This is a genomic window from Paenibacillus sp. LS-5 (assembly GCF_056121505.1).
Window position 1 is genome coordinate 173,015 of the sequence record NZ_JBWAVA010000003.1, and the last position, 115,343, is coordinate 288,357.

The 115,343-nt window shown below is 51.6% G+C and carries 103 protein-coding genes and 1 riboswitch (1 of these 104 cut by a window edge); of the genes, 35 read left to right on the top strand and 68 right to left on the bottom strand.

The window, feature by feature from the left end:
• Positions 1-88: 88 nt before the first annotated feature.
• From AC0MA3_RS06335 to AC0MA3_RS06345, 3 genes are read right to left on the bottom strand one after another with little or no spacing between them, the layout of a single operon-like run.
• Complete coding sequence (locus AC0MA3_RS06335; protein ID WP_474655540.1) at positions 89-991, bottom strand: ABC transporter permease; 903 nt, start codon at positions 989-991, stop codon at positions 89-91.
• Positions 991-1,803: an ABC transporter permease gene (locus tag AC0MA3_RS06340; protein WP_474655541.1), complete on the bottom strand. Its 813-nt coding sequence runs from the start codon at positions 1,801-1,803 to the stop codon at positions 991-993. The genes AC0MA3_RS06335 and AC0MA3_RS06340 overlap by 1 nt, the downstream gene beginning before the upstream one ends.
• A gap of 2 nt (positions 1,804-1,805) precedes the next feature.
• Positions 1,806-2,588 carry an ABC transporter ATP-binding protein gene (locus tag AC0MA3_RS06345; protein WP_474655542.1) on the bottom strand — a complete coding sequence of 261 codons (783 nt, stop codon included), beginning with the start codon at positions 2,586-2,588 and terminating at the stop codon, positions 1,806-1,808.
• A gap of 348 nt (positions 2,589-2,936) precedes the next feature.
• On the opposite strand from AC0MA3_RS06345, the gene AC0MA3_RS06350 reads away from it, so the two are divergent.
• Positions 2,937-4,529 carry a histidine kinase N-terminal 7TM domain-containing diguanylate cyclase gene (locus AC0MA3_RS06350; protein ID WP_474655543.1) on the top strand — a complete coding sequence of 531 codons (1,593 nt, stop codon included), beginning with the start codon at positions 2,937-2,939 and terminating at the stop codon, positions 4,527-4,529.
• Between the two features lie 238 nt (positions 4,530-4,767).
• Here AC0MA3_RS06350 and AC0MA3_RS06355 read toward each other — a convergent pair whose 3' ends face one another.
• The gene (locus AC0MA3_RS06355; RefSeq protein WP_474655544.1) at positions 4,768-5,634 is read right to left on the bottom strand and encodes an MBL fold metallo-hydrolase; all 867 of its coding nucleotides are present in this window, start codon (positions 5,632-5,634) and stop codon (positions 4,768-4,770) included.
• A 177-nt stretch (positions 5,635-5,811) separates the two neighbouring features.
• Here AC0MA3_RS06355 and AC0MA3_RS06360 point away from each other — a divergent pair, with 177 nt between their 5' ends.
• A complete protein-coding gene (locus tag AC0MA3_RS06360; protein ID WP_474655545.1) occupies positions 5,812-6,654 on the top strand; it encodes a DUF72 domain-containing protein in 843 nt (280 codons plus the stop codon).
• A 108-nt stretch (positions 6,655-6,762) separates the two neighbouring features.
• Entirely contained in the window at positions 6,763-8,310 is a 1,548-nt protein-coding gene (locus AC0MA3_RS06365; RefSeq protein WP_474655546.1) for an alpha-amylase, read from the top strand.
• 287 nt (positions 8,311-8,597) lie between these two features.
• On the opposite strand, the gene AC0MA3_RS06370 is transcribed toward AC0MA3_RS06365, so the two are convergent.
• Complete coding sequence (locus AC0MA3_RS06370) at positions 8,598-9,206, bottom strand: biotin transporter BioY (protein ID WP_379156802.1); 609 nt, start codon at positions 9,204-9,206, stop codon at positions 8,598-8,600.
• A gap of 125 nt (positions 9,207-9,331) precedes the next feature.
• Between AC0MA3_RS06370 and AC0MA3_RS06375 the strand changes: the two genes are divergently transcribed.
• Positions 9,332-10,144: an ATP-binding cassette domain-containing protein gene (locus AC0MA3_RS06375; protein WP_474655547.1), complete on the top strand. Its 813-nt coding sequence runs from the start codon at positions 9,332-9,334 to the stop codon at positions 10,142-10,144.
• Entirely contained in the window at positions 10,141-11,832 is a 1,692-nt protein-coding gene (locus AC0MA3_RS06380) for an ATP-binding cassette domain-containing protein (protein ID WP_474655548.1), read from the top strand. Before AC0MA3_RS06375 ends, AC0MA3_RS06380 begins: the two co-directional genes overlap by 4 nt.
• Here AC0MA3_RS06380 and AC0MA3_RS06385 read toward each other — a convergent pair.
• From AC0MA3_RS06385 to AC0MA3_RS06420, 8 genes are all read right to left on the bottom strand, one after another.
• Positions 11,825-12,688, bottom strand: coding sequence for a nitroreductase family protein (locus AC0MA3_RS06385; protein WP_474655549.1), 864 nt, complete (start codon positions 12,686-12,688; stop codon positions 11,825-11,827). The genes AC0MA3_RS06380 and AC0MA3_RS06385 overlap by 8 nt on opposite strands.
• A 204-nt stretch (positions 12,689-12,892) precedes the next feature.
• Positions 12,893-15,559: a bifunctional lysylphosphatidylglycerol flippase/synthetase MprF gene (gene mprF / locus AC0MA3_RS06390; protein ID WP_474655550.1), complete on the bottom strand. Its 2,667-nt coding sequence runs from the start codon at positions 15,557-15,559 to the stop codon at positions 12,893-12,895.
• 291 nt (positions 15,560-15,850) lie between these two features.
• Positions 15,851-16,207 (bottom strand): FlxA-like family protein, encoded by a 357-nt coding sequence (locus tag AC0MA3_RS06395; protein WP_474655551.1) that lies wholly within the window; start codon positions 16,205-16,207, stop codon positions 15,851-15,853.
• Positions 16,208-16,427: 220 nt separating this feature from the next.
• Entirely contained in the window at positions 16,428-17,633 is a 1,206-nt protein-coding gene (locus AC0MA3_RS06400) for a multidrug effflux MFS transporter (protein WP_474655552.1), read from the bottom strand.
• Between the two features lie 190 nt (positions 17,634-17,823).
• Entirely contained in the window at positions 17,824-18,444 is a 621-nt protein-coding gene (locus AC0MA3_RS06405) for an alpha/beta hydrolase (RefSeq protein ID WP_474655553.1), read from the bottom strand.
• A complete protein-coding gene (locus AC0MA3_RS06410; RefSeq protein ID WP_474655554.1) occupies positions 18,441-19,391 on the bottom strand; it encodes a ring-cleaving dioxygenase in 951 nt (316 codons plus the stop codon). Before AC0MA3_RS06410 ends, AC0MA3_RS06405 begins: the two co-directional genes overlap by 4 nt.
• Positions 19,392-19,418: 27 nt before the next feature.
• Complete coding sequence (locus AC0MA3_RS06415) at positions 19,419-19,820, bottom strand: DoxX family protein (RefSeq protein ID WP_379157523.1); 402 nt, start codon at positions 19,818-19,820, stop codon at positions 19,419-19,421.
• 195 nt (positions 19,821-20,015) lie between these two features.
• Positions 20,016-20,486: a MarR family winged helix-turn-helix transcriptional regulator gene (locus AC0MA3_RS06420; RefSeq protein ID WP_379156775.1), complete on the bottom strand. Its 471-nt coding sequence runs from the start codon at positions 20,484-20,486 to the stop codon at positions 20,016-20,018.
• 312 nt (positions 20,487-20,798) lie between these two features.
• Here AC0MA3_RS06420 and AC0MA3_RS06425 point away from each other — a divergent pair, with 312 nt between their 5' ends.
• The 4 genes from AC0MA3_RS06425 to AC0MA3_RS06440 all read left to right on the top strand — a co-directional run bounded on the left by AC0MA3_RS06425 (position 20,799) and on the right by AC0MA3_RS06440 (position 23,655).
• Positions 20,799-21,500: a futalosine hydrolase gene (locus AC0MA3_RS06425; protein ID WP_474655555.1), complete on the top strand. Its 702-nt coding sequence runs from the start codon at positions 20,799-20,801 to the stop codon at positions 21,498-21,500.
• Positions 21,501-21,511: 11 nt separating this feature from the next.
• Positions 21,512-22,351: a 1,4-dihydroxy-6-naphthoate synthase gene (locus AC0MA3_RS06430; RefSeq protein WP_474655736.1), complete on the top strand. Its 840-nt coding sequence runs from the start codon at positions 21,512-21,514 to the stop codon at positions 22,349-22,351.
• A gap of 146 nt (positions 22,352-22,497) precedes the next feature.
• Positions 22,498-23,322: a class I SAM-dependent methyltransferase gene (locus AC0MA3_RS06435; RefSeq protein WP_474655556.1), complete on the top strand. Its 825-nt coding sequence runs from the start codon at positions 22,498-22,500 to the stop codon at positions 23,320-23,322.
• A 3-nt stretch (positions 23,323-23,325) separates the two neighbouring features.
• Positions 23,326-23,655: a hypothetical protein gene (locus AC0MA3_RS06440; protein ID WP_474655557.1), complete on the top strand. Its 330-nt coding sequence runs from the start codon at positions 23,326-23,328 to the stop codon at positions 23,653-23,655.
• 188 nt (positions 23,656-23,843) lie between these two features.
• Here the strand turns inward: AC0MA3_RS06440 and AC0MA3_RS06445 are convergent, their stop codons facing one another.
• Genes AC0MA3_RS06445 through AC0MA3_RS06460 form a run of 4 tightly spaced genes read right to left on the bottom strand, consistent with a single transcriptional unit; the run spans position 23,844 to position 27,658 of the window.
• Positions 23,844-24,917, bottom strand: a complete 1,074-nt coding sequence (locus AC0MA3_RS06445) for an ABC transporter substrate-binding protein (RefSeq protein WP_474655558.1) — start codon at positions 24,915-24,917, stop codon at positions 23,844-23,846.
• The gene (locus AC0MA3_RS06450) at positions 24,914-25,741 is read right to left on the bottom strand and encodes an ABC transporter permease (RefSeq protein WP_379156758.1); all 828 of its coding nucleotides are present in this window, start codon (positions 25,739-25,741) and stop codon (positions 24,914-24,916) included. The genes AC0MA3_RS06445 and AC0MA3_RS06450 overlap by 4 nt, the downstream gene beginning before the upstream one ends.
• Positions 25,741-26,544 (bottom strand): ABC transporter permease, encoded by an 804-nt coding sequence (locus AC0MA3_RS06455; RefSeq protein WP_379156755.1) that lies wholly within the window; start codon positions 26,542-26,544, stop codon positions 25,741-25,743. Before AC0MA3_RS06455 ends, AC0MA3_RS06450 begins: the two co-directional genes overlap by 1 nt.
• Positions 26,534-27,658 carry an ABC transporter ATP-binding protein gene (locus AC0MA3_RS06460; protein WP_474655559.1) on the bottom strand — a complete coding sequence of 375 codons (1,125 nt, stop codon included), beginning with the start codon at positions 27,656-27,658 and terminating at the stop codon, positions 26,534-26,536. The genes AC0MA3_RS06455 and AC0MA3_RS06460 overlap by 11 nt, the downstream gene beginning before the upstream one ends.
• Before the next feature lie 295 nt (positions 27,659-27,953).
• Here AC0MA3_RS06460 and AC0MA3_RS06465 point away from each other — a divergent pair, with 295 nt between their 5' ends.
• On the top strand, positions 27,954-29,054 hold the full coding sequence (locus AC0MA3_RS06465; protein WP_474655560.1) for an FUSC family protein: 1,101 nt from the start codon (positions 27,954-27,956) through the stop codon (positions 29,052-29,054).
• Positions 29,055-29,518: 464 nt separating this feature from the next.
• Positions 29,519-31,405, top strand: coding sequence for a flagellar assembly protein A (locus tag AC0MA3_RS06470; RefSeq protein ID WP_474655561.1), 1,887 nt, complete (start codon positions 29,519-29,521; stop codon positions 31,403-31,405).
• A gap of 93 nt (positions 31,406-31,498) precedes the next feature.
• On the opposite strand, the gene AC0MA3_RS06475 is transcribed toward AC0MA3_RS06470, so the two are convergent.
• Positions 31,499-32,101 (bottom strand): flavin reductase family protein, encoded by a 603-nt coding sequence (locus tag AC0MA3_RS06475; RefSeq protein ID WP_474655562.1) that lies wholly within the window; start codon positions 32,099-32,101, stop codon positions 31,499-31,501.
• Between the two features lie 15 nt (positions 32,102-32,116).
• Positions 32,117-33,010: a DMT family transporter gene (locus tag AC0MA3_RS06480; RefSeq protein WP_379156740.1), complete on the bottom strand. Its 894-nt coding sequence runs from the start codon at positions 33,008-33,010 to the stop codon at positions 32,117-32,119.
• Positions 33,011-33,105: 95 nt separating this feature from the next.
• Here AC0MA3_RS06480 and AC0MA3_RS06485 point away from each other — a divergent pair, with 95 nt between their 5' ends.
• From AC0MA3_RS06485 to AC0MA3_RS06500, 4 genes are all read left to right on the top strand, one after another.
• Entirely contained in the window at positions 33,106-34,011 is a 906-nt protein-coding gene (locus AC0MA3_RS06485; protein WP_474655563.1) for a LysR family transcriptional regulator, read from the top strand.
• 40 nt (positions 34,012-34,051) lie between these two features.
• Entirely contained in the window at positions 34,052-35,026 is a 975-nt protein-coding gene (locus AC0MA3_RS06490) for an aldo/keto reductase (RefSeq protein WP_474655564.1), read from the top strand.
• Between the two features lie 309 nt (positions 35,027-35,335).
• On the top strand, positions 35,336-35,578 hold the full coding sequence (locus AC0MA3_RS06495; protein ID WP_474655565.1) for a hypothetical protein: 243 nt from the start codon (positions 35,336-35,338) through the stop codon (positions 35,576-35,578).
• A 253-nt stretch (positions 35,579-35,831) separates the two neighbouring features.
• Positions 35,832-36,113 carry a hypothetical protein gene (locus AC0MA3_RS06500; protein WP_474655566.1) on the top strand — a complete coding sequence of 94 codons (282 nt, stop codon included), beginning with the start codon at positions 35,832-35,834 and terminating at the stop codon, positions 36,111-36,113.
• A 337-nt stretch (positions 36,114-36,450) separates the two neighbouring features.
• Here AC0MA3_RS06500 and hcp read toward each other — a convergent pair whose 3' ends face one another.
• Positions 36,451-38,103, bottom strand: coding sequence for a hydroxylamine reductase (hcp, locus tag AC0MA3_RS06505; protein ID WP_474655567.1), 1,653 nt, complete (start codon positions 38,101-38,103; stop codon positions 36,451-36,453).
• 141 nt (positions 38,104-38,244) lie between these two features.
• Here hcp and AC0MA3_RS06510 point away from each other — a divergent pair, with 141 nt between their 5' ends.
• On the top strand, positions 38,245-38,952 hold the full coding sequence (locus AC0MA3_RS06510) for a Crp/Fnr family transcriptional regulator (protein WP_379156726.1): 708 nt from the start codon (positions 38,245-38,247) through the stop codon (positions 38,950-38,952).
• Positions 38,953-39,224: 272 nt separating this feature from the next.
• On the opposite strand, the gene AC0MA3_RS06515 is transcribed toward AC0MA3_RS06510, so the two are convergent.
• Both AC0MA3_RS06515 and AC0MA3_RS06520 read right to left on the bottom strand, forming a co-directional pair.
• Positions 39,225-39,464, bottom strand: coding sequence for a hypothetical protein (locus AC0MA3_RS06515; RefSeq protein ID WP_474655568.1), 240 nt, complete (start codon positions 39,462-39,464; stop codon positions 39,225-39,227).
• Between the two features lie 36 nt (positions 39,465-39,500).
• The gene (locus tag AC0MA3_RS06520; RefSeq protein ID WP_474655569.1) at positions 39,501-42,467 is read right to left on the bottom strand and encodes an ABC transporter substrate binding protein; all 2,967 of its coding nucleotides are present in this window, start codon (positions 42,465-42,467) and stop codon (positions 39,501-39,503) included.
• A gap of 251 nt (positions 42,468-42,718) precedes the next feature.
• On the opposite strand from AC0MA3_RS06520, the gene AC0MA3_RS06525 reads away from it, so the two are divergent.
• Complete coding sequence (locus AC0MA3_RS06525) at positions 42,719-43,696, top strand: LacI family DNA-binding transcriptional regulator (protein WP_474655570.1); 978 nt, start codon at positions 42,719-42,721, stop codon at positions 43,694-43,696.
• A 118-nt stretch (positions 43,697-43,814) separates the two neighbouring features.
• On the opposite strand, the gene pgmB is transcribed toward AC0MA3_RS06525, so the two are convergent.
• From pgmB to AC0MA3_RS06550, 5 genes are all read right to left on the bottom strand, one after another.
• Positions 43,815-46,823, bottom strand: coding sequence for a beta-phosphoglucomutase (pgmB, locus tag AC0MA3_RS06530; protein ID WP_474655571.1), 3,009 nt, complete (start codon positions 46,821-46,823; stop codon positions 43,815-43,817).
• Positions 46,824-46,942: 119 nt separating this feature from the next.
• A complete protein-coding gene (locus AC0MA3_RS06535) occupies positions 46,943-48,034 on the bottom strand; it encodes a carbohydrate ABC transporter permease (RefSeq protein WP_379156711.1) in 1,092 nt (363 codons plus the stop codon).
• The gene (locus AC0MA3_RS06540; RefSeq protein WP_474655572.1) at positions 48,035-49,150 is read right to left on the bottom strand and encodes a carbohydrate ABC transporter permease; all 1,116 of its coding nucleotides are present in this window, start codon (positions 49,148-49,150) and stop codon (positions 48,035-48,037) included.
• A 162-nt stretch (positions 49,151-49,312) separates the two neighbouring features.
• Positions 49,313-50,740, bottom strand: coding sequence for an ABC transporter substrate-binding protein (locus AC0MA3_RS06545; RefSeq protein WP_379156704.1), 1,428 nt, complete (start codon positions 50,738-50,740; stop codon positions 49,313-49,315).
• Between the two features lie 216 nt (positions 50,741-50,956).
• On the bottom strand, positions 50,957-51,961 hold the full coding sequence (locus AC0MA3_RS06550; protein WP_379156701.1) for a LacI family DNA-binding transcriptional regulator: 1,005 nt from the start codon (positions 51,959-51,961) through the stop codon (positions 50,957-50,959).
• 288 nt (positions 51,962-52,249) lie between these two features.
• On the opposite strand from AC0MA3_RS06550, the gene AC0MA3_RS06555 reads away from it, so the two are divergent.
• The 4 genes from AC0MA3_RS06555 (at position 52,250) to pepT (ending at position 56,755) form a co-directional block, all read left to right on the top strand.
• Entirely contained in the window at positions 52,250-53,263 is a 1,014-nt protein-coding gene (locus tag AC0MA3_RS06555; RefSeq protein WP_474655573.1) for an LLM class flavin-dependent oxidoreductase, read from the top strand.
• 469 nt (positions 53,264-53,732) lie between these two features.
• On the top strand, positions 53,733-54,773 hold the full coding sequence (locus tag AC0MA3_RS06560) for a hypothetical protein (protein WP_474655574.1): 1,041 nt from the start codon (positions 53,733-53,735) through the stop codon (positions 54,771-54,773).
• Between the two features lie 31 nt (positions 54,774-54,804).
• A complete protein-coding gene (locus tag AC0MA3_RS06565; protein ID WP_474655575.1) occupies positions 54,805-55,482 on the top strand; it encodes a sortase in 678 nt (225 codons plus the stop codon).
• 40 nt (positions 55,483-55,522) lie between these two features.
• Positions 55,523-56,755 carry a peptidase T gene (gene pepT / locus AC0MA3_RS06570; protein ID WP_474655576.1) on the top strand — a complete coding sequence of 411 codons (1,233 nt, stop codon included), beginning with the start codon at positions 55,523-55,525 and terminating at the stop codon, positions 56,753-56,755.
• Between the two features lie 130 nt (positions 56,756-56,885).
• On the opposite strand, the gene AC0MA3_RS06575 is transcribed toward pepT, so the two are convergent.
• Positions 56,886-58,022, bottom strand: coding sequence for an NADH-dependent flavin oxidoreductase (locus AC0MA3_RS06575; RefSeq protein WP_474655577.1), 1,137 nt, complete (start codon positions 58,020-58,022; stop codon positions 56,886-56,888).
• A gap of 231 nt (positions 58,023-58,253) precedes the next feature.
• Between AC0MA3_RS06575 and AC0MA3_RS06580 the strand changes: the two genes are divergently transcribed.
• Entirely contained in the window at positions 58,254-59,702 is a 1,449-nt protein-coding gene (locus AC0MA3_RS06580; RefSeq protein ID WP_474655578.1) for an MATE family efflux transporter, read from the top strand.
• Between the two features lie 119 nt (positions 59,703-59,821).
• Here AC0MA3_RS06580 and AC0MA3_RS06585 read toward each other — a convergent pair whose 3' ends face one another.
• The 8 genes from AC0MA3_RS06585 to AC0MA3_RS06620 form a co-directional block, all read right to left on the bottom strand.
• The gene (locus AC0MA3_RS06585) at positions 59,822-61,171 is read right to left on the bottom strand and encodes an extracellular solute-binding protein (protein ID WP_474655579.1); all 1,350 of its coding nucleotides are present in this window, start codon (positions 61,169-61,171) and stop codon (positions 59,822-59,824) included.
• 112 nt (positions 61,172-61,283) lie between these two features.
• Positions 61,284-62,093 (bottom strand): response regulator transcription factor, encoded by an 810-nt coding sequence (locus AC0MA3_RS06590; RefSeq protein WP_379156677.1) that lies wholly within the window; start codon positions 62,091-62,093, stop codon positions 61,284-61,286.
• Positions 62,068-63,783: a cache domain-containing sensor histidine kinase gene (locus AC0MA3_RS06595; protein WP_474655737.1), complete on the bottom strand. Its 1,716-nt coding sequence runs from the start codon at positions 63,781-63,783 to the stop codon at positions 62,068-62,070. Before AC0MA3_RS06595 ends, AC0MA3_RS06590 begins: the two co-directional genes overlap by 26 nt.
• A gap of 327 nt (positions 63,784-64,110) precedes the next feature.
• Positions 64,111-64,341, bottom strand: coding sequence for a cold-shock protein (locus AC0MA3_RS06600; protein WP_219215299.1), 231 nt, complete (start codon positions 64,339-64,341; stop codon positions 64,111-64,113).
• Between the two features lie 135 nt (positions 64,342-64,476).
• Positions 64,477-64,677 (bottom strand): cold-shock protein, encoded by a 201-nt coding sequence (locus AC0MA3_RS06605; protein WP_019914790.1) that lies wholly within the window; start codon positions 64,675-64,677, stop codon positions 64,477-64,479.
• A 258-nt stretch (positions 64,678-64,935) separates the two neighbouring features.
• On the bottom strand, positions 64,936-65,214 hold the full coding sequence (locus AC0MA3_RS06610) for a hypothetical protein (RefSeq protein WP_474655580.1): 279 nt from the start codon (positions 65,212-65,214) through the stop codon (positions 64,936-64,938).
• 71 nt (positions 65,215-65,285) lie between these two features.
• Positions 65,286-66,389, bottom strand: a complete 1,104-nt coding sequence (locus AC0MA3_RS06615; protein ID WP_474655581.1) for an MBL fold metallo-hydrolase — start codon at positions 66,387-66,389, stop codon at positions 65,286-65,288.
• A gap of 93 nt (positions 66,390-66,482) precedes the next feature.
• The gene (locus AC0MA3_RS06620; RefSeq protein ID WP_474655582.1) at positions 66,483-67,196 is read right to left on the bottom strand and encodes an HAD family hydrolase; all 714 of its coding nucleotides are present in this window, start codon (positions 67,194-67,196) and stop codon (positions 66,483-66,485) included.
• 150 nt (positions 67,197-67,346) lie between these two features.
• On the opposite strand from AC0MA3_RS06620, the gene AC0MA3_RS06625 reads away from it, so the two are divergent.
• Complete coding sequence (locus tag AC0MA3_RS06625) at positions 67,347-68,375, top strand: copper amine oxidase N-terminal domain-containing protein (RefSeq protein ID WP_474655583.1); 1,029 nt, start codon at positions 67,347-67,349, stop codon at positions 68,373-68,375.
• Positions 68,376-68,834: 459 nt separating this feature from the next.
• Here the strand turns inward: AC0MA3_RS06625 and AC0MA3_RS06630 are convergent, their stop codons facing one another.
• From AC0MA3_RS06630 to AC0MA3_RS06710, 17 genes are all read right to left on the bottom strand, one after another.
• Complete coding sequence (locus tag AC0MA3_RS06630; protein ID WP_074088414.1) at positions 68,835-69,083, bottom strand: type B 50S ribosomal protein L31; 249 nt, start codon at positions 69,081-69,083, stop codon at positions 68,835-68,837.
• A gap of 145 nt (positions 69,084-69,228) precedes the next feature.
• Complete coding sequence (locus AC0MA3_RS06635) at positions 69,229-70,017, bottom strand: SDR family oxidoreductase (RefSeq protein WP_379156658.1); 789 nt, start codon at positions 70,015-70,017, stop codon at positions 69,229-69,231.
• A gap of 271 nt (positions 70,018-70,288) precedes the next feature.
• On the bottom strand, positions 70,289-71,143 hold the full coding sequence (locus AC0MA3_RS06640; RefSeq protein WP_474655584.1) for a diguanylate cyclase domain-containing protein: 855 nt from the start codon (positions 71,141-71,143) through the stop codon (positions 70,289-70,291).
• Positions 71,133-73,229 carry a cellulose biosynthesis cyclic di-GMP-binding regulatory protein BcsB gene (locus AC0MA3_RS06645; protein ID WP_474655585.1) on the bottom strand — a complete coding sequence of 699 codons (2,097 nt, stop codon included), beginning with the start codon at positions 73,227-73,229 and terminating at the stop codon, positions 71,133-71,135. The genes AC0MA3_RS06640 and AC0MA3_RS06645 overlap by 11 nt, the downstream gene beginning before the upstream one ends.
• Before the next feature lie 42 nt (positions 73,230-73,271).
• Positions 73,272-74,522, bottom strand: coding sequence for a glycosyltransferase family 2 protein (locus tag AC0MA3_RS06650; RefSeq protein WP_379156647.1), 1,251 nt, complete (start codon positions 74,520-74,522; stop codon positions 73,272-73,274).
• Positions 74,523-74,548: 26 nt separating this feature from the next.
• Positions 74,549-76,114, bottom strand: coding sequence for a hypothetical protein (locus tag AC0MA3_RS06655; RefSeq protein WP_474655586.1), 1,566 nt, complete (start codon positions 76,112-76,114; stop codon positions 74,549-74,551).
• Positions 76,111-77,661: a glycan biosynthesis hexose transferase WsfD gene (wsfD, locus tag AC0MA3_RS06660; protein WP_474655587.1), complete on the bottom strand. Its 1,551-nt coding sequence runs from the start codon at positions 77,659-77,661 to the stop codon at positions 76,111-76,113. The genes AC0MA3_RS06655 and wsfD overlap by 4 nt, the downstream gene beginning before the upstream one ends.
• A 25-nt stretch (positions 77,662-77,686) precedes the next feature.
• Positions 77,687-78,838: a hypothetical protein gene (locus tag AC0MA3_RS06665; protein ID WP_474655588.1), complete on the bottom strand. Its 1,152-nt coding sequence runs from the start codon at positions 78,836-78,838 to the stop codon at positions 77,687-77,689.
• A gap of 197 nt (positions 78,839-79,035) precedes the next feature.
• Positions 79,036-80,049, bottom strand: coding sequence for a potassium channel family protein (locus tag AC0MA3_RS06670; protein WP_474655589.1), 1,014 nt, complete (start codon positions 80,047-80,049; stop codon positions 79,036-79,038).
• Positions 80,050-80,053: 4 nt separating this feature from the next.
• The gene (locus tag AC0MA3_RS06675; RefSeq protein ID WP_474655590.1) at positions 80,054-80,446 is read right to left on the bottom strand and encodes a DUF350 domain-containing protein; all 393 of its coding nucleotides are present in this window, start codon (positions 80,444-80,446) and stop codon (positions 80,054-80,056) included.
• Complete coding sequence (locus AC0MA3_RS06680) at positions 80,443-81,099, bottom strand: signal peptide protein (protein WP_379156628.1); 657 nt, start codon at positions 81,097-81,099, stop codon at positions 80,443-80,445. The genes AC0MA3_RS06675 and AC0MA3_RS06680 overlap by 4 nt, the downstream gene beginning before the upstream one ends.
• Complete coding sequence (locus tag AC0MA3_RS06685) at positions 81,086-82,309, bottom strand: glutathionylspermidine synthase family protein (protein WP_474655591.1); 1,224 nt, start codon at positions 82,307-82,309, stop codon at positions 81,086-81,088. Before AC0MA3_RS06685 ends, AC0MA3_RS06680 begins: the two co-directional genes overlap by 14 nt.
• A complete protein-coding gene (locus AC0MA3_RS06690) occupies positions 82,306-82,992 on the bottom strand; it encodes a hypothetical protein (protein ID WP_474655592.1) in 687 nt (228 codons plus the stop codon). The genes AC0MA3_RS06685 and AC0MA3_RS06690 overlap by 4 nt, the downstream gene beginning before the upstream one ends.
• Positions 82,993-83,015: 23 nt before the next feature.
• Positions 83,016-83,222 carry a hypothetical protein gene (locus tag AC0MA3_RS06695; protein ID WP_379156620.1) on the bottom strand — a complete coding sequence of 69 codons (207 nt, stop codon included), beginning with the start codon at positions 83,220-83,222 and terminating at the stop codon, positions 83,016-83,018.
• Positions 83,223-83,260: 38 nt separating this feature from the next.
• Complete coding sequence (locus AC0MA3_RS06700) at positions 83,261-84,610, bottom strand: MFS transporter (RefSeq protein WP_474655593.1); 1,350 nt, start codon at positions 84,608-84,610, stop codon at positions 83,261-83,263.
• A 195-nt stretch (positions 84,611-84,805) separates the two neighbouring features.
• Positions 84,806-86,104, bottom strand: coding sequence for a nucleobase:cation symporter-2 family protein (locus AC0MA3_RS06705; RefSeq protein WP_379156614.1), 1,299 nt, complete (start codon positions 86,102-86,104; stop codon positions 84,806-84,808).
• The gene (locus AC0MA3_RS06710) at positions 86,098-86,709 is read right to left on the bottom strand and encodes a xanthine phosphoribosyltransferase (RefSeq protein ID WP_379156611.1); all 612 of its coding nucleotides are present in this window, start codon (positions 86,707-86,709) and stop codon (positions 86,098-86,100) included. The genes AC0MA3_RS06705 and AC0MA3_RS06710 overlap by 7 nt, the downstream gene beginning before the upstream one ends.
• Positions 86,710-86,874: 165 nt before the next feature.
• Positions 86,875-86,978, bottom strand: a riboswitch (purine riboswitch).
• 249 nt (positions 86,979-87,227) lie between these two features.
• On the opposite strand from AC0MA3_RS06710, the gene AC0MA3_RS06715 reads away from it, so the two are divergent.
• The gene (locus AC0MA3_RS06715) at positions 87,228-90,623 is read left to right on the top strand and encodes a response regulator (RefSeq protein WP_474655594.1); all 3,396 of its coding nucleotides are present in this window, start codon (positions 87,228-87,230) and stop codon (positions 90,621-90,623) included.
• A 54-nt stretch (positions 90,624-90,677) separates the two neighbouring features.
• Entirely contained in the window at positions 90,678-91,853 is a 1,176-nt protein-coding gene (locus AC0MA3_RS06720) for an ATP-binding response regulator (RefSeq protein ID WP_379156605.1), read from the top strand.
• Positions 91,854-91,960: 107 nt separating this feature from the next.
• Here AC0MA3_RS06720 and AC0MA3_RS06725 read toward each other — a convergent pair whose 3' ends face one another.
• Positions 91,961-92,641, bottom strand: coding sequence for an S-layer homology domain-containing protein (locus AC0MA3_RS06725; RefSeq protein WP_474655595.1), 681 nt, complete (start codon positions 92,639-92,641; stop codon positions 91,961-91,963).
• 100 nt (positions 92,642-92,741) lie between these two features.
• Positions 92,742-93,671: an AEC family transporter gene (locus AC0MA3_RS06730; RefSeq protein ID WP_474655596.1), complete on the bottom strand. Its 930-nt coding sequence runs from the start codon at positions 93,669-93,671 to the stop codon at positions 92,742-92,744.
• Between the two features lie 178 nt (positions 93,672-93,849).
• Here AC0MA3_RS06730 and AC0MA3_RS06735 point away from each other — a divergent pair, with 178 nt between their 5' ends.
• Together AC0MA3_RS06735 and AC0MA3_RS06740 are read left to right on the top strand one after the other, a co-directional pair.
• Entirely contained in the window at positions 93,850-94,188 is a 339-nt protein-coding gene (locus tag AC0MA3_RS06735) for a winged helix-turn-helix transcriptional regulator (RefSeq protein ID WP_474655597.1), read from the top strand.
• A 157-nt stretch (positions 94,189-94,345) separates the two neighbouring features.
• Positions 94,346-95,065, top strand: a complete 720-nt coding sequence (locus tag AC0MA3_RS06740; protein ID WP_474655598.1) for an SDR family oxidoreductase — start codon at positions 94,346-94,348, stop codon at positions 95,063-95,065.
• Positions 95,066-95,143: 78 nt separating this feature from the next.
• Here the strand turns inward: AC0MA3_RS06740 and greA are convergent, their stop codons facing one another.
• Positions 95,144-95,623 (bottom strand): transcription elongation factor GreA, encoded by a 480-nt coding sequence (gene greA, locus AC0MA3_RS06745; protein ID WP_379156590.1) that lies wholly within the window; start codon positions 95,621-95,623, stop codon positions 95,144-95,146.
• Between the two features lie 175 nt (positions 95,624-95,798).
• On the opposite strand from greA, the gene AC0MA3_RS06750 reads away from it, so the two are divergent.
• The gene (locus AC0MA3_RS06750; RefSeq protein ID WP_474655599.1) at positions 95,799-97,238 is read left to right on the top strand and encodes an FAD-dependent oxidoreductase; all 1,440 of its coding nucleotides are present in this window, start codon (positions 95,799-95,801) and stop codon (positions 97,236-97,238) included.
• Between the two features lie 162 nt (positions 97,239-97,400).
• Here the strand turns inward: AC0MA3_RS06750 and AC0MA3_RS06755 are convergent, their stop codons facing one another.
• Entirely contained in the window at positions 97,401-98,882 is a 1,482-nt protein-coding gene (locus tag AC0MA3_RS06755; RefSeq protein ID WP_474655600.1) for an MDR family MFS transporter, read from the bottom strand.
• Positions 98,883-99,108: 226 nt separating this feature from the next.
• Between AC0MA3_RS06755 and AC0MA3_RS06760 the strand changes: the two genes are divergently transcribed.
• A complete protein-coding gene (locus AC0MA3_RS06760; protein ID WP_474655601.1) occupies positions 99,109-99,579 on the top strand; it encodes a MarR family winged helix-turn-helix transcriptional regulator in 471 nt (156 codons plus the stop codon).
• A 136-nt stretch (positions 99,580-99,715) separates the two neighbouring features.
• On the opposite strand, the gene AC0MA3_RS06765 is transcribed toward AC0MA3_RS06760, so the two are convergent.
• The 9 genes from AC0MA3_RS06765 to AC0MA3_RS06805 form a co-directional block, all read right to left on the bottom strand.
• Positions 99,716-100,003, bottom strand: coding sequence for a DUF6509 family protein (locus AC0MA3_RS06765; protein ID WP_379156578.1), 288 nt, complete (start codon positions 100,001-100,003; stop codon positions 99,716-99,718).
• A 457-nt stretch (positions 100,004-100,460) separates the two neighbouring features.
• The gene (gene rlmN, locus AC0MA3_RS06770) at positions 100,461-101,555 is read right to left on the bottom strand and encodes a dual-specificity RNA methyltransferase RlmN (RefSeq protein ID WP_474655602.1); all 1,095 of its coding nucleotides are present in this window, start codon (positions 101,553-101,555) and stop codon (positions 100,461-100,463) included.
• Positions 101,556-101,723: 168 nt separating this feature from the next.
• On the bottom strand, positions 101,724-103,007 hold the full coding sequence (locus tag AC0MA3_RS06775) for a polysaccharide deacetylase family protein (protein WP_474655603.1): 1,284 nt from the start codon (positions 103,005-103,007) through the stop codon (positions 101,724-101,726).
• Between the two features lie 5 nt (positions 103,008-103,012).
• Positions 103,013-103,732 (bottom strand): hypothetical protein, encoded by a 720-nt coding sequence (locus AC0MA3_RS06780; RefSeq protein WP_379156568.1) that lies wholly within the window; start codon positions 103,730-103,732, stop codon positions 103,013-103,015.
• A gap of 295 nt (positions 103,733-104,027) precedes the next feature.
• Complete coding sequence (locus AC0MA3_RS06785; RefSeq protein WP_379156565.1) at positions 104,028-104,384, bottom strand: nucleotide excision repair endonuclease; 357 nt, start codon at positions 104,382-104,384, stop codon at positions 104,028-104,030.
• Between the two features lie 76 nt (positions 104,385-104,460).
• A complete protein-coding gene (locus AC0MA3_RS06790; RefSeq protein ID WP_474655604.1) occupies positions 104,461-105,444 on the bottom strand; it encodes an NAD-dependent epimerase/dehydratase family protein in 984 nt (327 codons plus the stop codon).
• Positions 105,445-105,559: 115 nt separating this feature from the next.
• Entirely contained in the window at positions 105,560-106,108 is a 549-nt protein-coding gene (locus tag AC0MA3_RS06795) for a TetR/AcrR family transcriptional regulator (protein WP_474655605.1), read from the bottom strand.
• A gap of 251 nt (positions 106,109-106,359) precedes the next feature.
• A complete protein-coding gene (locus tag AC0MA3_RS06800; RefSeq protein WP_474655606.1) occupies positions 106,360-107,100 on the bottom strand; it encodes a Bax inhibitor-1/YccA family protein in 741 nt (246 codons plus the stop codon).
• 78 nt (positions 107,101-107,178) lie between these two features.
• Complete coding sequence (locus AC0MA3_RS06805; RefSeq protein ID WP_474655607.1) at positions 107,179-108,387, bottom strand: nitric oxide synthase oxygenase; 1,209 nt, start codon at positions 108,385-108,387, stop codon at positions 107,179-107,181.
• A gap of 224 nt (positions 108,388-108,611) precedes the next feature.
• Here AC0MA3_RS06805 and AC0MA3_RS06810 point away from each other — a divergent pair, with 224 nt between their 5' ends.
• Positions 108,612-108,935, top strand: coding sequence for a putative quinol monooxygenase (locus AC0MA3_RS06810; RefSeq protein ID WP_474655608.1), 324 nt, complete (start codon positions 108,612-108,614; stop codon positions 108,933-108,935).
• Positions 108,936-109,021: 86 nt separating this feature from the next.
• Here AC0MA3_RS06810 and AC0MA3_RS06815 read toward each other — a convergent pair whose 3' ends face one another.
• Together AC0MA3_RS06815 and AC0MA3_RS06820 are read right to left on the bottom strand one after the other, a co-directional pair.
• Positions 109,022-109,876: an EcsC family protein gene (locus tag AC0MA3_RS06815; RefSeq protein WP_474655609.1), complete on the bottom strand. Its 855-nt coding sequence runs from the start codon at positions 109,874-109,876 to the stop codon at positions 109,022-109,024.
• Positions 109,877-110,058: 182 nt separating this feature from the next.
• Positions 110,059-110,340: a hypothetical protein gene (locus AC0MA3_RS06820; protein ID WP_379156543.1), complete on the bottom strand. Its 282-nt coding sequence runs from the start codon at positions 110,338-110,340 to the stop codon at positions 110,059-110,061.
• Between the two features lie 268 nt (positions 110,341-110,608).
• Here AC0MA3_RS06820 and AC0MA3_RS06825 point away from each other — a divergent pair, with 268 nt between their 5' ends.
• The 5 genes in view from AC0MA3_RS06825 to phnX are tightly spaced (at most 8 nt apart) and all read left to right on the top strand, a layout consistent with a single transcriptional unit that may run on beyond the window.
• Positions 110,609-111,586: a CehA/McbA family metallohydrolase domain-containing protein gene (locus AC0MA3_RS06825; RefSeq protein WP_474655610.1), complete on the top strand. Its 978-nt coding sequence runs from the start codon at positions 110,609-110,611 to the stop codon at positions 111,584-111,586.
• A 2-nt stretch (positions 111,587-111,588) separates the two neighbouring features.
• Positions 111,589-112,560: a PHP domain-containing protein gene (locus AC0MA3_RS06830; RefSeq protein WP_474655611.1), complete on the top strand. Its 972-nt coding sequence runs from the start codon at positions 111,589-111,591 to the stop codon at positions 112,558-112,560.
• Entirely contained in the window at positions 112,502-113,914 is a 1,413-nt protein-coding gene (locus AC0MA3_RS06835; RefSeq protein WP_474655612.1) for an MATE family efflux transporter, read from the top strand. The genes AC0MA3_RS06830 and AC0MA3_RS06835 overlap by 59 nt, the downstream gene beginning before the upstream one ends.
• A gap of 8 nt (positions 113,915-113,922) precedes the next feature.
• On the top strand, positions 113,923-115,032 hold the full coding sequence (gene phnW / locus AC0MA3_RS06840; RefSeq protein ID WP_474655613.1) for a 2-aminoethylphosphonate--pyruvate transaminase: 1,110 nt from the start codon (positions 113,923-113,925) through the stop codon (positions 115,030-115,032).
• Position 115,033: 1 nt separating this feature from the next.
• Positions 115,034-115,343: the beginning of a phosphonoacetaldehyde hydrolase gene (gene phnX, locus AC0MA3_RS06845; protein WP_474655614.1), read on the top strand. 515 nt of this gene lie beyond the right edge of the window; only the first 310 of its 825 coding nucleotides appear in the window; it begins with the start codon at positions 115,034-115,036; its stop codon lies off the right edge, out of view.

Here is a 115,343-nt window from a genome sequence, read left to right on the forward strand (position 1 = left end):
TACCATCGTAATGCTCTATGCACACGGTCCTCCGTAGGGGTTCTCTGTCTCCCTCTTCGCAGAAACCGGATGTAACGAATTCAGGGTATTAGGAGCGCTGGGAGGAGTGCCACTTGATGAACACTTTCTCCAGCCGTTCAACAATCAGGTAAAAGAGGACTCCGGCAATGGCCGCCAGCACGATGCAGGACCAGCCTAGCGGCATTTTGGCCACTTTGATGGAGTTGGAGAGCAGGTAGCCTAGGCCCCGTGAGGAGAAGAAGAATTCCCCGACAATGGCTCCGATCATACTCGCAGTGGCATTGATCTTCAGCGCAGTGAACACATAAGGCAGACTGTTCTGGATCCGCAGGTAGCGAAATACCGCCGGCTTGCCGGCTGCATAGGAATGCATCAGATCCAGGGCAAGCGGATCTACCGCCGCCATGCCCTTGTAGGCATTAATAGCCATCGCCGCCATCGTCGTCGCTGTAACAATCGCGGCCCGGGACCCGATTCCATCCCCGAACCACAAGTTCATGATGGGAGCGAGCGCCACAATCGGCACAGCGTTCAGCGCAGCCACCAAGGTCAGACTCCCTCCGCCCCAGCGGGGCCAGGCGGTTGCGGCCAGAGCAATCAGAAAGCCGCAGGCTGAACCGATCAGCATTCCCACCACTGCCTCGGTCAGCGTATAGCCGGTATAGGAGAGCAGCAGGCTGAGATTATCCCGCAGTGCTTCCGCAATGGCCGAGGGTAGAGGCAGCTGATATTTTTTGAGATCAAAGAGCCTGTGGAAGACCTGATACTCCCATAACAGCAGAAACAGCACACCAGCTAGCAGGGGCAGAATCACGCCAAGGTTCAGCCATTTGGTTGGTCGCCGGGGGCTATGCTGTTTCCCAGGTTCTGTTGAAATACGGTTGTTAGTTGAAGTGATTGGAGCAGGTGATGCTTCTTTACCTGATGAAGCAATGAAAGTTGCATCCCGTACAGTAGTATTGCTCTCCATCAGCGGCTGCCCCCTTTCGGACGGAATTCCGGCTGCCATGGGGCTACCAGGCGTTCCATAAGACTCATCAGCCAATAGCTAGCCATTCCGAGAAGAGCGCCAACAAGCACCGTAGACCAGAACATATACGTATGAGAAGGTCCATAATAGAGATTACGGAGCATAATAACGCCAATCCCGTGCTGTGCACCCATGAGTTCCACGAGGATCGCTCCGGTTACGGCTAGCGGAGCGGCGATCTTGAGGCCGCTAAAGAGGCCCGGCAACGCAGCCGGAAAACGCAGCTTCCAGTACACTGCCCAGGGCTTCGCGGCATAGGAGTGCATAAGCTCTACTGCCGGGAGATCCACACTCCGCAGTCCGCGAAGCATATTCAGTGCGACGGGAAAAAAGGTGATATAACCGGAGATGATAATCCGCGACACCTGTTCGTCGCGCACAATGCCATAGATGATCGGGGCCAGGCCCAGAATCGGAATCATCTGCGAAGCCACCGCATAAGGGAAAGCGAGCTGTTCAATGGTCTTCGAGAGACTCATCAGCACCGCGAGGATCACCCCGGCCGCTGCACCGATCAGAAACCCGACACCGGCATTGCCGAAGGTGGCTCCCCCCTCTTTCAAAAGCGTGCCGCTATACTTCCACAAGGTGGACGCCACTTCATGAACGTAAGGCAGCTTGGATTGGGCCAGCGGCGTCTTCGCCACATTCAGCAGCCACCAGGAGACCGCCTCCCAGGCCACCAGCAGGCCGAAGATCCAGACGAACAGCGGCAGCACGCGGTCCCGCATAAACGTACTGTTCCCCTTCATCCCTACACCCCTTCGAAGCTGTCGCGGATACGGGCGATCAGTTCAAAAAACTCCGGACTGTTTCTCATCTCCGCCGTGCGCGGGCGAGGTAGCGGTATATCCACAATAGCGGATAACCTTCCCGGATGCGGAGATAGCACGAACACGCGGTCCGAGAGAAAAATTGACTCAGGAATGCTGTGGGTTACGAAAACAATGGTGCTCTGCACTTTGCTCCAGACGGATAGAAGTTCCTCATTCAGACGCTCGCGGGTGAATTCGTCCAGTGCGGAGAACGGTTCATCCATCAGCAGGATTTCCGGTTCCATCGACAGCGCTCTGGCGATGGCTACCCGTTGCTGCATCCCTCCGCTTAGCTGCCACGGATATTTGTCTGCGAAGCCCTGCAGGCCTACGAGATCCAGCAGCTCCAGCGCCTTGTCTTCACGTATGGATTTCTTCACGCCCATCAGTTCCAGCGGCAGAGTAATATTATGCTTCACCTTTCGCCAGTCATAAAGGACCGGACTTTGGAAGACAATGCCGTATTTTTGCGCCAGACGGGCTTCACGGGCACTCTTACCGGCTACCGTAATGTCTCCGCGGGTTGGTGTTATAAGATCTGCCATCAGTCTCAGCAGGGTGGTTTTGCCGCATCCGGACGGGCCGAGCAGAGAAACAAACTCCCCTTTGGCGATATCCAGGCTCACTTGATGCAGCGCAAGCACATCGGCTGTTTCTGTCTGATAACGCATCTCGACGTTTTGCATCTGTATTTCAGGAATTCTTGTTGCGACTAATGACATTCCCAGCTCCCCCTTCGCTCCTGATTCGGATTTCATTTCTTTTTATGTCATATAAAATAACACATTATTCCCAATATCAAGCTATTATCTCTTATCGATGTAGTATTAACTAACATGTTACACTTTGCTCCGGTTACTCTCATTAGACAAAGAGTCAAATAGCATCTGCAAAATTCAGTCACTTTGTCTAGGTGGCGCCTATTTATTATTAAAAATTGCGACTTTTTCCGATACAATAGGTATATATCATCATGTATACACCGTGATGCTATCTCACTATATCTTTCATTAATCAGGAGACAATCCGCCTATGCTTATAGCTAATATTCATACATGGAGGTCTGCACGATGGGATCCATGATTTCCAATTATATTGTGATTGTTGCGATCTCCGGTGTGCTGAACGTGCTGCTGGCTGTTTTTGCCTACTATAAAAGAACAGATTTCGCAGGAACCCGCGCGTTTATCCTCAGCTCTTTCACTTCAGCAGTCTATATCTTCGGCTTCGCCTTGGAACTGTCAGGCCAGAGCATGCCGGAAATCAGCTTCTGGATCAAGGTCGAGTATCTTGGGCTGCCCTTTATTGCTCCCTCCAGCCTGATTATGATTATGTATTTCGTAGGACTGGAGCGGTTGATCCGCAAAGGACTGGTTACCGTGCTCTATGCCATCCCCTTCATCTCGGTATTGCTCGTATGGACTAACGATTATCATCATTTGTTCTATCAGTCGATGCATTTCCGGGAGGGTGCCCCCTCACCGCTGATCGATATCGTTATGGGACCCTGGTATATTGTTCAGGGCAGTCTGACTTTTGGCTGTATGCTTGCGGGCATGTGCCTGATTCTCTGGCAATGGAACCGGATGAAGCGCGTCTACCTTAGGCAGCTGTCCATTATCTTCGTCGGGCAGTTCCTCCCGGCTCTGGGGGCTTTCCTGTATTTAGTGAATGCGACCCCTTATGGGATGGACCCCGTTCCGGTGATTATGAGCGTAACCTCAACCCTCTACATTTGGGCTATCCTTTCCAGAGGCATGCTGACTGCTGCCCCTATTGCCCGTGAGAATCTTTTTGAAAGCATGCGCGACGGCGTGCTGGTTACTGATCTTTCCGATATGCTGGTAGATTTCAATCAAGCTGCTGCAGACATGCTTCAGGACCTGGATGCCTCAGTCATCGGCAAGCCTTTGGCCCAGCTCTTCCTTCCGGCGGGTCCGGACGCTGTTGATTATGTTATGAATTCCGATCCGCAGCTCAGTGAAGAACGCGAGCTGGGCTGGAATATCCACGGGGATACCCGTTATTACCAGGTTAGATCCTCACCGGTGCAGAAGCATGACGGGCATCTGGTGGGAAGGATGATCATTCTGATTGATGTCACAGAGCGGACACTGCTGCAGGAGAAGCTGCTTCAGCTGGCTACCATCGACAGCCTAACCGGTATTTACAACCGGATGCATCTAATGGAGCTCAGCCGCCAGATTCTGGAGGAGGCTGAGCTCAGCCTGACGCCAGTCTCGATCATTTTGCTGGATATCGACTTCTTCAAAAACATCAATGACCGTTACGGCCACCATTATGGAGATATGGCCCTGCAGCACCTTGTAGCCGTCTGCAGACAGCATTTGCGGGAGGGTGATGTTTTCGGGCGTTACGGGGGCGAGGAATTTGTCCTCTGTCTGCCAGAAACCCCGCTTAAGCAGGCTTCGCTGTTATCTGAAGCGATCCGTAAGGATATCGAGCACAGCCCCCTCTTAACGGTTTCCGGATCCATTAATCTGACTGCCAGCTTCGGAGTAGTGGAGTCCTCCCGCAATCACCTCTCGCTGGAAGAACTGCTCTCCGAAGCGGATCACGCCCTATATACCTCCAAACGAAGCGGGCGTAATGCGGTGCATGTATCCAGCGGCTCCTCCATCAGTCCTTTCACACCGGTATAAGCTGCTGCGGTAGCTGCCAGCCGGCGGCGCTCCAGCAACGGCGTTTTTGCTGTTGTTGGACCACTACTTTTCGAAGAGAACAGCCAAATCAACCTTATCTCAATAACAATACAGCCCCGTTTCCAGGCAGGCTTATCACCTGTTCAGAAACGGGGCTGTTCTGCGATAAGGCGTCCGCCACTACCGCGCACTTTTTTTTAGAGTGGTTTCTTCCTTAATTCTTCCTTATTTCTCTTATTCATTTCTTCCTTCCTTTGCTTCCGGCCATGAAATATTCCACACCCTGCAGCAAATCAGCCGGGAGCTCCTCAAGCTTCAGATAATCCCTCAGCTCCTGTACCACACGTTCACGGTTATGCCCAAAAACATCCACAATCCGGGCGAGACGTTCCCACGGTACCAGATCATCATGGAATTCGTCTGCGCTCATCGGTACGCCGTGCGATTCCACCACCCAGCGGGCATTATAACCATAAACAAGTCCAAGCAAATTCAGAAAACCTGTACTGCTATATTGCCGGGGACCGCCATATACGGAAGGCCCCAAGGCATCACCCAGAAAAAGAACGTCGTCTTCTTTCACGTGAAGAATACAGGAATCTGCGGAATGATCACCGCCCACATGTCTCAAATCACAGGTGACTTCGCCCAGATCCAGACTAATATTGCCCGTAAATACGATATCCGGCTTCACAACCGTTATGTCCCTGTTGCCCCTGTACTCCAGACGAATATGTCCGGCACTCTCTTCACTGAGGGTCCCGGCCTGCACCAGCTCCTCCAGACCCTCATCTGACCAGTTTCTTCCGCCAAGACTGCCCAGCGCTTCTGCTGTTCCTTCATGGGCAATGACCGGCACCTTCCAGGCGGAGATACCAAAAGAATGATCCCAATGCCAATGCGTCAGTACGATTAAATCCGGCTGCCTCATGCCACGCCTAGCCAGTTCCTGGCGGAAAAGCTCCGCGTGGTCGGGGGAATTCCCTGCATCCATCAGCAAGGTACGCCGTTCTCCGGTTATTGCTGCCAGAATGGGGCGGTCGGTCTCATGCTCTGCATGCATGATCAGAATGTGCTGACTGAGTTGCTGAAATTTATGCTTCATGTATAGCTCCCCTCCCTTAATCCCATAATCCCACAACCTAGGCGCTGTAATATACACATGTTGCATGAATTCCATATATTAATCAACTGCCTGTTGTTTGCGAACAGCGGTTTTTCGTTTAATAAGAGTTAGCCGATCCATTTAAGCCGCACTTCGAGCGGAGGAGGAGGAGATTCCATGATCAAAATCGGGCTAACAGGCTTTGGAGACCACGAGGAGCTGTACGGCAAAATCAAGCCGGCTGAACGGCTGCCTGTCTACAGCGCTCATTTTCCCATCGTGGAGATCGACAGTTCTTTCTATGCGGTGCAGCCAGTCAGAAATTACGCCAAATGGGTAGATCAGACACCGGATGAATTTCAGTTCATCGTCAAAGCATATCAGGGGATGACCGGACACCTGCGCAGCAAAAAGAATTACTTTGATACCCCCGAAGAGATGTATCAGGCTTTTCATACCTCTATAGAGCCTGTGCGGGCGGCCGGAAAGCTGGCCATGGTTCTTTTTCAATTCCCGCCCTGGTTCGACTGTACCAAGGACAACGTAGAGTTTCTGCGTGAAGCCAAGGAAAGGCTGCTCGATGTTCCATCCGCCATTGAATTCCGCAACGAATCCTGGTACAGCCCGGAAATGCGCGACAACACTCTGAGCTTTCTGGAAAAAGAGAGCTGGATCCATACTGTGGCAGATGAACCGCAGGCCGGGTCCGGGTCGATTCCCATCGTGCCGGTATCGACCCACTCTGATGCTACTTATGTCCGCCTGCACGGACGTAACATCAGCGGCTGGAACCAGAGCAGCCATCCAGATTGGCGCAAGCTGCGCTACTTGTACCGTTACAGTACGGAAGAGCTGAAGGAGTGGCGGGACCGGCTGCTTGAGCTTGAAAAAACTTGCAGCGAGCTGTATGTTGTGTTTAATAATAACTCTGGCGGAGACGCCACTGACAATGCGAAGGAGCTGCAGTCGCTGCTCGGAATCGATGGCGGTCTGGCTCCGCGCCAGCTGGATTTTTTCTAAATTGCCCGGGGGATGCCTGGAGGTCTACATAATCTCTTCTACTCCTTGCTGAAGCACTAAAGCGCTATAACTTATCCACCGTTCCATATATGAAGGAGGCCACAGGAAATGAAGAGAAACCATACTATGATGCAATTTTTCGAATGGCATGTCGCGGCGGACGGAGAGCATTGGAAGCGGCTGGCCCAAATGGCTCCCGAGCTGAAAGCGATTGGCATTGATTCCGTATGGGTGCCTCCGGTAACCAAAGCGGTCTCCGATCAGGACACAGGCTATGGTGTATACGATCTCTATGATCTGGGCGAATTTGACCAAAAAGAAACCGTCCGCACAAAATATGGCACCAAACAGGAACTGATTGACGCTATTGCCGAATGTCTCAAGAACGGCATTGCCGTGTATGTGGACCTTGTCATGAATCATAAAGCAGGCGCGGATGAAACCGAGGTCTTCGAAGTGATTGAGGTAGACCCGAATGACCGCAATAAGGAAATCTCCGAGCCTTTTGAGATCGAGGGATGGACCAAGTTCACATTCCCCGGACGCGGTGACGAGTACTCCTCCTTTAAGTGGGATCATACTCACTTCAATGGTACCGACTTTGATGCCAAAGGGAACAGAAGCGGAGTCTTCCGGATCAACGGTGAGAACAAGAGCTGGAATCAGAACGTGGATGATGAGTTCGGTAACTACGATTATCTCATGTTCGCGAACATTGACTACAGCCATGAGGAAGTTAGAAAGGAAATGCTGGAGTGGGGCAAATGGCTGGTAGATACACTGCAATGCAGCGGCTATCGTCTGGATGCCATCAAACACATCAATCATGAGTTTATTAAAGAATTCGCGGCAGAGATGACCAAGAAGCGCGGCGAGGATTTCTATATTGTAGGGGAATTCTGGAACTCGAATCTCGAAGCCTGCCGGGAATTTCTCAATACAGTTGACTATCAGATAGACCTGTTCGATGTGTCGCTGCATTACAAGCTGCATGCGGCTTCCCTTGGAGGCAGAGACTTTGATCTGACGCATATTTTTGACGACACGCTAGTCCAGACGCATCCCGGCAATGCCGTGACCTTCGTGGATAACCATGATTCCCAGCCGCATGAAGCGCTGGAGTCCTGGGTTGGAGACTGGTTCAAACAGAGCGCCTACGCCCTCATCCTCCTGCGGTGTGACGGATACCCGGTAGTCTTCTATGGTGACTACTACGGCATCGGCGGACCTACTCCGGTTGAAGGAAAAAAAGAGGCCATTGATCCCCTGTTATACGCCCGCTGCCACAAAGCCTACGGCGAGCAGGATGATTACTTTGATCACCCGAACACCATCGGCTGGGTGCGCCGTGGCATCGAAGAGGTTGAAGGCTCGGGCTGCGCCGTAGTCATCTCGAACGGAGACAACGGCGAGAAGCGGATGTTCCTTGGTGAAGAGCGGGCTGGAGAAGTATGGATCGATCTTACCCATAACCGTGAAGAGTCCGTAACCATCGGTGAAGACGGCTGGGCGGCATTCCCGGTGAACGGCGGAAGTGTCTCCGTGTGGACGCTACCGGATGCGGAAGAGGAAGAGTCTGATCCAGAGGCGAAGAATGCTGATGTGAATAGCGAAGCTGTGGACGGCGGTTCTGCGGAGGGAATTTCAATAAATTAGGTTTACTAATTCCACTTAGTATACATTTTCACCTGAGCACAACGTTCGAGACATGTTCACACTGTGGATAATGCGGGCGATTCTGCTCAAGTACGCTAAGTTTATTCGGGTTAAGTCCCTAAAGTTCAGCTAGTTCAGCTAGTTCAGCTAGTTCAGCTAGTCCAGTCCATGCCAACACTGCCACTCAGCAGCAGGAGGAACTCAGGCTTCAAACAAACAGGTGACACCGGCCATTATGGGCGGTGTCACCTGTTTGAGTTATCTCCTAAGTGGTGCGAAGCTATCCATTAACGGCGGATCGCCGCCTTCTCACCTTCGGTCCAGATATCCGGTTCCGTATTCAGGATGCGCTGAATTGGATAGACTCTCCATACGGCAGTTACAACAGCTGAGCTTAATACTGCTTTGATCAGGTCACCGGGGATGAACGGCCACATGCCTGCCGTTAATGCCTTGGAGAGAGAGGTCATGCCCGTGGAATGGGCCAGCCACCAGACCCCGCCAGGGTACACAAGCAATGCACCGAACAGGAAGTTCACGGCCAGCAGCTTCACGAATGTATATTTGGTCTGCCCCATGCGCTGTGCAGAGAAGCCAATCAGGAAGGCCGCAACTGGCCAGGAGAAGATATAACCTGCCGTTGGGCCAACGAGGACGGATAAGCCTCCGCTTCCGCCCAGTACACGAAATCCGGCTGCCGTCAGTCCAATAACAATAAGCACGGCCAGACTTCCATAGCGTGCGCCGAGAATGGAGCCGGCCAGCATAACTCCGAGTGTTCCCATCGTGATAGGCACAGCCGAGAAGGGCAGTGATATTCTTAAATAGCTAAGTGCGATCATAACTCCGGCGAACAGGGCACTGAAGATCAGGCCGCGAGTCGTCCATTTTCTCATGAGTAGGATTACCCCCATTTTTTTAGGATCACTATATCATCCCCCACCAGATACATCAATCTTAAAATATTTGCTATAATGGGTAGCGATTATCGACTACAGCAGTTAAGGAAGCAGGCCCGACAATGATCAGAGCGGAGCAATTGACCTTGTCTTACCGGGACGGCCAGCGCAGGCTGCCGGTTTTGCAGGGAATTTCTATACATATCAAACGGGGAGAATGGGTGGCCCTTACCGGAGCCAACGGATGTGGCAAAAGCTCACTCATCCGTACATTCAACGGTCTCAATGTACCAACCGGGGGCAGTCTGTCTGCCGCCGGTCTGGATCTGCGTTCAGCGGGCAACCGCACAGCAGTCAAGCAGCATATCCAGCTGGTATTTCAGAATCCCGAAGCCCAGACTGTCGGCTCTACGCCGTTTGAGGACGTCGCTTTTGGACTGGAGAACCGCGGTTTAAGCCGTGATGCGATGCTCGCACAGATTGATAAGGTCCTGCGCCAGGTCGGTCTGGCTCATAAAGCGGAGGCTGATGTCTCTACCCTGTCGGGCGGTGAACGCCAGCGCCTGGCGGTCGCCTGCTGTCTGGCGCTGGACACGGAAATGATCATTTTTGACGAGGTAACCTCCATGCTGGATCCGGCCGGACGTCGGGACATTCTGGAGCTGGCCCGCAGACTGTGGGAACACGGGACAACGGTGCTCTGGGTGACCCAGCGGATGGAGGAGCTCGCCGCAAGCCCGCGTGTCGCTGTCATGGGTCAAGGAACATTGCTGTATGATGGTGACGCCCGTTCACTGTTCTATACGAGCGGGCTTCCGGACGCTCTCGGCTGGCCGTCTGCGCCGGCCGTCCGCATCGGGCAGCTCCTGCAGGACAAAGGCTGGCCTGTGCCCCTTCTGCCCCTGACCGAGCAGGATTTGGAGGCGGTTCTGTGAGGATTCAGGCGAACGACGTATCCTTCGGCTACGACAGACTCCCTGTCCTCACAGAGATTAACCTGGATATCCGCCAGGGATCGCTTACTGTTCTGTGCGGGGTCACGGGCAGCGGGAAGTCTACGCTGCTGCGCCTTTTGTCAGGCCTTGCAGAGCCGGCTTCCGGCACGATTCTCCTGGACGGCGGCAAGCCTGCCGCCGGTAGGGTCTCCATGGTGTTCCAGCAGCCTGAGACACAGTTGTTCGCGGGCAGCGTGCATCAGGAGCTGGAATATGGCCTTGCTGAGCGCGGAGTGCCGAGGCCGCAGCGGCTGGAGCTGATCCGCAGCGCACTTGCCAGAGTAGGGCTGCCCTACGATGAATTCGGCGGGCGCTCGCCCTTTCTGCTGAGCGGCGGCGAGAAGCGAAGGCTCTGCATCGCCGCTGCTATCACTTCCCTGCCGGGACTGCTTATTCTGGACGAGCCCACGGCCGGGCTGGATCCGCAGGCGGCAGAGTCCCTGCTAGAGCTGCTGCGTGAACTGCGCAGCAGCGGACTGACCCTGGTTGTTGGCACCCATGACCTCGACAGCTTCCTGCCGATGGCAGACGAGGTCATTGTGATGTCCCAGGGTGCCGTCCATTATAGCGGACCGGCGTCCACCCTGTCCGCCGATCCGCATGTGCTGACAGCCGCCGGACTGGAGCCCCCCGTCTATTCGCGGCTCGGACACAGACTCCGGCAGAAGGGCCTGCTGGCTGAGCTGCCGGACAGCCTGGATAGCCTGCTCGCAGCGCTTGCAGAGCAGCCGCTCCCTGCACCGCCCGAGGGAGAGCTTCCAGCCTCAGCGCTTCATATCCCAATCCGGACCGAAGAGAAGGCGGCTCTGTCCCCTCAAGGGGGGACGGGCATCCGTCCAGCTGTCGCCATAGATATAGGAATAGCCTCTGCACGGAAGCCGTGGCAGAGGCTGGACCCCCGCGTCAAATGGCTGGGGATGGGAATGGGAACCTTGGTCGTCTCGGGGATGGAAGCCCTGCTGCCGCTGCTGCTGGCTTCAGGCCTGATTACCGGGCTGATGCTCTCTGCCCGCATTCCCTGGCAGAGGACGGTCCGCTTCTTCCGTCCGTTCCTCCTCATGTTCCTGTTCCTTTGGCTACTGTCCGCGCTCACCTGGAGTTCCCCGGATTATAAGCTTGGGCCCGTTGGCATAAGCCTCGCCGGTATGGAACGCGGCGGACTGAATGTGCTCCGCTTTCTGCTGCTGGTTGCACTCGGTTTCCTGTTCACCGAGACCACCACTGGCGCCCCCTTGCGGGAAGCGCTGGAATGGGGGATTGCCCCGCTGAAAAAGCTGGGCATCCGCACCCGCAACTGGTCGCTTGCGGTGTCCGTCACACTCCAGTTTGTACCCTGGATTCTGGACAAGCTGACCCAGCTCCAGCTGGCGCTGGACTCGCGCGGCCGAAAAGCCCGCGGCTTGGCCCGCTACACTCCCCGGCAAGTCGCCCTACTCATCGTCCCCTTGCTCATTCTGGTCATCGGGATGGGCGATGAGCTGGCTACCGCCGTAGAATCCCGGGGATATGATCCCACCAAGGAACGGACGCCTGCCTACCGGCTGTCCTGGCAGAACCGCGATACGCTGATCCTGCTCTGTATCCTGCTGACTACCGCCTTGTTATGGACGGTCTCGCGTCTCAGCTAAGAGAATAACTCAGCATATACTCCAGATGTGGATCAGGAGTATCTAACAGCGGGTCCTGCCGGGTCCAGACCCCTGAGATGCCCAGCTCCCGGCAGGCCAGATCGAAGCTGCAAGCAGCAATCCCGATGTCGATCCGCTGCATCTCGAACCCCAGCTTGTTGCCACCATAATTCGGTGTAGGCAGCCAATAAAAATGAACTTGCTTCCTGTCCCCAGACAGCACCACTCTCCATGGCTGCTTGTTGGAAGCCGACGGACCCAGCCGGACCATCTCCAGCGGTGCAGCCAGGCTCCCTGCAGCCTCCTGGGTCAGTACGCGGCCGAATCCGGCATCCTGGAAGAGCTCCTCCCAAGGTTTCCTTTGATTAGATTTGGCGATATACCGCATCGTCGAATCCAGCAGCCGCTGCTTCTCGCTTGCATAACCCAGCGGAGAGATACAGGGGATAAGCTCTCCTGGCGCAAGCTCAATTTCGCGGGAGAAGGACTTGCGGTTAAAGGTCCCGCCCATCCAGCAGGTTCCAAGGCCCAGCCCTGTGGCATGAAGAATCAGCTTGTGAAAGATATAGCCGAACTCCAGCAGCGCTATCTTCTCATTCTGCACCACACCCACCAGATACGCCTGCGGATTCTTGATGACCCCGTAAGCGCCAAGCTTAACGCCTGATGCTTCTGCCGCACCTCCTTTGACTGTAATCCACTCCACAGAAGCCTTTCCACCCAAAGGTCCGCGCAGGTTCTCCTCTTGTGCCAAATATTCCATCACCGCTGCACGGGCCTCTTCCCGGATCGGGGTCTGCTCATAGGTGCGGACCGATTTACGTTTCTCCATGATCTCCATGATGGCGGTTCCCATAACTGTTTTCCTCCTTTATTCATATCAATCATATCAAGCGGACCTAAGCGGACCATGCCTCTTCAAAAAGAAGGCACCTGCATCGCAGGAGCCCTCTCAAGTGTTGTATATCTAGGTTTGCTTGTTCATCCTCATGAATCGGGCAGAATCAGTATTGCTGATTTGCAGATAATCGTCCAGGAACTATTGCACATCCGGTGAAGATTATTTCCGGTCCTTATCCTCTTCAGGGTAATGGGAGACGAGTCTTACCAGATCAAACGTCAGCATCGACAGGGTAAGCGCAGCCGGATAGACCAGATATCTGGGTTCCCACTCCGGATTGAACTTCTCCTTATAATGGCGCAGCCCGGAAAATCCGTACCAGTGCCCGCCCCGTGTATACACCAGATGAGCCAGTTTTTCTTCCCGCAGCGCTCCTGAATTATTCCCAACACTGGATAGCGGCGCATTGCCCAGATTGAATCTGCTGCTGCCTTGTTCCTTCGACCACTCCAGCAGACGGACGAACAAATAGTCCATTGTGCCATTTGGTGTTTTCTTCAGGTGACGCATCAGGTCAACCGACAGGGTATACCCCCCGTCATATCCCGGTGCAATAGAGGCAAAAGCCAGGACCTCGCCTTCCTTACCGCGTAGTAGCGCAATGGGGGCAAGCTGCAGGTAAGACGGCTTGAACCAACCGAGAGAGTAGCCTTTTTCCTTTCGGCCGTCCAGCCATTCCTCAGAGATCTGGCGCAGCTCAGTCAGCAGCCCTTCGGAATGAGGCGGATCTGCCACCTCAAATACATATCCCTCCCGCTCAAAGCGGCTTCTTACACTCCGCAGGTCGGAATTTTTTTTGCCACTGAGTGTGAATGTTGCCAGCGGCACCATTGCCTCTTCACCCAGCTTGAAAAAACGGTAACCCTGTTCATGGTATACCGGCAGAAAAGCCGGAGTGCCCTGATAGAACACCACAGCCAGTCCGTATAAATCCGCAGCCTGCCGAAATTCACTAATCCCTTCATTGATCAGGTTTAGCGGACCAAGCGGATCACCCAATACGACCAGCTTGTCCCGTACCCGGGAGAAAGCAAACAGCACTTCGCCGTTCTTAGCCCAGTAGAAGTTCTTATCACCCAAGAACAACATATGGGTTAAAGAATTCCCGGGATTGCGCTCTAGAAAACGGCTTAATCTGCCCATATCCTTATCCGCGAACAGCTCATCTATGTGACGGTTAGGCCGAAGGGTAAACAGCATCGTAAGCACAATCCAGGAGAGCACCAGACCGCTGGCAACGGTAACCGCCACATTGCTGTGACGCTGCAACCATTCAGGCTCGACCCCGCGGGGAAGATGCTTCATGAACCCCCGATGCGCATAGCTGCCCAGCCAGTAGTAGATCATTGCTATAAAAGTGGTGAGTAACAGCCACCTTACGGTATTCTGCCGGCTAACCGGCACGCTGATCCGGTAGAAGCGCGCCCTGGAGATCCAAAGGATGAGCGCTACCAGCAGGAGGAACAGAGCTTCCTCGTAATCAAACCCCTTCGTAAAAGTAAATACGGCTCCCACGAACAGCAGTGCACTGGTCCAGACATAGGCTCTGCGGACTCGCAGCGAAATTCCGCGTGACAGCAGAACAAGCATGAATCCGATCAGTACGGAGAGATGATGCGATATCCGCATCACCGGCAGCGAGAGCAGATCCTCTGTAATCCGCAGCCGGTACAGGAGCTCGGGCGTGGCAGCTGACAGGAGCAGTATAAGTCCGCTGACAAATACCAGCTTGCCGAGGGCCCAGACACCAAGGTCACTCAGGAACGAATAATGGCCCGGCCAGCCCCACATTTTCTGCCATACATTAAGGGAAGGCTCGATTATCGCATTCGCTGGGCTCCGGTCAGGGCCTTTTTTACCCTGAAGCCCTAGTTCCAGTGCAGCCAGCCCCAGGCCGATCAGCCAGGGAATCAGATAATAAAACAACCGGTAAATGACCAGTACGGCCATCGCCTGATCACTACGATATCCAAGCTGCGTAAGCCCGAGCAAGGCAATCAGATCGAAGGCGCCGATGCCGCCAGGAGCCATGCTGAGTATGCCAGCAATCGCAGCAACAACATAGATGCTAAAGACGGTCACGAAACCTACACCGCCGAGCAAGTGATCTCCGATCGTCCAGAACGTAATTCCGGCGAACAGCCATTCCAGAAAAGAAGCGCCGACGGAAGCACCTACGGTCAGCCAGGGCGTCCGGCCCTGCCCCCGGTTAATCCATCTGGCGAACAGCGAAGAACGCTGAATGATAATGAAAAAAGGTAAATACAGCGCCATGCCCCAGACTGCGAACACCAGCCAGTGATGCTTGTGCAGTAGCGCGGACGCCGGTAGCAATCCAAAGATATTACCCCAGGAGAGCAGTGACAGCCCGGTAATCATGAGCGGCGAGAGAAACACTATAGCGGGCGTAAGAACGGCGGCGGGCACCCCGCTTTTTTTGTAGAGAAGCGTCCGCAAGCCTACCCCCGCCAGACCGGCAAATCCGATCAGATTGTTGAAGGTATTGGCAATCCATGCATAGCGGAAAGTACTCCAGCGCCCGATGTCCAGCCGGTAATGCCGCCGGATCAAATAATCGTAGCCGCTCATAACTGCAACCGAAAGCAGCGCAACCCCCATCATCTGGGCAATGGCCTCTGCAGGAACCCGCTTCAGCTCATGGAGAATCAGTCCCAGGTGCACCTGCTTCAGCTCATGCTGTCCCTCCAGATATACTAGGGCAATAACCGCAACCGGAATAAGTGCCCTTACTGCCCTGAGCCGGTAGATCGAAATAATCAACTTTACAATTCTGAAACGCTCGAGTGTCTGGATCTTGGAGTGCATGTCTTCTCCTGCCTTTACTGCCGGATGGATGGGCTTAACAAGACTTTGCCCATTTTCATTCCTCCATTATACCAAGACTATGGAAGAATGGCTCTTTTGGGAGCAACTTAAAGGTTAGACCGTCCTTTACTCCCAATACCCTGCACGACAGTGTTCAAAAAAGTCCATGGCGCTATATTCATCTATGCATCCAAAATATAGTCTTGCACAAAAAAAAGAGGGCGCCCTCACGGATAAGGCGTCCTCTTTCTAGCTGCTGCTTATGATTCAGTTGCTTGCTCTTATCCGGATTTACACCCGGATGTCAAATCTTCCTTCGCTGTCTGTAGTGGCAGTTGCAATATCCTGCGCGCTTGCAGGCACAAGCATCTTGCCGCCTGCCGGTTTCTCTGGCGGAGCAGCATTGCCCCTTGCCGAAGAGGAGCTTTGACTCTGCGATTTCTGGGCAATTTGGGCTTCGATCTGTTTGATCTGCTGCTCAATCTGCTTAGTTTTCGTTTCCTTGGTTTTCTCATCGTCTTTGCTGGAAGCAACCTTTTCCAAATCGGCTTCCAGTTTGGCTTTTTGCTTCTCCAAGGCAGCGGTGTCCGTTGCGCTGGAGGATGTGTATGTAGTAGAAGATGCCGATGATACAGAAGAAATATTCATGTTTGTCCCTCCCTTCACTTTTCCAAGTATAGGTGGTCTACCTGGGAGGAACCTTAAAATGCGCTGAATGTTTGCTGAAGGGCGTCCGGCAATACCAGCATAGCAAAGCTCTGCTGTAAATACCGCTCCAGCTCGGGCGTAGTGATTCTCATGAACAAAAAGGAAGCGCCCCAGGCAAAGGCCAGCAGCTGCAGCAGCAGGGTGCTAAAATCCTAGCGGCTCATCTGACGTCTCCCTGTTTGCACAGCAGGAGAAAGGACAGAATGGAACATACGCCTGCTCCTGCGATGACCATCGCCATGGGCAGGGCGTTCTCACTCCCGCCAAGTCCGACCAGCGGAGCGGCACAGCTGCCAAGCAGCAGGGGCAGCAAGCCGAGAAGTGCCGATGCACTCCCGGCGGAATCGCCCTGATCCTGCATGGCCAGGGAGAAGCTGGTTGTCCCTACCACGCCTACACTGGAAACAACGGCGAACAAGCAGATAAGGATGGGTACAAGCCCGCCTCCGGATAGAACGGTCAACAGCAGCAGCACACCCCCTAGCGTGCATAGCAGCAGTCCGCCAACCAGAAATCTCTGTTCGCCGAATCTTCCGGCGAGTCTACCGGCGACCTGGCCGGAAAGGATAATGCCCAGTCCATTTACGGCAAAAATCAGGCTGTACATCTGCGGAGATACCCCGAAAATAATCTGCAGGACAAAGGAAGAACCGGAAATATAGGCGAACATAGCTGCAGAGACAAACCCTTGCGAGAGAGCATACCCCATAAATCTCCCATTTCCGAGCAGGACAGCGAACGTGCGGAAGGTGCCGCGAAGTCCGCTCCTGGAACGCCGTTCCTTGGGCAGGGTCTCCGGAAGCCGCAGTAGAATCGTGGCAAAAAAGATCAGTCCGGCGGCAAACAGCACCACGAATACTCCCTGCCATGTTGTCACTCTCAGCAGTTGGCCTCCGATGACGGGGGCCAGGATCGGGCCCAGTCCATTGACAACCATGAGCAGGGAAAAGAATTTGGTTAACTCCGAGCCGCTGTACAGGTCACGCACTGCCGCGCGCGAGATCACAACGCCTACCGATCCGGCTAACCCCTGGATAAACCGCAGCATCACCAGCAGTCCTATGGAAGGACTGAATGCACACAGCAAAGAGGAGACTGCGTACACTACCATGCCAATGAGCAATGGTGTGCGGCGGCCATAGACGTCACTTAAGGGTCCTGCAACTAGCTGACCCGAAGCCAGTCCGAGCAAAAAGAAAGTCAGGCTAAGCTGCACCATCGCAGCGCTGGCACCAAAATGCGCTCCTAGCGCCGGAAGCGCCGGCAAATACATATCAATGGACAACGGTCCAATCGCGGAAATAGCCCCCAGAATGACAGCGATCTGCAGCCGCTGCTTTCGTGTCGGCCCCCCCGCTTTCAGCATCCTGCTATCGAATTTTGTGATCATAAGTAGTACCGTCAACCTTTCTGTAGCAATGTAATCTTCATACTACCGATCCCGGGTGGATTATACAATGCTCTTTTGACCGCGCATATTCAGCAAAAACCGCCCGCAGGGGCTTTCAATTGACCATTACAGTCACTTGGCAGCAGCCCCGCGGGCGGTTATGAGTTTAGACTTTACGGAAACGACTGGACTGTTTCAGCCAATCACGGGCACTTTCAGCTTCAGCAGCGCTGAGGCGGTGGCCCTGATTGCCCCAGTGCATGGTTACCTCGGCACCCGCATCCCGCAGCAAAGATTCGAGCTCCTCAGTTTCCTCCGTGCGGATGATCGGATCATTCGTACCGGCACCGATGAACACCCCGACATCCTTCAGGGATGGCAGTTTCACCCCGCGCAGCGGTACCATCGGATGCAGCAGCACTGCTGAATGGAAAATACGTTCGTAGTGGAACAGCAGGCTGCCGGCGATATTTGCACCGTTAGAGTAACCCACAGCCACCAGATTACTGGAATCAAAACCGTACTTTGCCGCTGCCTCATCCAAAAACTGCTTAAGCTCATGCGTACGGAAGATCAGGTCCTCTTCATCGAAAATACCTTCAGCCAGCCGCCGGAAATAACGCGGCATTCCATTCTCCAGCACATTCCCCCGAACCCCCAGCACCGAAGATCCAGGGGATAAAAGTTCGGCCAAAGGCAGCAGATCCTGTTCATTGCCGCCTGTACCATGGAACAAGACTAACGTCGGCAGGCTCTGATCGGTACCTTTGCGGAAGATATGAATCATCCCTGCTTCACCTCGATTTCACGGATTTCAAAAGGCGTCAGGTTTTCTTCAATAACGCTACGGTGAGGCTCGAACCAGGCTGGAAGCATCAGCTTCTGTCCCAGCGCATCCGGAGCTTCATCACGGGCAAAGCCTGGAGGATCCGTTGCGATCTCGAAAAGAATTCCGCCTTCCTCACGGAAGTAAATGGCGTTGAAATACTGGCGGTCCTGTACAGGCGTCGGCTGATAGCCATGGCTCTGCACGCGGCGGCCCCATTCCAGTTGCTCGGCATCATCTTTGGCCCGCCAGGCGATATGATGTACCGTGCCTGTACCTCCCGCTCCGTGCGGAACCGGCGCTGCCTTCAAATCAATGATGTTGCCCAGATCGCCGGTTGATCTATAGCGAATGTAGCCGTCACCTTCAGCAATCCGTTCGAGACCCAGAGTACGGGACAGGGTGTCTGCTGTTTTTTCCGGCTCCGTACTATAGAGAACAGCCCCGCCAAACCCTTTGATCGCATGCTCAGCAGTCACTCCGCCGAAAGACCATGTGCTCGGCGCCCCTTCTTCACGCTCAACAAGCCCAATCCGCAATCCATCGAAATCGGCGAAGGAGAGGTAAGACTCGCCAATCCGGCTCACTTCGGTTACCGGGATCTGATAGGCAGCCAGGCGCTGCTTCCAGAAATCCATCGAGCCCGTTGGCACCGCATAAGTGGTTACACCCACCTGCCCCCCGCCGATACGGCCCTTGCGGCCCTCGGACCAGGGAAAGAAAGTAATGATCGTGCCCGGCGCACCCTGTTCATTCCCGAAATAAAGATGATATACCTCAGGGGCATCGAAATTGATCGTTTTTTTCACAAGACGCAGTCCGAGAATTCCGGCATAGAAGTCGGCATTGCGCTGTACGTCTCCGACGAAAGCTGTAATATGGTGAATGCCTTGGGTTTGCATGGTCATTGTAATTACCTCCTGAAATTTTTAGTTTTAGTTAAAGAACAGTGCATCCAGCGAAATCGATCCCGGTCCGGCCAGTGCAACACCCACCGCAACCACCAGCAGCGTCAGAGGGAACTCGATACCATTGGCCGTGGACCAGAAGCCATTCGGAGCATGAACCTTAACAATAGCGCCCAGCATAGCTGCAGCAATCAGTACAGCGGCCACCGGTGTCAGCAGCCCTGCCGCGAACAGCAAACCTCCGACAAGCTCCATCAGTCCGGCCAGCACTGCCATCAGCACCCCAGGCTTAATCCCAATGGACTCCATCCAGCCCCCGGTCCCTTTTGGACCATAACCGCCGAACCACCCGAACAGCTTCTGTGAACCATGCCCGATAAACGCAATCCCAATGACCAATCTCATCAACAATAAACCTACACTAACCATTTTAAACACGCTCCATTCTCTTTGTTTTAATTATCTTAATGTTAAGATATTGGGTAAAAATTTTTGTTTCTTACTGTTATTCCTGATGAACTCTGTTTTCTAGTGCAAGTGAAGCTGGGCCCTCTCAAGCGCGAAAGCATCCTGCATCACTTGGCAAGGCGTCTATCGCTGCACCCGTTGTCAGATGCCCTACATCTACACGCCTTTGCCAAGCTTCTTCAGCAGCTGAATGGCCTGATCCTTCTCTTCGCCGTTCAGACCACTCATCATACTGTGAATGGAACTGACATGACGGGGGAAAATATGATCAAACAGCTCGCGGCCCGTATCTGTAATCTCTGCGTAAGTTACACGCCGGTCCTCGCTGCATGGAACACGCTTCAACAATCCCCTCTTCTCCAGCTTATCGATGTTATAAGTGATGCTGCCGCTGGTGACAAGGATCTTCTCGCCGATCTGCTGCAAAGGAATCCGGGTTCTGTGATACAGGACCTCCAGCACCATGAACTCCGCCGAAGCGAGCCCGTGGCTCTTCATATCCTTCACTGCATGATCCATTAAGCTCTTATAGGCCTTGGACAAGACAACAAACAATTTCAATGATGCTGCCTGCTCTTCAGCTTCTCTATCGGCTGCTATGCCGGATGTTTCCTTATAATCGTTCACCCTTGTTCACCTCCCATGCTTTTTAATTACCTTTAAGTTAAACATCTTTAAATTAAACATCTTTAAGTCAAGATAAATATAATACATGACTCATCTATTGTCAACACCTTCTGCAATAAATATATCACGGCCGTTTGACCTGCCTCTAAAAACGGCGTATCCTTTTCCTTGGAAAAGCCGGATTAAACCTTAGGGACTTTTCTTGGAGCTGTCCTAAGGATTGCTCTGAGATTGCTCTAAGGTTAAGCTGCTATTGATCTGCTGAACTTATGCATATAGCAACAGTTATTTATTATAGAAGGAGGCTGAATGATGGAAGCATTGGATAGACAAGCTCCCGGCCCGCACGGTGAAGCAGGGCAGCTGCCTCACGCGCTTCGCATCCTGATCGTGACAGCGGTTGCGGCAGAGCGGGATGCGGTCCTGCGCGGCCTGAAGGGCAGCAGCAGGTTCCATGTCATCGCGGCGGGTGCCGGCACCGCCGCGGCGGCGGCAGGAACTGCCGCTGCTCTGGCAGCCGGAAGCTACGGCTGCGTCATCAGCGCCGGGATCGGCGGCGGCTTCCCGGGCCGTGCGCCCGTAGGCTCGCTGGTCGTCGCCAGCGAGATGATTGACGCGGCCCTCGGCGCAGAGACGCCGGAGGGCTTCCGCAGCGCTGCCGAGCTCGGCTTCGGCAGCGTGTCCGTGCCGGCCGACAGCGGCACGGTGCAGGCGGTCTCGGCCGCGCTGGCAGCGGCCGGTCTTACGGTAAGCACGGGAATCGTGCTTACCGTGTCGACGGCGACCGGCACCGCCGGGACGGCCGCCGCTCTGGCCGCCCGCCATCCAGAGGCGGCGGCAGAAGCGATGGAAGGCCACGGGGTTGCCGTGGCCGCCCAGGCACTGGGGATCGCAGCACTGGAGCTGCGCGCGATCTCGAACCCGGTCGGCCCGCGCGACCGGGCCGCGTGGAAGATCAATGAAGCCTTAGACGCGCTTACAGCGGCGGCGGCTATTTTATTGGAGGTACTGTAATGACTACAGAGCTGAACATCGCTTATTCCCCTTGTCCTAATGATACTTTTGTGTTTCACGCCTGGGCCCACGGCCTCGTCCCGGGTGCACCCAAGCTGAATGTAACTTTTGCCGACATTGATATCACCAATGGCCTGGCTGCCGACGGCGCCGGACCCGAGGTACTCAAAATCTCTTACGCTGCCCTTCCCTACGTGCTGGAGAAGTATAAGCTGCTGCCCTGCGGCGGCGCACTTGGCCGGGGCTGCGGACCGCTGGTTCTGACCCGCAAGGGTGCTGGCGCCATCAAGCATCCGCGTGAGCTGTCGGGACGCCGTATCGCCGTTCCCAGTGAGCGCTCGACCGCCTATCTGCTGTTCCGGCTATGGGCGGCACAGCAGGTGCCATCCGGGCCTGCTGAGATCATCGTCCTGCCATTCGACGAGATCATGCCTGCGGTACAAAGCGGCATAATCGATGCCGGACTGGTTATTCATGAAGCCCGCTTCACCTACCCGTCCTATGATCTTAACCTGCTGACCGACCTGGGCAGCTGGTGGGAGAGCGACACCGGACTCCCGATACCGCTCGGTGCGATTATCGCCCGCCGCGACCTCGACCACGAGGCCATTGCCGGCTGGATCCGCAGCTCGCTGCAATATGCATGGGATCACCCAACTGATTCCAGAGACTACGTGCTGGACCATGCCCAAGAGCTGTCTCCGGAGGTTGCTAAATCACATATTGATCTCTATGTTAATGAGTTCACGATGAACCTCGGTGATGACGGTTATGCTGCTATCTCCGCCCTCTTGAACCGCGCCGCCGCCGAAGGTTTAGTCCCTGCGGTTAATCCCGCGCTGCTGCGGTAGCGTGCGGACCAGTAACCTACTGCCGGCTCCCGGAGCGCATACTTGTGCTCCGGAAGCTGGCTTATTTTATAGCCTGACGACCCTAATCGAGCTTCACAGCTATTTACAATAGAAAAAAAGATCAAGAAAAACGAGGAGGATATGATATGATCCCTGCCGGCAACAGCAAGCCTAATATTGAACGGTTCTCGGGGTATCAGGAAGATTACGACCGCTACCGCCCCGAGGCCCCGCCTCTCGTGACTGAGCTGCTGACCCGTTACTTGGGCCGCAGGCCTTCAAGGGTTGCTGACGTGGGCTGTGGAAGCGGACTGTCTACCTTTTTGTGGAAGGATGCAGCAGATACCGTAACCGGAGTGGAGCCGAACCCCGATATGCTTGGCAAAGCGCTTGAGAAGCTGGATCTTCTGGGCAGCGGGGCAGAAGCCGTATTCTTTGTCCAGGGGTATTCTAACCAGCTTCCTTTTCCGCCCTCCAGTGTAGACATCATCACTTGCTCGCAGTCGTTCCACTGGATGGACCCGTCTAGCACGCTTCAGGAGATCTCCCGCTGTCTGAGCCCGGGCGGAGTATTCGCTGCTTATGACTGTGATTGGCCGCTGGTGCTGCAGCCGGATATTGAAGCCCGCTACAATCGGTTGATCGCAGCGGCAGATCATCTGCTGTCCGAGCTTCAGCCCGCAGCGGAACAGGCGCATAAATGGAACAAAGAAGGCCACCTGGCCAGAATAAAAGCCAGCGGGGCATTCTCCTATGCGCGGGAAATTGTTTTTCATAACAAGGAAAACTGTGATGCACAGCGGTATATCGGACTTACGCTCAGTCAAGGCGGAATCCAAACCGTACTGAAGCTCGCTCCCGCCGTGCTCGCACAAGACATTACGGATTTCTCTGCAATGGTGGAGCAATATTTCCAGGGACGAACCCTGCCTGTACTGGTCAGCTACCGGATGAGGGTCGGGATCAAGTAGCCGGTGAGACGAAGAACGTCCCGGTTGCCCTCCAGGGGAAGCCGGGGCGTTTTCTATTTTTCCGAGGAGAGTGGATCTAGACCTGCGGGAGAAAGGCGGGGATGGCTGGAAAGAGGTCATTTACACGCTGAAACCAACTTCGCCTGGATGCCCGGATATGTGAAGCTGCTCATCGAGATCAAAGGTTATGCTTCACATGTGCTTGATATGGACAGGCAGAAATACTGCAGCGAGCTCAACCGTGAAACATTCCTGTTCGCCATGGGCTATCATGTAATTTCTTTTGCCTACGATGATGTAAGTTTAATCAGTTTGTGTAGTGGGAGCTTGTGAGTCACGCATATCATTCAGCCAAAGATAACCTCAGCATTATTTACTCTCCATGGTTACAGCTTTTGCTCCACAGAAAAAGCCTGACGCGAAGTGCCGCGTCAGGCGATTTTTTAAGAAATATGTTGCTGAGTGTTACTGCGTGTTGCTGCGTGCTGCCGAGTTGTGCAGTGGCCTATTCCTTCTGCCACTCACTTCTTATTCATCTTGAACCGCAGGAACAGCTCGTTATAGTGAGCCAGCATCCGCTTGCCGAGGTTGTCGTAGACCTCCAGCCGGTCAGTGATTTCGGCGGGCGGGTAGAAGCGGGTATCCCCGGAGATCTCCTCGGGAAGCAGCTTCAGTGCAGGGACGTTGGGAGTAGAGTAGCCGACATACTCTGCATTTTTGGCTGCTACGTCGGGCCGGAGCATGAAGTTGATGAACTTATGCGCCCCTTCCACGTTGGCTGCCTTACGCGGAATGACCATGTTATCGAACCATTTGTTCGAACCTTCCTCGGGAACCACATAGTCCAGCTTATCGTTCTCGTCCATAATTTCGGAAGCATCCCCGGACCATACGATACCGACGGCTGCTTCTTCATTGGCCAGCAGCATTTTGATCTCATCCCCGACAATGGCCTTCACGTTAGGCGAGAGCCTGTTCAGTTTGGATAATGCCTCCTGCAGATGCTCCTCATTCTGGTCGTTGACCGAATAGTGCAGACTGTTCAGCGCCATACCCATAACCTCACGGGCACCATCCACAAGAAAGATATTATTCTTCAGCCGGCTGTCCCAGAGGGAATCCCATGTGCTGAAATCCATGCCCTTGGTCATATCTGGATTGAAAATAATACCGACCGTACCCCAGAAGTAGGGAACGGAATATTTATTACCAGGATCGAACGACAAATCCATGAACCGCGAATCGATGTTGGCCAGATTCGGAATCTTGCTTTTATCCAGCGGCAGCAGCAGGTTCTCCTCGCGCATTTTGGCAATGGCGTAGTCGGACGGGACCACAACATCGAAGTTCGTGCCGCCCTGCTCGACCTTGGTCAGCATGGCTTCATTAGAATCAAAGGTCTGGTAGATGACCGTGATTCCGGTCTCTTTCTCGAACTGCTCCAGCAGCTCTGGCTCAATATAATCGCCCCAGTTGTAGATGGTCAGCGTATTCCCTCCGGAATACCCTTCGGCTGAGTTCAGCCGGGATGCAAGGAACATTAGCCCGAAGGCTACGATAAGAATCGCCAGAAAAGCATTTACCAGCTGCTTCATCTAGGTACCCCCATTTCGGCGGCAGGCCCCGCGAGCGGAGCGGCCGGGCGGTTTTTGCGGCGGTTCAGGAAGTAATACCCGGTCACCAATAGGATGGTGAAGAGGAAGATCAGCGTCGAAAGCGCATTGATTGACAAAGATACGCCCTGCCGGGCCCGGGAGTAGATCTCCACCGACAGTGTGGAATATCCATTGCCAGTGACGAAGAAGGTCACCGCAAAGTCATCCAATGAATACGTCAAGGCCATGAAAAATCCGCTAAAGATCCCCGGCTTAATAATCGGCAGAATGACCTTTGTCAGCACATCACGGCGGCTGGCCCCGAGATCGCGGGCGGCGTCGGTCAGCGTCGGGCTCATGTCCTGCAGGTGCGGCAGAATCATCAGCACAGCAATCGGCACGCTGAATGCCACATGCGAGAGCAGGACAGACGTGAAGCCGAGCTTAACGCCTACAATAGTGAACAGGATGAGGAACGAGGCCCCAATAATAACATCGGGACTAACGATTAACACATTGTTCAGTGAGAGCAGGGTGTTTTTGGCACGGCGGCTGCGGACACGCTGAATGGCCAGTGCGCCGATAATTGCAATCAGCGTGGCAATCGCCGAAGACAGCAGCGCAATCACCAGGGTGTTGATGACAATAATCATCAGCCGGGTATCCTGAAGGACTTCGCGGTAATAGTCCAGCGTGAAGCCTTCGAATTCATGCATTGTGCCCCCGCTATTGAACGAATAATACATCAGGTACAGAATCGGCGCATAGAGCACGGCGAAGACCAGCACCAGATACAGGTTGGCAAATCCGTTTTTATTCCTCACTAGCGCACCCCTTTCCGTGAGCCGCCCGTCAGCACCATGAACAGCGCCATAATGACGATCAGGAAGACGGCAACCGTTGAACCCATGCCCCAGTCCTGTGTGACCAGAAAATGCTGTTCAATCGCGGTACCCAGTGTAATGACACGGTTGCCAGCGATAAGGCGTGTAATCATGAACAGCGACAGTGCCGGAATGAACACCGCCATGCAGCCGGAACGCACTCCAGAGATCGTCAGCGGGAAAATCACCCGCCGGAAGGTTGTCCATCCGGATGCCCCCAAATCGCGCGCAGCATCCACCAGCGACAAATTCAGATCCTCCAGAGCGCTGAAGATCGGCAGGATCATGAACGGAATAAAGATATACACCGACACAAACACAAAGCTGAATCCCGTGAACAGAATCTGCTGTTCCCCAATCCCTAGCAGGTCAAAGAAATTATTAACCGGCCCAAAAGTGCCAAAGATACCGATGAACGCATACGTCTTCAGCAGCAGATTAATCCATGTGGGAAGAATGATCAGCAGCAGCCACAACTGCTTATGCTTGGTCCGTGTGAGCAGATAGGCTGCCGGATAAGCAACCAGAAGCGAGAACACCGTGATCAGGAATGCATACCAGAAGGAGTTAAGCATCATCCGCATGTATACCGGCGTAAAGAAATTAATGTAATTATCCAGAGTAAGATGCCCGTCCAGATCAAACAGGGAATAATAGATGACCAGCAGCACCGGCGCAATAACAAACAGCGCGATCCACAAGTAATAAGGGATGAGGACATACGACCGGCTCTTACTGTTCATGACTTTCCACCTCGCCGTACGCTTCCAGACGTTTGTCGAATTCTTCCTCCGTTTCACCGAAACGCATGACATGAATGGCTTCCGGGTCAAAATAAAGCCCGATTTCGCTGCCTACCTCTGCCTTACGCGTGGAATGGACCAGCCATTCATGGCCGGATTCATCATAACAGCTGATCTCATAATGGACCCCCCTGAACAGCTGGGAATCCACGCGCACACGCAGCTTGCCCTGCTCAAGCGTGGCGATTTCCAGATCCTCAGGACGAATAACTATCTCTACGGCCTCATTCCGTTTGAGCCCTGCATCGACACATTCAAACCGCTGTCCGCCCCACTCCACCAGGTAATCGTCAATCATCACGCCAGGCACAATATTGGACTCCCCGATGAAATCGGCTACGAAACGGTTGATCGGCTCATCATAAATGTCATTAGGCGTACCGCTCTGTTCGATCCGTCCGCCGTTCATGACGAAGATCCAGTCCGACATCGCGAGTGCTTCCTCCTGATCATGGGTCACGAAAATAAAGGTAATGCCCAGCCGCTGCTGCATTTCACGCAGGATATACTGCATCTCTGTGCGAAGCTTCAGGTCCAGCGCGGACAGCGGCTCATCGAGCAGCAGCACCTGCGGCTCATTGACGATAGCACGGGCAATCGCCACACGTTGTCTTTGTCCGCCGGACATCTCATTAATAGCGCGCTGATCGTAGCCTACGAGGTTCACAAAGCGCAGCGCTTCCTGCACCTTTTGCGTGATTACATCCTTCTTAAGCTTCTTAATGCGCAGTCCGAAGGCCACATTCTCGAATACGTTCAGGTGCGGAAACAGGGCATAGTCCTGAAAAACCGTATTAACCTGACGTTCATTGGCGGGAATGTGGTTGATTAATTGGCCATTGAGAACGATGGAGCCTTCCGTGGGCTCCGCAAAGCCGGCGATCAACCGCAGAATAGTCGTCTTGCCGCAGCCCGAGGGACCGAGCAGGGTATAGAACTTGCCGCGTTCGATCTCGAAGCTGACGCCTTTTAACACCGGCTCTTCGTCATCGTATTGTTTGACTACCTGATCAAAAGAAATAATAGTGCCTTCCGGGGTAGCTATAGCTAACAACCTCCCTTACCTTATGTAATACAACCTATTTTACCCGCTTCCTGCGGGGGACAATCGAAGTGGCATGCTCAGCGCGAGTAAGCGACAAGACCACCCATTCTTCGACATACCTCCATAATATACAGCATATAGGATATGTCCTATATATGCGATAGCCTACACTGATAAAAATCACACCGGAAACTTAACAAGATCGTAAAAACTAAGGCTCTCAAGGCCTGTTTTGCGGTGCTATAATGAAAACGGCTGAAAGTCATTTCATTTTTTCTCATAAACCTGAAAGAGGATGACCACCATGAATGAAGGATTACAGGACCGCCTGGAGAAATTCGGCCTGTCTTTATATATGATACGCGTTACCCTGGCTGCGTCACTATCCTGGCTGACGGTTCATACCCTATATGGGGACAGATACTTATATTTCGCTCCACTGGCTGCGATTCTGATCACTCAGGGAAGCGTCAAGGCTTCCTTGGAAAAGGGCATCTACCGGATGACCGGCGTTGTGCTCGGCGGAATCGTGAGCTTGATTGTGGGCCGGTTCTTTGATGTTGGCGCACTCTCCATTCTGCTGATGCTGCTGATTGGCATCGGAGTCGCCACAGCCTGCCGGATCAACATCCAAGCTATCTCCCAGGTCGGCGTAACCTCTGTTCTGGCGCTTACCTTCTATCATGATCACTATATCGAGTGGCGGGTCGCCGAAACGCTGATCGGTGTAATAGTAGCTCTAATCATCAATATGATTATCGTGCCGCCCAAGGCGTTCGTCAAGGTTAAAGGCTTGGCATTCGAAGGCAGTCTGTTGCTGGCAGACGCATTAAGCGGCCTGGCAGGCGGTGGACGGGGAGCGCCTCAGGCCTCGACTACGCTGTCACGTTCCGCCTCGCTGCTGGAGAGGAGCGAGCAGCAGCAGAAAGAACTGCACTATACCTTAACGCATTATCATTGCCGCAGCGATCTCCGCGGACTGACACAGGCCACCGCACATCTCAGACAAATCCACTCCTATGTCAAAGAAATCAGCTCAGAGATTGCGCTGCTGCCTACACATCACGCTGCCTCCGACTGGATGGCGGAGATCGTAACCGCCACCGCAGACTGCATTGCGCTCTACGGTACCAAGACTCTCTCGGATGCCGAAAGCCAGCATTCGCTGCCCGAGCTGCTTCGCCGGGCCCGCGACCTTCAGTTAGCCTGCTTCTCGGAGCTGCAGGGGCAATGCTCATTGACCTCCATCCGGGATCTTGGGGCAGTCTTCTCCCACCTGAACCGGGTGCTGGAGGAAATTGAACAGGCTGATTACGTAATGATGTCAGCTGCACCGCAGAATAGTAAGGCTGAGGCTACCCGCGCTATGCGCTTTATCCAAAAGGGACTCTCCCAGAAGCTTTAGGCTTGGGAGTGTCCCTTTTTTTCAGGAGAATCCCACCATTATCCCGCCTCAATTTCCTGCTGAATTCAGAATTCAATAAATAGTGAATACCTTAAATAGATTTAATTTACATTAAAACAACAAATAACAACGTTTTTCGTTTTATATAGTGCAAAACAATTATTCCAGTTGAAAATTTGCTACTAAAGTACTAGAATTAATGTTGTTTGCAGAAGTTCTCATTACATACAGTACCAATTATCACCATTTATGTCGATTATAGTCGACTTCCTCTATCACGTTACAGTTTGAAAATACGGAACGCAAAACCATAGGCCTGAGAGTATGCCTGCTGCTGCATTACGGTTGCCAGGACGCCAATAAAGACGCCATTTGGCCCTGCTATCCCAAGATATCGCAGCTTGACTCCATGATGTTCTTTTCTGTACAGATCCATTGATTATGCGAAAAGTGAGGTTACGAGAATGCCGCAGCTGATTATCGATCGTTCACGGAACGAGTTCATTGCTTCCATGCTTCTTGGGAAGCCTAATCTCATGGATCTTTATTCTGTGGATGCACAGACGATTGGCGGAACAGACAGAGCTAAGAATGGCGTCATCATTATCCAGAACAACCAAATCTTCATTACACCTCCTCTGTCTGGCGGCATGCCGGCTGTTATCTCTGCTGTCCACCCCGTAGTACTCAAGCTCAATGGACAACTGCTCACAGAGCCAACTCCAATCACTTCTGCAGATGATCTCACCTGGGAGATTTGCGAGAAGCCGCAATATCAGATAACCGTATCCGATGATAAGCTCAAAGTGTACTTTACGCTTTACCGTGCTGAAAGATATGCCTGGAACCTGGTCAACACTCCGGCTTCAACCAGTGTTACTGTACGTGCGGAAATGAACCGCGATTCCTTGATATCTATCTTGTCGATAGCGCAGATTATGGCAGGCTTTGAGAAAAGCTCCTTCATAGGCTCCCTCAATATCCCTGCTATTTACGAAGAATTGAATAATCCTACCTATCTTCCCGTCTGTATAGCCGAAGGCAAAGCTCCTGTTCCTGGGACAAATGCGAGGCTGGAGGTGCTGCATCAGAACAAAATAGAAAATGAATTCAAAGGTACAGGCCTTGCTGACGAGGATTACCCCCGCGGGGCATTCATTAATGTGCAAGAAGGCGAAGTATTTGCGCAGAAGCTGCCACCCCAGGAGGGACTTCCCGGCTTTAACGTGTTCGGCGGTGTCCTGCCGCCGCCGCCTCCGCAGGACCTTACATTAATAACCGGGCACTATGCAGCGCTGCTTCCGGACGGACAGATCGTTGCCCGATGTAAAGGCAGACCGCGGATTACCGGAAATGGCACATTTGTGAAAACGATTGATTTCCCCCAAACCTATGTGGTTCCGCAGAGTGATACCCCAGAAGCTGCCACCATCAGGTTTGCAGGTGATGTATTTGCAGCACATCCTCTGAACAAGCACACGGTTATTGAAGCCTTGGGGAATGTATACATATACGGTGACATTCACAACTCCAGGATTGCTGCAACAGGCAGTATATTTATCCGCGGCATGGCCGTGGATAGCGAGTTGTATGCCGGGGCCTTCGGTGCTGCACACCACCATTTGTGCCGCTTTTCCGAGCTGCTGATCCAAGAGGTCTCCAGTCTGAGAGAAGCAGCCAAGAACCTTGCTGAGACCGTCGAGTCAACGATGCAGACGGTGAACTACGGCTTAGTCGTCATGCTGCTGCTGGAGAGCAAATATCATCATCTCCCTCTTCTAATCGGAGACATGCGGGAATTTTTGTCCGGTATAAGTCCTGACTACCCGCAGGATACCAAAATTTTGAGACACATGATGGGGATTTTCCTGAAACCCGGACAGTTCTCCGATCTCATTACCGATGCAGGAATAGGCTCTTTTCTGAGTCTTCTTCATAAACTTATTGAGGGAGTCTCGCTCATGCAGGAGGAGAACGTGCGGATCGATATTTCGGGGGCACAAAACAGCATTATCAAATCCAGTGGAGCTATTTATATTCATGGTGAAGGAATAAGCCGGAGCACGCTCTGTTGCAGCGGCGATATTTATTTTGTGAAGAATGGCTCCCTGTGTTCCGACTCCACTATGGAAGCTGAGGGAACGATTACCGCGCAGAATGTCAGCGGAGAGCACCTTCCCGGATCACTCCTTGTTGCAGGCCAGCAAATCACAGCGAGCACCATTCATAATGCATCGGTAACCATAGACGGGTATTCATTGGAGATTGCCGAACCTGGCGGGGATACTACGTTTACAGCCAAGATTCTGAAACAAAAATGCAAAGAATCAGGCTCGCTTTCAACTGAATAACACAGTCCACTACATACAGCATGAATTGCCAAAAGAAATAGAGAGACCCTGCAGAGCCGCGCGGCATCCTTCAGGGTCTCTTTTCATGAATGTTCAGGATTCGAATTGTGGTCTTTCGAGCTCAAATGTGCGGCCGATGGCCGCATAGGAAGCTCCGGCAAGGCGGCTGACCGGCTTCAGCCTGGCAGCGTCAATGCGCCCACTCTGAATCAGTTCATCCTCGATATAGAAACACAGCACTTCACCGACCAACATATCGCAGTTCCCCAGCTCCACATGACGTACGAGACGGCATTCCATGGCGATCCTGCACTCCTCTATACGCGGAACCTGGATCATCTGCCCGGGTACTGACGTTAATCCAGCCAACTCCAGCTCGCTGATGCCTTCAGGTGCATTGATCGAAGTATGATTAATGGCGGCAACGTTCTCCTCGTCCACGATATGCAGAGCGAACTCTCCGTTCCCCAGAATGTTGCTTGCGGTATGCTTCATCTCTCCGGTTGCCTTGCGTACACAAGAGATCATAATCATTGGTGGCTGATCACTTACAATATTAAAAAAGCTGAATGGCGCGGCGTTCACTACGCCCTGCTCGTTCATCGAAGTGACAAAGGCAATCGGACGGGGGATAATACTGCCGATCAGAAGCTTGTAATTATCATGCGCTGTTTGTTCAGAAGCTTTGATATACACGGTACACACCTCCTGTTATTGAGTAGGACGTCTTAAGGGTCTTCGGCTTATTCTAACATTAACCAGAACAATGCTGCTGACAATAAGCAGCAGGCCAATCACCAGATTCAAGGTAATCCGCTCATGCAGCAGCACTACGCTTGAACCGATGGAGATGAGCGGGATCAGGAAGGTGAAAGAGCCCACTTTTCCAGCTTCCCCCTCCTTAATCAGGCTGAAATATACCATCCAGCCCAGAGCAATCACAAATATGGAGATAAAAAGAGTGTTCGAGATAAAAGCTGCATTCCAGGTAATATCTGCCCAGCTCTCAGTCACTGAACCTGCAGCCAGCAGAATGATGCCCCCGATCATAATCTGCATGGCGGTCATCCAGAGCATATCTACCCGCGCCGCATTGCGTTTGGTATAGACCGTAGCCAGCGCCCAGCTGAGCGCACTGGCCAATGCGAGCACAATTCCCTCGACTGAGATGCTCCCGTTGAAGCCGCCGATGCTAAGCGAGGCTACGCCGAGGAACCCCATCAGGAGACCCGCCAGCTTCAGCCCGTACATGCTCTCCCCCAGCCAGATCCAGGCGAAGATGCCGAGCAGCACCGGCTGCAGGAAGACAATGGCCGAGAACAGGCCGGAAGGCACATACTGCAGGCCAATGGTCTGGAAGCCATAATAGAAGACAATACTTAAAAAAGCCGAGATCAGATAGACGGGCCACAGCCGCTTGAATTGGAGCTTTCCCCACTTTGGAAGCGCAGCGCATATAAGAATTACACCGGCAATCACGGTGCGGATACCGGCAAACAACAGCGGCGGGGCGTAATTTAAAGCGATTTTGGAAAGAGGCCAATTGATGCCCCAGACAATGACCAGAAAGATAAGCAATGCTATGGTTTTCCTCTGCTGATGCATTTATTCACCTCTTGTTCTATTTTCAACCCAATGATACATTAAAATTAGTTATAATTGAAATGAATTATACTCATAAGGGGCATAACAAAACTGATATGAACAATACTCAAATTCGTTTGTTTGTCAGCATCGCCGAAAGCGGCAGCTTCACCAAAGCCGGATTGGAAATGAATATGACCCAGCCGGCAGTCAGCCGGGCGATCTCCGCATTGGAGACGGAGCTTGCTGTGAAGCTGCTGCTGCGGGACCGGCGCAACGGGCTGATGCTGACCGATATCGGCAAGCGTATTCTTGTTATTTTCCGGGAGATCCTGATCGGATATGACAAGGTAGAACAGGAGATTGCCGCTGAGAAGGGGCTGGAGAAGGGACTGATCCGGATCGGGGCATTTCCGGTTGCCTCGGCCCACCTGGTGCCGAAGATCATTCGCGCTATCGCGGCCAGCTACCCCGAAATTGAGATCAGGCTGTTCGAAGGAACGGTAGCCGAGGTGAAGGAATGGCTGGAAGCCCGGATCATTGATGTGGGGCTGATCATTCCGCCGGGAGATGAATTCGACTGCGTTCCGCTTTTTCGGGAGAAGCTGTATGCTGTGCTCCAGGATGACCATCCTCTCCGGCACAAGCATGTCATATGCGTGAAAGACCTGGAAGATGAGCCGATGCTGATCTGCAGATCCGGGTACGAGCCTCCGGTAGTTGATTTATTCAAGAGAGGCGGCAGCAAGCTGAATGTGAAATATGAGGTCAACAGCTACATGACTGCACTGAGTATGGTGAAGGAAGGGCTGGCTGTGGGCGTGATGTCCCAGCTTTCACTGCTCTCGCTTCCTCCGGGTGTGATTATCCGGGAGCTTGCTCCCGATGCCTACCGGGATATTCATCTCGCGGTCAACTCTCTTACAGAGGTTTCCATTGCCGTCAGATTGTTCATGGATACCGCACTGCGGCTAACCTCGGGTTCGGAGACCACTGAGACCCCTCCCATCCAGGCCGGGTAAGTATAGCTGTGCAGATCGAATGAAAAAGGAGTGAAGCAAAGTGAAATTTAACCGTTTGGGCCACAGCGGACTGCAGGTCTCTGCGCTGGGTTTGGGAACCAACTCTTTCGGCAAGCGGGCGGATCAGCAGACCTCCATAGGTATCGTTCATGCCGCGCTGGACCAAGGAATCAACTTTATTGATACTGCCAATATTTATGCGGGGTCTGAATCGGAGAGAATCATTGGACTGGCGCTTGCGGGCAGACGGCAAGATGCCGTTCTGGCTACCAAGGCGGGCCTGCCAGTGCATGGAGGACCCGGAGGAAGCGGCTCTTCACGACACCATCTGATGCAGGAGCTGGAAGGCAGCCTGCGCCGGCTGAAGACAGACTATGTGGATCTATATCAGATCCACACCTTTGATCCCTACACACCGCTGGAAGAAACCCTGCGAACACTGGATGACATGGTGTCTGCAGGCAAGGTCCGCTACATCGGCGCTTCCAATTATGCAGCCTGGGAGCTTATGAAGGCGCTTGGCATCAGCGAAGCTCGCAATCTGGTCAAGTATGTCTCCATTCAGACAAGCTATTCACTTGCCGACCGCACACCGGAGAGCGAACTGCTTCCCCTATGTCTGGATCAGGGAATTGGCATCATCCCCTATTTCCCGCTTGCCGGAGGTATTCTCACCGGAAAATATGGCGGCAGCGGTCCAGCGCCTGCCGGCTCCAGAGCGCAGACTGATCCGAACTTCAGCCGTTTCCTGACCCCCGGGCGTGTTGAGCTGGGGAACAGAGTAGGTTTAATTGCTCAGAAGCTGGACATCTCACCCACGGCACTCTCTTTAGCCTGGCTGATGAACAGACCTGCTGTCTCCAGCGTAATCGTCGGAGCTACGCGGGTAGAACAGCTGCAGCAGAACCTGCTCAGCACCAAGATATCGCTGGACGCGCAGACCCTGGACCAGCTCGAGGAAGCGAGCCATGCCTTCCGCACCGGTGAGCCGTTCGCTGTCTATCGGCTGCCGTAACTGAAGCGGCATAGGAATAATGGGCTCCCGCCTGGCCGAATAACGAGGATAGCTATACCCTTCCTTAAAAGACAGTACTACTGCAGACAATCGTTGTGTCTTCAAATCCCCAAGGTCTGAGAAATTGATAATAATCGAGTATCTGAATTGCCATCTTTGTAGACATACATTCGGCCGTGACCTTGCTGTGGCCAAAATGATCCTCGTAAATAGCAATATTGATGGGGTGTTTTAAGTCGGAGGCTAGACGTAATAGCACTTAATGAAGATGACAATGATCAGAAGAATTAAAGGAGAAGTAAAGCTAATATGTATGTGTCTTTGCCCTCAGTGTGGAAAACAGAGAACCATCAACTTCATGCTCTTGTGGAACTTACCTTTAAAAAGATTTTATTTTCAGGAAGTTCCATCGCACTCAGCGAAGGACTTTCTACTGTAAGAATAGAGGTAAAAACACTTGTGGAGCAATACGTAATGTTCTCCAGACAGCTCGAAGAGATTCTGACTGAAGTCGAGCATTACTGTTACAAATTCCGTGATTTTGTTGTTTGAGCAAGATGTAGATGGAGTAATTGTAGAGGTTAATAGACGCCAAAAAGGGAAACTGCTTAGAGAGTTCTAACAGACGGAATAAACCGGGGTGTCACAGTGTGGGTATGGCAAGAAAACAGTCTATAAATTCGAATCTATGAATAGCTACTCTCCTTCTCCATTTAATGTAAACTCGAAGCGGGGTTACTGGTCAAATTTTACATATAATACATATATGTAGTATTGTATGTAAATGTATGGAGGAGGGAGTGAAATGAATAAAAAAGGAATATCAAATTTACCATATTCAATTTATTCTGTTGTAATTGGTGTTTCTGTAGCCTTAATTTTTCTTGTGGATTACTATGCTATACAAGCTGATCAGCTTGTAGATGGTATCGGCTTTATTTCTCTTTTTTTTGTTAGTCCTATAGGATTAATTTTCGGATTAAGGGGTCTTAAGAATAAAAGAAATAAATATGTCGCACTTTTGGGGATAGGAATCAATTTGTCGGAATTATTGTTTCTGATACGTCTAATGGTGTTTTTTGTATAATTTTTCCTCTACTTTGGATTAACGTTATCGCTTAGGTGGACGCTCCGTAAACGGACCCTGGTTCCAATCGCTCTTGTGTCCAGATTTTTTTCATTTCCCTTAGCGGGTGAAAAGAAAATCCGGACACAAAGGCGACCGCTACCGCTTTTCCACAATCGTTCTGTCAGCTCCACCAGTAAAAGAAACCACTATTACTGAGGTCAAGGCTGCCCCCGTATCTAACCAGGGAGCTCCTACAAAGCGAGGAGGGTTACACCTTGGTATACGCCGAATGACTCAGCCGGAAAGTGTGTTTGGACGAGTGAAGAACAACCGAGTACCAAGAAAGGTCTCCGCGTTATACCGCAGCGATGAAGCGCTCCATATCCTCTTGTACAGTCGTAATCCCGCTAATCCCAAAGTTGTCTACCAGCACCTTGGCCACGTTCGGGGAGAGGAAGGCCGGCAGCGTCGGACCGAGGTGAATATTCTTAACACCCAGATGCAGCAGAGCCAGAAGGACAATGACCGCCTTTTGCTCGTACCAGGCAATATTATAGGCAATCGGCAGATCATTGATGTCATCCAGCCCGAATACCTCCTTCAGCTTCAGCGCAATGACGACCAGAGAATAGGAGTCGTTACATTGTCCGGCATCCAGCACGCGGGGAATGCCGCCGATTTCACCAAGCTCCAGCTTATTGTATTTGTACTTTGCGCAGCCCGCCGTCAGGATCACCGTATCTCCCGGCAGTTCAGCCGCAAAATCGGTATAGTAATTCCGGCTCTTCATCCGGCCGTCGCAGCCTGCCATCACGAAGAATTGCTTGATCGCACCGCTCTGTACCGCCTCTACTACCTGATCGGCCACATTCATTACCGCAGCATGGGCGAAGCCGCCGACGATCTCCCCAGTCTCAATTTCAGTCGGTGCTTCGCAGCTCTTAGCCTGTTCAATGACCGCAGAGAAATCCTTCACTCCGTTCTCATCAGCCGCAATATGCCGCACTCCGGGGAAGCCAGTATGGCCTGTAGTGTACAGACGGTTTATATAGCTCTCCTTAGGCGGTACAATACAGTTCGTAGTCATCAAAATCGGACCATTAAAGCTCGCAAATTCCTCTGCTTGCTTCCACCAGGCGTTGCCGTAGTTACCTACGAAATGGCTGTACTTTTTAAAAGCAGGATAATAGTGGGCAGGCAGCATCTCACTGTGTGTGTACACATCCACTCCGGTCCCTTCCGTCTGCTTCAGCAGCGCCTCCATATCCTTCAGGTCATGCCCGCTGATCAGAATCCCCGGACGGGTTCCCACACCGATGTTCACCTTGGTGATCTCCGGATTGCCGTAAGTCGATGTATTCGCCCGGTCCAGCAGCGCCATTACCGCTACACCTAGCTTCCCGCACTCCAGAACCAGTGCTGTTAACTCCTCACCGCTCAGGGAGTCATCCAGCACAGCTGCCAAACCTTTTTCCATAAAAGCCTGTGCACCGGGTTCATAATACCCCAGCACCGACGCGTGCTCCATATAGGCCGCCATCCCTTTCAGCCCATAGGTCAGCAGCTCGCGCAGGGAACGGATATCCTCATGCGCTGTGGCAAGAACACCTACCTCTTGTGCCTTCAGCATCAGTTCTTCGTCCGTACCGGCAACCCAGAGAGCTGCGTCATGACCGGAAAGGGCAACCTCTGCCCCTGCCAGCTTCAGTCTGTCTCTCCACTGGTCACGAAGCACTACACCCTCCCTGATGCTTGCGGTGAAATGCTCCGGGGTGAAATTCGCATTGGTGATCGTGGCGAACATGCTTCCGGTCATGAATTTCTCCGTAGCTGGATCGGTGATCCCAAGTTCACGGCCCCGCCGTGCAAAGATTGAAATGCCTTTGAGCGTATACAGCAGCAAATCCTGGAGATTAGCCACCTCGCTGGTTTTACCGCAGACTCCCTGAATCGTGCAGCCCGACCCCTTCGCCGCCTCCTGACATTGAAAACAGAACATTTCGCTCATTCACTTTCACTCCTTAAGGGTTATTGAAACCTTAACAGGACCTCTTCATCCCGCCTTTACAGTTACCAGTAATTGTAGTAGACTTTCGTCGAACAATCGGTAACAGATGTTACCGGATACTTGCCATTCAGGAGGAAATCTATGAACCCGAACCCTGCTGTGTTGCAGGCCTGTCTGCTGTTTCGGGGACGGTCAGTGGAGGAGATTGAAGCGCTGCTGCACAAGATGATCTACACTGTAAGCGAATATCCGAAGAAAGCCGTAATCTTGGCGGAAGGAGATACGGCCGACCGTCTGGGCATTGTGCTCTCCGGACGGGTAGAAGTTCAGAAGAACCATCCCACCGGCAGCAGTGTAACCATCGCCCATTTGACTCAAGGTCAGACTATTGGTGAAGCTGTGCTGTTCCGCAAGAACAACAGCGTTCCCGCCACGGCAACTGCCGCTGACCCCTGCACGATTATGTTTATTAGCAAGCAGGAGCTGCTGCGCATGTTCACGGCAGATACAGACATGCTGACCCGCTTCATTGAGAACCTATCCGAGCGCCTCGTGCTGGTCAACCGGAAGATTGAGAATCTGTCTGCCGGACCATTGCGGCGCCGGATTGTCGATTTCCTGCTGGAGCAGGCTGAACTGCAGTCTTCCGATCAGTTCCGGCTTCCTTTCAGCAGAAAAGAATGGGCCGAACATTTAAATACAGCACGACCTTCGCTGTCCCGTGAAATGGGGATTCTGCGTGATCAGGGCTGGATTCAGTTCAAAGGCAGGGAGATTGCTCTGCTGGACATCGTCCAGATGAAGGATTACATTCACAGCGTAGACACCGCACCCGAAGGTAGAGGCTGAAGAGGTTCTACTGAAATACAGAGGATATAAAATGAGTGGAGAACCTACGGTTTTGGAAAAATGAAAAAAGCCTAGAGTGAAGAAGAACTGCTGCGGGGTTAAAACAGGTATTCACAGGCCTGCCTTGGAAGTCGGCTGCCGGATGCTGCCGAGCCACTTGGGTTGGGAACCAGTTGTAAGAACAAGAATGTTCGTTACGGATATGTCTTTAACGGGGGAATTGGAAAAAGACCATGGATAGATTTTCAGCACACCGCAATCTGCTGGATGAATTAAAGTGGTAGCGTTCGCAACCCAAAAACAATAAGAAACGTTTCAACAACGGCATTTCTGCCGTTGTTCACGAGCAAACCAACCTCACGAGCTCCAACAACGGCATTTTTGCCGTTGTTCACGAGCAAACCGACTTCACGGGCTCCAACAACGGCATTTCTGCCGTTGTTCACGAGCAAACCGACTTCACGGGCTCCAACAACGGCATTTTTGCCGTTGTTCAAGAGCAAACTGACCATTTGCGCTGGGGACACCCCCTCAAATTCCGCTCAGTTTTAGCCGACATCTCTGGCGGCAACCCAGGCGGCAACCTCTTGTTCGGGGATCGGTCTGCTGATATAGTAGCCTTGAATTTTGTCACAGCTTGTACGCTCCAGGAAAGCCAGCTGATCTTGTGTCTCTACACCTTCGGCGGTCACGTTCAATCCCATATCATGTCCGATGGTGACAATGGAGCTGACCAGCGACATGTTGTTCGGTGAATCAATACTGTCGATAAAAGACTTATCGATCTTCAGTGTGGTAATCGGCAGCTGTTTCAGATAACTCAGTGAGGAGTAGCCTGTCCCGAAGTCGTCCAGCGCAATACCAACCCCCTTCTGCTTCAGCGATTCCAGCTTGGAGCCGATCACCTCGAAGGATTCCATAAAGATAGACTCCGTAATCTCCAGCTCCAGATACTCCGGTGCAAGTCCGGTTTCTCTGAGAATGGACAGCACCGTTTCCGTGAAGTCATCCAGCATCAGCTGGATCACTGAAATATTGACCGAGATGTGATAGCCTTCGAAGCCCTGTGCATGCAGCTCCTTGGTGAACTGGCAGGCGGTGCGCAAGACCCATTCCCCAATCGGAACAATCAGCCGGCAATCCTCAGCGATGGTGATGAATGACAGTGGGGATACGAAGCCAAGTACAGGACTGTTCCAGCGGATCAATGCCTCAAAGCCCCAAATGTCGCCTGAACCGGTATCCACAAGCGGTTGATAGTGCAGCAACAGCTCATTGTTCGCAATCGCGTTCCTTAAGTAATGCTCCACAATCATCCGTTCATCAAAATGCCGCTGCATCTCCGCACCATACAGAACATAGGTGCCTTTGCCTTCCTCCTTCGCCTTGTACATCGCGATATCGGCATTCTTCAGCAGCTCCCCGGCACTGGTCCCGTTCTCCGGATATCTGGCGATTCCCATACTGATTGAGATATGCACACTGCTGTCGTTAAGCTCAAAAGGCTCACCAAAGCCCTGAACCAGCGACTCCGCATAGTAAATCACCTCAGAATAACCGGCAATATCCTTGATCAGTATGACAAATTCATCCCCGCCAAAACGGAAATGCATACACCGTCCGTCCGACAACTCCAGCAGCCGCTTACCAGCCTTCACCAGCAGCTGATCGCCTAAAGTATGGCCCATGGTGTCGTTGATATATTTAAAGTTATCGATATCTAGAAAAAAGAGTGCGGCTTGCCCTTCCGGTTGTTCTCCAATGAAATTCTCCAGTTCTTCCGACAGTGACAGACGGTTCGGAAGCCCGCTTAAGACATCGTTATAGGCCAATAAACGGTATTTCTCTTCACTGGCCTGCAGTAGCTCCTGGTTCTCCACTGCCTTCTTATACTGCTCCATAAGTTCATCCTGCAGAGCCGTAAGCTCCTCATAAGTGGACTCCAGCTCCTGATAACTCATTTGCAGCTTGCTCTCATAACCCTTCCGGTCTGTAATATCGACCATCGATCCCGCAAAACGGACATACCCGCCGGCTGCATTCCGCAGCACCTTGCCCCGGGCCTGAAACCATTTATACTCCCCTGATTTGCTCCGCATCCGGTATTCCGCATAATAATAGGAAGAACGCCCCTCCAGATGCTGCGATCGTGCCTTCTCCTGCTGCGCCGCGTCCTCGGGATGGATAATATCCCGCCATCCCCCATGGCTCTCATTAATCTCATCTCGTTCATAGCCCAGCAGTTCGTACCAGCTGTCCGAGAAATAATAGATCATCGTGGACATATCCACGTCCCAGATCACCGCATCCGAGCCATAGGCAGCGAGACTGAAGCGCTCATTGCTTTTTTCCAGATTGCATCGGATCCGTTTCACCAGCTGGACATAGAACAACAAGATCAGGATAAAGGCTACCAATATGGTAAAAGCCGCGATGATGCTTAGGACCAGCGTTTTATACGTTTCATAGAAGGAAAAGGGCTTATTGATAATCTCGCTGCCCTCTGGCAGCTTATTTATGGAAACACCAAAATGCTGAAGCTGGTTATAGTCAAACACATTCCGCTTAGTGCCATCCTTAACGATCGGCAGTTCGTCGGCACGTTCACCTTGAAGAATGCGCAGTGCCAGGCTCGCGGAAGTCCGGCCCTGAATTTTGCCGCTGATCAGGCTTCCGCCAAAAGCTCCATGGTTCAGTCCAAAATCATATAGATGGTATACCGGAACGCTGCTGCTGCTTGCTAGCTCGCTGGCGAACCTGTTCAATTCGATAATTCTACCGGTAGAATCACTAAAAAAAGTAGTCATCAGCACCATACTGTCTGAAGAAAGGGTGGAGACCTTTTGCTTAATCTGTTCAAAGGAAAACCGGTTCATAGGAATGATCTCTAGACCCCGATTGAGCGAGGCAATCTGATCCATAACCATTTGGCCCGTGGACAGCCCGCTTTCAGAGTTGTCAAATACAACATATACCTTACGGATTAGGGGATTAATATGCAGCGCCATTTGTATCGTTTGGGTAGGGCTGATCTGTTCGATTACACCGGTCAGGTTATGCTTGTCCGGTATGCTGGCCACCCCCCGTTCATTGACACCACTGAATATAATCGGCGCATTATGCAGGAGCTCCTGCCGGTATTTCAAAGCAAAGCTAAGTGCGGCGTCATCTGTGGTAATGATGGCATCGATAGGGGTATTCTGGTATTTTAACTTGATTGTATTGTACAGGTTCTGTAGATTTTCCTTACTCGGGTATCTTTTCCAGTCCATATACTCCGTATAGATCAAAGGCACATTGCTTGCACCTTTCAGAGTCTCTTCAATACCCGCGCTCTGCTCATCCGTCCATTCAAAACCTTTCTGATAGGAGTGAAGCACCAGCACATTCTTCGGAGGGGCATCCTCGGCCCTGGCAATAAATGATGGATACAGAAACACCCACAGCATGACACACAGAATCAAAGGCACAAGCCAGCCCTGCAAACCCTTGCGATGTAATCTCCCTACGCCCATTAGTATTACCCCCATGCATCTGTCGCAAAGTCTTCGTCTTACTCCAAAACAGGTCTCCTTCACCTTATAAAAACACACAACAAAACGAGGAGTTTCGACAATATACTAATTCGTTAGCTAGCTTCTGCTTCCCTCTTTATGTATTATTTTCATTTATTAAAGGGCAGCGGAGTAGAGCCAGGCTTTCTAGACAGCATAAGGCATACGGGATAGAATAAATTAGCAGCAACCCTTAGACAGGAGACCTTATCATGCCCACCATAAAAGACGTAGCCCTCAAAGCAGGTGTATCGGTGACTACCGTATCCCGGGTGCTGAACAGCAGGGGCTACTTGAGCGATGCCCTGAAGAAAAAGGTCCATACCGCGATGGAGGAACTGAACTACAGACCCAATGAGCTTGCCCGTTCACTAAGCCGTTCCAGATCCAATATTATCGGGCTGATTATTCCTCATGTGTCACTGCCGTTCTTCGGAGAATTAACGAGCCGGATTGAGGAGCATGCCTACAGGAACGGATATAAGCTGCTGCTCTGCAACTCCCAACAAGACAAAATCAAAGAGCTTGAATATATTGATATGCTGCGCGCAAGCCGGGTCGACGGTATCATTATGGGAAGTCATACGCTGGAGGTGGAAGCCTACCGGCAAATGAATCTGCCTCTGGTCACCTTTGACCGGCAGATCTCACCGGATATCCCTTATGTCTGCTCAGACAACTATGCCGGGGGACAACTGGCTACCACCTTATTAATAGAAAAGGGCTGCCGGCAGCTCGCCCATATCGGCGGTCATCCTCAACTGAACCTCTTGTCCCACCTCCGGTATGAGGCTTTTGCCGATACGGCCCGGAAGCATGGCGTGTGGCAGACCTCACTGCACACAGACGATAACAGCTTCGATGTCCAGGCTTATGAAAGGCTTCTGGAGCAGCTTTTCCGGGAGCATCCTGGAATCGACGGCATCTTTGCCGGCAGTGATCTCATTGCTGCCTATGCACTGAAAGCCTGCCGGGAGAGCGGCCGCAGCGTGCCTGGAGATGTACGGATTATCGGCTATGACGGGATCGATCTGCGCAGCCTGTTCCATCCCGCCATCTCATCCATCCGCCAGCCGATGGATGAGATGGGCCGTCTCGCCGTAGAACTAATCGTGAAGCAGGTCGAAGGCGCCCCCGTCGCTGCCGAGAATATTTTGCCGGTAGAACTCGCGGCAGGAGCCACGACGTAAGGTTAGACGAATGCGAACTGCTTGAGCAGAAATGATTCAGGCTGAAGTTCAAGGCGTAGTTCTAAATGCGAATACCCCGCTCTCCTCCAGTAATAGAGGAAAGACGGGGTATTGCCGTTTACCGCTTCATCAGTTCCAGCAGCTTCTCTGCACTTAGCTCCGAGGGCCGGGACACCAGCAGATCGGCCGCACCCAGCTGGACTGCGCTTCCGATGCCCGCCGCCTTCATGCCTGCAGCTTTGATCGCGGCTATGCCCGCTGCCGCATCCTCCACGCCGATGCAATGGCCCGGCGTGACCCCCAGCAGCTCCGCCGCCTGCAGGAATATCTCCGGATCGGGCTTGCCCTTCCGCAGACTGGCCGGATCGGCGATCGCCTGGAACCAGCGGGCTGCGCCGAGGCGTTCCAGAATCTGCGGAGCATTCAGGCTCGCCGAGGCCAGCCCCAACAGGATTCCCCGCTCACGCAGGGAATCGAGCAGCTCCGGAATCCCCGGCAGCAGGTCCGCCGGGGTAATCCGTCCGATCATTTCCCTGTAATGATCGTTCTTCTGCTCCGCAAGCCGCTGCTTCTCGGCTTCCGTGAGGCTCATGCCGCTGTCCTCCAGCACGATGTCCAGCGACTCCATGCGGCTCACGCCTTTCAGCCGTTCATTCTTCTCCCGGCTGAAGGGCACCCCGAGGCCATCCGCAAGCGCCTGCCAGGCCATATAGTGATATTCGGCCGTGTCGGTAATCACGCCGTCCAGATCGAAGATCACCGCTTCCAGCCGTTTCGCAAGCGATACGGTCATCGGTTCATGCGGAGACAGCTGCAGCGTCTGCTCCAGGTGCCGGATCTCCAGACCTTCTCCTTCAAGCAGTGTATATACCACTGCCTCACGGTCTACATACACATCCAGCAGCTGACCGCCAGATGTAATTTTGAAGCGATAGCTCTGCCATTGCTCCGGCAGCGCCGGACGGAAAGACAGCCCCCCATCATACTGGCGCATTCCGCCAAACCCATTCACAATCGACATCCATGAACCTGCCATCGCCGCCATATGCAACCCGTCTTTGGCATTGCGGTTGATGTCATCCAGGTCCATCCGCACCGTGCGGTCGAAGTAAGCATACGCGCCTGCCAGATCACCAATTTCAGCACAGATGATACTGTGAATACACGGTGACAGAGAAGAGTCATGAGTCGTCAGCGGCTCATAATACTGATAATTACGGATTTTGTCGGCCAGGCTAAACTGATCGCCCAGCAGGAATAATGCCATAACGAGATCTGCCTGCTTCAGCACCTGGTGCCGGTAGATTACGAGCGGGTGATAGTGCAGCAGCAGCGGATATTTATCCGCCGGGGTCTGTTCGAAGTTCCATTTCCGCTTGCTAAGGAACGTATCATCCTGCGCATAGATACCCAGCGTCCTGTCAAAAGGAATATACATTTTCTCCGCGGCTTCCAGCCAGCCCTCTGCCTCCAGTGCACTTATTCCTATACTGCATTCCAGCCGCTCGTAATCTTCGGGATACTCACGGCGGAGCAGATCCGCTGTCTCATAGGCATAGAGAAACTGATCCCGTACCATCAGGTTCGTATAGGCATTATTGTTCACAATCGCTGTATATTCATCGGGACCGGTTACAGCATCTATGCAGAAGGCCCCGCCGCGTGCCGGATTGTAATGACCCAGATCTGCCCAGAAACGAGAGGTTTCAAACAGAATCTCCGCGCCTTTGGCGGCGAGAAACTCTCTGTCGCCTGTCGCCTGAACATATTGTTTGATAGCATATGCGATGTCTGCGTTGATATGGACCTGGGCTGTTCCAGCCGGGAAATATGCCGAGTTCTCCGCGCCGTCGATCGTCCGCCAGGGATAGAGTGCCCCGGCCTGCGACATGACTGCCGCGCGCTCACGTGCCTTGCCCAGTGTGGCATAACGAAACTCCAGCAGCGCACGGCTCACCTCAGGCTGCGTGTATGTGAAGAACGGCAGCATGTACATTTCGGTATCCCAGAAATAATGCCCCTCATAACCTTCACCCGTCAGGCCCTTTGCCCCGATATTGGTTACACCGTCACGGCCCACCGACTGCAGCAGCTGAAAAGCATTGAAGCGGATACCCTGCTGCAAAGCCGGGTCACCTGTAATCTCTACATCCGTGTGATTCCAAAATACATCCAGGCAGGCCTGCTGTTCAGCAGCAAGTCCGTCAAAACCGCAAGCCGCCGCCATCTCTAGCACTACCCTGCTCCGGCTATGCAGCTCCTCCTCGCCATAATCCTTGGAGGTATGATAAGAAATATACTTGCTCAGCGTAACGCTCTGCCCGCTGAGTACTTCAGCTGAATAGCCTATCGAAATCCGCTGACCAGCAACATCGCGGCTAACCTCAAGGCCGGACTCCGCCTGCAGTGTATGGCTCGTAGCAGTCCACAGTGCGAACTGCGTATGCCGGGTCCGCTGCTTCATCCAGAGGAATCCTGCAGCCTCATCATAACCCGCGTCTTCCAGCAGCAGGCTCGGTACGCCACTTCCAGATCCGAGCCTCGGGTCTCCGCTTGTCTCTTGCCGGACAATTTCTCCATCCATCGCGGAGATGAACGTCAGCGTACCATCGAAATTAAGCGCCGTTACGCGGTAATCGATCGCCGCAAGATGCTTGTGACTCAGGGCCACCATCCGCCGGATCTCTATCAGGACACGGTGGCCTGCAGGCGATTCCCACTCCACTTCACGGCGGAGGACACCGCTTCGCATATCCAGGCTCCGCTCGTAGCGGCGTACAGTACCACTGTTTAGATGAAAGGCATGTCCTTCAACGCTCAGCTCGATGATCCGGGCATCGGTTACATTCAGCATCGCCTGGTTGCGGTCAGGATACCCGTACGCCCCCTCGGGATACACAATAGGCTCCGAATCGAAGAACCCGTTCAGATAATTACCGGCCACTGAGGTTCCTGCATGGCCATGATAGCCTTCCTCGAAATTGCCGCGCATGCCGATATATCCGTTGCCCAGCGCGAACACGCTCTCGCTCCTCTGGTTATGCTCATCTTCATAGGCATCCTCGCTAAGACTCCATTCCCGGTAGGGATACAGTGCCGCCGGATGCTCATAGGGCTTCATCTTCATCTTGAACATCTCCTCCTGATCGCTGACCTCTTATGAACCCTCCACCCTCTGGAGGACGCCCTCGGCTTATACAGTCAATGGCCGGACCGAAACAGCTCTTGCATCCGTCCGGCCCCTCATCAGCCTTTCACGGAACCGCCCATCAGGCCGCGTACGAAGTACTTTTGCAGCAGGAAGAAAATCGCCAGCGGCATCAGCATGGAGATGAACGCCGCCGAGGTCAGCAAATGCCAATCGTTGCCACGCGAACCCACCAGATCGGCAATCTTCATGGACATCACCTGCACGGAAGGCTGATTGCCGATAAAGATCAGCGAGACCAGATAATCATTCCATACCCAGAGGAACTGGAAAATGCCGATGGAGGCCAGGGCAGGAACGGATAGCGGCAGAATCAGCCTGCTAAAAATGGTGAAATGGCTCGCCCCATCCATAAAAGCCGATTCAAACAAATCCTTGGGCAGCTGGCTGATGAAGTTATACATGAAGTAGGTGACCAGCGGCAGGCCGAAGGCGGTATGCGCCAGCCAGATTCCCAGATAGCTTCCGTTCAGACCAAGCGCGGTATAATCCTTGAGCACAGGAATCAGGGCGACTTGAATTGGAATTACGAGCATGGCGATAATGATTACGAAGAGTGTTTTGCGGCCCGGAAACCGCAGCCAAGCGAAAGCATATGCGGCAAAAGAAGCAATCAGCACCGGAATAACTGTAGCCGGCACCGCAATCGTCAGCGTATTCCAGAAGGCCTGCGATAGCCCCGTACCCTTTTGCATCGTTTCACTGCCGTCAGCCTCTGTGAGTTTGTATTCTTTACCGGACAGCACGTTATTGTAATTATCCATGGTGAAATCAGGTTTGGTCTCCCAGCCCTGCTCCTGCACATTGACCGTACGCGCTCTCCGGTTCTCCCACATCAGACGGCTGTCGTCCACCTTCACACCTGTCTTCAACTGATCGTCCGTGTAGGTTTTGCCGTTCACCTCAATCGGTTGACGCAGATCCACATCCTTGGACAGCTGCAGCGTTTCGCCTGCTTTCCACTCCTGATGGGGGAACACCTTCCACCAGCCAGTCTGCAGAATATCCGCTGCCGGACGGAACGAGGAAATAAAGAGGCCCAGCGTGGGAAGCAGCCAGATGAAGCAGATGACACCCAGCACCAGATTAACGATGGTTTTGCCGCCTTTTCTTTTCTTTTTGCCGACCATTTAGAATCCCCCCTGCTTGCGGAACTGACGCAGATTAATAAGAATGACCGGCAACACCGCGATCAGCAGAACAATAGCCAGCGTCGATCCGTACCCGAAATTACGGTACATAAAGAACTGCCGGTAGAACTGTGTTGCTACCACTTCTGTATCGTATTGACCTCCTGTCATCACCATGACGACGTCAAATATTTTCAATGTAAAGACGATAATGGTAGTGGTAACGGTCAGAATCGTCGTAGAAATGAATGGAATCATAATGCCGAAGAAGATCTTCACCTCACCCGCCCCATCCACGCGCGCTGCCTCCAGGATATCGTCAGGGACCCCTTTGATCGCAGCAGAGAAAATCACCATCGCAAACCCGGTCTGCATCCAGATCAAAATAACAATAAGAAAAAAGTTATTCCAGGGCTGCAGCATACTCGTCCAGGCCTGCGGCTCGCCGCCAAAAAAGGTTACGACCGCATTCAGAAGTCCGATTTGCTCGTCACCGGGCTGATAGTAATAGACGAATTTCCAGATGACCCCTGCGGCCACAAAAGAGATAGCCATCGGCATGAAGATGATTGATTTGGCGATTTTCTCGTAGCTGCTGCGGTCGGCCAGGATGGCGATGAGCAGCCCGAAGCAGACACAAGCCAGCGTTCCCACGAACACCCAGAGTAGGTTGTTACGCAGTGCCGTCGCCATAAGATGGTCGCTGAATATCGCAGCGTAGTTGCTGAGTCCGACAAACTCCTCCGAAGAAGCATTAAAGAAACTCAGGTACAATGTACGCAGCGCAGGCAACACCAGCAGCCAGCCCAGGATAATTACCGCCGGTCCGATAAAAATATACGGCAGCACCTTCCTGCGGATATGGTCCGGGTACTGTTCTACCGCCCAGGTCAGTGTATAGTAGATCAGATACACCCCGAGCACGCCCCATAGCACAGCAAGAACCGCCGTCAGCAGCGGATTCAAAGTAGAATCCCGGAAGAACATAAAGATCAGGCCATTGATGACAATGTTGGCGAGCAGTACACCAATCGACAGGAGCACCGCCCCGATGCTGATTCTCTGTTTCGCCCCGGCACCCCCAACACGGGATTCCGGCTTTATTTGTGCATCCATATTAGCTCCTCCTATAAGTTTTGCAGAGCAAAACTTTCTTCGTAAGCCTTGTACTCGGTCGGTCTGTTCAGCCAATTGTTCCAACAGAGAAAAAGCGGGACAGGTCATACTCGCTGCACACTGCCCCGCTTTTAGATAATTATATGAATGAATACGTTCTGCTTAGTTATTCCAGCCTGACTGAATCTGCTCCAGGGCCTTATCCAGTGTAGCCGTACCGCTCACATAGTCGGTCATGCCTTTCCAGAAGGTTCCAGCCCCCACTTTACCAGGCATTAGGTCAGAACCGTCAAAACGCAGCGTAGATGCATCCTGCACCAGCTTCGCCATGCGGCGGTCAGATTCAGAGGTGTACCAATCCAGGGAAGCATCATTCATTGGAGCGATCACGCCGCCGGACTGTACCCAGGTCTTGATGGACTCACCGGTGGTGAAGAATTCCATCACTGCACGCACTTCCGGACGGTCATTGAACATCGCATAGATATCGCCTGCGACCAGCACTGGCTTACCGTACTTCGAATCAATCGGTGGCAGGTAGAACCAGTCATAATCCTGATCCACCTTAGCCGTTTCAGGGAAGAAACTTGTGATGAAGTTGCCCATCAGGTTGAACCAGGCTTTGGGAGGATTCTCGAACATTGGCTTCGGCGCATCCCCGAAGGCTGTTGTTACGATTGATTTGGTTCCTCCATAGACATAATCTTTGTTGAGCCAGATCTTGGACATGATCTCAACAGCATTCTTCACTTCAGGAGAAGTGAACGGCAGCTCACCTTTGACCCATTTATCATAATTCTCCGGTGTGGTTGTACGCAGCATGATGTTCTCAATCCAGTCAGTTGCTGCCCAGCCTGTTGCTGCACCACTCTCAATACCAATAGTCCAGGCCGGATCGCCATCCTTGGCGATTTGTTCGGTCAGTGCCATCATGTCATCCCAGGTTTCCGGAACTTTGTACCCTGCATCATCAAATTGCTTCTTCGGATACCAGACCAGACTCTTCACATTGCTCCGGTTCCAGATCCCGGCCATGATCTTGCCGTCTTTGCCATCCATAGTGGACATATCGAGCCAGCTTTGATTGTAGTTGGCTTTCATTTTCTCCTGATCCAGCACCCCGGTCAGATCGACCACCTTGCCGGTTTTGGCAATGGAGGCCAAGAGCCCTGGTTGCGGGAAGTCAGCGATGTCAGGGGCATTGCCGCCGTCGACGCGGATGTTGATGGTCGCTTCGAATTCTTTGGAGCCTTCATACTGAATATCGATGCCGGTCTTTGCTTCAAAGTCCTTGATGCTGTTCTCAAACTTCACCTGGTCAGCATCCACGAAAGGTCCAAACATGGTGACCTTGGTTCCTTTATATTCACCTTTCATAGCCAAATCCAGCGGTGAGCCCGTTGCAGCGGCCTCTGTAGGATCAGGCGAAGCCTGGCTGTTAGATGCAGCAGGGGCCTCTGTAGCCGCCGGCGGATCCGTCTTGGCCGCATTATTTGCGTTATTATTCCCGCCGCAACCGCTAAGCAGCATGGTGAAGGATAAACATAGCACCATGGCGAGTGACAGCTTTCGTCCCGTAGCCTTTTTCATTTCGTCATACATCCCCTTTAATTATGGTTTGTGAGACTGCATTCCTTATGCTTACGTTCAGTAGTTGCTCGCTTGCCTGCGGGATCACCTCCTTGCAAGAAGTAGTGGGAAATACGGCTGTCTATGTTGTATGCGTTTCCAATACCGTACTGGCTAGATACCATTTGATATTGGCAGCTGCTCTTCCTTTGAAAAGCTTTTCATAATACACATGGCTCATCGTTCCCGCGAGGATTCTCTTACAATCAGCTTATGCTCCATTTTTTCTGTGATTACTTCTACTTTCCCGGTGGTCAGCAGCTCATGCAGCTTCTCGGCAGCTCTATAGCCCAGTTGATAAATCGGCTGTGCTATTGTCGTCAGCTTGGGAATGAACATCCCTGACATCCGCAGATTGTCGAACCCGATAACAGATACCTGGCCGGGCACGAGAATATTGCGGTCTTTCAAATAGGAGATTGCCCCCATCGCGAACTCATCCGCTACACAGAATAAGGCTGTCACTTCCGGATAATCCGTAAACAGCTCATGCGCCGCCTGATAGGCATGCTCAAAACGGTGATTGGCATACCTGACCTTCTCCACGCTATGCTCAAGGCCGGCTTCCGTCATCGCCCTTACGAAGCCATCATAACGAGGGGGTCCAGATACCGAATTCTCATGATCGAACCCGATCATGCCTATTTCGGTGTGACCCAGCTCAATCAGGAAGCTGACCGCGTCGTATGCTGCCTTTTCATCATCAATCTCCACTGTGGGTACATCGTAATCGTCTGTGTGGGAGGAGACCAGCACAAAAGGAATTCTGCAATCGGTCAGCTTCTCATAACATTCCGGGTAGAGAATATCACTGGCATACACAATTCCATCCACCTGCTTCTCATGAAAAGTGTCAATGTAGCTAAGCATCCGTTCCTTGTCGCGGTCCGTATTGCAGATCATCAGACTGTAGCCCAGCTTATTGCAGGCATCCTGCATTCCCCGGATCACTCCGGCAAAAAATAGATTCTCAATATCAGGGATGAGCAGGCCAAGCATATACGACTTCTTAAATATTAATCCCCGGGCGAAGGCATTGGGCTGATACTTCAGCTTCTCTATGGCTTCAATTACACGGCTGCGCTTGCTCTCTACTACGGTATTCGGCGCATTCATTACGCGGGATACCGTACTGATCGACACCTCCGCCATTTTGGCAACATCTCTGATTGTTGGTTTCATTAGCGTAACTTCCTTTTTTAGAAAAGCTTTTCAAAGCGATTATAGCAATGGTTTCCATAAATTACAACAGGAAATTTCTAAGCGCTTTCATGGCTTGTACATTAGAAAAACTGTATCCATTCAGCCTCTAGGTTGCACCAAAAAAGATTGAATGGGAGACAAACTTCCGCACACCAGCTTACTTAAAGTGTGTAAATAATATATTTTCATGTTATAATTACCGGGTAGATCATTTCAATGCTGCAAATACTGGTTATTAATAGAAGCATTCATTTAGGAGGGATATTCGTGAAAAAACTGCAGGACATTCCGTTTTCCGTGCTGGATCTGGCTCCCATTGTGGAGGGGGGAACGGCGGCGGATTCTTTTCATAACACGCTCGACCTGGCCCGTCATGCCGAAGGCTGGGGTTATCACCGCTACTGGCTCGCAGAGCATCATAACATGCCTGGTATTGCCAGCTCTGCTACCTCACTTGTTATCGGCCATGTTGCAGCCGGGACCAAGAGCATTCGGGTCGGGTCAGGAGGTATTATGCTCTCTAACCATGCGCCGCTTATGATAGCCGAGCAATTCGGAACACTTGAATCGCTGTATCCCGGCCGCATCGATCTCGGTCTGGGCAGAGCGCCAGGCTCTGATCAGGCTGCTGCCCGCGCCATGCGCCGCAGCCTTGGCAGTGATGGCAGTGAATTCCCGGAGCAGCTTAGTGAGCTTAGAGCCTACTTCGATCCGGACGGTGCCGGCTCACGGCCACCTGGGGTGCGTGCAGTTCCAGGTGAAGGGCTGAATGTGCCGATCTGGCTGCTCGGCTCCAGCGGCTTCAGTGCCCAGCTCGCAGGCCAACTGGGCTTGCCATTTGCTTTTGCCAGCCACTTCGCACCGGATTACCTGCTGCCGGCCCTTCATCTCTACCGCACCAGCTTCAAGCCGTCAGAGACGCTGGATAAGCCGCATGTCATGGTGGGTCTTGGCATTACGGCTGCCGCAACCACAGAGCAGGCACGCTGGCTTGCGACTTCGCAGCAGCAGCAATTCCTGAATATTATCCGCGGCCGGACCGGCAAGCTCCAGCCTCCGGTAGACAGCATGGAAGGACTATGGTCTCCACAGGAAAAAGCCATGCTGCTGAGCAAACAGCTATACTCCATAGCAGGAGATCAAGCCGCGATCAAGGAAAGACTGCTGCAGATCATAGAAGAAACCCAGGCTGATGAATTCATCGTAGCCTCGCAGATTTATGATCACTCTGCACGCCTGCATTCCTATGAACTTGTAGCTGAGCTGTTGAAGGAAGGGTAAGACATCCACAAGCCCACTTGGGATTATCTTATAAATCATGTTCTTTAGAGAAAGCAGCGTATGGGCTGCTTTCTCTTTTTTATATGACAGAAGCATTTGCAATCACATCCACAACTGTTCTTTATAAAATACATAAATATTCTCCTTAATCGAGAAATAATTAGATATCTGAAGATATCCTTCAATAAATACGTATTTATTATGTAAATCGAATATTTTAGGCTTAAAATGTCCGTTAATTCTATTTTTACTTATCTGGAATTTTGATTATACTGATGGTATTCGTTATAACGAACATACATACCTTCTCCCAACCTTGATTACATCTTTATTGCCTTATATATGTTTAGTGGTTCTCCAAAAAACCACTCTATTCGACAGGATTTGCGTTAATCACTAGGAATAAAGCGGGTTTATGCTGAGTCTGCGGGTAGCAAGGCAGAGCCTCCAGAAAGAAAGGAGCAGGCAAGTGAAGAAAAAATACCACAAAGTAATTATTGGCATGTACATTCTGATCGTTCTGGCCGGGGTAGTCTGGCATGCCGGAGGCGCAAGTGCCGAGGATACAATCAAGCTCACAGTGAATTCGCACACAACCAGTATGGCAAAGATGAACAATATGCAGCCGGGGGATGTTACCTCCTCTGACTATACTGTCATTAATGAAGGAAATGAGCCCTTCAATTACTATGTCGACTTCAAGTTCATGTCCGGAGACCAGGAATTGTACAACATACTGCAAATGACCCTGCAAAAAGAGGGAGTAATCCTCTATTCCGGGGCAATGAGTGAAGCGGAGGGGCGGGTGGCAGTGGGAACATTGTCCGGAGGCGCCCACGAGGCCATTCAAATGGATGTCACTTTTCCGTATGAGGCCGGGAATGAGTATCAAGCGAAAACAACCAGTGTAGCCTTCATATTCTCTGCTTCCGGTGAACCGGGTCCATCCGCTGTGCCTAGCGCTTCACCTCCGGCTTCTGCTACACCGAATCCGTCCGCTGCGCCTAGCACTTCACCAACGGCTTCTGCTACACCTAATCCGTCTGCTGTGCCTACCGCTTCGCCTTCGGCTTCTGCTACACCGAATCCGACGGTCGAGCCCAGCACCTCACCAACGGCTTCTGTTACTCCGAATCCGTCGAACGCACCAACCGCGGGGCCAACCAGCAGTTCGGTGCCGGGAACCATTGTTACACCTTCTGCTTCATCTGTAGTAACAGCTTCGCCGGACTTGGCTGAAGTTACAGTCACTGACCCGCCAGTTCCACTAGGCGGCAATACACCATCAGCTTCACCGGATACCGGCAGCACCGTAATCGGCAATACAGCTGCTACACCATCGCCCGATCCCGGAGTGAACGTTACCGATGAGGATCTTCCGCTTGGCGGGCCCGGTGACAGCGAAAAGCTGCCTGACACTGCTGAACCTTGGTATAACTTGATCCTGATCAGCTTGTCTATAGCGGTCCTGAGCGTGATTGTCTTGCGCAGACTGAACTCGAAGAAGTAAACCCATTTCACCATAGGCTGGAGGAGAGAGTATGAAGAAGCGTTCCGGGCTGATCCTTGCCGTGAAGCTGATCTTCATACTCTCTTTGTGCATCATGCTCTATTCGGCCTTCCAAATCTACAAAGCCCCCGCCGAAGCGCGCCAAGCATTGCAGGATTGGCATAAAAAGAGGGAGGAAGCTCCCATTATATCCCATACTAATGATGAAACCCCTCTTCCTGACGGGATGATCAGTCTATCGGAAGCTACAAGCCCCTCAAAGCCTGTCTACAAGGAGGGGGAGATTATCGGAGAGATCTATCTGCCCAAACTGGATAAACGGATTGCCATCCTGGAAGGCACGCAGCGCCCTCAGCTTAGAAAAGGAGCCGGGCATGATATAGGGAGCGCTCCGCCTGGTACGATTGGCAACAGTGTAGTGGCCGGCCACCGTGACACGGTGTTCCGGGGGCTGGGCATTTTGAAGAAGGGTGATCTTATCGAGGTCGAAACCGAAGATGGAAAATTCATTTACAGCATTACAGGCAGTACGATTGTAGATGGCGACGCAAGAGGAGTAATCAAGCAGCAAAACAGCGAAGCTGTGCTTACATTGATCACCTGCTATCCGTTCAGCTATATCGGCCCTGCACCAGACCGCTATCTGCTCTCTGCCTCCCTGCTTCGCAAAGAGCCTGTATCCAGGGATGAGACATTGTATCGAAAGTGATACTATAGAGATACGAAGATATAGAGGAGATGACCTTTGGATGAAAGCAAAGCTGATAGAACGGTTTATTTCGTATGCCCAAATGGATACCCAATCGAATGAGGATAATGAAGCCTGTCCTTCCACACCCGGGCAGATGGCGCTGGCCCACAAGCTTGTAGCAGAGCTTCAGGAGCTGGGTCTTGTGGAGATTACTGTGGACGAGCATGCTTATGTCATGGCTACACTGCCTACCAACACGGCTAAAGAAGTTCCTGTCATCGGTTTCCTTGCGCATCTGGATACCGCGACTGACTTCACCGGAGCGGGTGTGAAGCCTCAGATTATCGAGAAGTACGACGGCAAGGATATTGTCCTGAATGAAGCACTCGGGGTAGTCCTCTCCACACAGAGCTTCCCGGAGCTGCCTGAATACAAAGGACACACACTGATTACAACCGATGGCACCACACTGCTCGGGGCGGACAACAAAGCGGGAATCGCTGAGATCATGACCGCCATGGCCTACCTGCTGGAGCATCCCGAAATCAAGCATGGCAAGATCAGAGTTGCATTTACCCCTGATGAAGAAATTGGACGCGGGCCGCATAAGTTCGATGTTGCGCGCTTTGGAGCTTCCCATGCCTACACCGTGGATGGGGGACCGCTCGGGGAACTGGAGTACGAAAGCTTCAATGCTGCCGGTGCCAAAATCAGCTTTCACGGCGTGAACGTGCATCCCGGAACTGCCAAAGGCAAAATGATTCACTCGTCTAAAATCGCCATGGCGTTCCACCTCAGACTGCCGTCCGGCGAAGCGCCAGAATTCACTGATGGCTATGAAGGTTTTTACCACCTGATCTCCATGTCGGGGACAGCGGAGCACAGCACGCTGCAATACATTATCCGTGACTTTGACCGTGAATCCTTCGAGAGCCGCAAGGCGCATATCACTGCGATTGTTGAGGAATTCCAGTCTACTTACGGAGCAGAGAATGTAGTCCTAGAAATGAAAGATCAGTACTATAATATGCGCGAAAAAATCGAGCCGGTGCGCCATATCGTCGATATCGCCCAGGAAGCGATGGAGAACCTAGGCATAACTCCTGTGATCCTCCCGATCCGCGGGGGCACCGACGGCTCTCAGCTCTCGTATATGGGGCTGCCAACACCGAATATTTTCACTGGCGGCGAGAATTTCCATGGTAAATTCGAATATGCCTCTGTGGATGTCATGCTAAAGGCCGTGCAGGTCATTGTCGAGATCGCCAAACTGACTGAGCAGAAAGCCTAACGGCTTAGGAGCAGCGGGTACATACCCAATGACACAAATCCCCCCGGCTGGAGCATTAGCTCCTGACCGGGGGGATTTGTGTTTCTTCTACCAGTGATAAATTACGAATTTCTATAAGCCGGTGTCCTTCTTAAGACTTCGTTGGAATCCAGCCGGGGGTGTGGATCAGAGCACCCCACAGCGGATCGGGGATGACAAGGGTGCTTTGGGCAGCGGGATCAAGCTCCAAGCGGATCTCATCGGCGCGGCCTTCAGCAACCTTCTGAACCCAGTCCGGTTCAATCAGCAGCGGACGGCCCAGAGCCACCAGTTGAATTCCGCTTGTCATTGCCTTCAGTGCATCATCCGCACTGTAGAGGGAACCTACACCAATCATTGGCACGCCGCTCCCCGCCCGGTCAACGAGCTGTTCAATCCGCGGACGGCTGTCCTCCGTTCCACGCCGCGGCAGCGACCAGAACTCCTGCAGCGAAGTATGGAGATAATCCAGGCCTTCTTCCTTAAGCGCATCGATCATCTCGAAGGTTTCAGCCATTGTAATTCCAGGTGTCTCCGGCTCCTCGGGAGAGAAACGGTATCCTACAAGAAACGGCGATGAAGCATGTTCGTTCACTGCGCCTTTTACCGCGCGCAGAACAGCAAGCGGGAAGGCCAGACGTCCTTGCACATCTCCGCCCCAGCGGTCGTCGCGGGTGTTAGAATGCGGGGAGAAGAATTGCTGAAGCAGATAGCCGTTCGCTCCATGAATCTCTACGCCGTCGAATCCGGCTTCGATCGCCCGGCGGGTTGCCGCACCAAAATCAGCGATGATTCCTTCAACTTCTTCATCTGTCAGTGCACGCGGCACAGGTCCATGCCCACCGCCTGGAAGCTCTGCCGGCACATTGCTTGCGCTGACGGGCTGGCCGTCAGGCAGTTGCTCCGGCGGGCATTGACGTCCGCCGTGGAAAATCTGCAGAACCGCCTTCGCGCCTTCCCCCTTAATGGCTTCCGCCAACTGGCGCAGGCTTGGAATCAGCTCATCACGGTCAGCGCCGAATTCGCCTGCGAATCCTTTGCCGCCACGCGATACGTATACACAGGCGGTGATCACCATTCCTGCTCCTTTGGAGCGGCGGATATAATAATCAAGCTCCGGTCCAGATACCGTCCCATCCTCATTCGAAGAAAAGTTGGTCATAGGCGCCATGACTACACGGTTTTTCAGCGAAATTCCATTTGCGAACTGGAATGATTCAAGCAGTGGACTATAATCTTTTTTAGACATCTTCTGTAATCCCTCCAATATAGTTGTACACCAAATATTTAATTTCTTTTTGTAAGCTTCATACTTAGTGTAATCTACTTGGGCACAAAAAGAAAGCATGCACATTTATGTAACATACTTTCCTTGCAGTTACTATTGCGCTGGTACAGTTCTGCTGAGGAGAACCGTCCAAGAAACTTATGCTGATCCTTTTCAGTATTTTTATAAAAATACTGCATTTTCATAAAAGCTGTGCTAACATACACCTTATTTACAACTGAAAGTCAGCAAGAAATAACTATAAGAAGGTGTGTAATGAACCAAACGAAACATCAGGAGTTTAATTTGATTAAGCTAACCTGGCCTATATTCTTGGAACTATTCCTGTTTATGCTTATGGGAAGTGTGGACACGTTCATGATCAGCTCGGTATCGGATAATGCGGTTTCCGGTGTAGGCGCAGCCAATCAGATTATTACCATGGCTATCCTCGTGCTCAGCGTAATCGGCAACGGCGCGGCCATTGTCGTGTCCCAATATCTCGGATCCAAGAAGCCCAAGGAGGCCGCAGAGGTCACCGGGAATGCCATTACATTAAATCTGGCCGTAGGCATTATTCTTAGCACAGCCTTGCTGCTCTTCGGAGGAACCCTGCTGGGCGCGCTGAATGTCACAGGGGATATTCTCGTACATGCCAAGGTCTATATTCATATTGTCGGTGGCGGGATTTTCCTGCAGGCGCTGCTGAATGCGCTGGCGACGACCATCCGCACCCACGGTTTCACCAAGCAGACCATGATGGTCTCCCTGCTGATGAATCTCATTCACGTAGCCGGCAATTATCTGCTGATCTTTGGACATCTTGGCTTCCCTGCGCTGGGTGTGCAAGGGGCGGCAATTTCCACGGTAATCAGCCGTTTCATCTGCCTGATTCTTTTCTTCCTGCTGCTCTACAGAATCATGGAGGTGCGGGTGAAGTGGACTTATTATGTTCATCTCTCCAAAAAATATGTCATGCAAATCCTCAAAATCGGCATCCCATCCGCGTTTGAATCGGTGATCTATCAATCCTGCCAGCTGATCTTCACCTTATATATTACGTATCTGGGTGCAGAGGCTATGGCTACACGCCAATATGCCTTGAATATCTCCAGCTATATCTTTCTGTTCAGTGTAGCTGTATCAATGGGTACCTCGATTATTGTAGGCCACCTCGTCGGAGCAAAGCGGCCGGAGGAAGCCTACAAGCGTGTGTTCAGCAGTGTGAAGTGGGCACTTCTCGTCACAGTGGTCATTGATGCTGCCGTCATTTTCTTCCGTATCCCGCTAATGGGCTTGTTCACGGAAAACCTGAATATTGTCACCATGGGTGCCCAGGTGATTCTACTCAGTATCTTCCTGGAGACAGGGAGGACCTGCAATCTGGTGATCATTAACTCCCTGCGTGCTTCGGGCGATGCGAGGTTCCCTGTCTATATGGGTCTGATCTCAATGGTCTGCATCAGTCTACCGCTCGGCTATGTACTGGTATTCCAGATGCATCTGGGCCTGGCCGGGGTCTGGCTGGCTACCGCCTTTGATGAATGGCTCCGGGCGGTCATCATGTATTTCCGCTGGAAGAGCAGGGCATGGGAAAAGCATGGCCTGATTGAACACGAAAATGCTGAGCCTGCCATCCCATCCGCCGCACCGGCACACTGAGTGGAATGTAGCTAAGGGGTTCAACCCGTTCTTTTCAGAGCGGATGAGATTTTCTTCAAAAAAATGGGATGTCCCGCAAAGCCTTTGTTCAGGCTGCGGGACATCCCATTGTGTTTTGCTCAATTCCCTTTTTCTACGGCTTCTTTATGCTTCGCGGCGAACTCCTCCGGAGTAACTGCCTTGCCGAACAGCGCCTGAATCATATCCAAGTGGACCTGAGCGGCGTTGGGCTTCATCTGCACATCGGCAAATAAGGTGATGCTGCTCGCATGATTGAGCTCGTTCAGCAGATCTACATACAACTGGGGCAGCGCCGAATTCGAGGTATCCACTTTAGTAGCCGGAATAACACCAGCTGTGGTTACAGAGTCCTGGCCCCATTTGGATACGAAATATTCGACGAAAGCCTTGGCTTCTTCCTTCACCTCGGAGGATTCGGCTACGAATAGGCCGACACCAGGTCCGCCCACCCAGCTGTTGATATTTCCCTTTCCTCCCTGCACAGCAGGGAACTTAAAGAACCCAACATTATCCTTAAAAACCTGCGGGATATTCGGGTTAGTGGTGAAGTTAGGCAGCTCCCAGGTTCCTGTCAGATACATAGCCGCTTTTTCATTTACGAACTCCGACTTGCCTTCCTCGTTCGATAATCCGTTGAAGCCCTTATTAAAAGCATTCATATCCACCAGGGTCTGCACTTCAGCCGCAGCCTGGATCAATCCCGGGTTATCGAATGACCCTGACCCATCAGTCGCTTTCTTCAGAGCCTCGCTTCCCGCGATCCGGTCAGCCAAATACATGTACCATAACGAGCCTGTCCAGCGGTCTTTGTTACCCAAGGCGATTGAAGCTACCCCGTTATAGGAAAGTATTCTAACAATTTGCTTGAATTCCTCATATGTGGTTGGAACCCGCAGATTATATCTAGCGAAGACGTCCTTGTTATAGTAAATAGGTGAGATGTTCAGCTCGATAGGCAGGGCATAGGTCTTGCCGTCCAGCACATAAGCTTCGGTAGTACCAGCTACAAATTTGTCCTTCAGCTGTTCCCCGTCCAGAATATCATCCAGCGGAGCAAATAATCCAGCCTTCACATAAGGCTCCATGAAGCCTGCCGCCCACGTAATACCAACATCCGGCAGCTCGTTGGAAGCTGACAGCACCTTCAGCTTGTTCTTGTACTGCTCATTCTCCAGCACTTCCTGCTTGATCGTGACGTTCGGATGCTCCTTTTGATAATCGTCAATAATCTGTCCCACCAGTTTATTCTGCTGGGCCGAGCTGTCTGCAGGCCATAAATGCATCATTTTAAGGGTAACTTTCTGCGCCGGAGCATCACCGGAGGCCATAGCATCCACCTGGGCCTCGTTGCGATTCCCAGCTATATTTCCTCCCCAGCCGCAGCCCGACAGAACGAATGCCAGCATAGACGTCAATATCAGGCTTTGGGTTATTTTGTTCCTCGGCATTCCTGTAACCTCCATACTTTACGTCGCACACCGAATGTAATCGTTATCATACACACTCTAGCACCGAGGCTGGAAGACTATAAGATCACACTCATTGGTTTTTATTCCACTTTTATTGGATTTCACTGCGCTCATCCTTCATTTGCTGGCGGTAGCGGCTCGGACTCACACCCTCCAGAGACTTGAACACTTTGATAAAATATTTGTCCGTACGGTAACCTACACGCTCCCCAATCTCTCCAATCGGCAGGCGCGTCTGTAACAGCAGCTCCTTGGCACGCTGAATTCTTATACGTGATAAATATTCGCTGAACGATACGCCCGCCTGCTCCTTGAACAGCACGCTGAAGTAGCTGGCATTCAAATGAATCATGGCGGCTACTTCGGACATGGTCAGCTGCTCGTGCAGATGCTGCTCCACATAGGCCAGGGCTTCTTTTACCGGTTCACCCATATCAGCAGTATCGGGATCGATCTCCATCAGCTTATGGTCAACCAGCTTCTCCAGCTTCTCATGACGCTGCTGTTCCTCTTCCTGCTTCAGGGCTGTCTCCACTACCTCCAGCAGTTCGACCTTGTCCAGTGGTTTAAGCAGATAATTGAATGCGCCAAGCCTCAAGGCCTGCTGCACATATTCAAATTCTGCATAGCCGGATATGACAATGATGACCGGTTTCCGAGCTAACTCTTTTATGGAACGGATCAGGTCTAGTCCACTGACCTCAGGCATTCGGACATCGGTAATCAGCAAATGCACACGCCCATTCAGCAGCCGCTCACGCGCGTCAATACCGTTATCAGCCGTTTCTATGATATAGCGGCCAGCAGCCCATACCTCCAGCGTTTGCCTGATGCCCTGCCGTGTCCTCGGTTCATCATCCACAACCAGAATCGTCTTATTGCCCGGATTGCCCAAATTCATATGTATGCCCTCCATTGTTCGGAATTTCAAAAGTAATCACCGTACCCTCGGAACGGCTACTCTCAATGTGCAGCCCTTCCATCTCCGTCCCTGCCGCTTCATAGTAAAGCTTCAGACGCCGCTGCACATTTACCAGACCTATTCCTGTACCCTTTGAAGAGATGGATGGGCCGCCTTCGAGCGCAGCGTATAAGGACTTCAGCGTGTCGGAATCCATCCCCGGCCCATCGTCTTGTATTGATATTCGGGTCCAGCCTTCACGTGCAGAGGGGGTGACGATGACGCCAATGGTTCCATTACCCACACGTCCCTCCACTCCGTGAAGAATCGCATTCTCGACGATCGGCTGAATAAGAAGCTTAGGCACCGGTACGGTAGCCTCCCTATGTTCAATTTGGATATTCCACGACAGGCGGTCTCCCATGCGCATCTCCATAATTTTCAGATAACGCTTAACCTGCTCTACTTCTTCCCCGAGGGTAACCCATTCATCGGAGTTCGAATTTCCGATAATGTACCGGAAGAGTCTGGACATTGCAACCATAAGCCCAGCCAGCTCTTCTTCGCCCTTCTCCTCAAGCGACCAATTGAAGGCCTCGAGTGTATTGAACAGGAAATGCGGGTTGATCTGTGCCTGCAACGCCTTTAGCTCCGTACGGCTCTGCAGCACTTCCTTTTCATAGACCACACGGATCAGATCATTCATATTGGCAATCATACCGTTGTACGTATAGTTCAATTCCCTTAACTCCATTGTGGATACCGTCTCTGAGTTAGGGGTCAGAACTCCTAGCCGGGATTTACGCATCGCGCGAATCAGATGTATAATCGGCCTCGTAATCATCGTGGACAGCACAAAAGACAACAGTAAAAACAGCAGCGTGCCAATCCCGCCCGAAACCAGTAATACCGTTCTTAGTACAGAAATCCCTTTGGTAACATAGCTTACTGGAGTAAGTATCAGTAGTGTCCAGTCGGTCTTATCAGAGCCCAGCTTCACCTGTACATATTCCTTGCCCTGGAAGTTAACGGTCTGGTCCTTGCTGGCAAGCAGCGGAAGCAGCTCGGGCTGCGGTTCCTCACTGCCTCCGAGCAGTTGGCCCTCGTCATTCACCAGCAGCACAGACTCGCCCCCGTCACTGCCGGACAGCGGATCATTGAGCTGGAAGTAGCTGCGCTGGATCCGGGCGATCAAATAGCCACCCCGTGAGAACCAGCGATCCATCAGGCTGACCTGGCGGATAGCCAGAAGGCTGCCTTCATCATTTGGATCCACGCCGATCCAGACCAGCCTGCCTTTCTGGGTATTGGCTTCAGTGATGTATGGATCGCTGATTCTTGCGTTAAGGCTTCCTTCCTTAATCGGGAACAGCAGCCTGTAGTCCGCCGTATACAGCTCCAGAGAACCCACACTCGGCATATAGGCCTGGTAGCTGGAGACGATCTGCTGCAGAGACTGACGCTGATTAAAAGACACGGATTTGCCGTTCAGCTCATCATTCAGCAGCTGCTGAACTGTCGGATGGTTCGCCACCTGCTCCGTCAGGCTGTCGATCTGATCGATCAGCGCATCCAGCCTTCCGTTCGCTTGCACCGCAGTCTGCTGGATGTGCCGTTCCGCATTATTTTTCAGCAAATAGGAGACCCTGTTATACACAAACGCCCCGGACACCGCAATGATCACCAGCATCACCAGCAGAAACCCAATGAATATTTGATTGCGGAGCGTGTTCAGTTCCTTCACTTTCCCATACACACAGGATTCCCTCCCTCAGGTGATAGCGTTTCCAACCTTATTCTCCAAAAGTTTCGCCAATTGTCAAGCACATTTGTCGCCCTTCTGCCAAACGCACCAGAAAAAACCAACGCAATTTCACTTACCAGGGTTCAGTTAGGGGCTTATCTGGTTGTCCATCCATTCAGACAAAAAAATAGCCCGCTCCTCAAAAGGAACCGACTGCTAAATGATCTTCTTTATACTATCTAAGTGGATTGACCGGCTTCCTGAAGCGGCAGATTACGTAATGGTAATGCCCTTCTTGATCGCCTTCATGTCAAAATTCGTGTTCACAAGCATAGGCAGTATCTTCATGCTTCTAGTCATTGGAGAGTTGCATTGCCAGCAGGTAGGTACATATTGAAAGGCAAAGTTATCGCGCATCCATCCGGTACAATCCTCTTTGGTGCAGGACCAGATGGCGGTGTCTTCCTGTGGAAGATCCTCCAGCGCTTTTTTTCGAAAATACATAAGTACCCCTCCTTGGTTCGAATTGAGAAGATGTCCACACCCATAACGGGCGTTATGGCAGGGCTGCAGCGGCTTGTTCATTGTCAAAAAAAAAAGCTGTCCTCAACTTGAGTTAAGGACAGCTTGATTTCAAAATTACAGTTTTACAACGTTTTCGGCTTGTGGTCCACGAGCGCCTTGAGTTACGTTGAACTCAACGCGTTGGCCTTCGTCCAAAGATTTGAAGCCGTCGCCAGTGATTGCGGAGAAGTGTACGAATACGTCGCTTCCGCCTTCAACCTCGATAAAACCGAAACCTTTGTCTGCATTGAACCATTTAACTGTACCTGTTTGCATGATATTACCTCCAAAATATTATTTAACACATGTCCTTTTATTCCTACGTATTGTACGAACAAATAAAAATTCACACATTGGAAAAGGCTTCATAAGCACAAATGATAACCCTTTACAATATGTGAATTAAGGTTAAACTTTATGTTTGAATTTATTGTATCACATTCATTCTTCAAAAGCAAAGGAATCGTTAAAAATAAAAATATCCTGCCGGGTCCTGAGTCCCTGCAAAGGCCATGGACCCGGCAGCTACAAGGGTTAGTCGATGTATCCGGCCAGCCCTTTATCCATTAAATAATCCATTTCCGCATCGAGGATACTCTCTACAGTCAGTTCATCCAGCTTCACATCGCGCTGGGCGACAATATAATCCACCAGATCATCGTTATCGATATCTACCTCACCTTTAGAATTCGCTTTGGCTTTGTTGATAAAGGCCAGCTCATGTTTCAGCACCAGCTGAATCAGCTTGGAATCGACTTTGGTCTGCGCAGCTAATACCTCCAACAGTTCCTGTTCATTCACTTGATCACTCATGTTCGTATTGTCAGCTCCCCTTGCATTTATGCACAGCTATTGTACCACATGTCCATACTCTGTATCGCCTCTTACTTCCACCATGTCAGTGCGGGAACATCCGCAGAACCGGTATAGACCGGCTCACCAATGCGCGGTGTAGCCAGACGTACACCCTGTGCCTTCGCCGCTGCGAACACCCGCTCCACAGGATCAGTCCAGTCATGCATCGACAGGGTAAATGCCCCCCAATGAATCGGAATCATCAGGGCACCGCGCACATCCAGATGCGCCTGGACCGTCTGTTCCGGGAGCATATGAATATCCGCCCACCGCGGATCATATTGGCCGCATTCCATCAGCGTCAGATCAAAGGGTCCATACTTCTCTCCGATCTCGGCAAAGTGCGGGCCATAGCCGCTGTCGCCGCTGAAGAAGATCTTCGTCTCTACCCCCCGGATAATCCAGGAGCACCAGAGTGTGGTATTGCGGTCCAGCAGGCTGCGCCCGGAGAAATGCCGTGCCGGAGCGCTTGTCAGCGTAAGCCCGGCATACTGGAACTCATCCCACCAGTCCTGCTCACGGATTTTCTCACGGCTCACCCCCCAGCGCTGCAGGTGGGCGCCGACGCCAAGCGGCACAATGAACATGCCCACCTTGTCCTTCAACTGTTTGATCGTGCCATAGTCGAGGTGGTCGTAATGGTCATGGGAGAGCAGCACGGCATCGATACGGGGCAGCTCCGAAATCTCGGCTGGCAGTTGCTTGCTGTATCGCCTGCCACCCACCAATGGAAAAGGAGATGGCGAGCGCCCCAGCATAGGGTCAAGGAAGAGTGTCACTCCATCCATCTCCAGCAGCACGGCAGAATGCCCAAACCAGGTCACCCGGGTGTCCCCGGCCTCCTGAATCGAGCCGGGCATTAGCCTTTCCGGGATCAGGGGCTGCTTGGGCCTCGAGCGGGGATTACCTTTGATGAAATCCTTAAGTATGGATAAGCCGTTTCCAGCACTGTTTTCCATCATCACGGTAGGAGCCGGATAGACGAATTTCCCGTCCTTGTAATTCGGTGATTGGCGGATGGTCTGCTTTTCCTTCCCAGAGGCTCTGCGGCCAAAGGCAGGATAAAAGGCCATTGTTAAGTAAGCCAATACGGCCAGCGCCACAAGGACAATAGCAATGATAATTAAGGTCATGGTCCAGCCCTTCTCTCCGGCATATTAAGATCTTAGGCATATTATAAATCCGGCCGGAACCGGGAGCAAATGTGCCGGCGGCGGCTCTGCAAGCTACAGGTTCCAGCCAGGGATTTTGCGCAAATCACCATCCTGGATTTGAACCGTGCTCTGTACGGGGATATCAACCGGAGAGGAAGCTGTACGAATGAAGCAGGAATCAATCCCCACTGCCGCCGCACCTGCCATGTCTGTACGCGGATCATTGCCAATCATGACCGCTGAGCTTAGATCTGCCCCGTACTTCTCCGTCAAATAGCGGTAGAACAGCGGATCAGGCTTGCTGATGCCTGCCTCCGAGGATATCGCCACCCCATCGAATAAATGCAGAATACCCAGCATGGTCAGTTCTGCTTCAATGAAGGTTTTCTGACCATTGGAGAGCAGGAAGACCCTCTTGCCCCGCGTTCCCAAGTGCCGCAGGATTTCCTGAGCCCCGTCATACAGGGAGATCTTAATCATGGATAAGGTACGCAGCCATCTTACAGTTTCGTGCAGCCAGGCTTGTCCAGGGTTCCCGCCCAAAGCACGGGCCACCTCGCGGAAGACCTCCTCCATCACAAAATCGGGATATTCACAGTGCTGTACAGCAGCCGCCAGCTGACGGTCCCTTTCCAGCAGAAACCGCTGCTGCAGCTCCACTCCAGTAATCGTCAGGCCATGATAACCGTAATGGAGCGCGAGCCGCTCCCAGACTCCGGGCTGCTCCTCGTCTGTCTCAATGTCGATCAGTGTGCCGTACAGATCAAAAATATATGTCTGATACATAATTGATTCCTCCTAAGTGTCTCTGTTGCAGCTATTGTTAATATTTTCATTCTAAACGGATATGGAACTTATGCAACAAAATCCCATACCCTGGCGTTTAGAGGTTAACAGACCCGGCACCAGAGAATCTGAACCAAAGGAGCAAATACCATGAACACTATTCTAAAAACAAGCACTATCCTGCTAACCTTGTCACTCGCACTTACAAGTGGAGGGGTCTCTGCCGCCCCAAGTTCTTCATCCGCAAATTACAGCGCCGTAAAGGCATCCTCTGCTGCGGCTGCTATATTCTCCATATCCCTGAGCGGGACTGTTCTTTCGGAGTCCGGTTACCAACCCTCCGGCAGCAAAGAGCCGCTGGTTCCTCTTCGTGCTGTTGCTGACGGGCTTGGCTTCACGGTTGCCTGGAATGCGCAGACAAAAGCTGTAGAACTGAATAAGGGTAATATTTTCACCACAGTAAAAAGCGGCGAAGACCGCTATGTTATCAATAAAATGTACACTACACTCGGTACAGCGCCGCAAACAAAGCAGGGCAGGCTGTATGTCCCCGCCTCTTTTATAAACAAAGTGTTGCGTCAGGTGATTACCGTGGAAGGACAGCAGATTCTGATCCGCCCGGCAGCAGATAGTATCAGCGAGACTGGTGTGATCACTTCCATCACCCAAGCGGACAACTATCAGTCCGTGCATATCCGGGGAACCGGTACAGAGGGAATCGTTCTGAACGTAGGCAAGGATACCCAGCTCTTCCGCAAAGACGGCTCGGAACTGGCCTTTAGCGATCTACGCATCGGCATGACGATTGAGGCCCAGCACTCCCTTATCTCCACCCGCAGCCTTCCTCCGCAAACTCCGGCCTACCGGATCACCGTACTGGACGCAGAATTACAAGACGAACTTCTTGGCACGGCGGGTACAATCCAACAAGTCGATACCGAAGATGGTACCGTCAGCATCCGTATCCGCGGCAGCGCACTGAGCGAGAAATCGCAAAATGAGGTTGTGCTGCGTCTGACAGAGAACACTCTCGTCATCAATGAAGACGGAGAGGCTGTGTCTCCCTCCCTTCTGGTCCAGGGATCCAAGGTTATCGGATTCTATAGCCCTGCTCTGACCCGCAGCCTGCCTCCAATAGGCACGGCCCTGAAGGTAGTCATGGAGACAGAAATACATTGAGTTGTCCGCACTCACAACAGCGTGAAGCCATACCTGCTATGGCTACAAAAAAACCGCGAAACCTGTAATATACAGGAGCGCGGTTTTTTTGATAGTACCGATAAATCATCTATTCTGTGTACTAAAGCAACGAAGACCCGGCGGGCAGCCCGCAGAGTCTTCAAAAGGTGAGAAGTGAATGTTTGTTTATGCCAGGTTCCAGAGGCTAGGGTACTTTTCCGGTTAACAATCGACGCCATCTCGATTTGTTCTTGCCTTTCAGATAGTACATGGGTGAAATCAACTACCTTTCGGAATACACGTTACATGCCGTTCCAATCGTTATAATTGACACCTTCCACTTCCCACCTGCTTATTATTACCCGGAATCTGCAGCCCATAAGCAGCCTGTACAAAAAAAAGAGGACCTTCCATCCGCCATCTGCATGGCTGCGGAATATCCTCTGTGCGGTCAAACTATTATTTCTTCTGAGCCAACCGTTGTTTGAACTTGTCAACACGGCCGCCAGTTTCGGTATCTCTTTGTTTACCTGTGTAGAACGGGTGGGATGCGGAGCTGGAGTCCACACGGATCACAGGATAAGTGTTGCCGTCTTCCCATTCCATAGTTTCACCGGACGATTTAGTGGACGAGCTCAGGAATTTGAAACCTACGCTGGCATCCAGGAAAATCACCTGGTTGAATTTAGGGTGTATGCCTTCTTTCATTGTAGTAACCTCCTTCCCGTACATATACAATATCTATGGCACAATGAAGCAATCTCTTGGGAGATAACTAAATCCACAGATTTACACGCCATACTATCATACGTGATCTGGGGCGCGGAGTCAACCACCAAAATAGACAACCCGGTTAGAGCGACTTCACCATTCCACCATCAATCAACAGAGACTGGCCCGTAATATAGGTATTGGCAAAAGAGCCCAGAAATACGGCCGCTTTGCCGAACTCCTCCGGAGTACCGCTTCTTCCAGCCGGAATCTGAACCAGCGCTTCCTGTCCGACCTGCTCCCGGGAGATGCCGCGGGCCTCCGCCCGCTTGCCGTCCAGCTGCAGAATCCGGTCTGTGCCGATACGGCCGGGCGCAAGCGAATTGATCAGGATGCCCTCCGGAGCCAGCTCGGTCGCGAGCGTCTTGAACAGCGCGCTCACCCCCGCCCGGAAGACGTTCGAGAGGATCAGTCCGCTAATCGGCTGCTTGATCGATACCGAGCTGATGCCCACAATGCGGCCGTTGCCGCTTGAGCGCAGGTAAGGCAGCGCTTCGCGGATCATGCGCACGGTGCCCATTAGCGTAAGCTCATAGCCGTCGGCCCAGTCGGCGTCGGCCATATCCTCAAAGCCGCCGCCCGGTGGGCCTCCGGCATTGGTGACCAATACATCCAGCCCGCCTCCGTACTCAGCGCCGGCTTCAATTGCCCGCCGGATCTCCTCGGGGCGGGTCACATCCATCTGTACCATCGCCACCTCCCGGCCGGTAGCCTCCGCGATGGTCTTCCGGGCCGCTTCAAGCTGTTCCAGGTTCCGGCTGGCAATCGTCACCATCGCGCCCTCGCGCGCAAACTCCAGTGCAGTAGCAAGGCCCAAGCCTTTACTCGCCGCCGCAACAAATACTGACTTCCCTGCTAGGCCCAAATCCATTCCCTACGCCTCCTTGTTCAGATGTCCGGCAGGCCAGTTGCCTGGTAAGCCAGTTGCCTAAAGAGAGCTCACGGCAGCCGGTGCTCCGGTTTGCGTACTATTCGTTCCTATGCTGCAATAATCAGCAGCGGTTAGACTAATCTTAGTATAGCCCTGGCCCCGCGTCCAGACTCTCTCCCCGAGCCTGGCCCCTTGCACGATCCAGACCAAATAGCGATGAGCAGCCAGCGTGCTCATCGCTATCTATTATCAATATAGACTAACTAATCGGCTATACATCAAACTCCAGCTGCTTCTTGGCTTGAACAATAAAGTCGAAAGGATTCTCTATCGTACCTTCCTCATACTGAACGGCTCCGATTTTCAGACCCAGATTGACCTTGTATTTCGCCATGAATTCCGTGTCGTTCAATTCCTGGAGCTTCAACTTAATCCGTTCAATCACTATCTTGGCTCCTTCGCGGTCCGTGAATAACAGGAGTCCCCAGGTGGCATCTTCCTTGTCCAGCAGATACAGCGCATCATTGGTGCGGATACTGGACTGACTGAGCTGGGAGACATCATAGATCGCCTCGGACAGCTGCTCTTCGGGGATCAGACGGCGGATTTCACTCCAGTATTTCACTTTGACCACCAGCAGGGTCAGCGGGATGCTGTATCGGGTAGAAATCCCTGTAAACAAGCTGGCATCCTTCTGAAAAGATATCGTGTTGCGCAGATCAGTGTTCTCATCTACGGTGGCGAGATTGGCCGTTCTTTTCTTAAGTAGATCGTTCTCAGCCTGTAGCTCCCGGGTAGTGGAGGTGAAGACCCACAGCACAACCGTAAGCAGCGGAGTCATAATCAGCCAGAAGTACGTATTGACGCCTATAGTCTCACCCTCCGACACCGTCTGGTAGAGAACAAAGAAACCATATCCGAAGATAAATGCAAGATTAAGCACCAGCCCGGCGGTTACGTTGGTAAAATAGGTGACCAGTGCCAGGAGAAAGGCGATATTCAAAATAATAATATTCTGAACGTAATGATCAGGCGAGCCTGCGATAAACACGATACATATGAAGTTCAGCACCAGGAACACCAGAAAGGCCAGATCGGAAAACAGGCTGCTGCGGTTACTTCTCATGCTTATCACCACGTTTCTTCATATGTTTGCGGAGCAGCAGAAGCAGCGATATGATCACCAACATAACCGCAAGCACGACCGCCACTACGAACCCCAGCACATCGCTACGATCCGTAATCTGCGTAATCACTGAGTCTTTGGCTGCTCCAGTAATTGTTTTGAAGCGGTACGCGCTGACATTGCCATCCTTGTCGGCGATGACGCTGTCACCGTATACCTTCCATTTGTCCTTTTCGCTGGCAAGCAGCTTGGAGACCAGATAGATGTTCTCCGTATTCGCTCCAGTCACCGCCATGAAACCCCGTCCGCTCTGATAAGGGGAATCCAGCAGCTGCAATGTGCCAATCTCTGCACCATATTGCTCATCAATACTCATCTTCTCATTCGAGAGAAACGAGGACCCATCCTTGCTGTACCGGAAGTACAGCTTGTCATTGTTGTCACGAATGACCTTATTATCCTTATAGGAGCCGATAGCGATAATATTATTATCCTTAAGATTATCCGCGCCGACAGTATCGGTGTAATAATGGATATCCCCTGTATTTCCGCCCGCATATTGGCCCAGCAGATTAAAGACATTCGCCAGACTCAGGTATGCATAGTCGTCCATCTTCTGGGGCAGTACGACCGCCACATGGTTGAAGATTTCATCACGGAGGAACGGATAAGGGTAATTATTGAACAGCAGATCCGTCCGGTCTTTGGTATTCAGATGCATGGCCGTTTCCTTGCTGATATAGGCCCAGGGCATTTGCTCCCTATTCGGGGTACAGATCGCATCCTGCATCTCCAGGTCGAATGCCACGGTTACCGAGAAGTTGCCGGAAATATTCAGACTCTGCGGAATAGCCAGATTCAGTGTATCGCCGTCCGCCAGCTCCTGGGTCAGCTTCTTGCTGCCGATCGGCGTATCATTAATGCTCACCGTTACCAGCGAGCGGTTGAAGTCCAGGTTCTCTGCATAGCGGAAATCCAGGCTGATCTTGCCGGAATCGGCAATTGAGCGGTTCGACGGAAGCGAGACGAAGTAGGTCTGCCCCTGATGATTCGGACCCGTCAGCTTGTCACCGGTTTCGGTAAAGGTCACGTTCGAGCTCATGGCAAAAGCCGGAGATGACACATCAGTGGCATCATCCACTACCTTCATGCCACTGCTGATCTGGCTGACCAGCTGCCGGCTGGCGAGGAGGCGTCCGGCCTTAATCAGCAGACTCTCATCCTTGGAAGTGACCACCAGGGTAGGACGCGTATCCTTGTTCACCAGCTGAATAAGGGCATGTTCGCCCAAGTCCACGGAGGAATCGAGCTGAAGCTTCAATGTATTCGGTACATGATCCGCCAAGGCAACCAGAATCACGGCTTTCCTGTCCCTCAGTGATTCTTCACGGTAAGGAAGCAGCGGAATGGCCGTATTGGTCAGGGTGTTCGCGTTGGCGAAGCCAGATAAGGCATAAGTGGCGGCTTCCAGCTCAGAACTGCTGGCACCAGCCGGCACACTCAGGAGGCTTTGGCTTCTTTTTACATAATCCATGCCGGAAAAGCGCTCGCTGAAATCGCTGATACCACCGCTCAGGGCCTTGGAGGTATAAGATACCGCGACACCGGAGGTGTTGAACAGATGCAGCCAGTTATCCGGGGTATTGTCCACATAGCAGATCTGGTTATTCTCCGCAGTGGTCCGCAGATACCCCTGAATGCTCAACGTGTTCACTCCCTCCTTCAGGAGGGTCTTCGGTGCGTCAACGGTTATGCTTTGTTCCCCGTTATTTTGCAGGGAGGGTCTGAAAGAGTAGAAGGGGCTGCCGTTCAGGGATAGCGTAACACTGGAGATTTGCTCCTCTGTAATTTGCGAAATCTGAAAATGCAGATTAACCTTCACACCTTCAACATTCCAGTAGTTCATCACTGTAAAATACTGCTGCTGTGAGCTCGTTCCCTTAAGTGAACTGTCGCTGCCGGTAAAGGCAGTCTCGTATATCTGTTTGTCATCAACCGGGGCCGCAGCAGCTGCAGAAGCCGCCCGGATCGGGATCAGGAAAAGGGAGACGCAGAGCGCCCATATCATCATCTGTTTTTTATTCATCGTCTTGTCTCCTGTATCACTGATTTCTTGTTCTGCTGTTGCTTAATATCGTTCCGTTTTGTACCATTTGGCTTCACGTTTAAAGATGACGTCTTTCAGATAGTTGTACAGTCCATACGCGGCAACGACCATCCACAGCTGACAGTATGATACATACATCAGCATAATGATCCATAAATTGGACAAGCTCATCTCGCCTTTTTCCGTAGTGAGTGTAACGAAGATGCCCACTACAAACAGAATGACAGCGAGCAGCCACAGGAAGCTGCTGAGTCCGGCAATGGTCGTATGCACGTAGCCCATCGCATGCAGCACGAGCAGCAGGTCGGAGGTGACCAGCGAGATCAGCAGCAGGAAGTAGATGGACAGATAATACAGAATATCAAAGCGGATTTTGGCTGCCGAGCGGTCGAAGAGCAATGGGATATTTTTGACAATCACATAGATATTGCCCTTCGCCCAGCGCGTCCGCTGCTTGAACCAGACCTTCACTGTCTGCGGCTCCTGCTCCCAGGTAACAGATTTGGGCTGGAATTTGATCCGGTATCCCATCATATAGATGCGGAAGCTGATCTCCGTATCCTCAGCGATTGCTTTGACATCCCAGCCGCCGATGCTCTCCACAATCGATCTGCGCATAATGAAATTAGTGCCGGGTATGGTGCACAGCTTGAACAGCTTCCAGCGCCCCGCCTGGGCCATCCATTGGAACGACAGCGTCTCAATATTAATAAACCGGGTAAGCAGGCTCGCATCGCGGTTACGGGTCCGGAATTTTCCGATCACCGCACCAAGCGTGGAATCATTGATGATCTCGGCGACGAGATACCTTAGCGCAGTCCGCTCCGGCGTATTATCCGCATCATAGATCGCGATCAGTTCGCCTTTGCTGCGGGTGAAGCCGATGTTCAGCGCATTGGACTTTCCTTTTCCACCCGTAACCGCATCCGTATTGATGATTATCAGATTACGATGAGGGAGGCGGGCCTGAATACTCCCCAGCAGCTCCGCGCTGTTGTCGGAGGAGTTATCGTTAATGACAATGATCTCGTACCGGTCATGCGGGTAATCGAGCGCCAACAGGGATTCGACTGTTTTGCTGATGACAACACCCTCGTTGTGGGCCGGTACCATAATCGTAACAAACGGATACTCGCCCTTAATCTCCGGAACATCCTCATTTTCAGTCTTAATGTAATACAGATAGCCCGCTATAATCAGAGCCACGTTGACCAGCAGCAGGGACCAGATGCAGATCACCGCGATTACCATCAGTACATCCGAGATCGTCATATTCTTCTCCTAAATCCAGTTATATGTTATTTAAAATACTTTCTCCGGTACAGCCTGTACCCAATCGCCATCAAACCGCCGAATAGCAATAGCGCGATGATAATCACTACAATAAAAAATTTGCTTTGCACGCTGAACAGCTTGGTGAAGCTCCGGACCTGTGCTTCTTTGTACTGGTAATCACCGCTTACGGCCTCCGGGGTATAACCGATATTCAAGGAGACGCCATTCACCGACACCACTCCATCTGCAGAGACGATCGTATTCTTATTCGTTACGGTCTTGTGCGCCCCCTGCTTGTAATCGGCAAAAGAGATCCATTCCTCTTCCAGCGTCTGCAGCAGCCGGTTAAGTCCGGCTTCATCCTCCGGGAGGTCTGCAGTGACGGCCGTACCCAGCGGCAGCTGCGGCATGGCTTTGGTAGGGTGGCTCAGCCCCTGCAGGAACTCCGGCTTCAGGCTGTAGAGAGAAGATGCTAGCACCTTAGATACATTCGTCTGGTTCATATACAGGACGTTCTCATCCGGGAACAGCACTGTGGAATCAAAAAATCCCATGCCTGCTTCCGCGTACTCCTTGTCGTAGGTCCAGTATAAGTCAGCCCCGATACCCAGCGGCGCGATGCCGTTCTTCACCAGCAAATCCACGAACCCGCCCATTTTCTCCGCGAGCGTGTGATCGCTGCTATTGATGGATGGCATGATCACTGGCGCATTTACCAGAATACTTCCATTCTTCGCCTGAACTTCCTTCAGTGCTGCCAGATAACGTAACATCGCCGGAAAATCGGTATTGCCGAACACCGGACGGATGCTTGCGATAAAAGGAATGCCCTCCTCGTACAGACGATCCGCCGTCTCTTCCAGCAGAGACAGGTCCGAGAACGGATAGATTTCCTTCAGGACAAGATAAGTCTGTGAAGCCGTCTTACTCTCAAGCCAGTCCCTCAGCACATAAGCCATCCCTACTACACTCGCATTGCCCTGCTCCAAGTAAGGGACGTACGTATAGCTGCCGGCAGTTGCCGCATAGGGCAGCTTGCGGCCGCTGCTCTTGAGGACGAAGCTCCCATACGTACGCTCCGCGTTCACGGCAGCTATATAGGGCATGTCCTTCACCTGAAGATTGGAGCCGGTGAATGGACCGACTGTAAGACCGGCCAGGTCTTCATCCACAATTCCCGTCTTTAACTGGAGCACCTGCAGCAGCCTTGCCGGTGGATGATACCCGACATGCAGTATCTGTCCCTGGTAGTGCTCCACATCCTCAAGATAAGCCCGATTGCCAGGAGGGATATCCTCCGCATTGATTACGGTGATAACCCGGGGAAAGGCATCCATGGTTCCCTTTGCGTAACGATCCAGGCTGAGCAGTGTCACCTGGCTTCCAAAAGCTGATAAGAGCCGCTGCAGTTCACTTATATTCTCTTCCCGGACGGTTCCTTTGCCCAGGCTGTCGTACAGAAGCAGTACCTTCTGCGGAGTATAAGCTTCCTGTACGCCTTGGGAGTGCGCCTGCGGAGCTGCGGACAACAGTAGAAGAACAGTAATGATCAGGGGCAGCAGCAGACTGGAAATCCTCTGTCGGTTCAAGCGCTCACACTCTCCTGTGCTTCAGGATGCACTTCAGCATAAGGTCCTGCCGTACTGGCAGCAGGCTGGCGGCCAGGGGATACTTTTCGCCCAATCACGCTTGCGGACAGCATGAAGGTGACCAGATCAAAGGATTGGGTAAACAGAAATTCATGCTTCGAAATATCAGCGTCGCCTGCTCCAATAATGGAGACAAAAATACCTGACAGGCCAACCCCCATACTGGCCAGAATCAGCACCATCCGCTGCACCCCCCGCATATCCCTGGCTCTGACAGCCTTCACAAAGGAAGGGGCATAGAGGCCGATGACTACCGCCATCCAGAGCAGGATAAATCCGAAGGTTTTGGGTGCAAGCTTCTGCTTAAGCAGACTATAGACCGTGAAAAAATGGCTCTGGGCACGGAAGGCCTTGCCCGCCGATTCTTCATAATTGCCCATCGCCGCAGGCTTGATTGAAAAGGCGCTCCGGGCCGCGACATTCAGGATGGAGCTTAGCTGATCCGGATGCACAAGATAGTTTTTGAGAATGGACCCGAAGCCGTAGCGGCTGTAGAAGTCCTTTTGCAGAATCGGCGAGTTCACATCTACTGTCCCGTACTGCTCGTAATAGATGCTACCCTGCAGAATGGCGTATTGTTCATTAATCCCAAAAGATTTCAGCGTCGTTTCGGGATTGGAAGATTCCTTCAGCACGCCCCGGGTCATAGCATGATATTGGTTGATATTGACGAATTCTTTGGAGATATTCAGGTAGGTGGCAATGCCCGCACACATCAGCAGCGCCATGGACACAAGCGTCAGACTGCGGAAGAGACGATCCCGCCGGATCCAGACCAGAGAGATGCCAAGCAAGGCAATAATCATGCCCACTGGAGCATTTTGCTGCTTGGAGGTCGTTAGAATAACGCTGCTGAGGACGAACAGACCAAGAAGTGCGTAGTCATTGTATCTTTTACGGCAGATCAGCAGCCAGGAGGCAAAGACGAAGATCATCATGATCATAACGACACTTTCGCTGTAAAAGGAGTTGAAATAGGCGGTATATCCTGTATCACCGAATACAAAAATAGCAAGAATGGCAATAATCATGCCTTGCTTGCGTGACATTTTGCAGGTGACCGCTTCTATTAAGAGATAGACGGCAATAACATAGAGAACCGTGTAAATAGCGGCCTGAAAGCGGATATCGAACACAGTGCTGCTGAACATCAGCTTATTAAGACCGATAGCCAGCTTAATGAACAACGACTGTGAGGAGTCTAGCGTAGCCCCATTCTCGTTATAGTATTGATAGATTCCGTAATGCTTAATGAAATAGCCGAAATACTTGCTGTCGTAGTCAGGCAAGCTGAAGTAGAGACCGTTACTGTATATATTGCGGAAAAAGTCGCCGTTATCAGCCATTCCTATGTAGGGAACCGTAAACAGAGCTATAACTGTAACGAGCAATACGCCGAAAGCTGCTGCAAAAGCGGGAGATACCCGCAGCCCGGCGGGCATAATATGTTGCCGTAGGGGTGTTCTTACTATGTTATCGTCGATCATGCCCGGCCACCTTCGTTACTGTAATTTAGAGTGAATATGAATAAGCCAACAAGGCCATAAGATTATCAAAAGAATACGCCTGTCCGGTATCGGTATTGCCAAATCCGCCGAACAGCGGACTATCTGCCTCCTGCACCTGAAATTCATTCATTCGCGAAATTCCCGACTGGTAGAGGACGTCATCTCCAATCTCTGCCCCTATCATAGCCGCCAGGGCATAAATTGCCGTGGACCGGATATCATTCAGTGGCTTCCCTTCACGGGAATATTGCCCGTAAAGCGTTCCTGCCGCGACCTGTTCCTTGATATAGCGGATACTCGCAGACTTCTGCCGGCCCGCCTCTGCCAAATGCAGAATGCTTAGGAGGGATTCTACTGTATTAATATTTTCCGTCCTGTAGGTTTCCGTGCCATAATCGAATCTCGTCTCGTAGAACGGAAACGCATCCGAGAGGTAGCCCTCCTCCAGAATCTCCTCCATATTACGCAATAATTTTTCTATTAATTCGTCATTAATCGACATTTTTCGCATGGTATTCAAATCAATATAGCACAATGTAACAAAGCTGTTTATAGTTTTGTAGGCAGCGTCATAAAAGTCATACATATATCCTTCTTTTACGTTATTCTCATAGAAACGCTGGCTGTATTTATCCGCCTGTTCTGTATAAGCCCGCTCATCAAAAACCTCACCCGCGTCATATAAGGCTCCAATCAGGCGCAGGTCGTCCACAGCGGCATTCACAGAATACTGCTTCTGTTGCTTAGGGCTGTAACGATAGCTGAATCCGCCTTTCATATCAAAGGTTTGTTCGGCTAGAGCCCACTGGCTGGCAAACTGCTCCTTATCGCCGGCAAACACAGCTGCTTTCATCAAGAGGGAAGCCGATTCACTTAGCACCTCATGACCGGTAGCCGATTCACCTGATTCGTCTGTATCCAGCAGGTTAGTATATACCCCGTAAGGTCCGGTAAGGCGATTCGCAATAAATGCCCTCAGGTCCTGTATTTCTTCCCGATTATCCACACTCTGCCCTATAGGCGACGGGGAAGAAGCTGCGACTATCGTCCCATTAGCTGTGGCGGCAGTACCGGTGGCTGGTTCGCCGCCCTTGCAGGAAGCTAGCAGCAACATTGAGAGTAGAATCCCGGTGGCTGTGCTGAGTTTACTGGTCATACCATCACATCCTCAAGGAAGAAGATATCTGCATCTATATAATATAACGGTAATCTAAGTCACAAAATTAACCATGAAATTGATCATTTTGTGTCCAACTCAATAAAAATTCATATTTACGCAAACAAAGAGCTGTACGAAGGTCCTGATGGACCCGAGCAGCTCTTTGTTGAATGAGATATGGATATATCGTCCTACTAACCTTTGATCTGACGGTAGGTGTGCTCATCTGACACGATGTAGAGTCTGGCTTCCTGCGGGATCGGCTGATCCAGCTTGCGGTTGATACCAAGATCCCCCCGGTCGGACAGCAGCGTCGCTCCCTGGCGCAGCAGCGCCTGGAAGGCATCGCCATAGGTACGCCATGCGGCATCCCGTGGAATTTCATAGATATCATCGCCATGCTCCCGGCTAAGCAGCTGGGTAATGACCTCCGGATTCCCCTCCTGCAGCGCCGAGCGGACAGCAAGTCTTGAAATGGCATCATGCGAAAGTACGAATTCATTAACATGGACATGACGGAAGTTCTGGATATTCTTTTCCTGCATAATCTCAACAGTGGTATGTACCTGCGGAGCAATCCGCTCAATACTGGAGGCGATCAGCAGGGTTTTGCCATCCGTCAGTGAAGCCTCGTCGATCCGCGTATCCCCGAATACGATCGCTGCCCTGGCTCCTTGAATATTCGCCTTATGCAGGATGTCATCACTGGAAGGGTCACCGCTGATGAAATGGACATGCTCCATGTCCTGCAGCGGGTGCTGACCGCTCTCATCAATAATGATGATCCTGCAATCCGGCGAGTAGCAGAGGATCTCATCGACGGCAGCTTGTGTTTTGCGGTTCCAATTGATCAGTACCACTTGGTCTTTCCCACGAAAGCTCAAGGTTCCGGCTCCTCTCCTTCTTTGCAGTTCCCCCATAGTATCAATTACCTTTCCGATCACCAGACTGAGTAGCCCGATGCCGAAAATATACAGAAACATGGTAAATAGCTTCCCCGCCGCCGAGGTGGCAAAAAAGTCGCCGTAACCTACGGTGGACATCGTCGTCATGACCCAATAGAAAGCATTGAACCAGTTGTGGAAAGTTCCTGGCTCCAGTACAAAGGCAATCGTTGCACTCATCACAACAAAGCCCAGGATGATCAGCCCAATGGACCTTTTCCTTAGACGCATCAGCTTCCCGGAGAGACGCAGTAGAAAATGCATCGGCTTATATGATCAGACTGCTGACGGCGAATGCCGTTCCGACGAATACCAGGCACAGCATCAAGCCTACGGCAACATTCCCCTTTTGCAGATGATCGGATATTTTGAAGCCCGGTGTGAACAGTTCGAAGATCCAGTACGCCGCGATCAGGCAGACATACCCTACCGCGAACCAGAGCATCATGAACCATATCGAGGTATTCGTATACGCCGCCACGCCCAGAATGATCGCCGTGGCCAGAAACTTGCCGCCGAGTGCCAACGCTACAGCCACGTTGCCCTTCTTCAATTCTTCCATGTCCTTGAACGGAGTCATCAGGCTGAATACCACCATTCCGAGCACCTGCAGCAGAATAATAGTCAACACGCTGACTACCAGATTAATTACAATCGTCACTTTGCCCACCCCCTGAATTTTGCGTAGGCCGAATCATAATCGGCGAAATCATGTACTTCCTCCAGCACCACAGAGGCTTTCTTGGCTTTCTCCAGAGCCGTATAGCGCTTGTCATCGATCGGCTGCTTAATCCGGTTACCCGACGGCAGCTCCACCACGGCAAAATTTCTGGTTTTGTCCTGGTATTTGGTCTTGTATACACCCACAAGATCCACATCCGTTGTAATGGAAACCTTAAGGCGCGCCAAATCTTCTGCAGCCGTCTTCTGATCAGCATACGATTTGATCGTAGACCAGGAAGACAGGCGGATATCATTCTTCTGGTCGGCATCCGTTACCAGTTCGGCATCCATGAACTGCAGGGTCCATATCTTGTCGCCCGTGGCATAATTACCATCATTGGGCAGCAGCTCATTATCCGGCAATACGGTCATGTCACTGCCGATCAGATCTCCAACCGTGCCTTCAACCACCCGGTAATCCCAGGGAACGCGTGATACGTTATCCGTTGTTTCGGTGCCGGTATGAAATACACTATTCGTATTGCCCGAACATGCGCTCAGCAGCAGTACTGCCATCAGCAGCATGCCAAGCCATGTTCCCGAATGGAGCCTGTGACAACCCCCGCTCCGGCGACTTCTATCCTTGTTCATCTTCAAGCCCCCTCACTCCTAGCGCGATAAAATGACTGGAATTGCCTGTAATCGGTCCGCCTGCGCGGCCCAGTAGCCCGCAAGGCACACCGTTAATCACAAACATGCCGGTCAGCAGGTGAAATTCCCCTTCATGGGTCTGAATACGGGCAAGCTCCGCCCGCTTCTGGTACACCACGGGAAATAGTACACTGCTGTCGAAGCCGTCCTCATCGGCAATCTCCAGTGACCCGCTGTCATCAAAAATCCGTACAGAGCCGCCTTCACGACCGAAGACGGATTTGGATACAAAGTTGCCGGAGAATACAGGCTTGTTGTAGGTTGGCAGGATATAGCTGGCTATGGCCTGCCGCTCTTCCTCACTGAAGAGCAGGCCCAGCTCATACATCCCCCATACGGCAGCAACCAGCCCTTTGGACTGCAGCAGAATGCTGTGCGGGCCGTTGAACAGCTGAAGCTGTCCGCTCTCGATAGCATAAGCAAGCGCCTCCCCGCCATCATCCACCGCCATCCACTCCTTGGGATAGAGAGCGAACATCCGCTTGATGATCCGGTCCTCTGCATCTCTGACCGTCCCTTCATCGATCCACAAATCCAGGCAGTCGACACAACGGATATCCAGACCGCTGTGCGCAACAAGCGCTTCAATGGTGCCGGAATCCTCCTGATGTGTTCCATAAGCGACACAAGCCGCCGTATCCGGCTGCTCGATGCCCCAGGCTGCAGCCAGTCGATCCTTCATTCCGGTGTTCGGGCTTGGCACTCCGACCTGCTCGCAAATCCAAGGTGTAGCGATGGATGCTTCCACATAGCCGGTTGGCGTATCGGCGTTCAGCTCCAGCAGCTTGATCGTGCCGTCGCTGGCTATGGCAAAATCGAATCTGGCATAACGGCTAATCAACCCCGGCTCCGGCAGCGGAGTGTCGTCCAGCATCTGCCAGAGTACAGGCGGAATGCCCAGCAATTCATACAAATCATGCCGCTGGTGGACATAACGGACAGCCTTGTCGAGGATCGTCCAAAGCTTGACTGAGGCTTCCTCCAGCTCCTTGTAGGTCTCACTTCGCATCACGGCAACTGCATCAAGCCAGTATTCTTCGTCCTCCAGGTCAGCCCAGGTAAACCCAAGCCTATGAAGCTCTTCTACGCGCGGAGCGCGTTCGAGACCCGACTGATCAATATACTCAAAAACACTGTCTGCCAGGCTCATCCGCCGAAACCACTCTTGCCTGAACTTTTGCCGGAGCTGGATCTTGATGAAGAGCTGGACTTGCTGCCTGAACCCAGACCGCTGGACTTGCCTCCGACTCCACCGGCCTTGCTCGAAGTGTTCCTTCTGGTGATCGAACCGGTGGACGAGGTAGAGGTCCGCGGCTTCACCACAGAGCCGGCCACCGGCTTATTCTGAAAGCTTCCGCTGTTATAGCTGGGTGCCTTGTAGACTGTCCGCGTGCCGCCATAATAGGTAGGGCGGTTATTGTACCAGCCTCTTGAAGAATAGAAGGAACCGCTGTTGAACAGCATGTGGTACAGCAGCAGATCATCCCAGCCAAAGCCGGAGTTATAACCGCCGTAATTGTTGATGACTGTGGTACCGCCCGAGGTGACAACCCCTTGACCTTCCTGCAGCACCTCTTCAGCATTTTCTTCCGGATAAGGAATATTCCAGTCTACATTTTTGTCAAAATAAGCTTTGACCTCTTCAGTAGACCACGATACCAGCGTTGGCTCATCTGCAGAGCCGCTGCCGGCTGCACCTGCACCCCCTGGGATAAATAAAGCATTGGCCAGCAGGGCAATGCCCAGCGAGGTAGACAATACCCGGATCGGTTTGCCGTCCGGGGTGAATAATCTGGAAGCTACAGGCTCTTTCTCATGTTCATCCTTTGCCAATTTGAGATCCTCCTCTCCTGACATTATTCTTCCGTACGCATAGGGACAAGCAGAAGCTCCAGCTTGCCCTGATCCACATTTAGCCGCCCTTCTACGGCTTCGTACTCCCGGCTGCCCACCACAATATAATTGACATGCTCCAGAGCCGTAATCATATTCATGCTCCAGTTCCTCTCCTCAATCATTCGCAGTTCGCCATCCGGCATCTTTTCAAACAGAATGACATTCATACCATTATCCACCTTTTCCTCATCCTTCCTGAACACTATTATGCTTCAGATACGTGGTTAGCACCATTTCGTTTCAACTCTGAACCGCGGGAGCTTCTATAGAAGAATACCAGCCCCAGGGAGCACAGGCTCACCGCAAGCAGAAGACCGTAGACATGCCCGTAAGCCCTAGATGGAACCAATTCCCGCTGGGCATGAAGCAGCAACCCGCAGACGGCAACAGAGACCGATCCTCCGAAGAATTGAATCAGCTGCAGAAGCCCCATCCCTGATCCGATCCAGTTGCGCGGCAGAATCCCGGATGCTTCATTATTCAAGGAAGCCAGCGTTGCCGAAAAAGCCGGGGAAAAGCACAGGTACCCGAACAGGAGCACAAGCGGCGATGCTGACAGGCTCAGGGCAAAGGTAGCCATGACGGCGGCAAGTATACAATGTCCGATGAGCAGAAACCGCATATTTCCGTAACGGTCGATCCAGTGGCCGACAAACCGGGTCAGAAAGGCCGACAGAATCGCGCCTGGTGCGATAAACAGGCCAATCCTCAGCGGAGATTGATGAAACACGTTAGCCAGTGCAAGCGGCATCAGGAATAAATTACCCAAATTCAGCACCAAAATACTAAATCCAATGGCTGTAAGCTTTAAATACCCGGACATCCGGAGCAGCCCGGGATTAATAAAGGAGTTCCGGGCTCTACGGAGATGAACAGCGTGCAGCCCGAAAGAAACCACACTTACTGCAAGCCATATGCCGGACTTACTGGTTACGGCCACGAGCAGGCTTCCGGCATTGATAACCGTAAGTAAAGCTCCATACAGATCAAAGGGCACCGGCTTAGGCTGTTCCTTAGGCAGCAAATAGAGCAGCACCGGCAGAACAAGCAGGACCAGACAAGTTATGCCAAATAATCCGTTCCAGCCGAAATATTCGCTGATAAGACCGCCGGCAATCGGACCCAGGCCGAAAGCCATGGCACTTCCGACAGAGATCATGGCGATAGCTGCGCCTCTCCTTGCCACCGGCACATACCGGCTGGCGAGTACCAATCCGAGACCCGCCATGACTCCGGCGCCGGCGGATTGCAGAAGCCGGGTAATCAGCAGAACATTGAAGCTGTGCGCGAACAATCCGGTGACGGAAGCCAGGCCCAGCGTGGTTAATCCGATGGTCACCAGCTTACGAATGGGTACCAGATCGGACAATCGGCTATAGATCACCGTAGACAAAGCATAGCCAATGGAATAGCCCGAGATCACCCAAGAGCCAAGATCAGCAGAAATATGAAGATCCTGAATAATGGTCGGCAGTGATACATTGAACATAGTAGTGTTCATCACAACAATGAAGAGGCAGAAGGTCCATAGCGGCATTACAACTTTATCATTCATGTTTGACTCCATCCCTATCGATATATCTCTGTTAGAACACCACTAAATTCTATGCCCTGAACATACAAATGGCAATATCTTCATAGAACTTGAATGATGTGTAATAGCTTGCCGATTCAATTTATAGTAAAAAGCCGATTCCATTATATTTCGGAATCGGCCGTCTAACTTTTAATATCGTAAACCTGATATCTTTCACTTCACCTCAGGTGTAGCGGCAATCTGGGCCGCGCTCTCTTGCGTTTTGGAGAGGAAGATATTCAAGATAATGGCCGTAAGTGAGCCGGAGACAATGCCATTCTGGAGCAGCATTCTGGCGAATTCAGGTAGCTGGTCGAACATGGATGGCAGAACTGCCGAACCCAGGCCCACAGCAATACTGCAGGCAGCAATCAAGAGATTCCCGTCCTTACGCAAGTCGACTTCAGAGAGAATGGACATTCCGGACGCAGCCACCGAGCCGAACATAACAATCATGGCCCCACCCAGCACTGCATTCGGCACAACGGTAGTCAACGCTGCCAGCTTCGGAAGCAGTCCAAGGACAACCATAATTCCACCGGCTGCAAAAATAACATTGCGCGTCTTGACGCGGGTCAGTGACAGCAGGCCGACGTTCTGGGAGAACGCCGTATACGGGAAGGCATTGAACAGGCCGCCCAGCATGATGGCAAGACCCTCGGAGCGCAGACCGTTAACAACCTGCTTTTGCTCTACCTGCTGGTCTGTGGCTTTGCCTACAGCAAAATACACGCCGGTGGATTCTACCATAGAGACGATGTTGACGATAATCATCGTGAAGATTGCGGTAATGCTGAATTCAGGCCATCCGAAATAGAACGGGCGGGCAATACTGACCCATGATGCACTGCCCACCGTGGAGAAGTGAACGAGGCCCATGGCATATCCGATTACAGTTCCGGCCACGAGTCCGGCCAAGACAGATATCGAGCGAAGGAAGCCTGTCGTGAACCGGTTCACGGCGAGAATCACAAGTAATGTGATCAGGCCAAGGAGCAGATTACGGGGCGCTCCAAAATCAGCGCTGCCCTGACCGCCTGCCACATTGTTCATAGCGACGGGAATCAACGATAGACCAATGATGGTTACAACGGACCCGGTAACTACTGTCGGGAAGAACTTTAACAGCTTCCCGTAAATCGGAGCCGCCAGAACGACGAACAGCCCGGAGATGATAATCGCGCCATAGGCTGTGGCCAGATTCGAGCCTGAAGCAATGGCAATGATCGGGCTAACTGCGGTGAAGGTACAGCCCAGCACTACCGGAAGCCCGCTGCCGAAATGCTTGCTGCTGATAATCTGGAGCAGTGTAGCGAGCCCGCAAGTGAAAAGATCCGCGGCAATCAGGTAGGCCATCTGCGCTCCGCTCAGATTCAGCGCCCCTCCGACAACAAGCGGCACAATGACAGCTCCGGCATACATCGCCAGTACATGCTGCAGTCCCAAGGCAAATATTTTCTGTTTGCTTAACATCCTGCACTCTCCTTAATGGGTTCTTCTGTAGAACAATCTATGAAATGGACTTCTCCTGGAGACATCGACGAGATTCTTGCCAAAGAATGAACAGTAATGCCGCGATCTTCAAGCAGGCTGCGCCCTTCCTGAAAGCTTTTTTCGATTACACAGCCCACACCCAGCAGCTCTGCTCCCGATTCTTTCACGATATCCGCCAGCCCTACAAGCGCTGCGCCGGTAGCCAGAAAGTCATCGACAATCAGCACCTTATCCTCTGGACCCAGATATTTCTGCGAAATGCTGATCCGGTAATCCTCTTTCCTTGTAAAAGAATGTACCGGAGCGGAATAGACATCCTCAGACTGGGTAACGGCCTTCTTTTTCTTGGCATATACGAATGGAACACCCAGCGCAATTCCCGCTGCCATGGCGAACTGGATGCCGCTGGCTTCAACGGTCAGCACCTTGGTTACCGGCTGATGCCCGAAGATCCTCCCGAACTCTTCACCAATCTGCAGCGCCAGCTGCGTGTCCACCTGATGATTCAGGAACGAGTCTACCTTAAGCACCGTATCCGATAAAATAAGACCCTCTTGCCTGATGCGCTCCTCTAGTATTTTCATATTGCAGCCTGCCTCTCCTTAATAAAAAAAGACAGATCCCCTTGAGCGTTTCTCTCAAGTGAATCTGTCCTTCTGGGTTTTTGTCCCTTAGTGGTGTAACACATACCTGTGTCCGCATCGCTTGGACCAGCCTCTTTTATGCCATGGCACAAAAAAACGGAACCCTAGATGCGCTATTTCACTCATAGTCGGATAATTACAGTGGTTATCCGGTAGAAACTTATGGGCCCTATTCCCAAGATTATATGAGTTGTTCTTATGATTTTAAAAACCTTCGTATATCTTACACGCTCTGTACGTTCCATACAAGTAAAATTTTATTTATTTTCATGAATATTTCCGTTCTTTCATAGGAGTTTCATTTTTGTTCAAATTCCGGGAAAGCCCGGCATTCAACGCCCTGTCACCGCTGTATTATTAGAGGTTTTTTTGGTATTTTACGCCGTATTCCTTTCTTCCCCCCTCTATTAAAAGTATACTTAGCTTCTAGTGACAATAACTGAACAAAGGCGGTCGACATGAAAATAAAACATCAGGTTTGGTTAGCGGCGTTAATTTCGATACTGTTGTTTAGCAGTATGATCACTATATCTATCCTTTATTTAGAAGGGATTACACGGATAATCGCCCTGAGCCTCGGCTCGGCCGGGATCGTATTGTCTATCTTCCTTATCGTCGGCATCCTCCGGAATCTTACCCGTGGCATGAACAATATGATAAAGTTCTCTGCAGATCTTGCCCAGGGCACCATCGGCACCCCGGTACAGGACGGCAAAGTGCAGGATGAATTCGGACAGCTGGCTGTTTCCTTCCATGCTGTGGCTGTGGATCTGCAGCACAAGACAGAAGAAGAGCGCAGGCTGAGGGAGATGGCTGAGGAGCAGGCCTGGATCAATGATCGGGTCTCGGAAATGGCATTGCAGCTTCAGGGCTCCGTGCAGATGCAGACGGCAGCGCGTATTTTCATCAGCAGACTGGCAGAAGCAGTTCAGGGCAGCTTCGGCGCCTTTTATCTAAAGCGGCAGGACAAGCTGGTTTTTACTGCGGGATATGCTTTCGATGAAGCAGCAAGCCTGCATGAGCCCTTTTCTCTCGGGAGCGGACTGATAGGGCAATGCGCCTTGGATCAGAAAGTGATCCTGCTGCATGATCTTCCTGCACATTATATCAAAGTACATTCGGGATTAGGCGATACCCCGCCCTCTGTTCTGATAGTAGTCCCTATCGTCTACGAGAACGAGGTTGTCGCGGTGGTAGAGCTGGCAGCGATGAGTGAATTCTCCGGGAAGGAGCGCCAGCTAATTGAACGGACCGGCCATAACATGGGGATTCTGATCAATACTTTGGCTGATGTAGCAAGAATTGAAGAACTGCTGGGCGAAACCCGGCTGCAGAAGGAAGAGCTAGAGGCACAAACCGAAGAGCTGCTGGCACAGACCCAGGAGCTTGAAGCGCAAACGGAGGAGCTCCGCATGCAAACCGAGGAGCTGCAGGAGCAGCGGGGACATCTGCAACGTCAAATGGAGCTCACGGAAGAGCAAAAGGCAGAGATTGAAGCACAAGCCGATGAGTTGAAACTGCAGACGGAGGAGCTGTTTGCTTCCAACCAGGAGCTGATGCATCAAATGGAGCTGACAGAGAAGCAGCGGATAGAGATACAAGAACAGGCCGACGAGTTGCTGGCACAGACGGAAGAGCTGCAGGAGCAGAAGGAAGAACTGCTGGCACAAACGGAGGAGCTGGCCAGTCAAACCGAGGAGTTAAGCACCTCCAATGAGCAGCTCCAGCATCAAATGCAGCTGACCGAGCAGCAGAAGGACGAAATCAAAGTTCAGGCAGAAGAAATATTTATGGCTGCCCAGTACAAGTCGGAATTTCTCGCCAATGTATCCCATGAGCTGCGCACTCCGCTGAACTCCCTGCTCATCCTCTCCCAGATTCTAGCCGAGAACAAGGAAGGCAATCTGGGCACGAAGCAGCTGGAATATGTGCATACCATTTTCTCGGCAGGCAAGGATTTGCTGCAGCTGATTGACGAAATTCTGGATTTGGCCAAGCTTGAGGTAGGTAAAATGACCCCTGTGCTCGAGTCCGTATCCCTGGTTAATCTCAGCAGCCATCTGTACCGGCACTTCGAGCAGCAGGCCAAGAAGAAAGACATCCGCTTGGATGTGCACTGCGACAGCAGACTGCCGGAGCATCTTCTGACCGACGGCCACAGACTCCAGCAGATCCTGAATAATCTGCTGTCCAATGCCGTCAAATTCACACCGGAACATGGCTCTGTTTCGCTCTCCATCCGTACTCAGGGAGAAGATATCATTCTCTCCGTCAGTGATACGGGCATCGGTATTCCCGCTGCCAAGCTGGATAGTATATTTGAAGCCTTTCAGCAGGCTGACGGCACAACCAGCCGTAAATATGGCGGCACCGGTCTTGGCCTGACGATCTGCCGCGAACTCGCTTCCTTGCTGGACGGCCGGATCGAGGTGGAATCGGTTGAAGGCAAGGGTAGCACCTTCTCCCTGCTAATTCCTGCTGTTGAACCAGGTGAAGATGCACATCTCCTGCCCGCTGCCTCCTTCGAGGCGGCAGCAGACAGCGAAAGCAGTGGACCGGAGATTAGCGCGGTGCAGAGTCCGGCCTTCCGCGAATCCTTTGTTCCCGACATCTCCATCTCCAATCCCAAACTGCTGCAATACGCAGAGATGGAGGATGACCGCGATCATCTGATGAGCGGAGATACCCTGCTCCTCATCATTGAAGAGGATGCGGAATTCGCAGCGATCCTGCTGCAACTGGCCCGAAGCAGAGGCTTCAAAGCCATTGTCTCCTTCAAGGGTGACCAGGGACTAGCCTTGGCCCATGCCTACAAACCGGATGCCATCCTGCTGGATCTGCATTTGCCTGTTCTCGACGGGTGGTCGATTATCAGCCGTTTGAAGAGCCGTCCGGAGCTGCGCCATATTCCGGTGCATGTCATCTCCACTGCAGAACAAAATCAGCAGAGCCTAGCCATGGGGGCCCTCTCGTTCTGGAAGAAGCCCAGCGACCAGAGTGAACTGGAGTCTGCATTCCTGCAGATTGAAACCTATATCCGGCGTCCGGTGAAGAGCCTGCTGATCGTTGAGGATAATCAGACCCTGCGGAACAGTCTTGTGGAATTCATTGCGCATCCCGATGTCCGCATCGTCGCCGTAGGAACAGGAAGAGAAGCTTTGGACCAGCTGTCCAGCCATCATTTTGACTGTATGGTACTGGATCTGGGCCTCACGGATATCTCCGGCTTCGGCCTGCTGGAGCAGATCAAGACCAACCGCAAGCTGCAGACTCTGCCGGTCATCATTTACACAGGCAAGGATCTGAGTAAAAATGATGAGCAGCGTCTTAAGCATTATGCAGAGAGCATCGTGATCAAAAATGTGCGCTCCATGGAGCGCCTGTATGACGAAACGGCGCTATACCTTCACCGCAAGCACGCCGATCTGCCGCCTGACAAGCAGCTTCTGATAGAGAAACTCCATAACCCGGAGGCGGCCTTTGCCGGCAAAAGCATTCTGCTCGTGGATGATGACATGCGTAATATTTTTGCACTATCCAGTGTTCTCGAAGGCTATAATATGGATATCCACTTTGCCCAGAACGGCAGGGAGGCCTTGGAGCATCTGGAGAGCCATCCTGATGTAGAGCTGGTATTCATGGATATTATGATGCCTGAAATGGATGGGTACGAGACCATGCAGCGAATCCGTGCCATGCCGCAGTATGATCAAATGGTCATCATCGCCCTGACAGCACGGGCACTCGAGGAGGACCGGATTAAATGCCTCCAGGCAGGGGCTTCGGACTATATTTCCAAACCGATTAATACCACACAGCTGGTCACAGTGCTCAAAGTTTGGTTAATAAAATAGAAACACACTATCCATCGTACACATCAGAACACTTTACTCGCCGTAGGAGGAATTATGGAATATCCAGTTCATATTTTAATTGTGGATGACCGGCCGGATGAGTTTCTGTCCATTCAGGCGCTTCTGGCTGGATCATCTTATCAGTTAATATACGCAAGCTCCGGTATGGAGGCTCTGAAATGCCTGCTGGAGAATGAATTTGCGCTGATTATTATGGATGTGATTATGCCGGATATGAATGGCTTTGAAACAGCAAAGCGAATTAAGATGCGCCAGAAATCTAGAGATATTCCGATCATTTTCCTGACCTCTCTCACCTCCGAGCTGGAGAACCACATGATGGCCTATTCGGCGGGAGCGATTGACTACCTGACCAAACCATATCACCCGCTTATCTTCAAGAGTAAAATCGACGGGTTTGTCCGCCTTTATGAGTCGAATAAGGAGCTGCAGATCAAATCGCAGGAGCTGGAGGCGGCAAATCAGATTCTGACCGAGCTGAAGGAAACCGCCGAGATAGCTCTGAGTATTAAAAGCGGCTTCCTGGCCATGATGAGCCATGAAATCCGCACACCGCTTAACGGCATCATTGCGATGTCGGATATGCTGAGAACCTCGGATCTGACCAAGGATGATCTGGAGATGGCTGAGATTATACATACCAGTGGACATGCCCTGGTGTCTGTCATCAACCACATTCTTGATTTCACCAAAATCGAATCCGGTAAAATGGAGCTGGATTATGAGCTGTTCAACCTGCACTCCTGCGTTAAGGAAACCTTAGACCTGTTCAGGGCGCTGGCCATGGAACGGCATCTGACTTTGGAATCGTATATCGATTCTGACGTACCGGCACTGCTTGTAGGTGATCCCAACCGTCTGCGCCAGGTCTTGAACAACCTGATCGGCAATGCCATCAAGTTCACTACTGATGGAGGGGTGAAGATTTATGTACACCTCAAGAACTCCAGCGGTAACATGCTTACGCTGGAGTTCATCGTCGAGGACACAGGAATCGGCATCCCTAACAATAAAATGAGCTATTTATTTCAGCCCTTCACTCAAATAGGCGCCACTATTAACCGTAAATTCGGAGGAACCGGACTTGGCCTGTCCATCTGCAAAATGCTGGTAGACCTGATGGGCGGCGAAATCTACGCCAAACCTGATGTCCAGCAAGGCGCCGTGTTTGTCTTTACAGTTCAGGTCAGCGAGGGACAACCAGACTGAAGCCTCATCCCAGAGATAACTTCCTGTATTCAGTAACAGCAAAAACCGCAAGCTTCCTGCAATAGGGCTTGCGGTTTTTGCTGTTACAGTGCTGAAAAGCTGAAGCCTTACTCCGGGAGACCGCCGGCCGGGGCCGGATGTGCAGCGATGTATTCCAAGGCGTTATAGATCATAGCTGCCGCTTCGGCACGGGTGATATCAGCAGAAGGGTGAAATTTCCCGGCACTATCCAGACTGGCAATCTTCAGTGCCAGCGCTCGTTGAATGGATCCATCATAGCCACTAGTGAACTCCGCTTGATCTGCAATGTCTATCGGCATGATTTTGATCATTGGAAGATTACTGTGCTTCTCAATTGTCAGAATGAGCTGATGGGTGAACTCCTCACGGGTCCAGTTCTTCGCAGGATCGAAATCAGGAGATAAACCAATATCATTGTTAGCTGCAATAATCAGGGCATTTGCATACCAGGCATCGTTCTGGGCATTAACAAAATAGTCGGTAGCCTGAGGCGCCTTGATGAACCGGAGCAGGTCAATATTCAGATCAAAAGCATTGACGAACAACTGTATTCCCTGGGCCGCTGTCATCGTAGCATTCGGCATGAATTGAGTATCGCTCACGCCGTGGATAATACCGCGCTGCTGTAATTCGGTAATTTTATCCTTGACCGTTGTGCTGGACAGATCCTGGAACGTCGCGGCTGCGGCGAAGCCCTGTCCGGCACAAGTCAAAGTCAGAACGACAGCTGCCGATAAGGTAATTTGCTTCAAAATATTTTTCTTCATACCGGTCACCTCTTAGTAGGAATTGCAAGCTTGGGATTGGCTCCTTCTTCCTTCCAGACGGATCACCCGCTAAAAGGTTGCAGCATTGCAAGAAGGGAATTTACGCATTGCCTACAATAGAGATCAATACCGGCAGCACGAGGAAGGAGGCCAGGGTCGTCCACAGAATGCAGCGTGACACCAGCCCAGGCGAGCTGCCGAAGCGTTCGGCCAGTACAACCGAGTTGACCGCGACCGGCATAGAAGCAAGAATGAGCAGCACAGCGAACAGCGTTCCCGAAATGTTCAGCAGGAACAGCAGCAGTGCAGCGGTCAGCGGAGCCAGCAGCAGACGGACCGACATGCCTGTCCAGAATGCCAGCTGCACATTGCGTGCAACCTGCCCAGCCTGTACCCTGACCATCTGGGCACCCAGTATAGCCAGCACTACCGGGGAATACGCTCCGGCTACCATCGATACCCCCGAAGCTATCTCATGCGGCATATGCAGGCCGAGTGCCCGCAGCAGCAGAGCCAGAATCGCTGCGTAGATAGACGGCAAGGAGAATACCGAGCGGACGGCACTGCCGATAGAAAACTGTGACCTTGCTGCAAAATACACCCCGATCGTATTCACAATCACCATCTGGGCGATGACATAGACCGAAGCCTTGTCGAGCCCCAGCTGGCCAAAGGCCAGCAGTACTAGCGGCAGACCGTAATTGACACTGTTGGTGAAGGTAGAAATCAGGGTCAGACCGGCTGCCTCCGGCGGGGCCAGCTTGAGCACTCTGCCAATCAGGTTGGCCAGCGCCCACAGCGCCAGCAGATTCAGCAACGAGAAGGCGAGTGTTTTGTATACATCATCGAACGAAATCTTGGCGGTAGCGAGCGTATCCAGAATGATCGCCGGACTCAGGAAATACAGATACAGCATTAACAGCGGCTTGGTATCCAGGTTCTTGAAACGTCCCAGCAGCGCACCTGATATCACTGGAATGGACAACGGGACAATCACCTCGACCAGAGTGGACAACACCTGTTGAATCAATAGCGAGGACTCCTCTGCTTAAATAGTTATTCCTACTATAACCCTCCCGGGCGGACACCGTCTAAGATATGGAAGCAATATGTTTAATAGTAAAAGCCTATGAATGGCTTAACTTCCCAAAAGATAGTACTGTGGTATGATTATCACAAATCGAGATGATCTCAGGAGGTTAATGAAAATGGACTTTTCCGATCCGGTCATACTGACCAGAGGAACCCCCGGCGAGCCCTGCCCTATCGCCAAAACATTGGATGTCATTGGAACCAAATGGACATTCCTGATTATCCGTGATCTGCTGATTGGCGGGACCCTACGCTTCAGTGATCTGCTGCGCTCCCTGGAAGGCATCAGTCCGAAGACCCTCGCGCTGAGGCTGCGTGAGCTGGAGAAACACGGCATTCTTATGCGCACCGTATATCCCGAGGTGCCCCCTCGCGTAGAATATACCCTGACGAAGAAGGGCGAACAGCTGGAAGGCATTTTTATTGAGCTGAAAAGATACGGTCTTGCGCTCTAAGAAACTTATTTCCCGAAAAAGTTTATCCCCGTCGGTTCAGCATCTGCACAATACTATCTTTTCGGTAACTGTATGTACAGAATGTAACTACTTCCGTAAAGGAAGTATAAGGAATATACTCTCCTCACAAGACCATCACTTTTGAGGAGGCTACGAAATGTTAGCAGGACAGAAAATAGTTATTATCGGAGGCAGCTCAGGAATCGGCCTGGCAACGGCACAGCTTGCCGCAGCAGATGGCGCGGAGGTGGTTCTGGCCAGCCGCTCTGAAGGGAAGCTGGAGCAGGCCAAAGCGGTACTAGGACCTGGCGCAAACGTAATTACTTATACGCTGGATGTTACGGACGAGGATCAGGTACGGTCCTTATTCGCAGAGCTGGGAGCCTTTGACCATCTGGTGGTCACCGCAGCAGAAACTAAAGGAGGCCCGTTCCTCACTACGCCTACCAGTGCTTCACGCCAACTGATGGACAATAAGTTCTGGGGTCAATACTATGCTGCCAAATACGCTGCGCCGAACCTGAACCCCCGCGGCTCCATCACCCTGTTCTCCGGCGTCGTGGCTTTCAAGGCCATGGCCGGCTCCTCCGTTCTGGGGGCGGTGAATGCAGCCGTAGCCAATCTGGGGCAGACCCTTGCACTGGAGCTGGCTCCGCTGCGGGTGAATACCGTCTCGCCTGGCATCATCGATACCCCTTCCCGCGCAGGTATGACGGAAGAGACACGCAGTGCTTTTTATAAGAGTACCGCAGCCAAGCTGCCCGTACAGCGCGTAGGCACAGCGCTGGACGTTGCCGAAGGTGTGCTCTATCTGATTCGTAACGGTTTCGTTACGGGTACGGTGCTTCATGTGGAAGGCGGCCACACTCTAATCTAAGCCGGACTAGCCTGTAAACAAAGAAAATCCCTGCCCCTATTCATATGGGGCAGGGATTTAGTGTGCAGAAGCCGCAGCTTACAGCATTTTGATCTCAAGCAGTTCGTATTTGATAATACCCATGGGTGCGTTCACGCTGATGACGTCGCCTACCTTTTTGCCGATCAGTTCTTTGCCGAGTGGGCTCTCGTATGAAATCTTGTTGTTCAGTACATCGGCTTCAGCCGGACCAACCACTCTATATTCGATCTTTTCGGAGTATTCCACATCATTCAGTATGACGATGCAGCCGACGCTGACCTTGCTCAGATCCATGCTGCTCTCATCCACAATCTGCGCTTTGATCAGCATTTTCTCCAGAATCATGATGCGGGTCTCCATGAAGGATTGATCTTCTTTGGCAGAGTGGTACTCACTGTTCTCCTTGAGATCCCCATAGCTTATGGCCAGCTTAAGCCGTGCCGCGAGCTCCTTGCGCCCTGCTCCCTTGAGTTCCTTGAGCTCTTCCTCCAGTTGGGCCAGGCCCTCTTTGGTCAAAAACACTTCTTCATTCGACATGTATACAACTCCTATTTTTACTCTCTTTATTGTATTCTACCCCATAATCGGCCAACATGCGAAAAGAAAGCACCTCCGGAGTAAAATGATGCATATCTCTTATAGTGAAATTAACCAAAAATGGTTTACAATAATGATATTAAATCCCATACACAGTCAGGAGTACAAGAAGTCCATGCTCATGCATTCCGCAAAATTCCGTCGCTTTACCAGCTGTCTGGCCGCTGCCCTGATGCTGCTGTCGGCAACGAACCCGGCTACTGCTGCGGCAGTGAAGCCCACTGTCCCTTCTGCGACCTCCCCAAGCTATGATGTCGTTGTCATTGGCAGCGAAATTCAAGGCGCACTGCTCGCCAAGGAAGCCGTCAAGGCTGGCCTAAAGGTTCTGATGCTTGATCCCCGCAGCAAACCGGGCGGTGAATTAATTCAAGGACAGATGTTTTTTCTCGATGATGTGAACGACAACAAGCAGAGAAGCCTCGTGCAAGGTGAGATCAAAACACTTTTTAATGACTACAAAGCAGGAACCATCCGCAAGGCAGCCGACTTCCAAAGGTACTTTGACAAGATTATGCAGGGCATTCCACTGAAAAGCGGGGTTGTTCTGGACCGGGTCGACACAAAAGCGTCGGGCAGCGTGAAAACGCTGAGTTCCCTTACTTATCATGTCAAGAATGGCGCTCCGGTTACGATTGAGTCCCGATACTGGGTAGAGAATACAGACTTCGATGCCCTGAGCGGACAACTGAAGGAGGCCCGGATTCCAGGAATGGAAACCATTTATAACGGAAAAAAGCCTGATTATATGGCTGCTACCTATATGCTCAATTTCAAGAATGTGAATTGGAACCTGCTCCATCAGCGCATTCTGGAGGATTATCCGCTGACGAATGTGCGCAAGAAGTATGGACCCAATACCTATGTGGATTGGCACTTCGCGACCGGGTTCAGCAATATTACCAATACATACTCCACCAAGGACAAGCAGCTTAAGCTGCGCGGGCTAAATGCCACCTATCAAAAAAATGGCCAGGTCATTATCAATGGCCTGCTGATTTACGATGTGAATCCTTCCGATCCCAAATCTGTGGAGTCGGCAGTACAGAAGGGCAAAGCCGAAGCCCCGTTTATTCTAAGCTTCCTGCGCAAAAATATCCCCGGGTTCGCAAGCGCCCAACTGAACGGGTTCCCAGAGTACCTCTATATCCGTGACTATAACCGCTATGAGACTAAATACGTACTGGGCTACAATGACTTAATGTCCAGCAGGATGTTCTGGGACAATGTGAGCATTGGCGGGTACTCTATCGACCTGCAAGGAACCCGGGCGATTCCCACCGGAATCGGATTCGGCAAGCCGGACCGTTACGGGCTGCCGCTTCGTTCCTTTGAGCTGAAGTCCTACGACAATGTGCTTGTAACCGGGAAAAATGTCGGCGCCAGCATCAAAGCCTACGGCAGCGCAAGGATTATGCCTACCACTGCCTTGGCAGCTCAGACCATCGGTATCATTCTGGGGCGGGAACGCAATAAACGGCTGACCGACCTGACTGCAGCAGATTTCCAGAGAATCCGTGCATACATGAAAAAAGATTATCAGATCACCTTACAGTAGGCTGCTCTCCATTTATACAGATATATTAAACCGCCCCAGCAGGTCTGTTATGAACCTGCTGGGGCGGTTTGCTGATGGACAAGTAATCCACCTGAAGTGGAGACTGCCCTCCCGGTAATACTATCCAGCTTATGTCTCCTGCCATCGTAGCAAGCCGCGCCCCTAGCTGTTCGCCTCCCGCTTGACAGTAGCTACCTTCAGCACAGCGGCCTGGGGTTTGGCTGTTCCGGTCCGGAGCAGGAAGGTTAAGGGGATAGCGAGAATCCCGATTACGGTTGCGATGAGGAATACATCCTGCACACCCAGCGTCATGCCCTGAGCCTTGATGAAGGCACCCGAAGCTGTGGCTCCGCCGCTGAGCTCCTTCAGATGGGTTAAGGCTCTCGAAGACAGAAGAGAGCTGAAGATTGCGATGGATAGCGCCCCCGTAGCTTGGCGTATCCAATTGTTAACGGAAGAAGCATGCCCGGTGATCTGCTTCGGCACGGAAGACATTCCGGCATTCGTAACCGGCATGAAAGCCAAGGCAATCCCAACATTGCGTACTGCCATCAGCCAGGCCAGCTGAACATGGGTAGTGACGAGTGTGATATGGCTAAGCTCCCAGGTTGACGCAACCAGCAGCAGGATACCGCCAAGAATCAGCCAGAACGGCCCGACCCTGCTGTAGAGCTTACCGACAACCGGGGACATGACAGCCATGGCAATGGAACCCGGCAGCAGCACCAGTGCTGTTGTGAGCGGCGTAGACTGCTGGATGTCCTGCAGAAAGACCGGAATGAGGAATGTCCCGGAATATAGGGCAACGGTAATGATGCAGTTGATGATCAGGCTGTAAGTGAACCGGTTCTGCTGAAATACCTTAAGGTTCAGGAGCGGTTCTGCCAAAGCGAGCTCCCGGCGAATGAAATAAGTCAATGCTATGGCTCCGATCATCAGCAGGGATAGTGTCTTCCATGAGGTCCAGCCCCAGGCATTCCCTTTGTTAAAGGCCATAATAATGAACGCACTGCTAAGAATAACCGTTACAAACCCCGGCAGATCAAAGGTCTTTCTCTCACCGGCGGTGCGCTGAAACGGCAAGCACTTGAGTGCAACCACAATCGCGATGATCCCGATCGGCACATTAATCATAAATAGCGATTCCCAGCCAAAATATCCGGTCAGCCACCCCCCGAGTGTCGGTCCAAAGGCGGGAGCCAGCATGGAGGACAAGCTCCATAGGCTCATGGCGAACGCCTGCTTTTCCTTTTCGATGAATTGATAGATCATGGTCATTGTAGTGGGAATAATCAGCCCGCCGAACACCCCCTGCAGAATACGGAAGGTTACGAGCGAGTGAATGCTCCAGGCGATCATGCACAGTCCGGAGAACAAGGTGAATCCCGATAATGCGAACACATAGAGATATTTGTAACTCCATTTATCGCCAAAATAACCGACCACCGGAGCGATTACACCCGTAGCGAGCAGATAGCCGGTAATCATCCACTGCACAGTCCCAATCTCCGCATGAAAGTCCTTCATGAATACCGGAAACGCCACGTTGATGGTGGTTGTACTCAGGATCGCCATGAAATTCCCGAAAAATATAGCTAAAATAATCAACCAAAAGGATGAATTACGAACAGTCTGAGTCTTCAATAGGTTCTCTCCTCCGTGAAGCACAATACACTACAGCCTCGCTTACCCGGCATATAGGTGTATAATACAATTAAGTAGTTATGTGTGTATTATACAACTACATTTATGAAAGTCAATATGACTCATTTCAATTATTTTTCATAAAAGTCTACTCTTTTTGCTTGTGATCCGGTATGTTCACTATAATAATGGAGAAAAGTAATTCGTAAAGGAAGGAAGCTAGCGTATGGATGATAAAAACCTGGAGTCCCTTAACCATGAGATGATGACACTCATCCGGCGTTCCTCTCTCGACAAGAAACACGGGGGGCTGGACCGCTCGACATATACACTGCTCGATCATTTGGCCAATCATAAGAAGGTAGGAGTAAAGGCACTGGCTGAGGTGCTTGGCCTCGACACCTCCACGATCAGCAGACAAACCAGCGTGCTTGAATCCAAAGGCTACGCCGTCCGGGTCCCGGATCCTCACGATGGAAGATCTAGTTATTTTGATATCACCCAGCTGGGCACACGTAAGCTCGAGGAAGCACGGAACATCCGGCTGAAGCGGTATGGGGAGATCTTTGAGGATTGGTCTCCTGAGGACTGCCACACCTTCAGCGCACTACTGGCCCGATTGAACCAAAAATTAACGCAGCGCAGTCCCGAGGTTAAAGGATTGACGGAAGAGGATGAAGTTGGTAGAGAGAATTAATCATACAATTTAAGTCGGAATTATTGCACTAAAATATGGGATCGGTATTAATATACGGCAAATAGACCGTCCCCTCCAAAAGGGGTGCGGTCTGTTGGTTCGTTATCTATCGGCGGAGCTATCTGTCCGCTCTGACTTAAGCTGGCAGATGTTCTTGGCAGAATAGGACCAGGCCTGCTTCCTCGTCCTCTTCCATATCAAAATCAAGAATCCGGCCGGTTGTAGTCTCTAGCAGATCGTAGCTGACGATGCTCAGCTGCTCTTCCTCCACCTTCACGATTACCCGTGCAGATAAGCCATTCTCTTCGTACAGTTCATCATCCTCCGGCACTTCCAGGTTAATCATGAATTCATATCGCTTGCCGCTCAAAATATTGAATGGATCTCTTACGTTCTCTACGGTGTAACTGGTAAATGTCAACATTGTGCATTCCTCTTTTCTTCAGTCATCTGGCTATTGTATCATACAATCCATGGCAGAGGCTTCCTCAGTTACTACAACAGACCAAATTACCAAGAAAACGCTGAATTACTGCGGATGAATCCGGATTGTACGCTAGTATTATATCAAGTAGGCACATCCTTTTACTGGTATCCTCTTAAGCTTCGGGCAATGTTGCATCTTTTATACCTGAGGTTGGGTTTGCGGCAGCTGTTCCCGCAGAAGCTATTCGGTCCCAATATAAGAATGTGGGAGGCCCTGGAACATCAAGGGCACTGGTTAATCCCCAAAAAAAAGGTGCCCCGTGTAACGAACACCGGGCACTGCTCTTTTGCAGCGCCATGTTATTGGCGCTGCATTATCACCGCTGCGGGCGCTGAATTAACGGCATTCCTGCCGTTGATTCGTCCCATCTCCGCTTCCCGCAAGCCGCCCCGGTTTACCCGGCGGCCACGCCGCTCTCAGCAGTCGTGCCTTTGGCTTTCTTGATCTGCTTGCTGCGCAGCTGACCGCAGGCGGCGTCGATATCGACGCCGTGCTCCAGGCGGGTGCTTACGCTGACGCCCTGCTTCTTGAGCGTATCAAAGAAAGCCCGCACGGACTCACGCTCGCTCCGCTGGTATTGGCTATGCTCATCTACCGGATTGTACGGAATCAGGTTCACGTTAGCCATCTGGCGACGGTCTCCGATCAACTCGGCCAGCTCCAGGGCATGCTCCTGCTGATCATTGATATCCTTGAGCAGAATGTACTCCAGCGTAATTCTCCGGTTCGTTTTCTCCAGATAGTAATCAATAGCGGGCATCAGCTTCTCTATAGGAATAGCGCGGTTGATCTTCATAATCCGAGTCCGCAGCTCATTATTCGGTGCATGTAAAGAAATCGCCAGGTTAACCTGCATGTTGGCATCAGCGAATTCTCTGATTTTGTCAGCAAGACCGCTGGTGGACACCGTAATGCCTTTGCCGGCAATCGCCAGTCCTTTGTGATCCTTAATAATAGTCAGGAAATTCAGCAGGTTCGTAAAATTATCAAACGGTTCGCCGATCCCCATTACCACTACATGGCTGACCTTTTGACCCAGACCCGTCCGGTCCAGGTGATGCTGCACCTTCATAATCTGCTCCACAATCTCTCCGCTCGACAGGTCGCGGCTCTTCGCGAGCAATCCGCTTGCGCAAAAGCTGCAGCCGATGTTACAGCCAACCTGTGTGGTGACGCAGACAGACAAGCCATACTTTTGCCGCATCAGCACCGTTTCGATCAGGTTGCCGTCCTTCAAGCGGAAGAGAAACTTGATTGTGCCGTCTGCCGACTCCTGCTTCACATGCTCGTCCATCGTCTGAAAGACAAAATGCTCAGACAGCAGCTGTACCGTCTCACCGTTGACCTCGCTCATTTCCGCAAAATCCGTAACCCGCTGGCGGTACAGTGAATCCCATATCCGGGATGCGCGGGATTTCTTATGACCATGCTCCACGAGCCATGACGACATTTGTTCTAAAGTTAATCCATAAATGGATGGTTTATTCATTATTATTCCTCTTTTCAAAACACTATAGTTCAATTTATTTTACCTTGCAGGTACCCGTCTAACAACACACACATATTGTCTCAAATTTTTTTTATTAAAACAAGAAGATTCCCGCCCAATATAAAAGCGTACCCGCCATATCGGATACGCTTGGATGGGATCGCCTTATTATTTGAATATGGCGAACTTCAGATGTTTTTTCTTAAGATATTCGATAATTGCAGGCAACGCTTGGACTGTAACTCTTTTTTCATGAAGGAGATAGATGCCCCCGGAGGGATCTGTATTATAAAAATACCGGATGATCTGCTCCGCGTTCTCTGCTTTCCAGTCTTCGGGGTCCCGGTTCCAGAGCAGTACCTTCAGCTTCTGTCTGCTGGCTTCTGCCGCCACTGAATCGTTGATAGCTCCATAAGGGGGACGGAAAACGGTTACGGGTCTCCCTGTATTCTGCTCAAGCACCTGGACAGAACGCAACAGGTTGTTATGGTTCTCGGCACTGCTGTTCTTCGTCAGCTCACTATGATCCCAAGAATGGCTGCCTACCGGCATCCCGTGCTCTTTTGTATACCGGACGGCCTTCGGGTGCTGCTGGGCATTCTGGCCAATGAACAGGAAATTCGCTGCAACCCCGTGCTCTGTAAGAATATCGACAATTTCCTTAGTGTATTGTGACGGACCATCATCAAAGGATAAAGCTACATACCCCTTAGCCAAGCTATATTCATATTGGCTTCCGTCCAGTTCCAGCTCATCAACCAGCGGGTTCTTCTGCACCTCTGGTTCGGCACTCTGTACCGGCTCAGATTCTTGCTCTGTTACTGGTATAACTTTGGCCTCGGTACGCTGAAAGGCCGTTGTGTGAATAATAGGAACATAAGGCACAGGAACACTACTGTCCACTGGTGGTGTGAAGTCTTCATGCGCTTCTGCACTATTGAGCAGAGTGTCATCCATCCGCAGAAAGAATAATACGAACAGCAGGCTGAATAGAATGCACCGCAATACAATAGGCCGGACGAAATGGAAGTTGATGGCCCTGCGCATAGGTCGTTCTGTCTGTTCAGGCTCGGGTGCAGGAAGTATAGCTTGAACCGTCTTTTCTTCATTGGACGGCAAAGTTTGCTGCTTTAACTCAAGAAGCTGCGATACGTAAGCTTCAGAGCAGGCAAAATACAATGTCTCAGAGCAGGTTCTGTTCATCTTGGTGAAAGAGCTGAAATATGTGCGGCGAAAGGGGTCCCACTTTGGATATATCGACAGCCGTACTCTGTCTTCTTGACAGGAGTCCAGCATGTTCATGTGCAGGTATGTATATTCATCGATGAGGAGAACTTTTCGGGTGAATCTGCCGCTATGGGTTAGACCTACCTCCATCTGATAGCTGTCCTGCTTATGCTCAAGCGACAGTAACTCTATCATCAGTGCGACATTTTGTTCAGGAAACGGCATATTAGTTATGGATTCCCGTTATCCGCAGGATCTGCGGGAGGCGTGCTTCCGCCAAAAGGAGCCGTCATACGCGTGGTGAAATCGTTAATCATGCTGGAGAGGTAGGCTTTCTCCTGCCGGACTGTTTCGTATTTTTGTTTCATATGAGTGTTCTCTGTTTCCAGACGCCCGATTTTTTCCTCAAGCTCGTTCATTTTCTTAAGCTTTTCCGAAATGGCATCATTATGCTTTTGTACGAGATTAGTATACTTTTGCCGCTCCAGATCAATGGTGCTCTTAAGCTCGTCCATCTCTGAAGACAGGGTAGTATGCAATTCACGGTGGTCTTCCATAACCTGATCCACCTTCAGATTACGCTCCACCAGCTTATGCTCGAGTTCCAGGATGCTTTTCTCCCGATCCTCAATTACTTTGTTCAGATTCTTCAGGTCCTTGGTCAGACGCTCCACATGCCCGCTGGTATGGATCAACCGGTCCTGTAGCTCATGATTGGTTGTATCCGCATGCGTTCTAGCCTGAATCATTTGTTCTACTGCAAATATCAAATCGAGTGACTTCTTGTCCAGCTGCGCTTTGCCTGTGGAAATGAGGCTGGACAGGCTTTCACCCGTTTCGTAAGTTTCCTTTTCCTCAGGAGGGTTTTCCTCCGGTTGAACCTTTTGAACCACAGCGGGCTTCAACTGCTTGTCCGCCATGTCTTTTTTCTTGAAAAAAGGAGTTGCCATCTATGCTATCACCTCATTAATATCTGTCAAAAAATGTCGAGCCCATACGAATTTATTATAGTTGATTTAGCTTTCATGTTAGTGAGCCTTAGTACCTAAGTTTCGTAAATGTATCCAAAGGCCTAATTTCCCTTAAACGGAAGTTGCAAACTCATATATAGGTATAATTACCTATTCAATAACGGGTGTTTTACGCATATTTTATGCACTTCACACTTCCAGAAATAGTTAGCTATGTATATACCGGCAACAAAAAAAGCGCAATCCCGGGGACCGCGCTTCAGCTATACCATTATTATTTGTATAGCACTTTCTCTACATTGTATTTGGCTCTAAGCTTGTTCACAATGTACGTTTCGTAAATCTCTCTGTCGACGGCCTCATCAACGATGCAAACTTCAATCTTGGTCACTTCATCACGGTGGGGCTTCATCACCGAAACGTTATCTTCAAAATGCTTTTTGATCCGCGGTCTCAGCTTTCTGGCCTTACCTACGAACAGCAGCTCATCTTTGTCGTTGTAGAACATGAAGATGCCTCCTTGTTCACGGGTAATCAGGTGGAAATCTGTAAATCCGTAAATATGACTCAGTTCAGGATTCTCCTGTTTTGTAATGGTAACATCGGGCGTTGGAATCGTAATGTTGATCATTGTGGCTCACTTCCCTCTTGGATATAGACATAAATAGTAACATAGTTCCAGAACCCTGACTATACAGAAGTAGCGCTTAGATAGCCTTGGTCTGACGGTGCTGAATCGCTTGAATCGTCTCTCTGATCCCCTGCTCAAATGAAGTCGCCGGAATCGGGCCAACCAAACGCTCATACTTCTGTCCGCTTAAACGCAGTGGTTCCTTCGTCAGATATAGCATCTCTACAATCTCTTTCATGACTGGTACAAACAGACCTATCAGCATTAACCCGAAAGCCCCCACAGGGATAACCGGCTTCGATTTGCCGCTCGCTGTCCGGGCGATACGGACAATCTCCCTGCCTGATATACAGCCTGCACCGGGAATGTTCCAGTTCTGCCCATAGGCCTCCTCCCGTAGGGCTAACTCGACGATCATCACTGCTGCATCGGGCAGATACACATATTCACGCGGCACAGTCATATTCCCGACGAACATTCCCGCTTTGCCGGCAGCAATCGCCTCAAGCGTTGAACCCAGATATGAGGCTTCATTGGCAGTAGGGCCGTAATAATCAGGCAGCCGTACAATCATGCCCTTGGTATGGCTCCAGCGCGGACTGAAGAACATCCGCTCGAACGCAAGCTTTGTTTTGCCTTTTCTGGTATGCGGATTCTTGGGGAATTCCTCCGTGATTGGCTGTTCATCCTGTCTGCGGCCATAAGGATAGACTCCGTCCACAGCAACGACCCGGGCACCGAGTCTGTCCGCTGCCTCCATTACAGCCTCGCCCATTGGCAGCAGCTTAGTGCTCATCTCATTATAGGGTACTGATGCCGCATGAATAATAATGTCCGCTCCCTGCGCAGCATTGAATACATCGTCCGGTTTGAACACATCTCCTGTTCTCAGGCTAAGCCCAGCCGGATTGCCCAATTGAGCCGCGAGTTGCGCAAGCTTTGGCATGGAACGCCCGAAGGCAACCGTATTGATCCCTCTCTTGAGCAGCTCTGCAATAATTACTGTTCCAGTTCCTCCTGTTGCACCCAATACGACAGCCTTCGTTGTTTTGTTCATCATTAGTTATTCCTCCAATTTTTTTAGTTATGTTGTTATTGATCAATCACTACTTATTAGCCGTGGACTGGCTAAGAGCAGAGCCCTTAGGTCCATAAGCTAGTTCATTCCCGTCCGGCTACTCCAGATGCTTCGGCTTCAGATCAGGCATCTCCAGCGCCATTGCAATATGGCAGAGCATACCATTTGCCATAAATGTGCTGACTTCCACCTCGGGATGAGCGATCCCCGCAGCAATGAACTTGCTCTCCATCAGACTTGTCACCCTTTGCATTCCTGTCTGCATAGACCGCCGAATGGCTTCATCACGAATCCCGAGTGCCTGCACCTGCAGAATGATTTCACTCGGATGCGTCTCCATCATCTGCTCATACACCCGAATTGATTCCCGCAGCAGTTCTTCTCCGGAAGCCTTTACGTCTGTAAATGTACGGATGGTCCGTTCAAATGCCCGGTCTAATGCCGCCACAAACAACTCTTCCTTATTCTTGAACAATTTGAAAATGTACGGCTGGGAGATCCCTACCTTCTCTGCCACCTGTGCAGTAGTAGCCTTGAAGTAGCCATGCTCTGCGAATATAACCACAGCCGCCTCCAGGATTTGCTCCCTCCGGTTGACTGAGGTAGCTTCTTGCTTAGTCCGTGCGCCTCCCGATAGCTTTGTCATACTGGCCTCCTGTTGTTTTTCCCGTTATGTTGTTATGAAATGTTGTTGGTATTAATAAATAGCCTAGTTGTTATTGGTCAATCACTATCTTAATTGAAGTATACAAGGACGTCTCCCGGAATTCAAGCCTATATTTAAATTTTTTAGATTCCTTTGTACAAAAAAAAACAGCTGCACCGCCTTATAAAAAGGACAGAGCTCGCTGTTTTATGAAATCCTTCGTTACGTCGCAGCTTGCAGCACTGCATTCCTTAATCCCGGCTCCACAGCTTGGATAGCAATCTGAGAATCTCCACATAGAGCCATACGAGCGTAACCATAAGGCCGAAGGCTCCGTACCATTCCATGTATTTGGGAGCTCCCTGCTGTGCGCCGTTCTCAATAAAATCAAAGTCCAGTACCAGATTGAGCGCAGCCACAATAACGATAATAACCGAAATACCGATTCCGATCAGGCTGTTGCTGTGCAAATAAGGAACCGTTACACCGAACATTCCCAGCACGAAGCTCAAGAGATATACGATGGCGATTCCGGCTGTGGCAGCAAATATGCCGAGCTTGAAATTCTCCGTTGCTCTGATGATTCTTGTCTTATACGCAAGCAGCAAAGCAACAAATATACTCAATGTCAGCAAGGCGGCCTGCAGAGTGATCCCATAATACAAGGCCTCGTAAGTCGCCGAAATAGCACCGAGAAACAATCCTTCAGCCAGCGCATAGACTGGCACCAGATAAGGTGCGGCAGCCGGTTTGAAGCTGATAATCAGTGCAAGCACGAACCCGATCAGTGCGCCACCGATGGCGTAAGGAGCTACATTTTGGCCGTTGAAATACATCGACCAGGCGCTAAAAGCCCCTGCCAGCAGAATGGTCAGTGTGATAAAGGTTTTGTTGACCGTTCCGTTAATACTCATGCGCTCCTGCCCGGAGTACCGCTCTGCACGATCAAAGGTTTTTTCATTTAATGCGGGATTTCCGCTCCGACCGATCAATGGATCATCTCATTTCATCACTTATTTGTGTTTATAATAGCATATTCGTTGTGTGAACATATTCGTCTCGCCAGCCCCTTATTTCTGATGCTGATGAAACGGACAAGCCGACTCCGCTGCCGGATCAGCCTCAGGGTGTGGACTTATCTGTAAGTCTTCTCCCAGCCAATGGGCATATGCCGCCTTCTGATAGATCAGCCTCGGGCTAAGGTTCCGCTCCTTCAGGGTGTTATCGTTCCAAATCGGTGTTGAGGACGGCGACATAGGAGGGATCAGCCAGCCCCACTTGCCTGAAACCTGGCGGCCCTGTTGCTTCTCCTGCTCCTGAAAGCGGGCGAACTGATCGGCGGCGGTATGATGATCCACAATGCTGACTCCCGCCTGTTTGAAGGAATGCAGCACCGCGCGGTTCAATTCCAGCAGTGCCCGGTCTTTCCAGAGCGAGGTGTTGGTCGAGCGGTCCAGACCGAGCAGATCCGCTACAGCAGGGAGCCGGTTATAGCGGCTTGTATCACCAAAATTACGTGAACCAATCTCTGTCTCCATGTACCAGCCGTTGAAAGGAGCAGCGGTATAGGAAATTCCGCCGATTTCGAGCAGCATATCCGACACGATGGGTACTGAATACCAGCGCAAGCCAAGCTCCGGGAACCGTTCGATCTCGGGATGGGTCAGCCGGACCTCCTGCACCAGCTCCGGCGGTATGGTGAACCAGCGTGGTTCCTCTTCACCAATACTGACGACCAGCGGAAGGACATCGAAATCTCCGCCATTGCCCTGCCAGCCCAGCCTCCGGCAGACGGCAGTGAACACATCCGACGCTGGATCGCCGGTACGGGCACATCCTCCTTGTCCAGGGTATCCGGCATAGCGGATCAGCTGATGATTCCAGATCCGGACCGCCTTCTCCGGATTCCCGCCGCTGCGGAATATCGTAATGAGGGGACGGATGCGGCCATTATTGTTGGCCTGTTTCACATGCTGCAGGAGTGCCGCCGCCACCTCCTCAGCAGTCTCCACCTGCCGGGCATCGTTCACCTCAAGAGTGTGCCAGAACAGGCGTCCGATGCAGCGGCTGTTGTGGCGCCAGGCCATTTTTGCTCCATGGACAAGCTCTTCCTCTGTATGTGTGTAGGTACCGGATTGCGCCACTTCTTCGTGTATGGCCTGTATGCGTTCCGCAATAATCTGCTCCGGCTTTTCCAGCTCTGTATAGCACAGCCGGATGAAAGACTCTGCCTGTCCGGTCAGTTTCCCGTACGACTTCTCTTGTAATCGATTATCCATCCTGCCCACACACTCCCGCTTCTACTTCCGGCGGATTTCCCTTCGGAAAATTGAATGATTTCATCATAGTAACTCCTGGAGGAATATGCAAGAATGGCTGCAAGAGCTGATTCCAGACTGAAATGAAATACAGCGTTCATGTCCACCCGGTGTCTGATAAAATGTAGTTGAGCTGCAAATGCAGTCCCTAGAACTTAAAATTCGAACCTGAGGAGTGACCGGGTGTGAGTAAATTCGGAATGGTTGCCAAATTCACCGCCAAACCAGGTAAACGTGATTCCCTTGCGGCGATTCTTCTTGAAGCTGCCGCTGCAGCTGATCACGTTCCTGAATGTGAGCTGTACATCGTTAACCTCTCGGAGAGTGAGCCGGATATCCTCTGGGTTACAGAGGTATGGAGCCATGCGGAAGCCCACGCGGCTTCACTGCAAGAGGAGGCAACCCGGGCAATCATCCAGCGGGCCAAGCCGCTGATTGCTGGTATCGAACCTATTCGGCTTATCCCCCTCGGGGGCAAAGGACTTGCGTCCGGAAATCCGGAAGCTTAGGTGTATCTGAACCCAAAAAAGCAATAATTGCAGCCACTTGAAGAGCTGCATTATTGCTTTTTTTGGCTTACACATATACTCTGCTATCAACCTTTGTATGAAAATTCATCCAGCTCTGCCATTCTGGCGATGATCCTTCTTTTGCGGTAGAGCATCCGGGCAGCCTCGGCCACATCCTCCAGCGCTTTGCGGTTATTATAAGCCCCGAAGAACATCCCTGCGACTGGAACGGCCTGCAGCATCTTTTTCCATCCCCAATTGTCGCGATACACCGTAACAACCTCGCGCCAGCCCTGGATCTTGGAGATGGCCGTATGGGTTCCGGCAGTAATATCACCATCTCCGCCAGCCTGCAGGTTAAGCTCTTTCAGAATGGTGCGCTTTCCTACAATATCCGAAGAAGCAAACTGCATCACCTTGACGGTAAATATCCGCTCCGCTTTATCCGTAGGATTATAGCCATAGCAAAGGCCAATCTCCTGAATAACTTTCAAGGACAAGCCCAGAATCGCCGGGATGTCCGCCGCCAGCGTGATCAAACCGCCGAACCCCGTAGTCGCTCCCTGAGCGGTGGCGACATTCCTGCTACTCAGTGTAAGCCGCTGGGCAGCCTTATCCATAACCGTAAGCGGATAGGGTCCTTCCCCGTTTCCTCCAGCCGCGCGGCTTTCGGTCTGCATTAATAACCCAACCTTACGCCCGGCCACGAGGTAATTGCCCCCGTTCTGGATATAGCCTCCCAGCTCGTCCAGGAGCTTGCCCAGCTTGTCGTGAATAAACTTTGGCGTGACTTTATCGAGCAGCTTGAAGGGCAGACGGGTAATACGGTCCCAGATCATCAGCTGGTTCTGTTCCTTTTCCCACTTCGTAATTTCGGCAAGCGCGGCATTCAGCGCCTCCGCAGTCTCCAAATGCGGCACATGTCCAGCAGTTTCCGGCATATTTACGCCCCCTTATATACTTGTTTGTTTCAGTAGTACGTTCATTGCAGGCAATCGGTTCTGTTAACTTTATAACCCGTTTGTGGTCACTTGAAAGATGGAGGAACTATGAAGCCTGGCATCTGGATGAATAATAAAAAAGCATTTCCGGATAAATCCGGAAATGCCTGAGTTCTCTGAGCCTACTGTTTGGTGTTTCTCTCCGCTGCTTCTGCGAGGGCAAGCCTTTTTTTCTCATCCGCCAGTCTTTCCTCGGTCAGATCCACCCCATGGCCGCCTATCGAGCCTTCTGGAGCATGGCTCACCGCCTCCTCCGCGTGCGTAAGGCTGTTCTCTGCCTGCGACAGCATCTGCTCATTCGGGTGACTTAGCGCCTGTGATACGGAGTTGTGCAGCTTGGTCACCGCATCCTGGGCCTGGTCTACCGTACTGTTGGTCCGAAGGCTGGATTCGTAATGCTTCATATGGTCAACCGCTCCCTTCTGTCTCACTGTTCAATCCTTTTTTAGGATGGATAGAGCGGGGGTTTTTATACACTATATTTGTAATTTCTGCACCAAATCAACAATCAAGGAATGGGGTTATTATCGATTTCGGTAAACTTTGTAATCGCTCTGTTAAATAATTTGAATTGGATTGAAACAGCTTTCGCCTGGCTGTATGATGGACACAAACAACAAGAATCAATATGAAAACACAAGAAAACAAATTGTTGGCAGAGGAGAAGGATCGATGAAGAATCATATTTATTTGGCAAAAAATAAACCAACGTATAAAGGCAATCTGCATCTCCACACCACATGGTCTGACGGCTCCCTTCCGGCAGCGGAGACTGTCCAGGTGTTCAAGGAGAAGGGCTATCATTTTATTTGCATAAGTGATCATGATGTTTATTCGAGAACGGACGAGTTCAATACAGACCAGTTCATTACGATACCCGGGATGGAGCGGGGCGGGCTTAACCCTGTACCTGATAAGGACCCGGGCTACCACTTCGGGGTTCTGGACGATCCAACCGCTCCTCCCGCGCAGCCACGATTTGAGCATCTGCAGAGGTTCCCGGTTCCCCTTCCGTGGGAGGGTAGTCACTCCCCGCAGGTGCTGATTGATGAGATGATTGCCCACGGGAATTTGGTGATTTTCAACCACCCGGAGTGGCATCTGACGCGTTTTGAAGACATGGTCAACTATGATGGTTTTTTTGCCATTGAAATCTATAACCATGCAACGGAATGGTCGACGACAAGTTCCTATGGAGCTGCATACTGGGATCACGCCCTGCAGAACGGCAAACGGGTATTCGGGATCGCTGCGGACGACTCCCACGGGCATGACCGGAATTGGGCCCTTCCTGAATATGGAGGTGGCTGGGTTCAGGTTCAATCGGAGGCTCTGACGCCTTACGCTATTGTGAGCAGTCTTAAGGCAGGCAGCTTCTATTCAAGCACCGGGCCGGAGATCCACGATCTACGGGTGGAAGATGGGCAACTCATCATTGAATGTTCGCCCTGCAAATTCATTATGTTCAAAGCATTTCCGCTCCGGGGACCGTTTCTAGGCAATTACCAGAATGGTGAACCCCTGACTCTCGCCTCGATGCCCATCGAAGCGGAGATGCAGTACATCCGGGTGGAGTGCATTGATTTTGAGGGAAATGTAGCATGGTCCAATCCCGTATTTATAGCAGATTTGCTCGAGGGGGACGAATAAGGATGGAGCCGGTGATTTTTCTGAACAGCCAGAAACGCAAATATAAAGGCAACCTTCATACGCATTCTACACGCAGCGACGGGCAGTACGCTCCTGAAACTGTAATGAATGCCTATAAGAATAAAGGCTATGACTTTATGTGCCTGAGCGATCACGAAATTTATTTCAAGTCTGACGCTTATGATGATGACCAATTCATCATGATAGACGGCTACGAGATGGCTTGCGAGATGAGCAGACAGGAGACGGGGCAACAATACCATATTCACGGACTGCTCGACCGGACGCTCCATTCATCCCATGAGTTCGGACATGACGAAGAGCATGACAAGCCGGATTATGTGGATATGAATACCATTCAAAGCCTGATCGATGAGATGAGGGACAAGGGCAATCTGATCATTATGAATCATCCGGAATGGTCCAGGAACAAGCCGGAGGATCTGCTGGGGCTGCGGGGGTATTTCGCGATCGAGATTTACAACCATCAGTCAGAGCTTGACGAGGCGGTGGGATATGGGGTGCATTATTGGGATTATCTGTTGAAGAACGGAAGCAAGGTATACGGAATAGCCTCGGATGACGCACACGGCGGTGACATCAATAGTGCGATCTCCGAATTTTTCGGCGGCTGGGTATGTGTAGAAGCGGAGAAGCTGGAGCAGCAGTCTGTCATCGATGCCTTGAAATGCGGCCAGTACTATTCGTCGAATGGCCCTGAAATCTATGACCTGCGGGTGCAGGATGGCTTCCTGCAGATCGAATGCTCCCCGGTTAAGTTCATCAGATTCATTACACATCCCGGCAATGGCCGCAACATATACAGCAAGGAGGCAGTTCCCGTCAACCAGGGCTCCTACCGGATAGAGGGCAGCGAGCAATATATCCGCGTGGAATGCGTGGATTTTGAGGGGAATGTGGCCTGGTCTAATCCTGTTTTTCCGGCTGAACTTCCGTCTGGAGCTCTTGAATAGTGTGGACAGCTTAGAGTTGCAATTCCGCAGAGATATGAGAAGGCTTGTCCTGCCATCGATTCTACAGATGCTAATAGGGAATTCGTTCTCCCTGATCAATACACTGATGGTGGGAAGCATGGGGGATTCTGCAATAGCCGTTATGGCCGCCGCAGGTCAGGTGAATTTTATTCTGGGTATGATTTTATCAGCTATCTACGGAATCTCCGCCTACATCACTCAATTCTATGGCAAAAACGATATCGTCAATGTAAAAAAGGCCTTCGGACTTATGCTTATCTCGAGTGCCGCTATCAGCTTAACTGCATTCATACTAGTCTCCTGCTTCAAAGTTCCCATCCTGTCCCTGTTCATCAAGGATGCAGCCGTTGCTGCTTACGGCGTTCAATATATGTCAGTCATCGTATTCGTCTACCTGATCAATTCGATTAAAGATGTCTACGGCAATGCACTCGGCTCGATCGGCAAAATCAAGCTGATGCTGGTGGTTGGCATCATCGCCATGGTGGTCAACGTCGTGCTGGACTACACGCTCATCTATGGAAAGCTTGGATTCCCCAAGTTGGGCATTGTTGGAGCAGGGTGGGCGACATTAGCTTCATCCATGCTTAGCACAATTATTTTAATAGGCTATGTTTATGGAAAAAAGTATTACGTCAACGTTACGCTGCGGGAGATTATCTCCTTCAATTGGCCGTTCGTGAAACGAGTCTATGCCACAACACTGCCACTCATGTTCCATGAAGGAATGTGGTCCGTCGGGAACATGCTGTATGCACTGGCTTTTGGACATATCGGCGTTGCTGCGCTAGCGACTTATCAATTGGCGAACACGTTCAATGGATATTTCATGATGGGGATCTACGGCTTTGCCTACGCGGCGAAAGTGATGGTGGGCCAAAAGCTCAGCCAGGACGACCAGAATGAGGCGGTGCTCTATGCCCGGAAATTTACCCGGATCGCATTGTATTCCTCTCTCGCGGTGAGCGCAGGAATTCTTCTTCTGAGCCCATATGTTCCTCATCTGTTTCCCAATCTCAGCCAGGAGGTACAGTCCTCATTCCGGCATATTATGGTCATTCAAGCGATCGTGATGGTCATGTTCTTCTTGAACAATCTCTGGATTGTCGGACTGTTCAGAGCAGGCGGCGACAATTTGTACACCATGAATCTGGTCCTGGTCACGACATGGCTGATTGCTTTGCCGCTGGTGTTCGCAGGAGCATATCTGTTTCACTGGCCGGTGGAATGGATATACCTGATGTTTTCACTGGAGGAAGTATCGAAAGCATGTATCGGATTCTTCAGATACCGCTCAAATAAATGGGCACGCAACCTTGTCCATAACCTGTAGGAGGAACAATGGAACAACCCTATTTATTACTGACCCCAGGCCCTCTGAGCACAACCTCATCTGTCAAGGAAGTTATGCTGAAGGACTGGTGCACCTGGGATAGCGACTACAAGGATATCGTCCAGTCGATTCGAAGTAAGCTGCTGCGGCTGGGGCATGCTCCCGAAGAAGAGTATACCGCAGTGTTGATTCAGGGCAGCGGGACGTTCGGGGTCGAGGCGGCAATCGGCACTGCAGTTCCCAGCGGCGGCAAGCTTCTCATCCTAGCGAATGGCGCCTATGGCGAACGTATCCGGGAGATTGCAGGTGTGCTAGGAATCCGGCACCGGACGCTTGAGTATGCTTCTGATCAGCTTCCTGCCACAGAACATTTGGCCGCTGTGCTCGAACAGGACCCTGAGATCACTCATGTAGCCCTCGTCCATTGCGAGACAACAACAGGCATATTGAATCCGCTGGAAGCACTCATCCAGGTGATCAAGAAACATAGGAAAATAGCCATCGTCGACGCCATGAGCAGCTTCGGCGGTACGCCTATAGCGGTTGGGGAGCTCGGCATTGATTATCTGGTCAGCAGTGCGAACAAGTGTATCCAGGGTGTGCCGGGCTTTAGCTTTGTGATCTGCAGGAAGAGCGAGCTTATTGAGTGCAAGGGGCAGGCAAGGTCGTTATCACTGGATTTATTCGGCCAATGGCAAGCGATGGACAGCGACCCAGGCAAGTGGCGATATACTTCTCCTACGCATGTTGTGCGGGCATTTTATCAAGCGCTGCTTGAATTGGAGGAAGAAGGCGGAGTGGAACAGAGATGTGCCAGATATACCAGGAATCAACAAACGCTGGTGCGGCTAATGGAGCAGGCAGGATTTAAGGCCCATTTGCCCGTTGCTGTTCAATCCCCTTTTATCACGACTTTTGAATATCCGGATCATGCACACTTTACGTTCGAAGCGTTCTATCGTTATCTGAAAGAAAATGGCTTCGTAATCTACCCCGGCAAATTAAGCAATGCGCAGGTGTTCCGGATCGGAACGATCGGCGATGTGCATCTGGAAGATATTGAAAGATTATGTGAGGCGGCAGCTTCTTATGTAACTACCCTGCGACAGGAGTGCTGATATGACCAAGAGAGTACAAGGAATCATCATGGATTGGGCGGGAACTACGGTGGACTATGGATGTATGGCTCCTGTACAAGTGTTCCTCGAGATCTTCCATTCCAAAGGAATAGAACCGACGATGGCAGAGGTACGGGCTCCTATGGGGCTGCTCAAATGGGATCACTTTAAAGCCATGCTCGAGATGCCAAGGATCGGCAGGCTGTTCGAGGAACGCATGGGCCGTCCTTACACCAACAGTGATGTGGACGAGATGCACGAAGCGTTCGAACCGAAGCTGCTGGGCATTCTGCACCGGTTCTCGGATCCCA

Bases quoted from the DNA above. Each gene is read 5' to 3' on its own strand.
- AC0MA3_RS06335 (WP_474655540.1), bottom strand. From the start codon at position 991: ATGGAGAGCAATACTACTGTACGGGATGCAACTTTCATTGCTTCATCA.
- AC0MA3_RS06340 (WP_474655541.1), bottom strand. From the start codon at position 1,803: ATGAAGGGGAACAGTACGTTTATGCGGGACCGCGTGCTGCCGCTGTTC.
- AC0MA3_RS06345 (WP_474655542.1), bottom strand. From the start codon at position 2,588: ATGTCATTAGTCGCAACAAGAATTCCTGAAATACAGATGCAAAACGTC.
- AC0MA3_RS06350 (WP_474655543.1), top strand. From the start codon at position 2,937: ATGGGATCCATGATTTCCAATTATATTGTGATTGTTGCGATCTCCGGT.
- AC0MA3_RS06355 (WP_474655544.1), bottom strand. From the start codon at position 5,634: ATGAAGCATAAATTTCAGCAACTCAGTCAGCACATTCTGATCATGCAT.
- AC0MA3_RS06360 (WP_474655545.1), top strand. From the start codon at position 5,812: ATGATCAAAATCGGGCTAACAGGCTTTGGAGACCACGAGGAGCTGTAC.
- AC0MA3_RS06365 (WP_474655546.1), top strand. From the start codon at position 6,763: ATGAAGAGAAACCATACTATGATGCAATTTTTCGAATGGCATGTCGCG.
- AC0MA3_RS06370 (WP_379156802.1), bottom strand. From the start codon at position 9,206: ATGAGAAAATGGACGACTCGCGGCCTGATCTTCAGTGCCCTGTTCGCC.
- AC0MA3_RS06375 (WP_474655547.1), top strand. From the start codon at position 9,332: ATGATCAGAGCGGAGCAATTGACCTTGTCTTACCGGGACGGCCAGCGC.
- AC0MA3_RS06385 (WP_474655549.1), bottom strand. From the start codon at position 12,688: ATGGGAACCGCCATCATGGAGATCATGGAGAAACGTAAATCGGTCCGC.
- mprF (WP_474655550.1), bottom strand. From the start codon at position 15,559: ATGCACTCCAAGATCCAGACACTCGAGCGTTTCAGAATTGTAAAGTTG.
- AC0MA3_RS06395 (WP_474655551.1), bottom strand. From the start codon at position 16,207: ATGAATATTTCTTCTGTATCATCGGCATCTTCTACTACATACACATCC.
- AC0MA3_RS06400 (WP_474655552.1), bottom strand. From the start codon at position 17,633: ATGCTGAAAGCGGGGGGGCCGACACGAAAGCAGCGGCTGCAGATCGCT.
- AC0MA3_RS06405 (WP_474655553.1), bottom strand. From the start codon at position 18,444: ATGATTCATATCTTCCGCAAAGGTACCGATCAGAGCCTGCCGACGTTA.
- AC0MA3_RS06410 (WP_474655554.1), bottom strand. From the start codon at position 19,391: ATGACCATGCAAACCCAAGGCATTCACCATATTACAGCTTTCGTCGGA.
- AC0MA3_RS06415 (WP_379157523.1), bottom strand. From the start codon at position 19,820: ATGGTTAGTGTAGGTTTATTGTTGATGAGATTGGTCATTGGGATTGCG.
- AC0MA3_RS06425 (WP_474655555.1), top strand. From the start codon at position 20,799: ATGGAAGCATTGGATAGACAAGCTCCCGGCCCGCACGGTGAAGCAGGG.
- AC0MA3_RS06435 (WP_474655556.1), top strand. From the start codon at position 22,498: ATGATCCCTGCCGGCAACAGCAAGCCTAATATTGAACGGTTCTCGGGG.
- AC0MA3_RS06445 (WP_474655558.1), bottom strand. From the start codon at position 24,917: ATGAAGCAGCTGGTAAATGCTTTTCTGGCGATTCTTATCGTAGCCTTC.
- AC0MA3_RS06455 (WP_379156755.1), bottom strand. From the start codon at position 26,544: ATGAACAGTAAGAGCCGGTCGTATGTCCTCATCCCTTATTACTTGTGG.
- AC0MA3_RS06465 (WP_474655560.1), top strand. From the start codon at position 27,954: ATGAATGAAGGATTACAGGACCGCCTGGAGAAATTCGGCCTGTCTTTA.
- AC0MA3_RS06470 (WP_474655561.1), top strand. From the start codon at position 29,519: ATGCCGCAGCTGATTATCGATCGTTCACGGAACGAGTTCATTGCTTCC.
- AC0MA3_RS06480 (WP_379156740.1), bottom strand. From the start codon at position 33,010: ATGCATCAGCAGAGGAAAACCATAGCATTGCTTATCTTTCTGGTCATT.
- AC0MA3_RS06485 (WP_474655563.1), top strand. From the start codon at position 33,106: ATGAACAATACTCAAATTCGTTTGTTTGTCAGCATCGCCGAAAGCGGC.
- AC0MA3_RS06495 (WP_474655565.1), top strand. From the start codon at position 35,336: ATGTATGTGTCTTTGCCCTCAGTGTGGAAAACAGAGAACCATCAACTT.
- AC0MA3_RS06500 (WP_474655566.1), top strand. From the start codon at position 35,832: ATGAATAAAAAAGGAATATCAAATTTACCATATTCAATTTATTCTGTT.
- hcp (WP_474655567.1), bottom strand. From the start codon at position 38,103: ATGAGCGAAATGTTCTGTTTTCAATGTCAGGAGGCGGCGAAGGGGTCG.
- AC0MA3_RS06510 (WP_379156726.1), top strand. From the start codon at position 38,245: ATGAACCCGAACCCTGCTGTGTTGCAGGCCTGTCTGCTGTTTCGGGGA.
- AC0MA3_RS06515 (WP_474655568.1), bottom strand. From the start codon at position 39,464: ATGGTCAGTTTGCTCTTGAACAACGGCAAAAATGCCGTTGTTGGAGCC.
- AC0MA3_RS06520 (WP_474655569.1), bottom strand. From the start codon at position 42,467: ATGGGCGTAGGGAGATTACATCGCAAGGGTTTGCAGGGCTGGCTTGTG.
- AC0MA3_RS06525 (WP_474655570.1), top strand. From the start codon at position 42,719: ATGCCCACCATAAAAGACGTAGCCCTCAAAGCAGGTGTATCGGTGACT.
- pgmB (WP_474655571.1), bottom strand. From the start codon at position 46,823: ATGAAGATGAAGCCCTATGAGCATCCGGCGGCACTGTATCCCTACCGG.
- AC0MA3_RS06535 (WP_379156711.1), bottom strand. From the start codon at position 48,034: ATGGTCGGCAAAAAGAAAAGAAAAGGCGGCAAAACCATCGTTAATCTG.
- AC0MA3_RS06540 (WP_474655572.1), bottom strand. From the start codon at position 49,150: ATGGATGCACAAATAAAGCCGGAATCCCGTGTTGGGGGTGCCGGGGCG.
- AC0MA3_RS06545 (WP_379156704.1), bottom strand. From the start codon at position 50,740: ATGAAAAAGGCTACGGGACGAAAGCTGTCACTCGCCATGGTGCTATGT.
- AC0MA3_RS06550 (WP_379156701.1), bottom strand. From the start codon at position 51,961: ATGAAACCAACAATCAGAGATGTTGCCAAAATGGCGGAGGTGTCGATC.
- AC0MA3_RS06565 (WP_474655575.1), top strand. From the start codon at position 54,805: ATGAAGAAGCGTTCCGGGCTGATCCTTGCCGTGAAGCTGATCTTCATA.
- pepT (WP_474655576.1), top strand. From the start codon at position 55,523: ATGAAAGCAAAGCTGATAGAACGGTTTATTTCGTATGCCCAAATGGAT.
- AC0MA3_RS06575 (WP_474655577.1), bottom strand. From the start codon at position 58,022: ATGTCTAAAAAAGATTATAGTCCACTGCTTGAATCATTCCAGTTCGCA.
- AC0MA3_RS06585 (WP_474655579.1), bottom strand. From the start codon at position 61,171: ATGCCGAGGAACAAAATAACCCAAAGCCTGATATTGACGTCTATGCTG.
- AC0MA3_RS06590 (WP_379156677.1), bottom strand. From the start codon at position 62,093: ATGAATTTGGGCAATCCGGGCAATAAGACGATTCTGGTTGTGGATGAT.
- AC0MA3_RS06595 (WP_474655737.1), bottom strand. From the start codon at position 63,783: ATGCTGGTGATCATTGCGGTGTCCGGGGCGTTTGTGTATAACAGGGTC.
- AC0MA3_RS06600 (WP_219215299.1), bottom strand. From the start codon at position 64,341: ATGTATTTTCGAAAAAAAGCGCTGGAGGATCTTCCACAGGAAGACACC.
- AC0MA3_RS06605 (WP_019914790.1), bottom strand. From the start codon at position 64,677: ATGCAAACAGGTACAGTTAAATGGTTCAATGCAGACAAAGGTTTCGGT.
- AC0MA3_RS06610 (WP_474655580.1), bottom strand. From the start codon at position 65,214: ATGAGTGATCAAGTGAATGAACAGGAACTGTTGGAGGTATTAGCTGCG.
- AC0MA3_RS06615 (WP_474655581.1), bottom strand. From the start codon at position 66,389: ATGACCTTAATTATCATTGCTATTGTCCTTGTGGCGCTGGCCGTATTG.
- AC0MA3_RS06620 (WP_474655582.1), bottom strand. From the start codon at position 67,196: ATGTATCAGACATATATTTTTGATCTGTACGGCACACTGATCGACATT.
- AC0MA3_RS06625 (WP_474655583.1), top strand. From the start codon at position 67,347: ATGAACACTATTCTAAAAACAAGCACTATCCTGCTAACCTTGTCACTC.
- AC0MA3_RS06630 (WP_074088414.1), bottom strand. From the start codon at position 69,083: ATGAAAGAAGGCATACACCCTAAATTCAACCAGGTGATTTTCCTGGAT.
- AC0MA3_RS06635 (WP_379156658.1), bottom strand. From the start codon at position 70,017: ATGGATTTGGGCCTAGCAGGGAAGTCAGTATTTGTTGCGGCGGCGAGT.
- AC0MA3_RS06640 (WP_474655584.1), bottom strand. From the start codon at position 71,143: ATGAGAAGTAACCGCAGCAGCCTGTTTTCCGATCTGGCCTTTCTGGTG.
- AC0MA3_RS06645 (WP_474655585.1), bottom strand. From the start codon at position 73,229: ATGAATAAAAAACAGATGATGATATGGGCGCTCTGCGTCTCCCTTTTC.
- AC0MA3_RS06650 (WP_379156647.1), bottom strand. From the start codon at position 74,522: ATGACGATCTCGGATGTACTGATGGTAATCGCGGTGATCTGCATCTGG.
- wsfD (WP_474655587.1), bottom strand. From the start codon at position 77,661: ATGATCGACGATAACATAGTAAGAACACCCCTACGGCAACATATTATG.
- AC0MA3_RS06665 (WP_474655588.1), bottom strand. From the start codon at position 78,838: ATGACCAGTAAACTCAGCACAGCCACCGGGATTCTACTCTCAATGTTG.
- AC0MA3_RS06670 (WP_474655589.1), bottom strand. From the start codon at position 80,049: ATGCATTTTCTACTGCGTCTCTCCGGGAAGCTGATGCGTCTAAGGAAA.
- AC0MA3_RS06680 (WP_379156628.1), bottom strand. From the start codon at position 81,099: ATGAACAAGGATAGAAGTCGCCGGAGCGGGGGTTGTCACAGGCTCCAT.
- AC0MA3_RS06685 (WP_474655591.1), bottom strand. From the start codon at position 82,309: ATGAGCCTGGCAGACAGTGTTTTTGAGTATATTGATCAGTCGGGTCTC.
- AC0MA3_RS06695 (WP_379156620.1), bottom strand. From the start codon at position 83,222: ATGAATGTCATTCTGTTTGAAAAGATGCCGGATGGCGAACTGCGAATG.
- AC0MA3_RS06700 (WP_474655593.1), bottom strand. From the start codon at position 84,610: ATGAATGATAAAGTTGTAATGCCGCTATGGACCTTCTGCCTCTTCATT.
- AC0MA3_RS06705 (WP_379156614.1), bottom strand. From the start codon at position 86,104: ATGTTAAGCAAACAGAAAATATTTGCCTTGGGACTGCAGCATGTACTG.
- AC0MA3_RS06710 (WP_379156611.1), bottom strand. From the start codon at position 86,709: ATGAAAATACTAGAGGAGCGCATCAGGCAAGAGGGTCTTATTTTATCG.
- AC0MA3_RS06715 (WP_474655594.1), top strand. From the start codon at position 87,228: ATGAAAATAAAACATCAGGTTTGGTTAGCGGCGTTAATTTCGATACTG.
- AC0MA3_RS06720 (WP_379156605.1), top strand. From the start codon at position 90,678: ATGGAATATCCAGTTCATATTTTAATTGTGGATGACCGGCCGGATGAG.
- AC0MA3_RS06725 (WP_474655595.1), bottom strand. From the start codon at position 92,641: ATGAAGAAAAATATTTTGAAGCAAATTACCTTATCGGCAGCTGTCGTT.
- AC0MA3_RS06735 (WP_474655597.1), top strand. From the start codon at position 93,850: ATGGACTTTTCCGATCCGGTCATACTGACCAGAGGAACCCCCGGCGAG.
- AC0MA3_RS06740 (WP_474655598.1), top strand. From the start codon at position 94,346: ATGTTAGCAGGACAGAAAATAGTTATTATCGGAGGCAGCTCAGGAATC.
- greA (WP_379156590.1), bottom strand. From the start codon at position 95,623: ATGTCGAATGAAGAAGTGTTTTTGACCAAAGAGGGCCTGGCCCAACTG.
- AC0MA3_RS06750 (WP_474655599.1), top strand. From the start codon at position 95,799: ATGCTCATGCATTCCGCAAAATTCCGTCGCTTTACCAGCTGTCTGGCC.
- AC0MA3_RS06760 (WP_474655601.1), top strand. From the start codon at position 99,109: ATGGATGATAAAAACCTGGAGTCCCTTAACCATGAGATGATGACACTC.
- AC0MA3_RS06765 (WP_379156578.1), bottom strand. From the start codon at position 100,003: ATGTTGACATTTACCAGTTACACCGTAGAGAACGTAAGAGATCCATTC.
- rlmN (WP_474655602.1), bottom strand. From the start codon at position 101,555: ATGAATAAACCATCCATTTATGGATTAACTTTAGAACAAATGTCGTCA.
- AC0MA3_RS06775 (WP_474655603.1), bottom strand. From the start codon at position 103,007: ATGCCGTTTCCTGAACAAAATGTCGCACTGATGATAGAGTTACTGTCG.
- AC0MA3_RS06780 (WP_379156568.1), bottom strand. From the start codon at position 103,732: ATGGCAACTCCTTTTTTCAAGAAAAAAGACATGGCGGACAAGCAGTTG.
- AC0MA3_RS06785 (WP_379156565.1), bottom strand. From the start codon at position 104,384: ATGATCAACATTACGATTCCAACGCCCGATGTTACCATTACAAAACAG.
- AC0MA3_RS06790 (WP_474655604.1), bottom strand. From the start codon at position 105,444: ATGATGAACAAAACAACGAAGGCTGTCGTATTGGGTGCAACAGGAGGA.
- AC0MA3_RS06795 (WP_474655605.1), bottom strand. From the start codon at position 106,108: ATGACAAAGCTATCGGGAGGCGCACGGACTAAGCAAGAAGCTACCTCA.
- AC0MA3_RS06805 (WP_474655607.1), bottom strand. From the start codon at position 108,387: ATGGATAATCGATTACAAGAGAAGTCGTACGGGAAACTGACCGGACAG.
- AC0MA3_RS06815 (WP_474655609.1), bottom strand. From the start codon at position 109,876: ATGCCGGAAACTGCTGGACATGTGCCGCATTTGGAGACTGCGGAGGCG.
- AC0MA3_RS06820 (WP_379156543.1), bottom strand. From the start codon at position 110,340: ATGAAGCATTACGAATCCAGCCTTCGGACCAACAGTACGGTAGACCAG.
- AC0MA3_RS06825 (WP_474655610.1), top strand. From the start codon at position 110,609: ATGAAGAATCATATTTATTTGGCAAAAAATAAACCAACGTATAAAGGC.
- AC0MA3_RS06830 (WP_474655611.1), top strand. From the start codon at position 111,589: ATGGAGCCGGTGATTTTTCTGAACAGCCAGAAACGCAAATATAAAGGC.
- AC0MA3_RS06835 (WP_474655612.1), top strand. From the start codon at position 112,502: ATGTGGCCTGGTCTAATCCTGTTTTTCCGGCTGAACTTCCGTCTGGAG.
- phnW (WP_474655613.1), top strand. From the start codon at position 113,923: ATGGAACAACCCTATTTATTACTGACCCCAGGCCCTCTGAGCACAACC.